The sequence below is a fragment of the Streptococcus mitis genome (assembly GCF_005844455.1).
Taxonomy (GTDB): domain Bacteria; phylum Bacillota; class Bacilli; order Lactobacillales; family Streptococcaceae; genus Streptococcus; species Streptococcus mitis_BF.
This window is the reverse complement of the sequence record NZ_SPGF01000001.1, coordinates 1-115343: the sequence shown is the minus strand read 5'-3', so window position 1 is coordinate 115343 and position 115343 is coordinate 1. Positions and strand designations below refer to the sequence as shown.

Here is a 115343-nt window from a genome sequence, read left to right as displayed (position 1 = left end):
CCACTAGGAGCATAGGATAGCGGTGGGGTAGAGCTTCTTTGATTCCTTGAATATCGATCATTTGATGCGTACCAATCCTTTACCAAATTCAACCATTTCTTCGTTCGAAACGAGAATTTCCGTCACCACACCATCCTTAGGAGCTGGAATTTCATTCATGACTTTCATAGCTTCGATGATGACCAATGTTTGACCTTTTTTGACACTATCACCAACTGTGACGAAGGCAGGTTTATCAGGACCAGCAGCCAAGTAAGCCACTCCAACAAGTGGGCTCTCTACAACATCTCCCTCAGCAGCCACACTTGCTTCAGCTGTAGCTGCAACTTCTTCTGTTACAGGCTCTGCTGGAGCAGATGTAGGAGTCGCTGGACTTGGTGTTGCTAGAACGGGCGCTGGTGCGACTGGAGCTACAACTTCAGACACCAGTCTCGCTTCATTCTTGCTAAACTGCAACTCATCCGTCCCATTTTTATAAGAAAATTCTCTCAAACTTGACTGGTCAAATTGAGCCATCAAGTCTTTAATATCGTTTAAATTCATAGTTATTTATTCTCCCAACGTTTGAAAGCAAGAACGGCATTGTGACCACCAAAACCAAAGGTATTTGAAATAGCATAAGGGATTTCTTGCTCCAAGCCTTGTCCATAAACGACATTCGCTTCGATATAGTCTGATAACTCACTTGTTCCAGCTGTCATTGGTACAAAGTTATGACGCATGGCTTCAATTGTAGCGATGGCTTCTACTGCCCCTGTAGCACCAAGCAAGTGTCCTGTAAAGGATTTGGTTGAAGATACTGGTACTTCTTTACCAAGAACAGCTACAATGGCACTACTTTCTCCTTTTTCATTAGCAGGAGTTGAAGTTCCATGGGCATTGACATAAGCCACTTGTTCTGGAGAAATCTCTGCCTCTTCCAAGGCTAATTTAATTGCCTTGATTGCACCTTGACCTTCTGGATGAGGTGAAGTCATATGATAAGCATCACAGGTATTTCCATAACCAACTACTTCAGCCAAGATAGTCGCTCCACGTTTTTCAGCATGTTCAAGACTCTCAAGAACCAGCATCCCAGAACCTTCTCCCATCACAAAACCATTACGGTCTTTGTCAAATGGAATAGATGCACGAGTTGGATCTTCTGTGGTTGATAGGGCAGTCAATGCTTGGAAACCAGCGATGGCAAAAGGAGTGATAGATGATTCTGCTCCACCTACTAACATGACATCTTGGAAACCAAGCTTGATTGAACGGAAGGCATCTCCAATAGCATCATTTGATGAGGCACAGGCCGTATTGATTGATCTACAGACACCGTTTGCTCCAAAGCGCATGGCAACATTTCCCGAAGCCATATTTGGCAAGGCTTTTGGAAGTGTCAATGGCTTAACACGTTTTGGGCCTTTTTCATGAAGACGGATAACTTGATCTTCAATTTCTTTGATTCCACCAATACCAGAGGCAACGATAACTCCAAAACGATCCTTGTCAATAGCCTCTACATCCAGCTTAGCGTGGTTGACAGCCTCTTGGGCTGCATACAAGGCATACAAAGAATAGTTGTCAAAACGGTTGGTATCTTTCTTTACAAAGTATTTATCAAAAGGAAAATCTTGAATTTCTGCTGCATTATGCACATCAAAGTCACTATGATCAAATTTTGTAATTGGACCAATTCCGATTTTTCCAGTTGTCAAACTATTCCAAAATTCTTCTGGTGTATTTCCGATTGGAGATGTCACTCCATAACCTGTTACTACTACACGATTTAGTTTCATCCTTTTTACCTCTAGCTTCTGCTACATACTGAGGCCGCCATCAATGGCCACCACTTGACCAGTTAGATAATCTTGGCCTGCTAAAAATACTGTCAAATCTGCAACCTGCTCTGCCTGCCCAAATTCTTTCATAGGAATTTGCGCTAGCATGGCATCTTTTACCTTGTCTGATAGGACCGCTGTCATATCGGATTCAATCATTCCAGGAGCAATAACATTAACCCTGATATTGCGATTAGCCACTTCACGCGCCACAGACTTGGTAAAACCAATCAAACCAGCCTTAGAAGCTGCATAGTTAGCTTGACCGATATTCCCCATCAAACCAACAACACTAGACATATTAATGATAGCACCTTCTCTGGCTTTCATCATCGGTTTCAAGACTGATTGTGTCATGTTAAAGGCGCCAGTCAGGTTAACCTTGAGAACTTTTTCAAAATCCGCTTCTGTCATCTTGAGCATCAGGGTATCTTGAGTAATTCCTGCATTGTTGACCAAAACATCTACTGAACCCAGATCTGCAATAGCTTGCTCAACCATACGCTTAGCGTCTGCAAAATCTGATACATCTCCTGAAATGGGAACTACCTTGACACCATAGTTTGAAAACTCGGCTAGCAAGTCCTCTGAGATTGTCCCACGGCTGTTTAAGGCAATGTTGGCTCCTGCCTGAGCAAACTTGTGGGCGATGGCAAGACCAATTCCACGACTCGAACCTGTAATAAAGATATTTTTATTTTTTAGTTGCATTCTTTTCTCCTGTGTCCTCTTGCATTTATGGAAGAAGGGATTACTAGTTTCCTAGAAGAGCTTCCAAGCTAGCCTGATCTTCAACATTGGCTAGTTTAGCCGTCTTATCAATTTTTTTGACAAAGCCTGACAAGACTTTCCCCGGTCCAATCTCGATAAAGTTGGTTACGCCTGCTTCTTGCATAACCGCAATACTTTCATAGAAACGAACCGGTTTCTTTACCTGACGTGTCAAAAGTTGAGCAATGTCTTCTTTTTTCATGAAAACTGCTTCTGTATTGCCAACTAGGGGACAAGTGAAATCTGAAAAACTTACTTGAGCTAGAGTCTCAGCTAGTTTCTGGCTAGCAGGCTCAAGTAGAGCGGTATGAAAGGGCCCTGAAACCTTGAGAGGAATCAAGCGTTTGGCACCTGCTTCTTGCAAGAGTTCAACAGCTCTGTCAACCGCAACCACTTCTCCACCAATGACGATTTGTGCAGGTGTATTATAGTTGGCTGGGGTAACCACTCCAAGTTCAGAAGCTTGCTGACAGGCTTCTTCAATGACCTCTACTGGCGTATTGAGAACTGCGACCATCTTGCCAAATCCAGCAGGAGCTGCTTCTTCCATATAGGCTCCACGCTTAGCTACCAAGGCTACCGCATCTTCAAAATCCAAGGCGCCGCTAGCCACCAAGGCAGAATATTCTCCAAGAGACAAACCAGCAACCATATCAGGCTGATAGCCCTTCTCTTGCAATAAACGGTAGATAGCAACCGAAGTCGCTAGAATGGCTGGTTGGGTATAGCGAGTCTGATTGAGTTTTTCTTCTTCTGTATCGATGAGATGACGCAAATCATAACCCAGAACCTGACTCGCTTGATCAATCGTTTCTTTGACAATCGGATACTGATCATAAAGATCCCGTCCCATCCCTAGATACTGGGCACCTTGGCCAGCAAATAAAAAGGCTGTTTTAGTCATTTCTTACAACTCCTGCCCAACGAGAGGCTTCTTCTTGAATTTTCTTAGCTGCTCCGTAGTATAAATCTTTTAGGACTTCTTCAGCTGTTTCTTCTTTGGAAACAAGCCCCGCAATTTGACCTGCCATGACAGATCCGCCATCCACATCACCGTGAACAACTGCTTTGGCTAAGGCACCTGCTCCCATTTGTTCAAAGATTTCCAAATCAGGATTTTCCTGTTTAAAGGCATCTTTCTCAGCTTTTTCAAAATCACGAGTCAATTGATTTTTAATAGCTCGAACAGCATGGCCAAAATGTTGGGCTGAAATCGTAGTATCGATATCTCTAGCTTTTAAAATCTTGGCCTTATAATTTGGATGGGCATTAGACTCTTTTGCAACGACAAAACGCGTTCCAACCTGAACAGCCTCTGCACCTAGCATAAAGCCAGCGGCGGCACCTTCTCCATCCGCAATCCCTCCTGCAGCAATAACAGGAATAGATACAGCTGCAGCTACCTGGCGCACCAAGGTCATGGTTGTTAATTTACCGATATGCCCCCCAGCTTCCATTCCTTCTGCAATAACGGCATCCGCACCGATTTTTTCCATGCGTTTAGCTAAAGCAACACTTGGTACAACAGGAATAACAGTGATCCCAGCTTCGTGGAAGCGTTCCATGTATTTACCAGGATTTCCTGCACCTGTTGTAACTACTTTGACGCCTTCCTCGATAACGAGATCTACAATATCTTCCACAAAGGGAGACAAGAGCATGATGTTGACACCAAAGGGTTTATCCGTCAATGATTTGATTTTATCAATATTAGCCTTGACAACTTCTTTAGGGGCATTTCCCCCACCGATAATCCCTAGCCCTCCAGCCTTGGAAACAGCCCCTGCCAAATCACCATCAGCAACCCAGGCCATTCCTCCTTGAAAGATAGGATAATCAATGTTCAATAATTCTGTAATACGCGTTTTCATAGTGCCTCCATCATTTCTTGCTTACGTAATAGTTCGATACTGTCATAATTTGAAAATCAAACTATTGCCTAAACAAGAGGGAGCGGGTTTCCCTACTCCTTCTATTTGTATTCTGCTTATTTTGTTTGCTCTTCAACGTAGGCAACCAAGTCACCAACTGTTTTCAAGTCATCTTCTGCTTCGATTTGGATATCAAAAGCATCTTCGATTTCTGAGATTACTTGGAACAAGTCCAATGAATCTGCGTCCAAGTCATCAAAAGTTGATTCAAGTGTTACTTCTGATGTGTCTTTTCCAAGTTCTTCAACGATAATTTCTTGTACTTTTTCAAATACTGCTGCCATGATAGGACTCCTTTAAAATAAATAGTTTTTTATAACAATGTGTTCACCACATGATTACCTAAATTGTAAGAATGAGCGTGCCCCATGTCAAGCCTCCACCGAAGCCTGATAGAAGAACAGTCTGGCTACCGTCTAAAGGGATGAGGCCTTGTTCTACACACTCTGAAAGTAAAATCGGGATACTTGCTGCACTGGTATTACCATATTCCATCATATTGGCTGGAAGCTTATCTCGGTCGACACCGATTTTTCTAGCCATTTTATCCAAGATACGGTCATTGGCCTGGTGAAGTAGCAGATAATCCAAGTCTGTCGCCTCTATAGGAGACTCATCAATAGTCTGTTTGATAGACTTGGCTACATCCCGAATAGCAAAATCAAAAACTGCGCGCCCATCCATCTTCAAAAATGAATCTGCATTTTCTTGATCTGAAAATGGCGAATGCAAGCCTGAATGTCCATAGGTCAGACACTCACTGCGACTTCCATCGCTATTGAGACTCTCAGCCAAGAAATGCTCTTGCTCGCTAGCTTCTAGCAAGACTCCGCCAGCACCATCTCCAAACAAGACAGCTGTTGATCGATCTGACCAATCGACTGCCTTAGAGAGGGTTTCACTACCAATCACCAAACCTTTTTGAAAGCGACCAGAAGCGATAAACTTTTCAGCAGTTGACAAGGCAAATACAAATCCACTACAAGCAGCTGTTAGGTCAAAAGCAAAAGCTTTTTTTGCACCAATATTAGCTTGGACACGAGCAGCTGTAGAGGGCATCATCGAATCTGGAGTGATGGTAGCTAGGATGATAAAATCCAGCTCTTCTCCTATGATTCCAGCTTTTTCCATCAGTTTCTTCGCAACCTCTGTAGCCAAATCACTGGTAGATTCTGTTCTTGAAATATGCCTTTGTCGTATTCCCGTCCGACTTGAAATCCACTCATCATTGGTATCCATAATCTGAGCCAAATCATGATTTGTAACCACTTGCTCTGGCACATAATGAGCAACCTGGCTTATTTTTGCAAAAGCCATTATTTCAAATCCTCCAAAAATTGATAAAGTTTAGTCAAACCTTTGCTCATAACTTCAGTTTCTTCCTTGCTCATACCTTCGATAATATTTTCGACCATGGCCTTGTGGAAACGTTTATGTAGTCTATGAACCAAGCGACCCTTCTTTGTCAAATGCAGATGCACCACACGACGATCCTGCTCTGAGCGAATGCGTTCAATGTAACCCTTGCGTTCAAGATTATTCAAACTCGTCGTAACCGTCCCAAGAGTCACCATCAACTCTTTCGACACTTGACTTGGCGTCACGTCTGGGAATTTTCCAATTACATCGATTGTATGGACTTCTTTGATGGAGATATCCTTGAAACGACTACCCCTCAAGCTAACTTCCTCAATGACGAGGGCATTGTTAAATATAGATGTTAAATATTCATTAATTCGTTGGTAGTCCAATCTCTTTTCCCTCCTTTTCAAAAAACTTTCACAATCAAAACATTTGACAAAAGAATTATATCAAACTTCAAAGAATGCTGCAAGTATTTTCTTATTTTCCAGTAAATTTCGGTCTTCTTCTCTCCGAATGAGCCCGAACTCCCTCTTTGAAATCCTCTGTTTGTGCCAAAGATTCCTGTAGGTTCAATTCTAAAGCAGCATAATCTTGCCAATCTTTGAATTGGCTCTCCCAAACCAACTTCTTGATAGCTGCATAAGAATTAGCTGATCCACGTCTCAATTTTTTAAGAAGCTGTTCTCTCGTTTTTTCAAGTTTATCAGCTTCACAGACGCGGTAAACTAGCCCCCACTCTAAAGCTTTTCCTGCAGTCAAAGCCTCACCTGTCATAGCAAGTTGAGCGGCACGCGTCACACCAATACTACGACTCAACAGATGAATCCCACCTGCATCTGGAGCCAAACCAACGCCAACAAAGGCTTGGATAAACTTAGCTTTATCCGTTGCAAGACAGAAGTCTGCAGCAACAGCCATATTGGCTGCGGCACCTGCAACAGCTCCATCAACTTCCATCAAGACAGGTTTGGCAATTTGCTTGATTTTATAGGAAATCGTATTGACCAATTCTGCGATTTTCGTCAATGATGGAATATCATCCTCATCCACTGCCCGCTTCATCTCTACCAAATCTCCCCCAACGGAGAAGACCTTTCCCTTGGCATTAATTAAGATAAAATGCACAGCTGAATCCTCTTCTGCCAGAGTCATAGCTTCTAAAATCTCCTCACACATAGGAATATGAAAGCCATTCGCAACCTCAGGACGGTTTAAGGTAAGGATTGCCAAATCTTCTTCAAGCTGATAAATAATGTGTTCCATCAGGACTCCTTTTTATTTTATAAGTATTTAAAATTATTTTATTAGCAAAGTATATCTTTTTTAAAACTTGAAAGCAAGAAAAAATCAATTGAAACTGTCTCAGCCGATAAGAAAGACTCGCTTTATCCTAGAAAGCATCTTATTTTCTTCATTGAAAAAAGGTTTTCTTTCTGCTATAATCGTATAAAATACTTACTTGAGGAGTCTTTATGAAGGTTGTAAAATTTGGTGGAAGTTCGCTTGCCTCTGCTAGTCAGTTAGAAAAAGTTTTAAACATCGTTAAAAGTGATAAGGAACGCCGTTTTGTAGTCGTTTCTGCACCCGGAAAACGCAATGCTGAAGATACTAAAGTAACCGATGCCTTGATTAAATACTATCGCGACTATGTGGCGGGAAATGATATCAACGCTAGTCAAAGCTGGATCATTGACCGTTATGCCGCTATGGTTAGTGAACTAGGCCTAAAACCTGCCGTTTTAGAAAAGATTTCTAAAAGCATTCGGGCCTTGGCAACTCTTCCTATAGAAGACAATGAATTTCTCTACGATACTTTCTTAGCAGCTGGAGAAAACAACAATGCCAAACTCATTGCAGCCTACTTTAACCAAAACGGCATTGATGCACGTTATGTTCATCCAAGAGAAGCTGGAATCGTTGTCACAAGTGAACCAGGAAACGCACGTATCATCCCATCTAGTTATGACAAGATTGAAGGCTTGGCTGATAGCAACGAAGTCCTTGTCATCCCTGGTTTCTTTGGCGTGACTAAGGAAAATCAAATCTGTACTTTCTCACGTGGGGGTTCAGATATTACTGGTTCCATTATCGCAGCTGGAGTCAAGGCTGATCTCTATGAAAACTTTACGGACGTAGATGGTATCTTTGCTGCCCACCCTGGTATTATCCATCAACCACACTCCATTCCTGAATTAACCTACCGTGAAATGCGTGAGTTGGCTTACGCTGGATTTTCTGTCCTTCATGATGAAGCCCTTCTACCTGCCTACCGCGGAAAAATCCCTCTTGTCATCAAAAACACCAACAATCCTGACCACCCGGGAACGCGTATTGTTCTGAAACACAGTAGCGATAAATTCCCAGTCGTTGGGATCGCTGGTGATTCTGGATTCGTCAGCATCAACATGTCAAAATACCTCATGAACCGCGAGGTTGGATTCGGTCGTAAGATTCTTCAAATCCTTGAAGATCTTAACATTGGTTGGGAACATATGCCAACAGGTATTGACGATCTTTCAATCATCCTCCGCTCCCGCGAATTGACTCCTATCAAAGAAGAAGAAATTCTACGTCAACTCGTTCAAAAGGCTGAAGTGGACCATGCTGAAATCGAACATGACCTTTCAATCATTATGATTGTCGGAGAAAAGATGAAGAGCCATATCGGGGTAACTGCTACTGCAACACGCGCTCTATCTGCAAACAAGATCAACATCCAGATGATGTCCCAAGGCTCAAGTGAAGTTTCCATCATGTTTGTTGTCAATAAAGAGCAAGAAAAGGCAGCTATCAAGGCTCTCTATCATGCCTTTTTCGATGAAAGTAAGGAAGATTAATCATGGCCCAATCACTCAATAAAGTCATTGACTTACAAACCACTGGAACATCCTATCTCTCCATCTCTGGAAAAGTCGGAAAATTTCTAGTCGGGGATCAAGCCTTAGAGTTTTATCCTGATGTCAATGTCGAACAATATATCCAAATCCCTTGGTCCAGTATTCAACAAATCGGAGCCAACGTAACTGGTCGCAAAATCAGTCGCCACTTCGAAGTCTTCACCGATCAAGGAAAATTCCTCTTTGCTTCAAAAGACTCAGGTGCTATCCTCAAAATTGCTCGCGAAAAACTGGGCAATGACAAGGTCGTCAAGCTTCCTACCCTGATTCAGACAATTAGCCAAAAATTTAAAAATCTATTTGCAAAAAAGTAGAAACTTTAGTATAATCATAGCAACGGATAAGTAGGTTATCTTCTTCTTTCAGAAAGTCTGCGGGTGCTGCGAGCAGATAGGAGGGATAGGTGAAATTCTACCGTTAGTAACAATTACATACACAATCAAGTGCACACCTGTGAAGTTGGATGGAACCGTGGCCCTGCCACTCCAACGCTTTGTCAGATGTGCTTTTTTCATAAAGGAGTTCTTATGTTAGATATCAAACGTATTCGTACAGATTTTGATGCTGTCGCAGAAAAATTAGCTACACGTGGTGTAGATGCTGCTATCTTAAACGAGATGAAAGAAATCGATGCTAAACGTCGTGACATCTTGGTCAAGGTTGAAACTCTCAAAGCAGAACGTAACACAGTTTCTGCTGAGATTGCTCAAGCTAAACGCAACAAGGAAAATGCAGATGACAAGATTGCTGCCATGCAAAATCTATCTGCTGAAGTCAAAGCCTTGGATGCTGAATTGGCAGAAATCGATGCTAAATTGACAGAATTTACCACTACTCTTCCAAACATTCCAGCTGACAGCGTTCCTGTTGGGGCTGATGAAGATGACAATGTGGAAGTTCGCCGTTGGGGGACTCCACGCGAGTTTGACTTCGAACCAAAAGCTCACTGGGATCTCGGTGAAGACTTGGGTATCCTTGACTGGGAACGTGGAGCAAAAGTTACTGGTGCTCGCTTCCTCTTCTATAAAGGCCTTGGTGCTCGTTTGGAACGTGCTATCTACAACTTTATGTTGAACGAGCATGGAAAAGAGGGCTATACTGAAGTCATCACACCATACATGGTTAACCATGATTCTATGTTTGGTACTGGTCAATATCCAAAATTCAAGGAAGACACTTTTGAATTGAAAGACACTAATTATGTCCTCATTCCTACAGCTGAAGTTCCTCTAACAAACTACTACCGTGATGAAATCCTTGACGGTAAAGACCTACCAATCTACTTTACCGCTATGAGTCCATCATTCCGTTCTGAGGCTGGTTCAGCTGGTCGTGATACACGTGGCTTGATCCGTCTGCACCAATTCCACAAGGTTGAAATGGTTAAATTTGCCAAACCAGAAGAATCTTACGAAGAATTGGAAAAAATGACAGCCAACGCTGAAAATATCCTTCAAAAACTCAACCTTCCATACCGTGTCGTTGCTCTCTCTACTGGAGACATGGGCTTCTCAGCTGCGAAGACTTACGACTTGGAAGTTTGGATTCCAGCGCAAAATACCTACCGTGAAATCTCAAGCTGTTCAAACACAGAAGATTTCCAAGCCCGTCGCGCCCAAATCCGTTACCGTGATGAAGCAGATGGCAAGGTGAAACTCCTTCACACCTTGAACGGTTCTGGACTTGCAGTTGGACGTACAGTGGCTGCTATTCTTGAAAACTACCAAAATGAAGATGGTTCTGTGACCATCCCAGAAGCACTTCGTCCATACATGGGGGGAGCTGAAGTTATCAAACCATAAAAAATAAGGTTTAGCTATTTCTAGCTAGACCTTTTTTCGTAGCCAAATCAGATAACCAACCAAGACAAAGAATAAAATAGTGAGGCATATAACAGTTTCAGCAAACACCAAATAATCAATAAATGGAAGTTTCAAGATTCCCTGAACCATCTTGAGCGAGGTAGCCGTGATAATGGTTGGGAAGGTGAGGGCTGAGAAGGCTGGTTGAAAGCCTTGTTTTAAAATATTGGGCAGGCGAGTTAAAACAAAGAAAAAGAAGGATTGAGAAGCCAAAATCATGGCAATCAAGAGCCAAGTCGGTAGGCTGGCTCCTCCAACTCGAACCAGGGAAGCCAAGAGCAGAGAGAAGGGAGCACAGTAGATTCCTTCTTGCCCAAGCAAGGCTACTGGGAGTGGATGTTGCTTTAAATCACTATAAATAAGGGGATAGAGATAGAAGGTCAAGAGAAAACCAAAACTCAAGGTCGCATAGACAATCTCGATAATGCCTACCAGTGGATAAGTCAAGGCTGCCACTGCTATTCCCACATAGAGAACCGTCCAGCTAGGAGTGGAATGAACCCTCCGACCAGGACAGGCAAATTTGATGGTGAAACCAACAATCAAGGCCAAATCCAAGAGAAATGAAAACCACCAGATTCCTTGTGCTACCAGAGGAAGATGAGGAAACACGCGAAAGGCATAAGTCGATAAAATCATTCCAGCCATGGGGAAGGTAGCCATCCCAGATAAAAGAGGGGGCTTGGTCAATTCTTGCTTTCTTCCCAATTAAGCAGATGAAGAATCAGAAAGAATAGCCACAAAATCAAACCTGAAAGACTCAGTAGATATGACAGAACTGGCACTGTATCTAAAACGAGATTTCCAGCTCCTGCCAAACCTAGCAAGCAACCTGAAAATATAGTAGATTGAAATAAGATGTGAACAAATTGATTAGGAAAGTAAAATTAATGTATAGAAATATTTTAGCAACCATTGCGTACTACTCTAGATTCAATCTACTATACTAAAGGGAGTTTTTTCATCCTAACCTCCAATAATCATGTTAATTTCAGTATAGCATAAAAAGACTGGAATAAGATTTTAAAAAACGAAGTCCGTTGATTTCCGACTTCATTTTTTGCTCAAATATGAAATAAGCATAAGGTTGCAATTCTGGGTTAATAGGCGTATTGGCTAGGTTGTTGGCATAGTTGCAAAGACTGGCAAGACTAACACCGAGAACCACATCCAAGGCATTTTGTTGGCTATAACCAGCTTCTAGAAACTCAGACAAGGCTTCATCTCCAACACGACCCTTGGTATTGATAACTGCCAAGGTAAACTTAGCTAGGGTGTCCAATTTAGGATCTGTTTCAATTGGAGTGCGATTGCGAAGAGCTTGAATCAAGTCATCATTCATCTGAATTTGTTTGATGGAAAAGGCTGTGTGACCTGCGACACAGAAGGCACAACCATTGGTCACGGCTGCCGTAATTTGCACCACTTCACGCTCAACGGGTGTCAGGCTGTTGCGACGGTTGATAGATGCGACAGTACGGTAAGCCTCTAAAGCAGTTGGTGCATTGGCCAAGAGTCCAATTAGGTTGGGAATATAGCCATTGTTATCTTTTTCTACTGTTTCAAGAATTTCTTTCACTTCTGCTGGTGCTGATTCTACTGTATGGATTGTAAATGTTGTCATCATAAAACCTCTTTTCATTTTGTTGAAACCTAGTCTATCACAGATTCTATACCTTGTATAATATATAGTATATTGAAGTTAGAACAAGACGTATTGCTTTTTAGATAATAGCTAAAAAGCAATACGAATATCTTAATTATGTTGTCTCTTCCTAATTCAATCTACTATATATTTTAAATTGCACTGATAAAAATTCTTTATGAAAGCAAAAAATCACACGCCATGTGTGATTTCATTATTTATCAAAATACTTTTTAGTCTCAGCAATGACGACTGGTGACAAGACCAAGAGGGCAATCAAGTTTGGGAGAGCCATCAAGGCATTGACGATATCTGCGATAATCCAAACCATATCCAACTCGATAAATCCTCCCAGCAAGACCATGAGCACAAAGACTACACGGTAGAGCCAGATAAAGCGAACACCGAAGAGAAACTCGAAACAGCGTTCTCCGTAGTAGTTCCAACCTAGAATTGTCGTGAAGGCAAAGAGCACAAGGAAGATGGTCAAGAGAGCAGGCCCAAAATGTGAAAAGACTGTTGAGAAAGCAGACTGAGTCAAGGCAACTCCATTCAAATCACCACTCCAAACACCAGTTACCAAGATGGTCAAACCAGTCAGAGTACAGATAATGAGGGTGTCAATAAAGGTTCCTGTCATGGAAATCAAGCCTTGCTCTACTGGTTCATTTGTCTTAGCCGCAGCAGCTGCAATGGGAGCAGAACCCAGACCAGATTCGTTTGAGAAGACACCACGCGCCACACCATTTTGAATAGCCATTCGAATGCTGGCACCAGCAAAACCACCCACCGCAGCAATCGGACTAAAAGCTGATGTCAAGATTAGAGTGATTGTAGCTGGGAGTTTCCCGATATTAAAGAAAATAACTGTAAGAGTTCCTAGAATATAGATGATGGCCATAAAAGGAACAACAGTAGCTGAAACCTTAGAGATGGACTTGAGTCCACCAAAGACTGCAATCGCTACAAAGACAGACAAGACGAGAGCTGTGATGGCTGGCGAAATAGCCGTTGTATTTTGGATGGATTCTGTAATCGAGTTGACTTGGGTGAAGGTCCCGATTCCCAACAAAGCTACTAAGATACCTGCGATGGCAAAGAAGATAGCAAGTGGTCGCCACTTTTCTCCCATCCCTAGAAGGATATAGTGCATTGGACCTCCCGCTACTGCACCATGGTCGTCCTTGTTGCGGTATTTGATAGCCAGTAGTCCTTCCGCATACTTGGTAGCCATTCCAAAGAAAGCTGCCATCCACATCCAAAAGAGGGCTCCTGGCCCCCCCACCTTGATAGCCGTCGCAACCCCTATGATATTCCCTGTTCCAACGGTTGATGCCAAGGCCGTACACAGAGCTGCAAAACTGGATACATCGCCATCCCCCTTATCCTTGGTAAAAATAAGCTGAAAGGCCTTGGGCAGACGTAAAACCTGCAAAAGACCTAGACGGGCAGTTAGGTAAATTCCTGTTCCGACCAAGAGAATCAAGAGGGGAGGTCCCCAAGCAAAAGCATCGATTGATTTAAGCAATTCTAACATTCTATTCTCCTATCTTTTCAACCCCAAAAGAAAGAGCACATGCAAGATACATGTACTCTGGAATGCTTAGATAAATGCTAAAAAGCGGTCTATCCTAGCTCTGTCCTTCTACCTGAGAGTTTGAGCAGTTACCTGCCTTGCCCCTTCGGTGCCTTTACGGTCTCTCCAGAGTTCCGTCCATTTACAGTCATGGAAAATCAAACGATTCTCCACTTCTATTAAACTTCATTCGGTGTTGGTATTTAATTGATTCTTATTTTACAAAAAATGTTGGCTTTTGTCAATGGATTTTGGAAAAATCTTATTTGGCTTGTTTTGGGAAATTCAATTTCTCTATTTTGAAATCGTTTAAAATTTCTTAAAATAATTTGTGAAATCATACATTCACCAATTTTCGCTATAGATCTTTTAAGTTACTATTTACAACTTCTCTGCTCATCTCATTATTAAAGAAAGGAAGACCGACGATACGATAACGTTCATCGTCCAACAAAGTTCTTGCCTCATCTCTTTCAGTAATTTGCAGTAAGAATTTCTCTTTCCAGCCTTCTTTACTATTTTTGAAGGTATTATTACTATCCAAAAATTGACTTCCTTTTGGCTCAATGAAAATCTGCCAAGAAGTATTTCCAACTTTTTTATCATTTGCAAGCAAGATAAAGTCAGGCTCAAAAGCACGCCCTTCATCAAAACTATAGATTTTCACTGCTTTCTCATTTCGCAAAAGATAAATATCAGACCACTTTTCCTGCAAATCATTCATCAATTCACGGATAGCACGCACCAGATATTTCTCCTCGCTTGTTCCAAAGTTATCATCATAGGCATACCAATCTAGTTGATCGATATTTTCAAAAATCTCTGTTTCAGACTTGGTTTTTTGTGACCGTCCAAACTCTGCATTCCCACTTACATTAACAGTATACTTTCTCAAGATACTCTCTTCAAAAACTTCACGTACAGGAACAGATTCAAAGTTAGCTGAACCATAAAAGCGCTCTTCCGTTGGAACGATATCTTTTTCAATGCTATATAAAAGCTGTTCTGCAATATAGAGTTTCTGGTCTGAAGTTAACTCACTTATTTGTGATAAAGAAGATTCTAGTATAATATTAACTTTCGAAAGCATTTCGATGAAGGCAGATACACCACTCAAGCCAAAGAAAGCTTTCTGTAAGTTTTTAAAGGTATACTGTTTATTGCGATTGATAGCTGCTCGAACAATATTGGGAGTAATTTCTTTTCCAAACTCGAAATTTAAGGTATTTATCGAATCAGTAGCAAAAACATCATCTTCTGAGAAAGCTTCAAAATCTCTTGTGTTAAAAGTCGGTAAACTGACATCAAAGGAACTCGGAATGAAAGAGGTATCCAACAAACTTTCTTGTCGTTGTTCAACATATTCTTGATAAGAAAGACGTTTATTCATCCAAACAAGACCATCTGTATAGGTTCGTGTTTGTTTGAAAGATTCTTTTAGCTTTAATTCACGCTCTTCTAAATTAACATCATCAAAAATTCCAGACTCACGCAAGACTTGCTTTAATTCAGAAATATATCGAGGATTGTTTGCTGAATGATAATGAAGCTGTTCTATGACACGAAGCTCATTGTTTTCATTTTCATCAAATTTACGAGTGAACTTCTCCTCGATTTGATTATCAATCACAAATGGATAATAACGTGCTCCACGACCGATGAGTTGCTTTTCTGAATTGGTAGTGTTCCCTGCGACAAAACCGTTCTTTGTTGTCTTACCATCACGAATATCGTAAAGGCGAACAATATCAAAAAGATTCAAAACATCCCAGCCTTCGTTGAGCATATCAACTGCAAAAATAGCACGAATTTCATTTGAAGGGAGTTCCAGAGTATTCAACTCTACTAAATTGTTGCTAGTCTTGTTTTTCCCATCAATCACGAGTAAGCGTTCACGGCGAAAATCTTCCTGCAATTCCTCAATTAAATCTTGAAAAGAAAGTCCAGACTCCTCAAAAAAAGCAAATGCTTTTTCCAAGATATTTTTTTGCTCCTCATCATTTGCAGTTAAGTTTTTTTGAGACTGTACTTGTTCTACTGACAGATTGGCTAACATATCCAAAAAAGCCTCTAAGTTTCCTTTATTTTCAGCAATTTTTTGCGACTTAAACAAGACCAAAGGTTTGAGGTTGATGCCATGTTTCAAGGCGATTTTCTTGCGGTATTGGCTGATAATGATTGCATGCAACATACGAGTTGGAAGTTCATTATCTACCAAGTGGAAAAGAACATCTTTAGAGTACTTATCCAAGCGGAACTCTTTCAAGTCATACTTGAAAATCAAAGATTTTTCATATTTTTTGGCAATATCTGGATTTGCTAAGTCAATGGTTGCTGTAAATTCAAATAAAGAAGATTTATGGGCTGTACTTTGAATGTTTTCAATCGTCGCCGTCCAGCTGTCGTTTTCATCTTTTTCTTTCTTACCGAGTCCAGCATTCAAGTGATGAGCCTCATCTGCCAATAACACAAGCGACAAATCTTCAAATTGCTCATAAGTTAGGCGATTTTCCCTTGGGGTATTTAAATCTTGGTGAAGTTTTTGAATGGTTGTAAAAACAATATTGATACTATCAGGCTGACTATCGGAAAAATCTGTCACTTCACGTACTCCCACCACTTGATTATCAATCGTTATTTTATCCGCAAACAAGTATTTTCCCATCTCATTAGGCAAGAAGTTTGCCCTTGTCTTGGTAAGAATATTGTCGTTATTCACAAAAAAAATAAAATTCCGTTCACCCTGTTTAAATTTTTCAAGGATAATCGTTGCCATCAGCAAAGTTTTTCCTGAACCGGTCGCCATATTGTAGAGGACTTGTTCTGGTTTTTTTCGATTGTTCTCATCCCTTTTGTAGTAGAGATACCTCCCTACCGCCTCTTTCTGGTAAGGACGCAGTGGAAATTTCAGATTTTGCGTGATATAGTCTGGAATGCTTGCCTTAAAGTCAATAAAGCCATTTTCACTGGCTTGCTTATAAATTTCATACACAAAAGCCATCACTTACTCCTCTCCATAGAAGTCTCTATTGAGTTTTTTCTCTTCTAGTGAAATACCATAGTCGCTATCATCTATCTCTGAGTAATTAACATACAGGTTATTATTATCCACCAACTCCAGCAAGACTTGTTTTTGTTCAGCTAGTGAAAGTTTTTCGAACTCTGACTTTTTCAACTTTTTAGGGTCGACACGATAAGATAGGAACGAAGACTTTTTAGCCTGTTCAAATAGTTGAGATAGAGTTTCAGGCTCTCTTGCCTCTAAGACTGTATTTTTAAAATCCTGGGCATCATTTTTCAGTTCACAATAAACAAATGAACCACCACCAGTCCAGTTGACGTCTTTAGAAATGCCACCCTGTTCACCGTCAATTACTTTTTTCAATCGCTCAACTGAAACCGTCTCAATGTAATCCATCTGTTCAATACCAATATATTGACGATTCATTTTGTGGGCAACAGCAGCTGTTGTACCGCTCCCCTCTCGTGTCAAGCGACTGACACAAAATTTATTGTCTATTTTTAGACAGCAAAAAGAGAGTGATTTCTCACTCCCTCTTGTGTCTATTTCCATATGATTTTTTGAACTATACTACCTTCACAGATAACTGACTCAACATACTTTTCCATAAGTTCCCGTGTAAGTTCATTATCTGTTACTACTTCTGTTTCATTAGAAGATAGTTTTATCTTTTCTTCAAGTTTCTCGATTTCCTTATCTATCTGGCTTTTTCTTTCTACAAACTTAACTTTCGTCATTTTACCAAGCTTATATTTTTCAAAATCAGACATTTTTTTCGCCTGAAGCTTTTCCATCTTCTTCTCTATATCTTTAATACTTATTTTTTCTTTAGGCTTCACTTCTGCTTCACCATATTTCTCTTTAATAAGTGCAAGCACCTGATTCTCTAACTTATCTACTCTTGAGTTTTTATGTTCTACATTATTGCACTTGCAGATCCTACAATGAAAATACTTATGTATTCTCATACTTCCATCTGGTCGCTTAAATTTTGATTGAGTAAGTCCCAGAATATGGTTACAAGTAGGACATCTTGCAAATCCTTGTAATGGAGAATGCTTTCTCCATGGATAGTCAGTATTTTTCCCTTTTAAGAAACTATTATTTTCTTTGATAGCTTGAACCTTTTCAAACTCTTCTCTTGAGATAATAGCTTCATGATGTTCATAAACTCTACCCCATTCCTCTTTGGGATTAAATTTAAAACTACCAGGAGTCAATACCGATTTTTCTTGCATATTGAAGACATAAGTGCCTGTGTAATTTTCATTGGATAAAATATCTACCACTGTACCATTTGTCCATGTTGGTGCATCTCTTGTATCTGATGATACTATGTTATATTCGTAATCCATATTGGTAAGTTCTTTTTTACGCTCGTTTGGTGTTGGTATATTCTCTTCATTCATAACTGCTGCAATCTTTCTTGATGCAAGTCCTGTAAGTGCTAAGTCATATACCTTCCTCACAATCCAAGCTGTCTTTTCATCGATAATGATGTTGTGCTTATCATCCGGATCTTTCATATAACCAAATGGTGGACTCCAAGCAAGAAACTTTCCTTGCTTCTTAAGTTCAGTAGTAACTGTCTTTACTTTCTGTGAAATATCTTTTGTATAAAAGTCATATAACAAACCTTTAAACTGGATATCAAGGTCTGTTCCATTTCCTTTTTCCTTATCACTATCATAGCCATCATTAATCGCAATAAATCTAATACCAAGAAAAGGAAATATATTCTCCAGATAATCACCGAGCGAAATATAATCCCTCATAAATCTCGATAAGTCTTTTACAATTATGGCATTGATTTTACCATTCTTAACTTCTTCTAGCATTCTTTGAAAAGATGGTCTTTTCTCATTTGTGCCTGTATATCCATCATCAATGTATTCTTCTCTTTGGAAACTTTTAAATTCATCATTTCTATCAAGAAAATCATTCAGGAAATACCTTTGATTGATGATACTTTCGCTCTCATCTTTCTTCATCTGATCTTCTACAGATAATCTAATGTAAAGTGCAATTTTACTCAATATTAACACCTCCCATCAAACTATCCATATTAAATTTAAAGATTATTTCAAAGTTATGATTGCCATAGACAATTATCTTTTCCACTAAGCTATGAATTAAATCAGATGGTAATTTTTCAACCTTTTTTGCCGAAAATACGTCCTTAATCCACTTAATAGATGTTTTCTTATCCCTTTCAAGGTCTTTTACAACCTTTTCAATAGCAATAACTTCATTATTGATTGTTGCAATATGGCTAAGAGCAATCTCTCTTTTAAGGCTATATACTTCCCTATCAATCTTGCCTAAGCTATATTCTTCATAAGCTTTTTGAATTAGGAATTCTTCCTTCTCCGTCTTAATTTTAAGCTTTGAAATATCTTCGTTTAGCTTATCTATACTTTCAAAAAACCTAGCAGACACTCTTTCTATTAGCTTTGCCTTGCTTGTAGCCTTAGTAATAAACTCTGCTACCTTTTCAGACATTGCCTTATCAAGCTCTCTTTCCATAATAAATACTCTTACTTCGTTATCTATCTTGCCTGTGCAAGTATCGTTTTGAAAAGAGTAATAAAGCCTATCATGGTTTGTCCCGTAAATTCTGGTTCTTCGATAAAGTTCCTTACCTGTTGCATTATTAAAAATCAAGCCCTTATATCTATTCTCATAATCTCTTTCAAAGTTATGCATCTCTGCACCAAAAGCATTGTTCTTTAATCTATTTGCTCGCCCTTGCAGCACTTTTTCAAAGTCTTCTTTTGAGATAATAGGTTCATGAGCATCCTCATAAATAATATGCTGACTTTCATCCACATATTGTTGCTTCATTCCTTTTGCAAGATTTTGTTGCTTAACACCTTGTACTAAAGTTCCTGTATATGCTCTATTAGTAAGCATTTTAGAAATTGTAGCTTTATTCCACTGTGGATCTCCATCTTGTCTATAAATTCTACCTGTTTTGTAATAGACGATTCCTGTCGCATAGCCCTTTGTATTAAAGTGCTTTGCGACCTCATACTGGCTTTTCCCCTCAAGTGTTAGTCGGAACATTTCTTCAACAATAAACCTAACATTTTCATCAACTTCTAACTTCTGTCCCTCTTTTAATTTCATTACCTTATATCCATAGGGCGGAACAGAACCAATAAAATATCCATTTCTTGCCCTATTGTGCTTACTTGTTTTTATTTTTACCGAAATGTCTTTAGCATACATATCGTTGACGATATTCTTAAGAGTTACTTCAAATGACTTCTTAGAATCTAAATCCTTAACGGTATCAACCTTATCATTAACAGAAATAAACCTTACTCCTAAGAATGGAAATACCTTGTCTATAAGTCTTCCCATCTCAAGATATTCTCTTCCAAGTCTTGATAAGTCTCTTATAATAATACAATTAATTCTTCTTTCACGAATATCTTGCATCATCTCCTGAAACTGTGGTCTTTCAAAGTTTGTTCCACTATATTCATAGTCTGTGTAGATATTTACGACTTTGATATTTTCCTTTAAAGCATACTCTTTGCAACAAAGCACCTGTGTTTCGATAGACGATGATTTCTCACGCCATTCTTCTTTTCTTTCACTGGATAATCTTGTATATACTCCCGCTTTATAAAATACCTTTTGTACTTGTTCTTCGTTTTTTCTTATATATCTTTTGGAAGTCCTTGCCATTAACAAACACCTCCAACTGCAAGCTTAGGTTCAGCTCTTTCTAAATGCTCACCAAATAACTTGTCCATTGATATTAATCTTGCCTTATGTGTGTTCTTAGCTTCAACCTTATCACTATCCACAATCGCTTGAAGCAGATTCACTGTTTCAATATTGTTGAATACAAAGTTAATTGCATTATCCTCTCCAATCTCAATACGATCTATAAAAGACACTAAAGACAATCGATTCAGTTCATCACTTCCAAGATTAGGAACTATCTCAGAAACGAAACTACCTTTATCGTTTATCTTCATTTTCAGTTCATCTACGATATTTTGCTTTGTAATAATTTGTTTCTCAATTTCTCTAATCTTGATAAGATAATTTTTTCTAAATCGTTCAAATTCCTCAGTCGTTATAAGCTCTTCTTCTAAATCCATATAAAGAGATTGTCTAAGTCTTTCATATTTTCTTTTTTCTGCATTTAAAGACTCAAAATCAACTTTCACAGTAAATTTTGAAACATCTATTTCGCTAACTTTTTTAAGCAGCTCATTGTACTTAGATAGATATTCATTTAATGCATGAATAGTTGCATGAGTAACATAGTCTTCTTTTACACTATGTCTTGAACACTCTCCAGCATTGTTATATTCAGAGCAAATGTAGAAAATCTTGTCTCTTACTTTTCTCCTAATCATAGGACTTCCACAATCTTTGCAATAAAGCATTCCAGATAGGATTTGTGGCTTATCTTTAGACTGTTTCACATCACGAAGTAGCATTTTGTTTGCAAGTGTAAAGATGGATTTTGATACTATGCTTTCATGAGCATTTTCTATTGCTATCCAGTCTTCTTTGGAAACATCGACTTCATGCTTTGATTTATAATTTAACTTTGTGGTTTTTCCTTGTTCCAGGACACCAATATAAACCTTATTTGAAATAATACGGTTTACCATCTTAGCATCCCACTTTGCTTTTTTCACAACAAAACCAGTATTGAAGTTATCACCATTATTTTCTTTGTGCTTTGATGGTGTAACTGTTCCAATACTGTTTAGAAAGTCGGCAATAGCCTTTGAGGAATAACCCTCTATTTTCATATTAAATATTCGCTCAATGATATGAGCTACTTCTGTATCAACTACAAGCTGATGTTTGTTCTTATCATCTTTCTTATATCCAAAAGGAGCAAATGATCCAATAAACTCGCCATTCTTCCTTTTCACCTTTTTTGATGATTTCACTTTCATAGAAATATCTCGACAATAACTGTCATTGATAAAATTTCTAATTGGAAGTATTAAATGTGTATCACTAACATCTGCATTATCACTATCATAGTTATCATTTACAGATATGAAGCGAATACCTTTTTCAGGAAATATCTTTTGCAGATACTTCCCAGACTCAATATAATCTCTGCCAAAACGAGATAAGTCTTTTACCATAATGATAGAAAACTTTCCTTTATTCAGGTCATCAATCATATTCTTGAAATTTGGACGCTCAAAATTAGAACCACTATATCCATCATCTACATATTCATAAGATAGATCTATGTTCTTTTCTTTAGCGTAAGATTTGATTATTTGTCTTTGATTTGAAATAGAGTTACTTTCATTGCTGTCTCCATCTTCTCTTGAAAGACGAAGATACATACACGCAGTATTTCTCATAACAATCCTCCTAAAATGATATTTTGGCAAATAGTCATTTCGGAAGATTACTTCTACCACCTATATTTTACCGCACCCTATTTCTCTTTGTCAGCCCCTCAAATTCTGACACAAGATTTACATAGATACATCTCAACAATATCAAGTAAATCAAGCTTTTCACTTTCGCTCGTAGAGTAGGTTATTTTCTTAGAATAATCATCGGCTATTTGCTTCTTATCCTTATCTTTCTTAACTTCTTTTTTCTTATTCATAGTCTTAACCTCACTATTTTTATAATAAGTTTTATGACATTGGTAGGTGCATTGGCTGCTACATTGGAATCTCACCACCGCCCCTTATTAAGACGAGCCGGCGTAAACTATTGAAGTATCATTATCACCATTCGTATCACAGAGATAGATTGCCACACCTATCCTTTATGTATTCCTATTTATCGCTCTTTTTCTTTTATCCTTGGCACTTACCAGTATTCATTTAAACCAATTTCTTAGCAGAAAAGTCTTGGCGTAGGTCATAATTCTCCACAAATGGATAACGTCCCACCTTGGTCTATTCAGTTGTCAAAGATCAATTAGCTTTCTGCTATGTAGGATTCTTTACTTAATAACGGAATAGATTTCTCTTCCACCTCAAAAGCAAAAAGGATAAATTCCCCCTACACTTTAATAGTGAAAATTTATCCCTCTTGGTAACCTATTTTATTAATTTTTTTGATAAAGAAAACGCACATTTTATTTAACTGGTGCTGAAATCTTTATAATAATATTTTTTTAGTTCTTTCTAGAATAATGATATTAAGATTTTTCATATATCTTATATATTCTTCTTCTGTGCTAGCAATCAAAATATCTTCTTTATCTAAAAAGACAACCTGATTGTTCTCTAAATCTGATTTAATTAAATCTATAATTTTATTTTGCTCATATATAAATCCTTCTAACTTGAAAAACTCGTTAAAGTTCTCAAATCCATTTTTACAATTATCATCATCAAAAAATAGTTCAAACCATTCATGGTAATTCTCTATAGCATAATCTATTTTTGAATTATTATTTCCCACAAACCATTCTTTTATAGCATATAGTGTTAAATCAAAACGATCATAATATCCTTTATAAATTCCATTCCTAATTTTAGGTTCTCCACCTCTAGCCTGATTAACAGTTACTAATTTTCCACCTCTAGGGAAAAGAATGTGTCCACCTATTGTTCTTGAAATACTCAAATGATCTAAAATTATTCTGTCGTTTAATCCTGCCTTTTTTGCCCAATAAATAGAAGCTCCTATATAGTCACTTGATAATAAATACTTATCCTTATCAATAAATAAAGTATAAAAATCTCCATTTCCAAAGTTTTGGCATTTATTACATGCAGATGTTATTTTAAGTTTTTCTTTTGAATCATCATCAAAAAACATCTCACATAAATCATCGTATAACGCCTTACTACATACATCAGGATCCTTTCTATTATATAATGAAAAACCTTTGGGAAAATAAGGATATAAATCAAATAGATAATTTTTAAACTTCATATTTATTATTCTCCATTAAATCTTTTTAGGCAATTTAAAGTCAAATTTTCCTCCAAGCACACCCGCACTTACTCCCGCAACTACTATAAGTGCTGTACTAATTGTTCCTATAAGTTTCCAGTTAAAGTCTCTTTTTTCTGTATCTTTCTTATTTACTCTATCTTCGATCTCTTTTTCCTGATTTCGTATTTCAGCATCATTTTCATTTGCCATTTTAACTAGTTCAACTTCTCTATTTAAAATTTCCGTAATTATCTCTGGCTCAAGATTCGGATTGTCTAAGAGTTTACAACAATCAGACTGTACCCTTTTAACCAAATCATAAAATAATTCCCTGCTTTCCATAGCAGAATCCATTTCTTTATTTGCAACAGAATAATATTCTTTTAAACTTCCATCATCTGATTCAATAATTGTATTTAGTACCCCTCTATACTCTGATAGTACAGATTTCATTAAATTCACAAATTCTGGAAATTGTGCTAATACTTCTTTTGCCACTTCTGGACGCAATTCTCCGATTTTAGAAGCAAAGCTTATAACATCACTTTTTGAAATATTTTTAAAATCTGTCCTTTTCATAATTGAAAGAATCTTATGCTCATCATCTGTATATTCCATAATACACCTCCTACTTACTACCTCTTTTAACATAATTTAATTCTATATCATATCCGAGAGCTTCCATCATGGATACAAAAGTCTTGTTAATAATATTATTTTGTTTTTTTATTATTCTATTGATGTATTGCCCAGTTGTTCCTATTTTTTCACCCAGTTGAGCTTGCGTTAAACCTTTTTCAATACATTTTATTTTCACATCAACTTCAATATTATTTCTTATCATTGTCTTCCTCGCTATTTTTTGTTATTTTATAACACGAATTAGATGATTTATTATACCAATTGCAGTTATTTTTTTCAATATTTAAAAAGAAGCAGACAAAATTTTCTTTGTCCGCTTCTTCTCATTACTACCTAAAGTCTTTCAGCAATTCTCTTAACTTGTCCAATATCTTATTTCTTCTCTTTATGAGAGCTGGATGAGATATTTTTTTCGTTTCAGCTACCGAACGAATAGTCTCATCATTGAAATAAAGTCTATCAATGATTTCTCTTTCTTCATCATTCAATTTTGACAGTGCATCTCGCACTGCCTCAATCATCATCTGTGTCTGAACGATCTTATCTACATCAAAACCCTCATCAACTATACTATCCTCAAAATGTCCATCATGATCAAAAGACGAGAAAAAAAGCAGGTGATTTTTTCTATCCACCTGCTTCAAATATTTTTCATGATTTTTTTCTTGCCAGTAGACTTTATAAATCTCTTCACTAACCTCCACTTTTTTTCCATTCACAAACAAGAAATAATTTTTTCGCATTTTTATTTTCCTCCATTTCTTTGTTTTCTTGTTTAAAACAAAAAAGGAGGACTTCGGCATTTATGCATACCGAATCCTCCATAATGGATGAAAAATATTAAATTATTTACATGGTAATCCTTATGATTTACTAAATTGAAAATATAAAAAAGGGCTTATATTAAGATATGTATCGTATTTAGTTCTTTGTGACACCATCTTTAAAAGTCCTCCTTAACCTTTTGTATTATTTCTATTTTCTAAAAATCAAATATACTAAGTTGTCTACTTATCTCTCTTTCTTCAAATTCTTTCAAGTAGCCAAAAATAATATCATTGTCATGCATTATTTTCTCTTTTTCGCAAAAGTCATGAAAGATCTTCATTAATTTAGAATTATTCTTGCTGTTAGCAATATAGCTATTTCCAAATGTTTTAATATATTTATCTTTAACCTTGGGGAATTTTTCATCTAATGCACAATAGAAATACTCTCTATTCCCTTCTCTTAAAGTGAGACCTATACCAAAGCAAATTATCCCCTTTACTTCTGCTTCCTTGCAATAATTTAAAATGCCCATTAGATTCTCTTCAGTGTCATTGATAAAAGGTAAAATTGGACTTAACCATACAATTGTAGGTATCCCTTCATCTCTTAAAGCAAGTAAGGTTTCAAATCTTTCCTTTGTTGTAGAAACATTTGGTTCAAGCAATTTACATAGCTTTTCATCATAAGTAGTAAGTGTCATTTGAACAACACACTTAGTCTTGGCGTTTATTTCTTTCAATAAATCTAAATCCCTTAACACATTTGATGATTTTGTTATAAGCGTTATGCCGAATCCATATTTGTTCACTACCTCAAGTGCCTGCCTTGTATAATTTAATCTAAGCTCTTCTTTAATGTATGGATCTGTCATAGAACCTAATCCAATCATACATTTTTTGCGTTTTCTTCTTAAAGAATCTTCTAAAAGTTGTAGGGCATTTTCTTTAACTTCTACATCTTCAAATCTATGGTTTATCTGATAGCATTTACTCCTTGAGTCACAATAAATACAACCATGTGTACAACCTCTGAATAAATTCATTCCATTTTTTGAAGATAATATTCCTTTTACCTTCATAAAATGCATTCTATCATCTCCATATCTGCTTATTTTTTCTTACAATTTTTTTGATGTGCTTTTAATTTCTTCATCGCCCAATCATAGTGGCTTGAAGTAGTGCTTACAAAGTACGAACCGAGTACACTTCCTCCTACCCACTTATAGACATCTTTTGAAAACAGTTCTTTATTTGTAAATCTTTCAGCTAATTCTAAAATATCTTTATGGGATTTATGAAACATTTCTTTTGCATCTTCAAGAGAAGTGTTTTGATGTTTTCTCCAAAACTCCACATTCATATCTCCATAAGTTTTCCAATTATATGGAGCTGGAATAAAAGGTTTTGCCACTCCCTTTAAATTTGTATCTACCCAATTCAAAAGAAGCTGGTGCCATTCATATAAATGGATCAAAATATCTCTTAGATTTTTATCTCTTTTCCAATGAGCCTCTTTCTTTTTTTCATCACTTGAAAAGTCAAAAGGTGTATTTAATTCTTCGTCAGACAGCTTAGCAATTAACACGTTCAACTTATCATAGTTTTCTTTCGCTGCAATCATTAAATCTTCTTTTGTTCTTGGTCTTGGCATAATATTTCCTCCTACTTTACGCTATATCTCAATATGGTTTTTAAGTTTTCTTCTGATGTTCTATTCTTGTTGCTCAAATAGATTTCTGTATGATAATCAAATTTTCTTAAAAGACCATGTTTTTCCATAAAACTTTCTAGTTTTTCAAATGAATATGGTTCTGTGTCAAAACTTCCAATATGTAAAATCTGTACTGCTTTGCCAACTTCTACATTATCAAAAATGATTTCATCATATAATTTATTCGGTTTTTTCTCTCTAACATTCTTAATAGCTAAATCAAAAATATCTCTTGTAATAAAATCTGGCTGTTTAATCATAATTACATATTTCAATTTATTTTTATCAAATTGTTCTCCAGAGTTTTTTCTCCAGATGCCTTCGAGTGGAAATACAGCAAAGTCTTTGTAAGAAGAATTATTTTCATCTATATTCGTCTTTTTAAATAACATTTTTATACCATATGCTAATGTAAACAATGCCGAAACTCTATCTGAAAAATCAGTTAAATTGGAGTTGCCTTCTCCATTTATCATAATGAACTTCTGATTAGGAACATCTATTATTTCCGCTTTTTGCTTCGCTCCATATAAATATTTTTCCTCTTTTTTCCATTCATATTTCATAGCAAAATTCTCCTTTGTACTGATAAATATATTATACAAAAGTTAACTTGACATCATATGTCATATTTATATTTTTTATCCATAAAGTTTATTATGTTTTTTATTTTATCTCGAATTTCTTTCGGTTCTAACACCTCTGCCGTATCTCCATAAGAGAATATATAGTTATATAAATTGTAATTATTGGGAAGTTCTACTGTAGCATATAAATTTCCATCTTCATCTTCTTCAATAGCACTGGATACTTCATCATATACTCTAAAAGCCATTTTTCTATCAAATTTTACTTTAACAAATACAGTTTCCTCATACTCCATTTCTTTTTTTAAGACGATATTATCAAAATCATCTTCAAAGGTATTTGATAAAATTTCAAATTCTTTTATGCGTGACAGCTTAAAATATCTAAAATCATTTCTGGACAAACAAAATGCATACACATACCAATCCCATCCTTTAAAAAGGAGTCTGATTGGCTTTACTTCTCTGCTAGTTTCTTTTTTATTGCTGGAAAAATATGTAAAACTAACAATATTTTTATTGATGATTGCTGATTTTATATCTTTAAATAATTCATCATAGGATTTGCTTCGTTGCCAATTTGTAAAATCGACTTCTATCCAGTTGGTATTTTTAGTTTTAAATAAAGCAGTTAATTTTGTTAAAAGTTCATTTTCGTACTCTTTATTTGTCAGTTCCAAACCTTTTAAGGCAATCAAAATTTGTTCTTGCTCGTTCTCAGAAAGAAATGATTTTTTCAACACAAAATCATCCGCTATTTCTATTCCACCACCTTTCCCTTGGGTGGCATAGATGGGAATTCCGGCACTGCTAAGGACATCAATATCTCTATAAATTGTCCTTATTGACACTTCATATTTTTCCGCAAGTTCATTTGCCGTTACTTTTCCTTTTTCCAGTACATAATACAAAATTTTAAACAATCTATTGTTTTTCATTATTTAACCACTCCTAGTAGTTACTATTATACCATAAATATGACATTTTTTGTCATGTTATAAATGAGTTTTAGATAAAACGCTGACATTAACTTCTATACTTGGTATAATTAAGACACAAACTCATATCTCGCTTAACGCTTGTTTGACAAATCATTCTTATGTAGCAAGCACAGTAAGTGTGTACCCACTTACGAAAAATCGATGAAGCAGCCCCTCGTGGAGTTGCTTCTTTTTTTATCAATTTTAGCTTGTTAGGGAGTACCCTAAGACCCCAACTTTTTTGAAAGGAAGTGACAAACATGACAAATAGAATTAGAAATGTTCAACTGAAAATAAACTTAACAGAAGAAGAAAAAGCACTTTTTGAAAAGAAAATGAAGATGGCAAAGTGTAAGACTATGAACCATTTTCTAAGAAAAGTAGTATCTGAATCAGATATTTATGTTGTCGATTTACATCCATTTAGAGAAATACAAGGACTGCTTTTTAGGTATGCAAGTAGTGTAAACCAAATTGCTAAACGAGTTAATTCGACTGGTGTTATTTATAGCGATGACATCAAAGATATGCAGTCCCAAATTGAACATCTATCAAAAGAAATATGGCAAATACATTCCCTACTGCTCAATAAAACTACCAATAAAGGAGATGACATATAAATGGCAATTACAAAGATACATCCAATTAAATCTACTCTTAATCTTGCTATTGCTTATATAACAAATGAAGAAAAGACAGATGAAAAAATATTGGTGAGCACAAATAAGTGCTTTGCTTCTACTGCCCATACTGCTTTTATGAAGACTAGAGAAGATAATAAAGTTAATGGAACAGTACTTGCAAGACACCTCATTCAATCATTTATGCCTGGTGAAGCTACTCCAGAAATAGCACATCAAATCGGAATGGAACTTTGTAAGAGAATACTTAAGGATCAGTACGAGTTCGTACTTACTACCCATATAGATAAAGGTCATATCCATAACCATATCATCTTCAATAATGTAAATATGGTTACAGGCAAGTGCTATCAATCCAACAAGAGAAGCTATCATCAAATTAGGTATCAAAGTGATAAACTATGCAAAGAAAACAACCTATCTGTTATTGATAAGTTCTACGTAACTTATAGAAAAAAATATAAAACTAATGGTAAGTCATGGTATGAAAATAACCAATTTAAAGAAGGTACTTCTTGGAAAAGTAGACTTCAATTTGATATAGATAGATCCATTAAACAATCCAATGATTGGGATGATTTTCTAAATAGAATGGCTACCCTTGATTATGAAATCAAGTATGGAAAGCATATTGCGTTTAAGCACAAGGACAAAGAAAGATTTATAAGAGCTAAGACTATCGGAGAAGATTATACTGAAGATAGATTAAAAGAGCGTATCTTAGATAATACTAATCAAAGAACCTATACTGTTAAAAAACGTGTAGGCAATATTATAGATATTTCAAATAATGAAAAGATAAAATCAAGCAAAGGCTATGAGTATTGGGCTACAAAACATAATTTAAAAACTGCAGCCGACACTGTACTTTTGATGCGTGAAAAAGGATTTAAGTCTATCTCCCAGCTTGATGAATACATTAAAGAGAGTGCATTAAAAAGACAAGATTTACAGGATCAAATCAAAGTTGTTGATAACAAAATTTCAACTCTATCAAATATTATGGAACAAGTTCATACCGTAAAATTGTATCGTCAAATCTATCTGGAATATAAGAAAGATCCATTTGATACGGCTTTTTTTGAAGAACATAAATCAGAAATAACACTCTATGAAAATGCCCTTTCAGACCTAAAAAAATCTTACTCAAAACTTCCAAACTCCAAGGATATTTTGAAAGAGCTTGATTCATTGCATGAAAAAAAGAATACCCTAATGCAAGAGTATTCTTCTGCAAAATCTGATATGAAAGAACTGTATCAAATCAGAAAAAATTATGAGAAATATATGAGTAAGGAGATGGAAAGGTAATTCACTCTCCTTTTTGTCCTCTCAAAAAATCTATAATAGCCATTGCAATTTTTTTAGATAAAATTGGTGGAACGGCATTGCCTATCTGTTTAAATGCAGCTGTTCGTGAATGTTCAAAATAAAAATCATCTGGAAACCCTTGTATTCTAGCTGCTTCTCTTACTGTAATTGAACGATTCTGTCTTAAATCTGGATGAATATAGTAATGTCCATCTTTCGCAATATGAGCAACAACTGTATGACTAACAGAGCCATAATCCAAAGCTTTATATCTATCTAAAAAAGATGTTGTATTAGAATGCGTTTGTAGTTCTTCAGGTATATCGATATATCTTAAATTCTTACCTTTTTTCTTAGCTTTTAGTACCAATTTATATATTTTCAAATCATTTTCATTATGAGGTCTCGCAGTATGTTGTGTTAAAATACCATCTTTTTTACGAATATATTTTTCAACGAACTGACTCGAAACATCACAACGATACTTATGAGAACTTCCCCCAGACTTTATACTTGGCAAGTCCTCAAACAATTCTTTTATAGTTGGGGCAACCTCAACATATTCAGCCAAACAGTCAAAAAATGAGTTATCGAACACTAAATCTTTTCGATGTCCGACAAGTATTAAACGTTCTCTTTTTTGTACTATACCATAATTACTTGCATCTACTATTTGATAATCTACCTCATATCCGCACTTATCAAATTCGCAAATTATTTTTGGCAAGAGTAATTCTCCTGATAAATCCTTAAAAGAAAGCAACCCTTTAACATTTTCAAAAACAAAGAACTTTGGTTTATATTTATCCAGAAAATCTAAATAATGTTTATATAGATAAATTCTTTTATCAGTAGATTTTTTCGACTTGTTATTGGCCCTACCGATTGTAGAATATGCCTGACATGGTGGTCCGCCAATAATACCATCTAACTTATTATTGCCTAATCTTTGGTCAATAAATTCAAAAATCGAAGGTATAGTATCTTTACTGATTTCCTTATTCAATATATCTTTAGTTAGATCTCTTGGTATAATCGAGTACAAATCATCTCTCGAGATTTTACCTTGAATATATTCAAAATATGGAGATAGGTTATTTTCTTTTTTTAAATAGTAATATATATTTCTTAATTCTAAAGAAGAGCAAGCATCTTTGTCCATTTCTATATGACAAATAAAATTATAATAGTCTTTATACCTAAATCCTTCGGTTAATCCACCTGCTCCCGAAAACACATCTACTATGTTTAGCATAACCACACCTCCTCGTATAGTATCTTCTTATTAAAAATTATTCAAAACACTATCACAGTTAAACTCTGGTTGCCCTTGCCTATGATAATAAGAACTAAATCGAGCTACAATATCTCTTTTAAAACTCTCCGTTATTACACCAATCTTTTTGTAATTTGTGTCTTCAATTTTTCCTGTTTCCCTATTGTATTTAAGAGAAATTACAGAACGAAAATCTACAAATCCACCTGAGAATTTGCTAAACTTAGGTAAAAAATGATATCTAATCGAATCTGTATGGGCATTTCTAAACCACTTAGTTAAAGAATCTTTTGCTTTTTTTGCTTTTTTTGATTCTTTTGAAGTTTCCATATTGTACCTATTTAACGTATCAATGAAATCTGGTATTTCACCATAGTTCTTAATTTTACACAATATAACTTCATCTATCTTTTTATTTGCAAGATCACATGATGGCGTCAACACAATATAATAATCACAGATTTCATTATCCTTTTTCTCATATACATCGCAGTTACATACTTGTTCTATTGGATTTGGAAACATATACATTTCTATTGGATCTGCATCTATATACTTTTCATCGAACATATATTTGTTATTAAACCAACTTGATATATACCTTATAATGACTGTTTCTTTTTTTTCAAAACTCAAGGACGAAACTTCCGCATTATTGTTAGAAAAACACTCTGGGATAATACTCCAAAATAGCTCCTTTATATTCTTGCTTATTTCTCCTTTTGAGCCGAAAATTTTAAAAACAGAGTCACTATAAGAATTTATAAGTTCTTTAATAATATCATACAAAGGCTCTTCTTTAGGGAAAACCTTAACAATATCTTTATTTATTTCACTACTAATTTTTTCAGGAAATCCTGTGCGAACTACAATTGGTATAATCTCTTTTTCTATAATTTGCTTCAACAAAATATTTCCAGAGATTTCTTCATCATTATTTACGGCATCATCTTCAGCTAATAACTTTAAATCAATTATTATTGCTTGAAAAGAGTATGAATATAAAGCAATCATCGCATCTTCTGGTGTATTAACTATATGAAAACTCAATTGGTTATAACCGCTCTCTGCATTGATTTCATCTATTGCACTTTTAAGCAATTCGCTTTGCTCATTCTCATCATCTATTAACAAAAATTTAGTTTCAGACATTTTACACCTCAGCTTTCTTAAGGCATATTCTAAAATGCCCACCCACTTCAGAATCAATCGCTTCTAAAGTTCCTTCATTTCTCTGAATAGCTTCCCCTGCAATAGAAAGTCCTAATCCAGTACCATTTTCTTCCATGACAGTATTTTTTCTTGAGTAACCCGGTAGAAACAAAAGATTTTCTTTTATATCTTCAGACAAAATTCCAGGACCATTATCTACTATTTCTATAACAGCCTCACCATTATTAGTAAAAAGACTTATTTTGATAATTTTCTCATCAAATTTAGAGTAATTCACCCAAAAAATTGCATTTTCAATTATATTTGTAAGCGCCATATACAAGTCTTCTTCTACTAAATTCAAAGTGATATTTTCCTGCATCTCATAATCTATTTTAATATTTGATTCTTCTACAATTGTTTGAAAAATATCCATTACTGAACGTATTTCATTTTCAGCATTGATTTTCTTCCTTTTCTTTCTTTTATTAGATGCAAGTGGGTCTAATCTTGCAAAAAAATCACTCATCCTTATTGCTTCGGATTTTAACTTTCCTACATCATTATACAAATCATTATACCCAGTTGTAGCTATTTCTTTTTTATCAAACAAACTATTAAGTTTTCGTTCCATGGCTGGTAACTTATTTCTATACCACGCAAGAGGCTTCCTCCCTTCATGCAAAACAACACTTATAACATTACCCAATGTAGTATGTTTTTGATATATTGCAATAGTTTCTTTAACTTCTAGAAACTCGGTTTCTTTTTCTTTTTCTAAATTTCTTATTTCTTTACTTATTTCTTGGTTTAAAGTTTCTATATGTTCATCTGTATTCTCAGGAGATTTTTTTAAATTTTTATAAGCCCTATCTATAGCTTTTCCCATATTTTGACTAACATGGCTAAAATCAAAAAGTTTATCTATTGCTTCAGGTTTCTTTTTTGTTGCTTTTTGTCTATATTTAAATCTTTCTTTTTGTAATAAGCTAAGACTCAAATCAGCAATTCGTTGTAATGTAGCAAAATTAGAATTTTCATACAATCCATCTCTAGCACTTTTTTCTTTTAGTCCAGATATCTCTTCGGACTCTATACTTATTTTACCGTTTATCTGTTCCGAACCTATTGCCATACTAGGGTTTTGCACACGTTTAGAATCCAAATTTAGCCAATCAAATCCCTTATCTCCATACGGTCTTATTCTAAAATCATTTCTAAAAATACTAATGCCAGATTTGTCAATTAACATATTTTTTATTTCTGTCTTAGAAAGATTCGTGTTTTGATTTCCATTTATAAAATTCATTATTACTTCTATTCCCGATGGATCTTTATCATAAACTCTATAGTCAATGCTAATTCCACCACATGGGACAGAATTTTTAGGTAATTCCTTTATAAAACTACCCTTGAATTCTTTTTCTTCCTTGGTATAAAAGTTCGAATATTTTAATTCATAATTAAAATCAGCATGTATCTTACCTGATAATTTATAGTGCCAAGCTTCATTAAATTCTAATTGCGAGATTTCCTTACAAATATTCTTTTTATCATCACTATAAAAATTTTCATAACTAACTACTATCTTAAAATCTTTTATATTGGATAATAATTTAGATAATTCTTTTTCAACCTTTTGTGAATCAATTTCATTTATTTCATCTGCCAAGTCATTTCCATATTCATTTGTAATAATAAGTTTAGTGCCGCTATTGTTTGTAGTTTCAGATGTTGTAATAAAAATTGGAATATCACTCAACTTTTTTTCAGAATTAAACTCATCCCAATCAAAACAAGCCGTGGTTTCCATTCCTTCTCTTGTTGTAATTAGTTCTAGTTTATTACCAAGCAAAGAAACTGCATACCTACCAATACCTTTTCTTCCTTGATAAACTCTTCCTTTTGGACTATTTTTCCTTTTCAATTTATAGTCTGTTGATGGAACCATCCAAGTATTCAAAACTGTATCTTGACTCATTCCATGTCCATCATCTTCAACAATAATATTTAATCTATCTTCATTTTTTATATATGTGATTTTTACATAACTTGCATCTGCATCATATGAATTTTTCACAAGTTCCACTAGTGCAGCCGGAAGATCTTTAATTAAATCTTTACCAATAGACATTATAAGTCTGCCAGTAGGTTCAAAATAACTTTTCATACTACACTTACCTCCATCTACAATCTATCGATATAATTGTTGTAGGCATACCTATAATTTGTATATCAAACTTCAAACTTGATTCAACCTTAGTCGAAGCATTATGAATTCTGAAACTAAATTGCCAACCCCCATCAAGGTATAGTTCCAATGTATTCTTACTGTCTGGTTTATATTCCAAGCTAACAATCCTTGTTGGAAGTGTTGATATTGGCAATTCAACGCTTCTTTTACGCTTTTTACCCTGTCTATTCAACGTTCCTCTCAAATTGTAGCTTTGAATTTGAGTTATCTTTTTATTATCAATCCCAATTACTTTATAAAAATCAAATTCTCCAAGCAAATACTCAACCATCAATCTAGGAATATCTTTACCAAACAAGCAATTTTGTCTCTCCAGTTCCCCTTTAAATGCATTTAATAAAGGAACATATACATCGTCTTCTTTGTTAGGTAATTCACTCCACTTAGAACCCTTTTGTTTTTCAGAATCAAGATATTCAAATATTGGTTTAATATCTTTCCAATATTGTTCAGAACAATCTATTCCATACCACTTTTTTCCAAAATCTAATTTTTTAGATAATCTACTATGTTTTACAGCAAAATGGTTGTGTTTTACGCTAAGACCAATTTCCCACTCAATACCTCGTCTAATAATCAGTACATCTCTTACATCGCCCTCTTTACCTTTATCATCTGATTGAATTTTCAATTCCAACTCATCTAATCCATCATCTAAAATCAACGGTTCAAGTTCAAATATAGTATTTACTCCAGCTAATGCACTAATCTTGTATATAGCTTTTTCAGAATCGGTTAAAGTATTCCATGCACGTTCTGCAGCATAAAAACTACTGTTTTTTTCTATCTTTGCCGGACGAACTTTTGATATTTCTTCAAACAATGTAGTTAAATAAGAAAACTCATATGCCCTTCCTTGATTATTACTTTTTTCACTCATAGATTACCTCCGCCTAATTATCTATGCCTGTTTTTAAGAGACTCAAATTTGAACTAGAATTACGCAAAGCTTCTAAAATTGACTCAGCCATAACATACGCTAAGTTCACAGGAACAGCATTACCGATCATTTTATATGCATCGTTCAAATTCGTATAATAGAATTTAAAATTATCTGGGAATCCTTGTATTCTTGCACACTCTCTCACGGTTAATCTTCTATATAGTGCTTCCTTACCAGGTTCAAATATATTTTTATTTTTTTCTACTTTAGGCATAACTGGTGCTTGCGGATGTAGTTGACACTGTCTACCAGATGCCTGGACCGTAAATGCCTGTTCATCCCATTGTCTAACTCTATTTCTACTCATAAATATTGGCGAATAGGCACCAATAAAGTATTCATGATTCAAAACTTTACAGTTATCACCATTTGTCTTATTTTTTTCTAATGCTGGAATTGCCGAATCTTTTAAATCAAATATCGCATCTTTAAAAGTCAACTTTGACTCGTATGGTTTAGGTGGTTCAAATTTGATGTTTAAATCCTTTCTAAATCCAACATAGAAAACTCTTTTTCTATCCTGAGGAACACCATAATCACTAGCATTTAACAAATGAATGAAAACATCGTAACCAGCTTCCTCAAATTGAGAAACAATATTTTCAACAGCACTATTATGCCTTTTCGCCATCATGCCCTTAACATTTTCTGCTAAGAAGAACTTCGGCTTTTTATCTTTCAAAATGCGTATGTACTGATAAAATAATTGTCCTCTAGGATCATCAATCCCCTTTAATGACCCTGCCTCACTCCAAGACTGGCATGGCGGACCTCCGATAATACCATCACATTTAGGAAACATCTCTGAAGGAATACCACAAATATCTCCCTTAATAAGTTTTGTATCATGATTTTTTTCATATGTTTCCCAAATTGTTTTATCGTATTCATTAGCAGCTACAACATTAAACCCTGCTTTTTCAAAGCCTAAGTCTAATCCTCCCGCTCCTGAAAACAAGCTAATTAAATTCATTTTATATTTCCTCCGAAGAATCATTAACACATTCTACAATCTCTGAAATATCACATTCCAATACATTACAGATTCTTAGTAACACGTCAGTTGTGACATTATCACCATTTTTAATTTTATAGAATGTACTTTTACTCACTTTTGCTTTTTTCATAAGTTCAGTATTTTTCATATCTTTATCTATCAATTTTTTAAACAATTTTTTATAGCTGAATTTTGACATGACTAACCTCCAGTCATTTTCTTGTTAAAATCATATCGCTTCTATTATACCACAAAACTAGTACTTATAGTACACTTTTATTCCCTTTTCTCGAACTAGTTTTGCAAAAAAATAATCGGTGCAGCCCTAAGACCACACCGACATATTCTATCTCTCCGTTTCCTTTGAAGATTCTTTCTTTTCTACAGGTTTTGCTTTTTCTTCAGCCTTATATTTCTTTATTGCTCCAAGTACTGATTCTTTCTTTTCTTCTTGCTTCTTCATCTGTTCCTTTGCTTTTAAAAGCTTAGACGATAGTATTCTAACATTAGTATGTTCCTTTCCGTTATCGTTAATGGATGATCTCACCTGTCCAAAAAGCTTTACAAAGTCTCCCTGCTTAAAGTTCTTTGGAATATCTCCCTTATCCCCATAAGCTGAGCAATTAGTGTAAATCTTATTTCCCTCATCATCTTTTGATACAACCGAGAAATTAACTACTTTAAAGGCTTTTCCATTCTTATTTTCTCTTTCAATTGTTTCAACCTCACCTACGATATTCCCAACAATATTCACCAGATCATTGTCTTCTTTTTCAATTGCTACACTATCTTTAATCTGTCCATTTTCTCTGAGTTCGTCAATCAAATAATCAAACTCATCATTGAGTAAGCTCATACTATCATTATCCATATATTCCTGGTATAACTTGTCCAAGGCATCTTTATCATTGATTCCTTTTTCAAAGCTAATTAGTGCCTTCGCAAAATTTTCATGATTTTCGTTTGCCATTTGTTCTAGTTCATTTCTCATTTCTTTGTAGTTCATAATATACCTCCATAGTTTCTACAAAAGCGAAAAGGAGCTTGTAATAAGTCCCTTAACGTTCATCGTGTTCTTTTGATTTATTTTCTCTTGTTTCTGTTTGTTTTTCTTCCGACTGATATGACTTAATCTGTCCTAAGATAGACGGCTTTTCAGATACTTTTTCTTTGCTTTCTGCCCTTGTGTGAATATTATCCTCTACATCATAAGTAGTTTCAAAGTAGTCACTGTCTCTAAAGTCATTATCGTATCTATCTGACACACCATCATTATCCAAATCTTTTGCAAGTGGATCATATATATTACCATCATCATCTCTTTCAAGACCTAATGCTTTTTTAAGGTCATTATCATCAATAGATACAAATTCTCCAAAGTCTCCATATTCCATTTCTTGTTTTAGAAATTCCAATGCCTTTTCTTCACTTCCAAGGTCTTTGAGATAATCAATCTTTGTGATTGGTTCTCCATTGATATATTGAGTAGCTGTAAAGTTTTCTAAGCTAATTTCATATTGAATTTCATGCTTTTCATCTGGTGTAGTCGTATAAGCGATTCCAATATGAGCAAGGTCAGGAAATAGATTATTAAAATTTTCATAGGTATAACTATCATCTTCATATTCCCTTTTACAAAAATCTACAATAACCCTTTTTACATCTTCAAGTAATGGATTAGGATTTTCTTTTTCTTCTACTTCTCCCATATCAAGTAGCTTGTTTAATTCTGCAAGTCTTAATACTTTTGTCTTTAGCTCATCTGCTTTTTCAAAAGGCTTTGTTAATTCTTCTTTTGCATTTTCCAGTTGTTCCTTTGTGCTAATGAGTTTTTCTTCAAGACGATTTAACCTTTCTGGCATTTTATCAATAGCATTATCTAGTCTTGTAATATTACCATCTGCACTTGTACCAAGTTCTCCTGAATGGTTTGTAGCACCTCTTAAAGTAAAATTATGTTCATTGGTGAAGAAATTATAGCTTACCTCTAAGTCCATATTTCGGTACTGTCCTATAACCTTACTTTCATTAATTTTTACACCTTTAATCGCTTCTAAGAGCTTTTCTCCAGCTATCTTTTTATCTCGAACTGTCTCGCCATTAATCGTGATAGAGGTGAATTTATTTTCACCACTTCCCTGTGGCTGGGCATTTTCAATATCTATTTTCACTGCTTCAATTAACTTTTCAGTCCTTGCTATTTCTTCAGGATATGTCTTTGCAACCTTATCCTCTAATCTATATCGATTGGACTTGTAGTTTGCTTCAAGCATTTTAAGTTTTGTAACTTCATTATCTAAATCCATCTTTTCTTTTATCTTTGGATCACCTGTAGCAAGTGCTTTTATTTCTGCATAGTTAAGGGAGCTTTCGTCCACATCTTCCGCCACTCTGACAGGAGTCTTACTTGTCATTATCTGAGAAATGAACTTTTGCTTGTTCTCAATGGTCTGGTCGAGTAGGTCGAGGATATTACTATCCCCTTCCCCTCTAAGAACCGTGCATGAGAGTTTCCCCTCACACGGCTCAAGTTTTTATAAGCCCTAATTAAAGAACCAGCGTGTTTTCTTCATCATTTATATGCAATTTTCTATGACACCAAGGGTGTACTAAAGTTTTAAGGGTAATGTTATTTTGAATTGTTTGATGTACTCTAAAGTCTGTATCCATAGTTATTTTCTCTCCACAAACAGGGCATATTCCATTTTGCGTTTTATACAGTTTATTTATAACTGTACGTCCTTTAAGTTCGTTTCGTATTTTTAACTCTTCTCTTTCTTCAAAGTATATTTGCCAATTTTCATCAAATGGATTTGCTTCAGCTTGTATCTTGGTAAATCTTTTAATATCAGTGTCTGTAGCATATTTAAGACGAAGATAGTATTTCTCGCCATTTTCCATTCTGTCACCAGTGGATACACTGAAAGTCCAGGTTCTATTTCCAATGGTATGGAAGTATTTCTTAGCTATCCATTTTCTACCTTTCTTTGGGTGTCTACGAACACACCAGGTCCACAAGCTTTTATATATTTCATAATCAAGTTTTTCAAAGGCTTTAGATGAAACATTATATTTCTGATAGTTTACCCAACCTATAATGATTGGATTTAATTTTCTAATCAAAATTTCTTGTTTCATTGACGGATTATCTTTTATGATTCGTCTGATTTTATCAACAATAGCCTTGAAGTTCTTATCAGATGGTTTTGTAAGCAACTTATCTTTATACATCCTAATATTAATTCCAAGAAAATCAAAACCGTCATTTATGTGTGTTATAAGTGTCTTTTCTTCTGATAATTCTAAACCTCTTTCAGCCAAGAATTTTACAATGATTGGCTTTACACCATTTTCAAGCAATTCTGCACTTTCCCCTGTAACGATGAAATCATCTGCATATCTAACAAAGTTAACCTTTGGGAAATATGTTTTCTTATTTACTGTTCTTCTATGGTATTTCTCTTTGATTGCTTTTTCTAAACCATCTAATACCATATTGGAAATAATGGGTGATATTGGAGAGCCTTGGGGACTTCCTGTTTCTGTTGGAAATAGTTTTTGTTTTTCTATATATCCACACTCAAGCCAGAGTTTTAATAATTTCTTGTTCATTGGGATATTATTTAATATCCATTCATGACTTATATTATCAAAACAACCTTTTATATCTCCCTCAAGTACCCATTTTGCAGATTTCTTTTTATTAAGTGATGTAAAACACTGCTCGATAGCATCTTGTGTACATCTTTTTGCCCTAAATCCATAAGAATTAGGGTCAGCAGTAGTTTCTGCTATAGGTTCAAGTGCAAATTTATATAGGGTTTGCATTGCTCTATCTGTCATTGTAGGAATGCTGAGAGGTCTTTTCTTCCCGTTTTTCTTTGGTATATACACTCTTTTAAGAGGCTTAGGTTTATATCCTCTTAAATTTAACTTTTCTATCGCCTTATACTTTGCCTGTGGTGTTAGCCATAATTCGCCATCTACACCACTTGTTTTCTTGCCTTGATTTTCAGTTACCCTCTTAATAGCCAAGGCTTTTGCATAAAATGAAGTTGTGAGTAAATGTTGTAAAGATTTTACCTTTCCATATTTACTCATTTTCCACGCTTTCACAATACGCATTTGTAGTTTTTTAACATAGCTTTCTGCTAGAGAAAAATCTATACTTTCCCAGTCTTTAGCTCTGTTAGTAGTAGCACACATTTTACTGTTCATTTGCTTTCTCCTTTCAAAAATTCTACAAGTTCTCTTGTGATTAAAAACCAAATGGAAGTCTGCACTCTTTCAAGTTAGGGCAAATTTCGAACCCCTATCCATCTCATTACAAGATGGCATTCGCTTTTTCCATTCTCCTTTACCTGCACCATTATCAGCATTTCTTACGATTTGCCTTGCCTTTTGGCAATAGTACAGGCTTACCATGTTTCACTTAATTAACATTGATAACTTAGGCTCTACCTCTCTGCCGGTAGTCTTTTTGTCCGTGTAATCCCACTGTGGAAAGGATTATCCGACTACACACCATTTTGGTTCAGGCTTATCAGCAACTTTAGCCTGTTCGCCTTAACGACATTTATCAGTAGTTCACATATGTTAGCCATATTATCAAGCCTCGCTCCCTAACCACTTTGTTGCTAGTAGTTTCGGTATTTCCTCACGGTTTTACCTCAAGTAGGGTTACTTTAATATCGGCTTACCACACCTAAGTGCAGTCGAAACTCGGCTCAACTAACGGAATAGTTGGTTTGGTCATCATGCCAAACAGTTAAATTAAGCGACTTCATGTCGCACCCAAAGGTACGCATCAAAGGTATTCTCAGTAATGTAACGATAAATATTAACCTCTTTGTTTTCATTACCTTGGCGAACAATTCTACCACTTCTCTGTTCAAGGTCAGCAGGTCTCCATGGTACGTCTAAATCATGCATTGCAATTAGTTTATTTTGCACATTTGTACCAGCACCCATCTTCTGAGTAGAACCTATTAAAATACGAATTTCACCTTTTCTTACCTTTGCAAAGAGTTCATCCTTTTGCTTATCGGTATTGGCTTCATGAATAAAGGCAATTTCTTCCTTTGGTATTCCTAAATCCACAAGTTTATCTCTAATATCATCATAGATATTAAAGCTACCATCACCTTTTGGTGTAGACATATCTGAAAATAGAAGCTGTGTTGATTTTTCTTCTTTTGTCTTATCCCAAATAGAAAATACATTTTTAACACATACATTCACCTTTGAGTTTTCATCATCTGGAAGTAAAGGATTGATTAAACGCTGATCTAATGCAAGTTTCTTACCATCATTAGTAATCTTAAGCATATTATCTTCTTCAGGCTCTACGGACTTATTACGCACCTTATCAGCCCTTTCAGACAAGCTCTTTAGTATTTCTTTTTGCTCTTCACTTGGTTCAGTTTTAATGACTTTAAAATGAGCTTCTGGAACAGGAAGATTGAGCATATCTGCGGTTTGAATATCGGCTACTTCCTTAAACATACTCATAAGCTCAGGTAGGTTATAAAACTTAGAAAAACGAGTCTTAACTCGGTAACCTGTTCCCTCTGGAGATAATTCAAAAGCAGATTGTGTTTCTCCAAAAGTTGAAGCCCATGAATCAAAATGCTCTAGTCCATTCTTTTTCAGAGTGTCGTACTGTAAATATCTTTGCATAGTGTAAAGCTCTGTCATTGAATTTGATACTGGTGTGCCTGTCGCAAATACAATTCCTTTGCCACCAGTCATTTCATCCATGTATCGGCATTTCATAAACATATCTGATGACTTAAAAGCCTCAGATTGTCCAATACCTGCAACATTTCTCATTTTTGTATAAAGATATAGGTTCTTATAGTTATGTGCTTCGTCAACGATCAGATTATCTACGCCAAGTTCTTCAAAGGTAATGACATCATCTTTCTTAAAATCATCGTTTAATTTTTCAAGCCTTGCTTCTAATTTCTTTCTTGTTTTTTGTAGCTCCTTTACTGTAAAGTTTTGATTTCTGTCATGCTTATACTCTTCTACATAGTTAATAATCTCATCAATTTGGTCTTGTATATGCTTTTGTTGGTACTCCTTAGACATTGGAATTTTTTCAAACTGACTATGACCGATAATAACGGCATCGTATTCCCCAGTGGCAATTTTACCGATAAATCTCTTTCTGTTTTTTGGCTCAAAGTCTTTCTTATCCGCAACCATAATATTTGCTGATGGATATAGCTGCATAAACTCACGACCAATTTGCCCTGTAAGATGATTTGGCACAACAAACAATGACTTAGTACACATTCCAAGTTTCTTAGCTTCCATGGAACTTGCTACCATTTCAAAAGTCTTGCCGGCTCCTACCACATGAGCAAGTAAGCTATTACCACCATACAGTATTCTTGCAATTGCATTCTTTTGATGTGGACGAAGAGAAATATCTGTACTCATTCCATCAAAGCTTAAATTTGATCCATCATATTCTCGATTACGAATAGAATTGAATTTTTCATTATAGGCTTTTACAAGTCTATTTCTTCTATCCTGATCACTAAATATCCAATTCTTAAATTCTTCTTTTATAAGTTCTTGTTTCTGCCCCGCAAGCATAGTTTCTTTTTTATTTAGTACCGAAGTCTTTGAACCATCTGGATTGAGAACTTGGTCAAATACCTTTGTTTCTTTTAGGTTTAGAGCATCTTCAATCAGCTTGTAGGCACTCACTCTACTTGTTCCATAGGTCATTTCAGCAAGGTCATTTCCTCTATCTTTGCTCTTACCTTCAACATTCCATTCACTGGTTAAATGTGAAAATTTAACTTTAATATCCCATCTTGCATATCCTGGAGTCTTTAATGTTTCAAATATGAATCTTTCAATATCTTTAGGTGGAATCCATGTTGCACCAAGCCTTACATTGATTTCACTGGCTTCAAGTTCTTTTGGCATTACTCTTTGAAGTTCTGCTTTTTGATATTCCAGTCGGCTTAGTTCATTTACAAGTGTTTCCCTTTCGTTTTCACTTCCTTCTGAAAGCATTCGTTCTGCTTGTCGTAACCTATTGATATAACTATCTACAATTTCAATCTTTTCTCTAATGTTGCCACTTAAATACTCATCTTTTGTTACATAGGCATACTTGAAAGAATTGCTTTCATCACTGCAAGCAAATGGCAAATCACCATCTTCCAAGTCAAAAGAAAGCTTCTGATTAAAACTAACATTCTCTTCCCTAATATTTAGAAAGATTTCTCCTCTAAGTTCTTCTATAAGAGTATTTCTATCCTTTTCCGTTAGATTTGTCATGTAATCAAAATCTACATAACCTTTTTGTGAAATAGATAGTACCAATGCTTCAAGTGAAGTATCTACATGGTCAATAACTTTCGCTTTTGTGATAGTTCGCTTAGAAAAAATATCGCCTTTTGCCTTAAAGTTTTCTTCTTCATCCAGTATCTCAATAGAAGATACCAAAGGGAAATTACTATCTTCTCTTAAGGCTCTTGTGTTACTTAAATTATTTACAAAACCATGCTTCTTAGAAAAACTATCATAAACTGCGTTTAATTTATCCTGAGATTCTTTGATTTCAGCTTCACTAAAGTCTTCTTTTTGCTTGTATATTACATCCTTTAGTGCGTCATTTAATTCGAGATAATCCTTAATCTTTTCCTTGTTTTTGTCTGATACTTCTCTCTTAACAAAAAGTGAATTTTCTCTGTAATATACCTCATCATCAATCAAGGTATAAGAGAAGTTTTTTACATCATCGGTTGCGGGTATTGAGGTTACTTCATCATCTAGTAGCTCTATCTCTTCATACTTCGCATCTTTTGATATTCTTTCACCTGCAGCTTCAATACGATCTTTTAAAGAAGACATATTTATTTCATAAGATAAAAATGCTATTGGCTCACAAGTAAGAGTTTTTCCAAATCTTCCACTTACCTCTTTCATGTTTCCAAGAACTTGTTCTGGATGGTCTGCAAAATATTTATTATATACAAGACCATTTTCATCTTCTGCTAAATGAACCCAGTCATCGTCACGCTCAAGTACACTATCTCTTTTCTTCAGGAAAATAATATCGCTTGTCACCTCAGTTCCGGCAATACCCTTAAAGGTATCGTTAGGAAGTCTTATTGCACCTAAAAACTCTGCTCTTGCATTTATATATTTACGGATACTTTCGTCTTTTTTATCCATAGTTCCAGATGATGTGATGAAGGCTATAACACCACCATTTCTAACCTTATCAATGGATTTGGCAAAGAAATAGTCATGGATAAGGAAGTTATTACGATTGTATTCCCTATCATTAACCTTAAATTCACCAAACGGAACATTACCGATTGCCACATCAAAGAAGTTGTTTGAAAAACTGGTCTCTTCAAAGCCTTTAACTTGCACATCACTTTCAGGATAAAGAAGTTTTGCAATTCTACCACTAACAGAATCAAGCTCAACCCCATAAAACTTTGATTTATTCATTTCATCTGGAAGATTACCGATAAAGTTCCCGATACCCATTGAAGGTTCAAGGATGTTTCCTTGTTTAAACCCCATACCTGAAAATGTCTTATATATTCCGTCAATGACTGCTTTCGGTGTGTAAAAGCTCGTTAAGGTAGATTCTCTTGCAGCTTCATATTCTGATAGTGATAAATTTTCTTTTAAGAAGGCTCTTGCCTCTTTCCACTGTCCTTCCTTACTTTCATAAAATACATCCGCAAGTCCACCCCAGCCTACATATTTTGCTAAAACTTCCTGTGCTGTAATATCAAGCTCTCGTTCTCCACTTTCCACTCTGTTAAGCATTGAAATGGCTTCAAGATTATTATTTAACCTTTCATTTGGAGTAAGTTTATCAGGGAAAATATCTTCTATAATTCTAAAGTTTGATACTTTCTCTTGTTTATTTTCCTCAAGTCCAAAAAGTTTTACTAAATCACTTTCTAATCTATAAGGAATAACTTCTGAACCCGTAATCATTCCCCCAAGATACTCAACATTATCTTTTATTGTAGCAGTCTTAAGACCACCACCCATCTTGTCAAAGCGAGTTATAGTGTAGTCTTTATCTTTATAGTGAACTTCGTCTCCGACAAGTAGTTTAGGTCTATCAAAGCTAATCTTTTCTAATAACTCTTTATCATCTGCAAAACTTACTATAGGCATCATATGATTGCCATTTCTTAGAGGAGCAAGTCTTAAGTCATTCTTTTTTAGAATCTCATTAAAGCTCACTTCATCATCAATTTTATATGCCTCATGATCCATGTAGACAGTTTTTCCAATAGATAAATCTAACGATTTTTCTTTATCTTCTTCTGGATTAAGGTAATCAAAAAGTGTCTCTTGTTTTACTTCAACTTGAGTAGCTTCCACAACATAATCAGCAATCTTATATGCTTCATATTTTCCGCTATCAAGCAAAGTATCAACCTTTGTGCTTTCCTTAAAATCTACTCCTCGATTAAGTGAATATTCTACTCCATCAACTTCTACTTTTCTTCCAGTATCTTCAAGGCTAATATCTAAGCTATCTTTTTTACTTGCAAGTATAAATTCATTACCGACTTTAACTGCTACTTTCTCATTCTGATTGTTATATGCGTAGTATTTAAGGCTATCAACAAACTCGCTCATCGTAACAAAGTCAATGTTATCCTTAAATTCTTCAATCTGACTTATGCTTACTTCATCATTCATTAGATAACCTTTAAGCACATTAAACTTAGCAAGTTCAATGTCTAACTCTTTCAGATACTTTATCTTTTCTGATGTAACACCGTCCAAGCCTTTGTTCCAATCATCAATCAGCCATTTTAAATGTTCCATCTTCCATACAGGAAGTTTAGGATCTGCAATCTCAGTAATTTCATTTCCATAAAAATCGTACTCCTTTATGGCACTCATAATCTGTTCTAATTGTTCAAAATTAAAATCATCAATCCCAATGTTTGTTCCTTGAAGAGCTTCTTCTAATTTACTAGTGGCAAGTCTGCTAATTGCAACATCTCTTGGGACTTCGTATTCTTCCATAATAGAGGCAACTTCTTCAGCAAAATTAGGGCTTAATTCTTCTTCAAATTTATCTATTACTTGATTGCTAGCTTCTTTAGGAATTACTTGATCTTCAAAACTGAGTTCCCCATTAAAGACCATCTGAAGCTCATGTTCATCCATCTGCTTTTTTAATTCTCTGTCTTTAAGCTCTCTAAAAGTCTTTGGAAAATCTTCTAAAATAAGTCTTTGAGCATTAAGTTCTTCAAGCTCATGAATATTAAAATATCCCCACTCTGGTTCAATTCCTAAAACAAGACCAAATGCATCGCCTGTTTCCCTATCGTATTCCGTCATATACCATGTCCAATTGCTTCTAAATGGAATGATATATGCTGCATGAACCTGAGTATCTGCCAGATCAGTATGTTCTTGATCATAAAGTTTTGGAACACGCTCAAGCATTTCATCAGTCATTAAATTGTATGGATCTTCTTTAGAATAGAAAAAGGAAGCATTTTCTGCTCCCTCGTTCGTTTTCTCAATTATTTTTTCTAAGCTTCCACTATTTCCTTGATTGCCATTTCTTTCAAGGCTGAAATCATTACCTTGTATTCTGGATTCGTTTCGCTCTCTATTTTCCATGCTTCCATCATCTTCGGCTTTTCCTTCCTCATAAAGTCGATGGCTCTCTTTTGAACTTCCATCAAGTGTTTCACTAGGCTCTTCTCTTTGTAAAGGTCTATTAGCATTTGATAGTGTTTCTCCTCGTTGCTCTCTGTTAGAAAGTCCAATCTCATCACTGCGTAAATTGGATTCGGAAATTCTTCCATGAATTTCTTCTCTTCCTCCAGTTTGTTCAAAGTCTTCTCCTTGATTATCAAAATTATCTCGTCTGTATTCTCCAGCTCTGAAAATTCGGTTTCCGTCATTATCATCTCTTTCGTCATTTGATCGAATAGCATTCGCCATACCTCCTAATTCTTTATTATTTTCATTAAGCTTATTATAATCGGCACCTATACTCTTTGTCAGGTCGTAATTGACAGATAAATTTCTTGTTCTAACCATCGTAGCTTCAATAATATTGCTACAAGCATTGGAAATACAGTTACCAACACTCATTAAAGAAATTCTATCTAAGTACTTGAAATTTTCTTGTACGTTATTCATTGGAATAGGATAATCCAAGTTAAATCTATTTGAAATTGCAAAGCTAATAGAATTTCTCATAAAATTTACAAATGAGTTTCTATCTTCATCAGCAATCCTCAGATTATTCGCAAGCTCATATATGCTTTCATCCGCGTATATTCTGCTAAGGGAATATAGGTTCTCCAATAGGCTTTCACTTGAGTCATATCCTTGTAGTTCAATCATATCCTTTAATGTATTTTCATGCTTTTCTCTATCAAAAGACCATAGTTCCACTTCATTAACATTTTTATCCATTGATACAGTCTGACTAATATCAAAGATATATCCTACTTTTTGGAAAGCATTACTGTCATTTAGAATAGGTATCCCTTTTTGCCCTCTCATGACAGTTCGATTAAATCTTTCCCTCCACATATCAAAGCTTGCACAAGCAGTTGCATTGGGATTTTTATCATAGATACTAAGTTGACTTAAAAAGTCGTATCTTTGGTTATTTCCAATGACTTTTAAAAGCTTTAGATATTCTCTTTCACTATCTAAAACATCTCTTTTTACAAGCTCAATTATGTTGTAAAAATCATTCGTTCTCATCTTTACCTCCTAGTTCTTCAAAATTTCTTTTAATATTGCTTCTAACACATTTACGATAATGCTATTTCCAGCTTGTTTATACAGTATTGACGATAATTTTCCTTTTCTTCCTGGATAAATAGCTTTTAGCTTATTAAAGTCTTCATCATTAAAACCCATAAGTCTAAAGCATTCTCGCTCAGTTAAATATCTATATTTGCCATTACCTAAATCAATAATTCCTGAATTAGGAATACGCACTTGCTTGGTGGAAATTGTGTAGGCAAACTTATCAATAACTTTTAATCTGCCCTTGAAATGATTATTTTTAGGATCTCCTCTAATATGAGAAAGCATTGATTCTTGCTTTACTTCATAAAGATTAGAGACATCTTTTTCTAAAAACTTAGATATATCCTTTGCCTCTATCTTTTCTAAAGAAGAAAAATTAAAGTAGTTTTCACCTAAGATACTTACAACAAAGATACGCTCTCTTTTTTGTGGTATTCCAAAGTCCATAGCATTTAAAATTTCATACTTATTCTCATAACCAAGCCTTTCCATTTCTTTTAGGTAATGAAAAAAGGAAGCTCTCATATTCTTATCGAGAACTCCCTTTACATTTTCCCAAAGCACAACCTTGGGCTTGATATTCATTTCTTCTATTATTCGTATTGTTTCAAAAAGAAGACTACTTCTTGTACCACTACCCTTTGTGCCACCTTTCTTTAAGCCACTTCTACTGAAATCTTGACAGGGACTGCCATGCATTAATAAATCTATTCTTTCATCTGGCGGATGATAATCTACTATACTCTTAGGCTCAAATTCTTCGCCATAAAGTGCATTATAACTTTTAACACAATTCTTATCTATCTCTACATAATCCACCGTCTTATGAGATATTTTTTGCCTTATTAAAGCTTTTCTAATGGCACCTATACCACCAAACAGTTCCAATACATTTAGCTCATCTATTTTAATCACCTCCAATAAACTAAGGGAACAAGATTAGCTCTCATTCCCCTAAAAATTATTTACGATATATCCCTACTGTTTCTCTTATTTCATTCTCAATACATTTTAAGAAATCATCCTTATTCGCCTTTCCATTAGCAATATCAGATAGTTTCATTTCCCATTCAGCAGTAGTTTCTGCCGATTTAAAAGTATCTGAAACAATAGTCACCAAACTAATTCCTTTATTGGTTGCAATTAGATTCTTTTTATCTCTTTCGATAAAACCTTTGAAAATCAAGTTTTCAATAATACCTGCACGAGTTGCCGGTGTGCCAAGTCCTTTTCTTTCTACCTCAATGCCTTTTTCTAAGGCGTCATTACCCGCTACTTCCATAGCCTTTAAAAGTGTATCTTCCGTAAAATACTTAGGTGGTGATGTATATTTCTCTTTTACTTCTTTATTTCTTATCTCAAATACTTCGCCTACCTTTACACCTGGTAGTAATGTATCTTCAGTTTTCTTAGTTTTATATTCTTTTAAATACTTAGTGAATCCCTCATCAATAATCACTTTGCCACTACTACTAAATTCAAAACCATCAAACTCAGCAACAATTTTTGTAGTATTTTCTACTAAAGGGTATCCAACACTTGCGTGGAGTTTATTTGTTATAAGTCTATATACCTTTGCTTCACTTTCTGGAAGAGTTGAAATATCTTCTTTTAATGAGCTGATTGTTGGTATAATCGCATGGTGATCCGTAACTTTTTTAGAATTAAACACTATCTTAATTCTTTCAGTATCAAAGTCATTCTTGCCTAAGATATTATTAATGACGCTTGTAATCATATCTTCAGTCAGGCATCTACTATCAGTTCTTGGATATGTTATAAACTTCTTCTCATAAAGACTTTGAGCATAATCAAGTGTCTGTTTCGCACTATATCCAAAATACTTGTTGCATTCTCTTTGAAGTGTTGTAAGGTCAAAAGGTAACTCAGGCTTTGTTATCTTTTCTTTTTGAAAGACATCAGTAATTTCTATGGAATTACCTACTAAATTGATAAGCTGCTCTGTGGTAGTCTTGTCATCAATTCTGTCTGTAGAAAGTGAAAATTTATCTAAAGAAAGCTCAACTGTATAATATTTTTCTTTCTTGAAATTACTGATTTCATCATCCCTATTTACAATCATTGCAAGTGTAGGTGTTTGTACTCTTCCCACACTATAATTTTGCTTATACAGGCAAGAATAAAGCCTACTAATATTCATCCCGACTAGCCAATCTGCAATCGCTCTTGCCTTGGCGGATTCAAATAAATCATCGTAGTAACTTCCATCTTTTAAGTTATTGAAACCATCTTTAATTGCACTATCTTCCATTGATGAAATCCAAAGTCGTTTCATCTTCTTTTTACAATTTGCTTGATTATAGACAAGTCTAAAAATGCTTTCTCCTTCACGACCAGCATCACAAGCATTTATTACATTCTCTATTTCTTTATCATTCAATAGTTTCTTCAAGACACTAAATTGTTTCTTAGTAGATTTTGAAACCTCATACTTATACTCACTTGGAACAATCGGTAAATCTTCCATATTCCACTTAGCATACTTTTCATCATAGCTATCGGGATTTGCCATCTGAATCAGATGACCTACGCACCATGATACCCTATATCCACTTCCCTCATAGTATCCATCTTTCTTTTTTGTAGCTCCTATCACCTTTGCAATTGATATAGCTACACTCGGTTTTTCTGCAATAACTAAATCCATATTATCTCCAATCTTTCAAATAAAATAAGGCGAAAGATAATACTCCCTCGCCTTTAACTTGCACCCAAAATCATATAATTTATGGTGCATTTTATTCTTCATCTTCTTCGATTTCTTCAACCTCTATTTCTGATGTTTCTTCACTTTCATCAGCTTCTGAGAAAAAATCATCGTCATCATCTTCTAATGCTTCAAGTTCTTCATTCTCTTTCTTTTTAACAACCTTAAAGTAATAACCTGCACCTAATGCTCCAGCTACTACAAGAATCAGAATTAAGTATGTTCCCATATTACTACTTTCTTCTTTTTTCACTGGTTTAGGCTCTTCTTTTATTGGATCTTCCTTTACAATCTCCTTTTGTGTTTCTTTCTTTTCAACCATATTTAACAAATCATCTTCTGAAACTTCTGTTAAAAGCATTACATTCTCGCTATCTTCATCATGATTAATGATTAGATGAAAAGTCTTTCCATTTTTAGTTGTAAAAGTTACAAACTGTCTTGCGTCTGCTGAATACATATCCGTAGACTTATTATCTTTACCATCGTTGTGGTGAATTGGATAATCTTTGTTTGCATTATCCTTATTCTCTATAACAGATCCTCTTGCCTTTGATGGTTCTGACTCTACTCCTTTATTGGTATTTACAGGCTTACTTGTTCCATCCATAGAAGACGTATCTCCATTACTTGAAGTCTGTTTAGGTGTTAGCTTATTCGGATAACGGATTTCCTGTTTCTCCTCTTTTTTATCTGACTTAGTTTCTACCTTGTTTTCAGTCTTAGATGTCGGTGTTGAAGTATTACCAGAAGCATCGCTACCTTTTCCTGTATTTATAGGTGTGCTTGGAATAAATTTGCTAAAAGATTCGTTATTTTTCGGTACTGGATTTGAGATAGTTGAATTAGAATTAGTCCCTATCTTATTCATGGAATTGAGCTTTTCCTGTAGTTCCTTAGTCTTCTTTTCTAACTCTTCAATAGATTTTTTAAGCTCAATATTTTCTTTTGATGAATCAACAGAGTCCTTGTCCTTTTTGATTTTCTTTTCCAAAGACTCAATTTCATCTTCTAAATTTTTGATTTTATCTTTTTGCTTATCACTTAACTTATCTTTATCCTTAAGTTCCTTACTAAGATTATCTACCTTTTCTTTTAATTCTTTAGACTCCTTATCCATCTTATCTAAATCATTTTTGGCAATATCAGTCTGTGTTGATGAATCTTTCTTAGTTTCTTCTGTTTGAGTGGCTTTATCCTGTTTTACTTCCTCAAGCTTCTTTTCTTTATCTTTCTCATTTTCAGTCTGAGTTGCTTTATCTTTTACAATCTTTTCAATCCTACGGATAATCTCATCTTTTCCATCACCTTTGACTTCATAATAAAGAAAATCATCAATGAATTTCATATCGTCAGGTAACATTGGCAAATCACCACTATCAAGGATTTGTCCTTTATCCGCTTTTATAATTTCCTCTTTAAATACTTTCTCGTCTGAAAATACATATTTAATCTTTACTTCAAATTTCTCTTCCGTTTCTGCAAGAGCTTCAATCGGATTAAGCATTGAAAGTACAGTTCCATCTTTTGCAAATACAATCTGCTTATTTACAGTCATCACACCTATAATTGAAACCAAAAGTAACGCTGCTCCAATAAGTGCGGCCAATACTTTCTTATTCTTTAATTTGCTTTTCATTACTATATTTCTCCTTTTCTTTTTTCTCTTTGAACATCTTCACTAATTCCTCAAGAGTGATATTGTTCTCTCTACAAATCACTACATATTCTTGGTCTAATAGTTCTTCTTTACGAATAAATAAAGGCTCTAAATCTTTATCGATCTGAGCCTTCTTATCTAATAATTTTTGAATTTTTTTATTAACAGTATTCAGTTCCCTATTCACATTTTCCACTCCCTTCTATCTTTGTACGTTTGGTGGAAATCCAAATCCTACTGGATGGTGTTTACAGAATGTTGCAATCCAATCATCTAAGGTTGTTACCCTAACTACTCCGATATTATCCATTACCTTACCATCGCCAATATAAATTCCGACATGACCATAAGTCAGTCCAGCTTGTCCACCGCTACTGCTACTTTCAACTGCTACAAGCATTCCTACTTTTAACTTTGATCTATCAGAAGTAAATGTATGGTTTCGGTACATATCATTAGCATTACCTCCGATATATCCAAGACCTGCATTTTGATAAACCTGAGAAACCCACATTGCACACCAACCTGCTCCAGGTGATGGAGTAATATATGCTGCATTTACAATTTTCTTTTGAACATCAGACGATGCTTCGTATTCTTTTCCTCCACCTATGCCACCATTTGCAGTAATGAGATTCGTGTTGCCAAACATTTCACCCATATTCCCCTGTGCAAGGAATAGTGTTTCATAATGCTTTAAATTATCTGGATACTTTGCGAAGACTTCTCGAACCACACTATCCATTTCCCTTTTACTTAAAGTAACAATGAGTTTTCTATACTCATAAGGTTCTTCGTGGCTCTCAGTATATTCATTCCCATCTTCATCAGTGTAAGTTTCAGTTACAGACTTATATCTTATCTCTATTTCCTCTTTATAATCGACATTGTACATAGTCTTAAATAAGTCATCTAAAATATTACTAACTTCAGATAAACTCTTTACTTCACCACATCTTGAAGTGATATAGGATAAAAGTTCATGAACATTATGACCAATATCTCCATTTTTTCTTACGATATATTCATCGTATCCGGGATTATTCTTTTCTACATTTTCAAGCTTGCTATATAAGTCATTTTCCTTGTTTGAAAAACTTTGATTAATCTCAGTTAAAACATTTGGTCTTGATAAATATGATGTTGTTAAAACACTGCTCGTAGAATTAGCAAATCCACCCATTGTCATGCTTGCAAAGTTAAATACAAAAGTTCCAAAAATAATTATGGCAGCTACTACTATTGCTGCCACTTTTGCTTTTCTTATGATGAAGTCTTTAGATACCTTAAATGTATCCATCAGTGTCTTTTTAACTCTATCTCTAATTCTTGTCTTATTTTGTTTATAGATAGCTAACTTCATCTGTTTCTTCTTTTGAAACTTTTTATAAGCATTTGCTTTTTTATATTGGTCGGTCTTCTTAACCTCGTCCATGCTCTTTCTAAACTGAAGCTTAGATTTTCTACTTTGGATTTTCCTATCGCTCTTTTCTAAATCATATAGCTTCTTACTTTTTCTCTTGTTCGAATAATTCTTTACACCATGAATAAGTTTAGAGGAACTTCCTAAGCCTTTTTCAGCAGCTTCAACCGATGCATTTTCATCACTACCAGATGATAGAAAATTACTTGTAACCTCACCAAGTTTTGCAGCTCCAATCACACTTCCACCGACTAAGGTTTCCTTGTTATACCTTTTATAAAGCTGATTTTTCTTTTCCCTATCTTTGATGAATTCTTTACCAGTGTTAGAAACGTTAATATTATCTTCCTTTTTCTTATCTGCCCCTTTTCTTGTAAAGAGCTTATCCGAATAGTTCTTTCTTTTAAGTGATTTCTTCTGCTTTTCATGAAGTTTGGATTTTTTATTACCTAAAGGCTCATAAGATACATCGCTATCTCTAAAGTCATTATCATATCTATCAATAACACCATCACCATCTTGGTCTTTTGCTAAAGGATCATAGATACGATTTTCTTTAACCTCTGTTTGATAATCTGACTTGGCTACTTCGGCTTGAAAACTGTTACTTCGAATATTTCTTTTTATAGCATTTTTGCTCTTGTTACTTGTTTCTATTTCACTAGTAATATCCGTTCTTTTACTTATCTTCTCGTGAATTTTATCTTGAAACCTTTTTTCTTCTTTAACTACCTTATCCCTGTAATCATCTCCAGTTTTCCTTTTGTAATCTAGGACATCATCTGTTTCAGCCTTTGTGATTATTTTTTCTTCTCTTGCCCTTAACTTTTCATTCAAATCTCGCTTTCTTTTTTTACTCATAAGATGCTACCTCACTTCTTCAGGTTTTGTAGTCATCTTTTGATATAGAATTGTGTCTTTAGGGAAGTTATCTACAAATGGAACAATGGTATTTCCAAAGAAAATTAAGCCTTCTCCTGCCCTTGAATTGGTAACGAATTTTTCCTGATCTTTTGAAATTTTAAGCTTTACAACAAGCCAATCTCTATCACCTGTTGCTTGATTTAGCATTAAGATAAAATCCGTATTATCAAAAATATTTTCAATTTCTTTACTTGCAAGTAGGTCTTTTACATTTTGGGTAATACCTGTTGGAATACCGCCCCATTTTCTAAATCTCTTCCAAATTTCAACAGAATACTGAGAAGTTTGCTCGTCTTTTAAAAGCAAGTGAAACTCGTCAATGTAGTATCTTGTGCTTTTTCCTGTGTTTCTATTTTGCGACACCTTATTCCACACCTGATCTTGAATAACAAGCATTCCTATCTTTTTAAGCTGTGTTCCAAGTTCTTTAATATCAAAGCAAATGAGCTGCTTGTTTAAGTCAACATTTGACCTGTGATTAAAGACATTAAGAGAGCCTGTTACATAAATCTCCATTTCCGTTGCAAGTTTCTTTCCTACTTTTTCTTCCTGATTTCTTAACATATCATATAGGTTTTGAAGTATTGGCATATTCTCTGGAACTGGATTTTCAAAATATTTCTCGTAAATCTTAGGTAAGCACCTATCTATAACAGACTTTTCTTCTGCTGTAAGTCCACTACCACCAACTACAAGTTCAAGCATAGACATAATAAAGTTTGCCTTATCCTTAAGTGGTGCGTCTCCATCTCCATAGTTCATATTTATATCTAGGGGATTGAGATAGTCTTTACTCTTTGCACTAACCTTTATGACTTCTCCCTTAAACTGTTTAACAAGATTGCCATATTCGCCCTCTGGATCACAAATAATGACATCATCATCTGTTGTAAGAATAGCATTTGCCATTTCACGCTTTGCGGAAAAGGACTTGCCAGAACCAGGCGTACCTAAAATTAAGCCATTTGGATTTTTAAGCATTTTTCTATCCGCCATAATGAGATTATGGCTTAAGGCATTTAATCCATAGTACAAGCTATTTGATGAGTTTATGAAAAGCTCCTCTGTTGTAAATGGTAAAAAGACTGCTGTAGATGATGATGTTAGTCCCCTATCTATTTCAATCTTATTTACGCCAAGAGGTAATACACTGATAAAGCCTTGTTCTTGGCTATGATCTAAGCGTTTAATCTTACAATTATGTTTACTTGCAATAGATGAAATTTGAGAAATAGTCGTATCAAGTTTTTGTACTGTCCTTGCAAAATTCATAAAGACAATCGTTACGATAAACATACGCTCATCCCTTGTCTGAAGGTCTTTTAAAAGCATCTTGATATTATCTCCATAGGTAATTAAATCACTTGGCAATATGTCCATATCATAGCCACTTCTAACTGCCTTTTTATTTTCCTCAATCTTCATCTTATCAATATCTGTATTTTTTCTTTTCACCATTTTAATAGCTTCTGTCTGCTCAACTGCCTTGATATGAAAAGAAATATTGATATTATCATCTATATCTAAAAATTCTGCAAGCATTCTATCCGATAGCTCACTTGCAAGTATTTGAAGATGACTAACAGCTCCAATATATTTTCCAAACTTAAAATACTTACTTGGTACAAAATTAAAAGAATCTGGTGTAATCACCGTCTTTGTACTTTCTCTTGGTTTTAAGTCTTTATAGGAAAAAGAAAAGAGCTTATCTGGATTTAAAATATCATGCAATACCTTCAGTCTTTCTGCTCCAGTTAAGCCCTCAGCACGAACTCCCATACTCTTTAGATTTGATAATATATCAATCTCAAGTCGCTCAAGTTTTGCAGTCGCTTGCTCCAAACTATCCGCTTCAACTCCAAAGGTGATATACTTCGATTTCTTTAAACCATTATTTCCCTTTGCAAGCTGACTTTTTAACATCTCACGAAACTCTAATCGAATATCATCATAACCATCATTTTTATCCGGTATCTGAATAGCTGCTTTTAATTCATTATTTCTTCCAAGCTGATTGATATATGAAAACTCAATATCTACACTTGGATCAAAAGAGTTTAAAACATTCGCAAATTGATTGAAAATCAAATCCTTATCTTCTTCTAAGGCAAGCTGATAGTTTATATCCTGAAATGCAATACACTTATTATAGTGCTTTTCATCAAGCTGGCATATTCCACTTTTTAGCATTCTCAGATAAGGTATTGTGTCTTCAACAGTATATCTCTTAGGCTCTTTCTTAAATATTAAGTCGATTAGAGAAGCTTTTTTCTTCTGCTTAGTCAGCTTTTCTTTTTTCAGGTTTCTTTTGTTTTCCTTTAATACCTTTTGATTTTTTTCTAATTGAATTTGCTGTAATTTTCTTTTCTTGTTCAAGGTAAACCTCCTTTCTCACTCGCTTCTGTGGTTGATAAAACTTGTGTAGATATATGTGCTTAAAATATTTCTCAAAGGTAAGTCCATCTTTTTCAAATAGTGTTACAAAGAAGATTGGAAGCGTTGATACAATTAAAAACAGTATCGCTATATCATTTGGCATAAACTTTCTCATAAATAAATAGACTGGTATACCAACCAGTCCAGCAAGTGTAAATCCAATTAATTGTCTTCTTGTAAGGTTAAAGGCTACCTTTGTTTTTACCTTTTTTAAATCTTTGGGAATTGGTACATAGCCCATAGCTTACCTCCCATCTTCTTTTTCCTTTGAAAATGCTTCAAAATGTTCATAGCATGAAGCAACCTCATTTCTCATCTCTTCTAATTCTGACTCAATGAATGCATTTTTCTGCTCTTGATAACAAAGAATAGATTTCACATCATCTCTTGTACTTTTTACTTCATCTTCTAAATTCTTTAATTTGTTCCTGTTAAAAATCGAGATAGCAAATGCTCCAATTCCTACTGCAATAATTGAAACAGGAAACAACTTTTTCTTTACTTCTATCATTAAAAATCCTCCTTAATGTGCGTTTAATACACTCTTTGCAAGCGTTCCACTCTTTAGCATCATTAGACCAAGAAGTAATGCATAGCCTAATATCATAAAGGTGCTTGCATGAATGTCCGTTATCTTTATCGTCTTTACTAAAACTGCGTAAATACCCAAGCATATAATCAAGAATAAGCCTTGAAGCCCAATAGCAAATAGACCTTTGATATAGTTTGTTCCAATTTGTCCCCACTCCTTATTTCCCATAGTGGCAAATGGAATTGCTGAAACTGAACAGTAAACATATATCTCAAACATTCTGCCATAGACAACTAGCATTATGACTACCGACATAACCTGTATTGCAACTTTAACAAGCGAGGTTTCAAAGAGTATCATCACCAGTTCTCCAAGTCCTTTGTCTTTTAATCCCTCAACCATCTGAACAATTTGATCACCTGAAACGGTAGCAGAAGTATTGATTACTCCTGCCGCCTGATTTACAAGGTGTTGTGCAACATCAAATACTGCCATTGAGAATGTAAAGGCATGAGATACTAGCCATACCGCTATCCACATCTTTATCATGTATTTAAAAAACTCAAAGGTATCTGTATCGTGCATATTATTCTTTTGCATAACCATATTATCAGTTCAATACATAAAACTGCTGTAATGATTAAACCTGCAATTGGAATAATGACACTATCATTGATACTCTTAATAAAGTTAAATACCTCTGAGTTCCATCCCATTGGTGTCTTGCCTATATCGGTTGCTACTGCTCCGACTTTATCATTAATGTCGATAAACATTGACTCAAGATTTGCTTGGATACCTCCGAGAAGAAGCTCTTTAAAAAATTCCTCTATCTTATCGAAAATACCAAACATAAGCTACTCTCCTTACTTCAATACATTTGAAAGTAATGGGATTAGTTTTAAGCCGATTAGAACGATGCCTCCACCAGCCATTAGCTGCTTAATGCCCTGAGATTTTGTTTGTGTGTGATAAAGAAGCAATAGAAGTGTAAAATTTTTTTGCCGTTCCCATCCGGCACTTAGCTACTGTGTCGGATAGGTCGGGCATTATTCGTCGGGAAGTTCTACCTTGCCGACAAAGCTGTAATAAATATCAATGTCCTGTCTGCGTGTGCCGTTCTCGTCATAGCTGCACTCATGGACAACGATTTTTTCAATAAACTCCCGCAGCAGGGTATGGGTCAATTTCTCAAAGCTGGTGTACTTGCGGACAACTTTCATAAACTTTTCCGCATTAACCGTGGCTTCCTGTGCCTTTGCCAGTTCCGCTTGCAGTTCGGCGGCACGGCTCTTGACCTGTTTCTGTTCGGCTTCATAGTCTGCGGAAAGTTCCGCAAAGCGTTCATCAGAAATACGCCCAGTCACACTGTCCTCATAAAGCCGCTTGAAGATAGCGGACAGCTCCGCAATCCGCTTTTCGGCTGCGTCCAGTTCCTTTCGCTTGGCGGCGTTCCGGCGTTTGCCGCCGTCCTCGTTCTGCTCGATCAGCAGCTTCATAAACCGGGCTTCATGCTTTGCCGCATAGCTCGTCACTTTCCGTAGATTGGAGAGAACGCCCGCAGTCAAAAGGTCGGTGCGGATAAAATGTGCGGTGCAATCGTGGGTACGCTTCTTGTAGTTGCCGCAGATGTAGCAATCCTGCTTTCGGGTTTTGTTCTCGTATCTCTGCTGATAGAGGACGCTTCCACAATCGGCGCAGAACAGTAAGCCGGAGAACAGACCGACTTCATCATAGCGGTTTGGACGCTTGCGCTGCTTGCGTAATTCCTGCACACGCTCCCATGTAGCAAGGTCAATGATTGGCTCATGGGTATTCTCGAAAATGACCTGTTTTTCTTCGGGATTTTCCACGCTTGATTTGACCTTGTAGGACACTTTCTCGGTCTTGAAGTTTACCGTATGCCCCAGATATTCCTTGCGTTCAAGGATATGGACAATCGTGTTGGTCGCCCACTTGTAGGGATAATCGGGGTAGTAACGGCGTGTGCTGCCTGTCCTGCGGTATTCCAATGTACCCGGTGTTGGGATTTGCTGCTCGGTCAATACACGGGCGATTTTGGTCGGACCGTTCCCAGCAAGGCACAAGCTGAAAATCTGCTTGACGACCGGGGCAGCTTCTTCGTCCACGATAAAGCGTCCGTCCTCGCCTTTGAGATAGCCATAGACCGGCTGACTTGTGATAGGCTTGCCACTCATGCCTTTGCTGCGGAAAACAGCCTTGATTTTCTTGCTCGTATCTCTCACCATCCATTCGTTGAAGATATTACGCAGAGGGGCAAAATCATTGTCGCCCTGTGCACTGTCCACTCCATCGTTGATAGCGATAAAGCGAACGCCCCTTTGTGGGAAAATCATGTCCGTATACATTCCCACTTGCAGGTAGTTTCGCCCTAACCTCGACATATCCTTTACGATAACTGTCCCGACTTTTCTGGCTTCAATGTCCGCAAGCATGGCTTGGAAACCAGGTCTTTGAAAGTTCGCACCAGAATAACCGTCGTCCGTGTACCAGCGCAGATTGGAAAAGCCGTTCTGCTTTGCATAGGTTTCAAGGATACGCTTCTGGTTGGAAATGGAATTGCTCTCGCCTTGCAGCTCGTCCTCATGGGAAAGTCTTGGGTAAAGGGCGGTAATTGGTTGTTGGTTGGTCTGTCTTAACATAAAATCCTCCGTTTCCGACAGCCAGCCCCACTATTCCGTACCTTGATTGTACCACATGGGGCGGCTGTCTGTATAGCTGGTAAATGTGAATTTGCTTCTTTATCGCCCGTCATTATGACGATTTTTTACAATTAGGCTTATCATACAGTATAACTTGGCTTGTGTGTAGCTGCGGTTTCCGCTTCAAGCACTTTCATCATCTTGTCGGCTGCGGTGGCTGTGGTATCTTTCTTGAAAAAGCCGGACACAACAAGCACGGTGTTACCCATGCGGATCTCCGTCACGCAGTCCGGGCGGCGGTCGGTGCGGTCATTGTTATTCTGTTTGTTTTCTGTCATAGGCAACTCCTTTCACTTCAACAGTTCTTTTAGTCCATTGAGCTTGGCTTGTGCCGTTTCCTTTCGGAAGTTCTCGCCTGTAAAGAGGATAGGCAGACACATTTCAAGCACTCGGTCATAGATACGGGCGTGGGCGGTGTCCTGTGGATTTTGCAGTTCCGTAAGGCTTAGATTGGTGGTGACAATCAGCGGCTTTCGGCTGCGGTATCGGCTGTCAATTACATTGTAGACCTGTTCCAAACCGTACTCTGTGCCACGCTCCATACCAAAATCATCAAGTATCAGCAGAGGGAAACGGCAAAGACGCTCGATATATTCGTTTCGCCCCTCAAAGCTGGTAGTTAAATCATTCAGTATCGCAGAAAAGTTTGTCATGCGGACGGAGATTTCCTGTTCCATAAGGGCATTGGCAATGCACCCGGCAAAATAGCTTTTTCCTGTGCCTACCTTGCCCCACAAGAGCAGACCATAGTTGTTTTCTCTCATCTGCTCCCAATGCTCCACATATAAATGTGCCTTGCTCATCTGCGGGCATTTGCCGTTGTCATGTGCAAAAGTCCATTCCTGCATGGTGAGGTCGGTAAAGCCCCGGCGTTTCAGTTCCATAACGGTGTCAAGGTGTCGTCTGCGTTCCTCGGCGGATTCACATTCCAAACGCTTCTCCCGTTGGCAGTCACATTCTGTCGGGTGCTTGTCATGCCCCAACCATGCGGCGGTTTCTTTGGGAAAGTAGGCTTCTTTCGCCGTGCGGCACTTGCCGCAGTAAAGCAGACCGTCCTCGCCCGTGTAGTCCTCCGGCTCTGCGGTAGTAGTCATCATATTCAAAACGGTATCGGTAAAAAGTTCAGTCATAAACTCTCGCCCTCCTTAAAGGTGTAATCGGGTATGCCTTTTTTCGGCGGTTTCTTGGCTTCGTCCTCCTGCGCCCACTTGTATATCGTGGCTGCATGGCTGCGGTATTTCGTTCCTTTGGACGCTATATGAGTAGATAAGCGGTCAATATAATACTCCCATTTGTCGGGCAGTTCCGCTTTCAGCTCGTCCAGTTCCGTATCGGAAAGAAAAACATTGTTGTATCTGCCATAGCTGCGGGCAGGGGCTTGTCCCGTTTCTAACTCTCTCTCTTTTTCTATCTCTATATCTATCTCTTTCTTTATCTCTATCTCTGGTGGACGAATGTCGGACAAATGTCCGCCGTTTGTCCGGGGTGGTGGCAAAGCCTTGTTTGCAAGCCTTGCCGCCCGTTTTCGTTCCGCTTCGGTAGAGGATTGCCCTATCATCAGTTCAATATCGGTCATGTAGAGTAAGCCGCCGTGTAGCTGCTCCACAAGCCCCAACTGCTGAAAAATCCCTAACGCCCGTTCCACCGTGCCTACCTGCTGACGGGTAAGAGTGGCGATCATCTGTGCTGTGTAAGGGATATTCTCGTCAAGCTGCAACTTGCCGCCGTTTTTCAGCGATTTTAAGTACAGCTTCAAGAGAATGTTGGAATAGAGAATACCGTCCGGCATACTCTCCAACAGCACGATAGCGTCATCATCAAAATAGCTTTCTTTCAGTTTGAGGTAGTAATATTTGCGGTTATCTGCCATAGGCGGTGTCCTCCTTTGGTTTCCAACGCTTGGAGTAATACCGGTGGCAGAGGATAATCACGGTTCGGAAACTCTGCTTGCAATCGTGGGTGCAGCCCCGGCAAAGGTCGTTATAGGTAATTCGGTTTCGGTGGTTGAGGAAAAAGCTCCATTCAAACCGCCGTTTGTTGCTCATGCGTGGCATTGGTACGCTCCTTTCTGCCGTTTCCGTGGGTATCACGGATAGGGCGGGAAAACTGTATCTTCTCGGTATCATTTTCGGGGATTTTTTGCCCTGTACGCCCTGCTTTGAGGTCGGGGAGTATTGCGGATAGGGGGTAAGGGCATATCCCTGTTTTTGTTTGGTTTCGGTATCATTTCGGGGCGGTTTTTAACGCTCCTGTTCATGCTTTTTCTGTCGGCTCGGCTCGCCGTGGTGCATTTGGGAAAGATTGCTTTTCATGGTCTGCAACTCCCGGACACGCTCTTTATTTGCCCGGTACTCGTTGTAAAGGGCGTTCTTCTCGGCGGTAAACTGCTCGATTTCAGCCTGCAACGATTTATAGGTGGGCAGCTTGGTAATGCCTTTTTGCCGAAAATATCTTACGGCTGCGTCTGCTATGATAAAGTCGCTTTCATGCTTTTCCCGGTAGGCTTTGCGTGCCTTATCGGTTTTCTGCTTTTTCAATCCGTCACGCACATCTCTTGTCTTGGCATAGGCAAGCACCTGTTTCTGCAAGTCCTTTTTCTCACGGATAGCCGTTTCAATGGGCTTCAGCTTGGCGGTGCTGCTGTGTAAATCCGCATTGGCAGACACAAGGGCTGCGTCCAGTTCATCCGGGGTAAAGCCGTATTGCTCCATAGCGGCAACAGTAGCCGCCATCTGTTTGAGATTGTGGACAGCCGCCCAACGGTCATAGCCGATACCTTTTCCCTCGGCTCGCTTCGCCGCACGGTCAACCATTCTCTGAATGTTGCCTGTCGGGGCGATTTTCTGCGTTTTTCCTCGCTCTGTGCGGTTTGTTTCAGCGGTATGGTATTCGGGTATGGGTACGGTCTTTTCGGCGGCTCTGTGGGCGTTCTGCTCCAAAAGAGTAAGAACAGCAGCACGGTCAAAATCATCTCCCAGTTTTCGGGCGGTAATGGGTTTCGTTCTGTCCGGGGTAAGGTAGGACAATCGCCCTCGGCTCTCTTTGACGGTCACGCCCTGTTGCAGAAGTAAAGCGGAAAACTCGTCAAAGGTGGTCGCTTCGCTCATGGCATTCCGTATGGTCTGTCGCAACTTCGCCTTGTCGGTTTCAAACTTGGTCTGCTTTACAGGCTTCCCCTCGGCTGCAAGGGCGGCATTTTCCTTGTCAAGTTTGGCTTGTCCTTTTTTATGCGCCCAATACTCACGCTCGGTAATGCGGTTTTTGCTGCCATGCAATAGGTCAATCTGATAGAGATTTTCCCGGTGGCACATCTCCATGACCTCGGCTTTGAAGTATTCCATAGCAGCGTCCGTACAGCGGTGCTTGCACCCGGCACGGGTATCTGCCGGTCTGTCCATGTAGGGCAGTAAGGGTACTTCCTCAATACGCAGAGAATTGATAACAATGTGAACATGGATATTGCCGCTGTGGTTGTGTCCGTCCGGGTGGGTACAGACAATGGCTTGGTGTCCTGGGAAATGCTCGGCACAAAATTCCTCGCCCAATGCTTGCGCCCGGTCTACGGTCAAGCCGTTGTCCGCTGCGTCCCGTGGGTCAAAGGAAATGATATAGTGGTGGCTTTTCACATCTTCCCGTTTTTGGTTCTTGCCGTATCGGAGATTTGCCCGCATACAGGCAACGGCAAAATCTTCCTCGCCGCAGTTCAGCGTGGCTATTCGGTAATCCTCCCGGAGTATGAGCCGCCCGGCTTCGTCAAGGGTGGGCTTCATGGTAAACTCGTCATGCTCAAAGGTTAGATACTGCTCGGCTGCACCGTAGTCCGCATTTTTAGAGCTGATATGCTTGAATGTTGCCAACAGCGTCACCTACCTTTCGCAAGACTTCAAACTTCAAGGCGGCAAGGTCGGAAATGGCGGCTCGCACTTCAACGGACAGCGTATTGTAGGGCGTTCCGTATTCGTTGAGGGCACGGGCGATCTGATTAAGGTTGCCGCCGATTTTTCCGTATTCGGCTATCAACTTTCCAATAGCGGACAGCAGTTCATCATTGACCGGGGAAACGGTAACAACGGGGCGAATGGTCGCCCTTGTAATGGCTTGTCGGATAAACTCGGCTTGGCTCATGTCATAATTCTTTAGCCGTTCCGTGAAGTCGGCATATTCTTCTTCGGTAATGCGTGTCTTGACTACATGGCTTCGGTGGGGCGTATTGTATCGCTTTCCTATGGGTATCAACTCCTTTCACTTACCGCCGTTTTGTGGGCGATTTTTTAAGTATTTTTTGGTGGGATTTTCAAGCGGCACAAGCCGCATAGCAGGGTTTGGGGAAGGCACTCCCCAACAAGATTCCCGTAGGGGCAAAATGAGCGATAAGCGAATTTTGGTACTGCGGTAGAATCTTGCTCTAAGTAAGCCGTAGATTTCCCCTTGCACTTACTACTCGTATAGCTGCCGCCTGTTTTGGCCGGATTTCTGCAAAAATCTTACGGCGTGGGGCGATTTTTACCCGCAGTTCTTTCTTTCCGCTAAAGATACATTTCAAAGGCCGCCAGCTACCCGCTTGCCGGGAATTTTCTCAAATTTTCCTTTGCCTTAGAAATACAGAAAATGCAGATTTGGCTACCGCCGCAGAAAATTTTTTGTTTCCGGCTTCACCTACCTACTACGGATGACTTTGCGATTTTGCCAAACGGATAAAGAAAAAAGCAGCAAATCTTTTTCAGACTTACTGCTTTCGCTGGCCGCCGATGGGCGGTGGATATTCAGTTTTGAAAGTTCAGGTCAGGTTGGCCCGATGATGGATAGCACAATAAATTCCTGTTTTCCCTTTAAGGCATTGTGCATTTTTTCTATTTCTCTTGATGATTATTTTTTTCATAATCAATCAATGTACCTATAACAATTCCAATCAACATTCCGATACCTGCACAAATAGAAATAGCAAAAAGATTTTGCAAAAACGCCCATGCCAACACACCTATGCAACCACCGACAATAAATCCTGTTAATAAGCCAATAGTTAAGTATTTATTACTTTTCATATTGCTATATCTCCCCTAAAAGTATATTTGTCGTTGGTTCTATTATACTATGACCTGCTTCCTTTAGGAATAGATGAATTGTAAACTGGCTGGAGTGAAACCGCTAATGACAGCCAGTGTTTGTTCTTTGTTTATCGGTCAAAGCGAAATTTGAACAGGGCGGCAATGAGCTGTTGCTTTATATGTTCCTCAACTTCGGCGTTGACTTTCCCGTGTACTTTGGAACAGTAGCGGATATATCCGGCATAGTGGGAAAGAATGGTGTCGATTGCGTCCGGGTCGCCCTCATGGGCTTTGACGATTGTTTCATAGGGGAGAAGTTTACTCATAGTCATTTCCCTCCATGAGCCGCCTTAACCGCTGCAAGGCAAGCCGGATATGCCGCCCCGCTGTGCTGCGTGTCCGGCCAATATGTACGCCGATCACTCGCTGCGGCTGGCGCAGGAAATAGTAACGAAAAATTTCTTCCTGCGTCTGCTCCGGCAAAAGGGCAAGGGCGGCGGCAAGCTCCGCATGATACAGAACGGCGGTCTGGCCGCAGGCGGTAAAAAGATATTCTTCAAGCTACTCCGGCTCGGCAAGCTGGACAAACTTTTCACTCATCAGATAATCAAGGGAAACTTCCCGTTCCCACCTCCGGCGCAGCTTCAAGATTTTATCTATGGCTGCGTGACGAATGACTACCTTGCAAAAGGCATTGAATGTGTACTGGATATGCACCTTGTAGGCTTCATCTTCGGTCATGGAAATTCCCCCTCTCTGAATAATAGTGCGGGGCGGCAGTACTCCTTGCTGTCGCCCCTTGATTGCCTACCAGCAAAGACGGGCGGGGCTGTCAACGACGGCGCGAAGCGGCGTTCATTTTATCGTTGACTGGCTCGGCTGGGTTTGCTATTTACCCGACAAACTTGAATTTATTTTAAGCTATCACGTTTTACCTTCTTAAGCCTTACTATCATTACCATAGGAATTTCTTTGTTGGTTTTGAAACATTCTTCATAAAATCCATCAATGACAAATCCAGCTCTAAAACAAAGGTTAAAAATATCTTGTATGGAACGATGATAATAAATCTGCTCTTTCGGTTGCCCTTCAATCGCTATATCATAGTAACTGTGCGGTGTCATATATTTTTCAGTCAACGTGACAAAACAAGGGTGTTGCGTTGCAAAGACAAAAATTCCGCTTTCCTGCAACAGTTCATAAACAGCCATAAGAAGTGGTTCAATGTCCGTAATATCCATAATTGCCATATTAGAAACTGCTTTCGTAAAGGCTCGATTTCTTTTTAATTCTAATATACTTTTTCTATCGGTCGCATCCGCCACACAAAATTCAATTTGTTTTGCATATTGTGATTGCCGTCTTTTAGCCAATTCTATCATTTTTTTGCTGTAATCAAAAGCGACAACCGAAGCACCTCTTTGTGCAAGATACGAAGAATAATTTCCATTGCCACACGCAATATCCAAAATGTAATCCGCAGGATTAGGAGATAGAAGTTCCGTTACTTTGGGGCGCACTACCTCTCTGTGAAATTCATTAGATTCGTCACCCATTGCATTATCCCAAAATTGTGCGTTCTCCTCCCAGATTTTTTTACTTTCCTCTGTTCCCATGTTCTCTCCCACTCCCAAAATTTGCTTTTTTGCTTCCATTAAATCTTCCTTACTATATTCCATTGTTACCCTCCATAACTTCTGATTGTTGTCGTCTTGACTATTATGTATCTTTTCTTTCCAAAATGGTATAGGCTTTTATTTTTGTAATGCTGCAAAACTTTTCTTCTGTAAGGTATTCAAAGGATATTTCCCTTTGCCGCCGCTTGCATTAAGCCGCCGCTATTGGAAAGCCAAAAGCAGCGGCTTTTTTTACTCGGTATTACCGAAAAGTATAGAAAGCAGGATATGTCATCATTTGTCATTTCTTCTCAATGTAATAACTGCATGGCATATCAAGCCAAATACAAGAGAAAAACAGCCACCGCCAAATAGTGATGCTCCCCACCCTGCACCTGACATTGTCATAAAACCGCCAACAAAGAAAATACCAATGCCAAGAAATATACCAACACCATAAAAAAGTCCAATTGCCATATCGTACTTATTAAATTGTCGTTTCTCCTTTTTTTCATATGTTTCCATCTTTGTTATTACCTCCTTCGCAAAATCGTCCATGTTGACTCCAAAAAGAAAGCAAATTTTTTTCAACATATTTAAATCGGGTTCATTAACATCTCTCTCCCAATTCGATAGTGCCTGCCGGGTAACATTCAATTCCCCGGCTAGTTCTTCCTGTGTCATTCCCAATTGTGTTCGCAGATGACGTATTTGCTTTCCTGTTGTAATATTCGTCTGTTCCTGGTTCAAAATAGTTTCTCCTCTCTGATACTGATTTTATCAATGATATTTCGCAATAGCCAGCAATGAACGCTTGCATTGCGCAAGACGTTACATTATCTTCTGAAACATATAGCGCACCTTGTCCAGGCGGCTGTTTGGACGGCGGGGCTGGATGACTGGCTTGCCGACAGCGGCCTGATACCCTTTCAGTTCTGTAAGGCATACGCTCTGCCCGTTGGTGTAAAAGGCCAGATCAGTACGGTATGCCTGTATACAGCGGGCGGGAATCTCGCCAGTAAAGACAACTTCATCCTTTTTTACCTGGACCGTTTCGATGGTGGCACAGTATTTCGGTGCATCATGATAAGCCCTGGAAAGATATTCCCGGGGCGCATAGAGGGTGAAGGAGAGATAAGGTTCCAGCAGTTGCGTCCCTGATTCCTTCAATGCCTGTTCCAATACAATCGGGGCCAATGAGCGGAAGTCCGCCGGCGTGCTGACCGGACTGTAATAAAGCCCGTATTCAAAGCAAATCTTACAGTCCGTTACGTTCCAGCCGAACAAGCCCTGCTCCAGCCCGTAACGGATACCATCCCTGACAGCGTTTTGAAAACTCTGGTTCAAGTATCCCAGCGAAACCCGGCTCTCGTATTGTACACCGGAGCCAAGCGGGAGTGGTGTAACAGACAGTCCGATGGATGCCCAAAACGGGTTGGGCGGCACCTCGATATGGATGGTGTGGCTGGCTGCTTTGAGCGGCCGCTCCATATAAATGACGGTGGGTTCCTTTACCACTGTTTCAAGCTTGTATTTTTCCGACAGCAAAGCGGAAACAACCTCCAACTGCACCCGGCCCAAAAAAGAAAGAATGATCTCATGGGTGATGGAATCCACCTCGCAGCGCAAAAGCGGGTCAGTATCCGCAAGTTGCGTAAGAGCGTCCAGCAGCCGTTCTCTTTGCGCTGCCGTTTTCGGCGCAATCGACGTCCGCAGCATGGGGAGGGGGTCCTCACGCCACCTTTTACGAGGGAGCCGGGTTGGGTCCCCTAATACATCGTTTAACCTCACGCTGTCGCTGGGAAGGATAACAATTTCACCCGGATAAGCGGTGTCTGTCCGAACAATTTCCCCTTTGGATGGAATACGCATCTCTGTGATTTTCAGCTTTTCTCTCCCGGCCAGGGCCACCGTATCCCGCAGGCGCAGCGTTCCGCTGTATAGCCGTAGATAGACACGCCGCTGGCCGCAATCTGTATACTCCACCTTGAAAACGCTGCCGCATAGGGCGGCGCTCCCCTGTTCCCCAATCGGTTGGAACAGCCCTGTCACCGCATCCATCAACGGTTGAATGCCAAGGCCCTTTTTGGCGCTGCCATAATAGACCGGGAACAGGGAGGCGTCTTGAACCCGCCGCTGTTCCTCCCGCACAAGTTTTTCCCGGCTGATTGGTTCTCCTGCGATATACTTTTCCAATAATTTATCGTTATTTTCGATGACCGCATCCCATGCTTCTATGTCGGTATTTTCCTCCAGGACTATTTCCGGGGACAGCGACACCGTCTGCTTGATGATAATATCGGCGGAGAGCTTATCCCGAACAGACTGAACCACGCTCTGCAAATCAACGCCAGCCTGGTCGATCTTGTTGATAAAGATAACGGTGGGAATGTTCATTTTCCGCAGGGCATGGAACAGAATACGGGTCTGGGCCTGCACGCCATCTTTAGCGGAGATCACCAAGATGGCCCCATCTAAAACAGCCAAAGAGCGGTACACCTCCGCCAAAAAATCCATGTGGCCGGGCGTATCCACAATGTTGACTTTACATCTGTGCCACTGGAAGGAAGTGACTGCCGCTTGAATGGTAATCCCACGCTGCCGCTCCAAAAACATGGTGTCCGTCCTCGTTGTCCCTTTTTCGACGCTCCCCGGTTCTGAAATGGCTCCGCTGGCATATAGCAGGCTCTCCGTCAAGGTCGTCTTTCCAGCGTCTACATGGGCAAGAATTCCAATATTGATTATTTTCATGTGATTGTCCTCCCTTTACTGCCCCGAAGGGCATAAAAATCCCCAGCAGTAAAATACTTTTACCACTGGGGATGATAATTTGCGGACATACACATATACAGCATACACCTGTTTGTGAGTGCTGTTTTTGGGGATATGTCAAAATTGATAAGGCAAAAGTATTCTTAAATTGGGTACAAAAAACTAAGCCCCTACAAAAGGGACTATCATAATCCTTTGTTCCCACTATTTGATTATAGTTTTATTTAAGAATACCTTGCCGCATATTTTTTACTCCTTTTCTGGAATTGAATTATTATATCACATTATATCACATCAGTTTTAGGAAAACAAGTATCTAAAAGAAATTTTTCTTCCCCTTATATGTAACAATCATACCGGCTTCCTAACGTTCAGAATGGTTTCTACTGTCTGCTGCGGTGTTTGGTTGGAATTGTCCAGCCAAAAGCCGATCCGTGGTGTTGTCTGCATTTTACTAAATACAAATTCAATGTATACAGAAAGAAATATATAAGGAGTGGGAGGGATTCCGCCGTAGTCGGCATTGTAGGAAAATCCAAAAGTTTAGATTTTCTCAAAATGCTTATCTTTTGGTCTTTGGTTCGGAATAGTGTAGTGCTGGCGGTCTATCTATTGTTTTCGGTTGCTTGCTTCTTTACCGTACATGAGCATTTGCTCCAGGGTTATCATTACCATATCCCTCCATAAGGTTAATAACACCCCATGCTCCAAGACCAGCACCTACTGCCATTACCAAAATCTTTAATACATTAACTGCTTGTACGAAAAAATCCATTATTTATTCCTCCTCGTTTTCTTCTTTCTTTTCAATTTTGTTCATAGACATAACTACAAAATTCTTATATGTCTTTCCATTTTTAGTTCGTTTGTTGAAGTAACCATACACATGAATGAAATCACCTTCTGAAAATTCCTTAGCCACGTCAGATTTATTGCCATAGGCTGCACAGTTGATATACTCTCTACCTTTTCCATATCCTTTCGAAAGAGCAAAATTTACAACTTGAACCTCTTCATCACCTCTTGTAAAAGTTCCAAAAGTAGGTTCTTTTAACAGGTTGGCATTGATATTAATCATTTCTTTATCCATTTTTTCCTCCAATTAAAAAAGCGACTGAAAAGTTAATTTCAATCGCCAAGTATTTGTATATTTAGTTATCTATTAGGTAGGGCTTCTTATCCTTATCATCTTTTCTCCTTTACTTTCTGTAACATATTTAGTGGAACTAGCATTTTGTCGTGTATATATTAGTGAGAGGCATTTGAAATACTAGTTAGCTCATCTGCGAGTTTTTCCTATTTATTGATCGCAATATAAATTGAAAATAGGCATGAAAAAAGACGATAGATGTTGCTTTTCTATCGTCTTTAATATCTTATATTCAGTTCGACAAATTGGCATTTTTTAAATATCTTTACCTGATTTCAGTTCACCATTTTTCAAAAATGGACTAACCAGTTCCATCCACTCTAAAGGTAAATAAGCTGATAAATATCCATGATTGTAACCTTTAGCTTCATAAAGAGTACAATCCGGATGCATTTTTTGAAACAATTTTGCTGATTGCTTGACACAGTCCATTTCTTTTTCACCGTAAATATATAAAACCTGTGCTTTGCTCTTTGCAATAGAATCTTTCAATCTATATTTCGCCATATATGTTCTATACATTGTCACTAGTGTCTTCATAGGAAGTCTTGGCATATCTTCCATATAATAGTTTTCTATTTCTTTTGGATATGCCATTTTAGGGTATATTTTTTTCATTAGATTAAGCTGCATTTTACTTACCGATTTGCTAAACATAAGTTTTCCAAAGAGTTTTACAATTATTATGCAAATTTTTGCCAATCTAGGCTGAGGTATACAAATACTGCCATCTATTATTGCTTTCTGAGCTATATGATCATCTAATGATAATAACTCCATCGCAATTTGTCCTCCTAGAGAAACACCACCTAATGCAAACAACTTCCCACCACAATTATCTTTTATATAATCCATTATTATCTGTGCTGAATATTCAGTTGAGATATAATCTTTTTGGTATTCTTCTCCATGTCCATCAAGAGTTGGTAAAATCACATGGTACTCGTCTGATAGCATACAAGCTTGCCTAAGATAATTCCACCAAGAATTACCCCACCATGTATCAATAATATATGCGGAAAATTTTTATCTCCAAACTCATGAAATTTCATAACTCATACCCCGATAAATTCAAATTTGTTTTATTATACCAAATATACCCATGCCACATAAAGCTATAACAGAAAATATTACAATCTTGTAATTACTGTATTTCTATTAAGCTTAACTTTCCCTTTTCGCTTCATATAGCTTTCAATATCAAACACATTCTTTTTATCATAGTCCTCCAAAAGTTTGTAATTCTTGTGCTTTGTAATATCGAATTTATCTGATAAAAATGGTCTTACACCTCGAAGCTGAAAAATACATTTACTGCCATCCATAACTGTTATCTCGTCTTGGCTCATCAGTTCCTTACCTGTCTTTTGGTAATTCAGTCCATAGCTATTGGCATTGGATCTGGTTTCAGAAGTGTTATATAGATCTATGGTTTCCTTACCCAGTGTTTCAGATAGTTCTTTAAGTGTGGTCTTTTCCTTTCCACCAAGAAACAGGGTACTATCACAGTTACCTACAATGGTATCTGCATTATCCTTGTAAATTGCCTTTAGCTGAGATTGTGCCTGTAAGATAATACTTGCTGAAATCTCTCTTGAACGGATTGTCGCTATTAGCTTCTCAAACTTTGGAATTAAGCCGATATTGGCAAACTCGTCAAGCAAGCATCTTACATGAACAGGTAATCTTCCCCCATACTCATCATCCGCCTTATCACAAAGCAGGTTAAATAGCTGTGAGTACATAATAGACACCACAAAGTTAAAAGTATCATCTGTATCAGAGATAATAACAAACAATGCTGTCTTTCTATCTCCAAGTGTATCAAGTTCAAGTTCATCTTCTTTCATCAAGTCCCTAAGCTCTTGAATATCAAAAGGTGCAAGTCTTGCACCACATGAAATAAGAATAGACTTTGCTGTTTTTCCTGTAACAACTTGTCAAGGACTTTCTAATCATTTTTATGAGGTTTTTTATCTTTTTCTCGCTCCATTTCTCTAAGCATTATCCTTTTCAATTTATCTTGCATAGTTTCAGTCGCATTTTCATTAAAATGGACAATAACCTCATAAGTTACTTTTCCAATCTTTTTTATAGTCTTTGTTCCTGTATTATGTTCATTTTTATTTTCGTGCATATTATTTTCCCTCCTGTTAGTTGCAATCAAAAAAAGACGATAGAGTTTTATTTCTACCGCCTTTCACAAGTCTTATAGCTATTCATTTAATAACGCTTTACCATTTACATATTAAATTTTCAAATCCTTATTGTTCAGCATTCCGCCAAACATCGTATGATACATATCCTTGGAAGATTCCTCTATCTTTGTAATACTTGATATTTTATTTCCTGCATCTTTTGATGAAGCTCCGCAAAGATAAAAGGCTTCACTGTCTGTTCCATAGTCAATGGCAATATATCTATCGTGATACTTTTTACCTGCAATTTTCATCTTCAGATTGATATTAGGGTAATCTTTTCTAAAATCGTTTAGGATATTTTTTGTCAGCATATCCTTGTTTTTCACATTGTCGCTAAAGACTATAATTTCAACATTGTCTTTTGCAGCCCTTAATAATTCTAAGGTTTTCAAGCCTATATAGTTGTCTATCACATAAATACTTTTCTTTGCAGACTTATATATTTTGGTATAGGCAACATCAGCTTCAATCTTATCTCCGTTCATTAAAAGGAAATGCTTGTATGTGTCCGGATCTATAAAATTATCCATAACCTTTTTCAAATCTTCTTTTGTAGCCATTTGCGACTTTATTTCAGCTATATCCTTTGTGTTTTGATTTGTCTGTACTGCTATTTGTACCAATTCTTTTGAGCTAATAAAATCTTGATTTTCGATTATAAAGTCTTTCATTTGCTTAAATGTTCTAACTAAGGCTCTGCTTTGCTTAACAGCAAGTTCACCCCTTAATACCGTCATAAGCATATAAATACCTTGTTCTGTAAAGGCATTTGGTAAGTATCTTGAACCGCCCCAACTTGAGGTGAAATTTTTGCACCTCAAGTTTTCAAATTCATTCTCGGTCAGTTGAAACATAAAATCTTCGCCTTCAAACTTCTCAATATTGTTTTTTACCTGTCTATTAAAGTTTTTTGTTTCATAACCATATATTTCAGCTAAATCTGCATCAAGCATTACTTTTTGCCCACGAATAAGATATATTTTTTCTTGTATAGTTTTATCATCTACAATAACTATCTCTTTATTTTCTTCTGCCATGAAATGCACCTCCAACATTATCTAAATTCTTTTATATTTTTCTACTCCGCCTTCAGCTTTTCCGATGTGTTCCACATTTTTTACAAGTCTCTTATTTACATTTTCATAAAACCATCTGCCAATCAATGCTGGCGGTGTTGCGATTAACTCTCTCAAAACAAATTCTTTGCCCTTCGGTAAAGAGCTAATTTTGTTTAATAAGGTAGTATATAGGTCAGCATAGCTTGTATTTTCTTGTAAACTGCTACACTTACAATATTCAGTAACGCTTGGGAAACCTCCCTCTATTGCTTTTTTAGTTAAAATTTCAAGTTCTTCATCGGTTACAGTAAATTGAATTCGCATTTATATATCCTCTCCTTATAACTGAGTTTATTACCATATCATTATCATTTTATCATAAATACGATATTTTTTCCATACTGCAATTTTAAGCCCTATTTTACACTTAGCTATAGTCTGATACCTATTTTATTATTAACGCTCTAAAAACACCTTTCCACCGTCTTATACGAGGTCTACAAGTGTTCCCCCTTGTCATAATCTTCAAAGGTATATACTTTTGATTTATGGCTTTCTTTTAATTTCCCTTTATCTTGCTCATACCAATGAACTAAGGTCGCATAATGGTCTTTATAGTTTCTTCCTGTGCTTTGCATATAGGTTGACAGCTTCTCTATCATTTCTTCCCTATGACCTTGCATTTTATCCTTTAACTTCCCATATTCTTCATCGGTTAAGGAAACATTTTTATATTCTCCATAAAGGTTGGGGGATATTTTTTCTATCTCCCCCTCTTTTTCTAACTCTATATCTATCTCTTTATCTATCTCTATATCTCCGTTGCAGTTTTGTTGCAAAAGGTTACAAGATGTTGCACCAGTGTTGCATTGCAACGCTTTTTGTCCTCTCGATTTTCTTGAACGCCTTGTAGAAGCTGTTTCTGAACCTATAAGACTTGGGATTTCTGTTAAAAAATACTCGTCATTTTCTGTGATTATCTCCATCAAGCCTTGTGCTACAATATAATTTACTGTAACCATTACATCATCTTCCGTTTCATCAATCGTTAAGGCAAGCTCTTTGATAAAGTCTGTTTCTACTCCATCATAATACAGCTTCCCACTGTCTTTTAAGCTAAGCAAAAGCAATTTGAGGTAAATGATTGTATAGGTATCTCCTCCTGATATTTTTCTTAGCCTTTTGATTCTCTTATCTGTAAAAAAATCTTCTTTCAATTTTAACCAATAGTATCTTCTGTTGTCTGCCATTTTTATCTTTCCTCCCCTTTATTTTTATAATTTTCTTTAGCCTTTTCTTTTGCCTTTTGTTTGTACTTCTCCTTTCTTTCCTCTTGCTCTTGAAATTTTTTCAGTTGTGCAATTAAACTTGGTTTATCTCCTCTCTTAATAGCCTTGTCTATTTCTATGCTTAGGTCTATTCCATACTCTTCATTAACAATCTTTACTGCATATTTGATATGGTCTATCTGCTTAAATTCGTCTTGAACTTTAGCTTTATCTTTGGTTAGCTCTTGTATCTCTTTTTCAAGGCTTGATATTTCTTTTTGCCAATCATTTAATTTTATGGCTGATGTCCCGGTAAACTTTTCTATGGTCTTTCTTGCTCTTTGGTACTTATCTATTTCTTTTTTATGAGAATTGTAAAAGCTGTCTTTGAATATGGTTTTGCTTTTGTATTCCTGATAAACTTCTTTGTTTTCTTTGATAGAGTCTATGCAGCTTATACATTGGTTCAGGTCTTTTATTCTTTGTGTTTTATATTGAATATCACCACTTATCTTTTTATTTTGCTTTGCCAGTTCAAAGACTTTTCCTTGCAGGTCTGCTATGGTTTGAAGTTTATTATCTTTCAAATAGTAGATTGCTTTTACAAATCTCTTTAGGTCTGCATTCCCCTTTTTTATCTGTCCGTAGTAGGATAATTTTTTTGTTTTTTCTCCCTGTATCTCGTTGTAGATAGAAATATACTCATAGAGGTTAAAGAGTTCCGCTTTGTTCTCCAGTTCATCTTTTTTGGTCTGTTTATACTCATCGTATTTAGCTTGTAGATTTCCAAGTAAAGAGTCTATCCAAGAGGTGATTTCTTTTATCTTGTTCTTGATAGCTTTTACTAAGGAATTATGCTTTTTGATTTCTCGGTTGATGTTTCCTTTGTCGGTTTCGATTCCTTTTTTCTCTAAGGCACTGGCACTTGCTCCTAAATGAATGGTTGGGATTTCTTCTATCCCTTGTCTTTTGTAGGAACGATGATCCACTCTCTTTTCCTGATGATTTTTTTCTAAATACTGATTACAAATTTGGGCAAAACTTTCTCGCCATTTTTCTGCATTACCTCTATCATTCCAGTCTGTCAGCTCTACTTTTCTTGTTTTGTAATTACCACTTTTTAGTTTTATCTTTTCTCTCTTTTCATCAAGAACATATTCTTTTTTGCTTTTTGCCAGCCACTCTCCTTTTTTATTAATCGGTCTAAGAGTAGTCATAATATGTGCATGGATATTGTTATTTTCTTCATCACTTTCATCATGAATTGCAAGGTCTGCTATCATTCCTTTTGATACAAAATGTTCTTGTATGAAGTCGGTAATGAGTTTCTTGTTTTCTTCAAAGGATAATTCTTTTGGTAGAGCAATGATAAAATTTCTTGCAAGCTGTGCATTGCTTGCTTTCTCATTTAGTTCAACGCTGTTCCATAATGTAGTTCTATCTTTTAATGCTATGGGAACATTCTCCGGCAAGAAGATTTCTGAATGTAAAAGTCCCTTTTTATTATGGTAATCGTGAACTTCTCCGTCCCATTCATTTTTGATTTTCTCACAAGAGATATATGCTGCACTTGCAACTGCCGATTTACTTTTTCCTCTGCTTATCATGGAAATATTAAAGTGAAATGTTTCTGCCACTTTTAAGCTCCTTTCATTTTTTTGTTTGTTTTCAGGTAAAGGAAAAAGCAGACAGGTTATTTTTTGTATCTTTTCCTATCTACTTTATCCGTATGTTTTTATTAAGTTTTGGATTTTTAAAGACTTGCTAAAATCCCTTAGTTTTTCTAAGGGCGCAATTATACACCCTAAAGGGTGCTTTGCGTTCTGCGAAGCTTTTTGCCCTTGCAGGGAGCTTCTGAAAAAACTATGGTTTTTTATTTTATCTACTCTATCTCTGTTTCATCTTCCATATCTTTCCCATTTATCATTTCTTCATAGGCTTGTCTGTATTCTTTTGTGTGAGTAGCAACTTTAAGTAATTCTTCTATCTCATCGTTAGTAAACATGATAGGATTTTTAATGACTCTTTCTACTATCAAGCCTCTTTGTATGAGCCTATGATTTCTTCTTTTTCGTTCCTTTTCGTTTGCAAGTTTTTCTAATTTCTTGCCTTGATTTTGTAATTGTTTCAGCTTCACATCGCACTTTTCTCTTTCTTGCTGAAGTTCAGAAATTTGTTCCTGTACTTCCTGTAATGTGTTTTCTTTCTTCATTTTTCATTCCTCCGTTTTGGTATCTGCTTGTTTCCATAAAGAAAGGTTAAGCACCTTTTTTTGACACTTAACCTTTCCAAGTTTTTAGATTTTATCTTCTAAAATCTTTCTCAGTTTTTCTAAAATCCTATCCCTCCTCCCACTGATTGCTTGATGTGTAACTTTCTCTCTTCTGCTGATTGACCTTAGACTTTCTTCTTTGTAGAAGATGGCTTCCATCAACTCTCGTTCTTCTTTTGAAAGAGTATTTAATGCTCTATGAAGTTCTTCAATTCGCATTTTTACTTCTACAATTTTTTCTAAGTCTATCTTTTCATCTATGATGTTATCTACAAAGTGTCCATCATGATCCAGTGCCGAAAATGGTATTACATTATGCTTCCAATCTTTTCTTTGGAGATACTTTTCATGCTCTGTTATCTTCCAATAGGCTTTGTAGACTTCTTCACTTACAGGTACGGCTTTGCCTTTTACATAAAGGTAATATTCTTTCTTTGCCACTTAGTCATCCTCCTTTTTAAGTTCTCTGTTTTGGTTTTGAGAATAAAAAAGGAGGACTTCTACACTTTGACGTAAAAAGTCCTCTCGGCTTAAAAACTAATGTTTTATATAATTTTCTATTTTGTTGTTTCTGGTAAAGTATTATTGCTATGTGTAAGCAATTCCAAGAATAAAAAAGGATAATTATATCGTTCTGTGAAAACCGAAACTATAAGTTTTGACATAATTATCCCTCCATTATTTTCCCTCCTAAGTAAATTTATTATTAAATCACTCCTGCTTTTTCAAAATGCTTTTTGAGTATCTTTGTTGCAACGAATGCTCCTATGCAAGCAAGAACAAAAGTTATCAAGCCAAATCCTACTGCCCACGAAACTTTGAAATAAGATAATGCTTCATTTATTTGTGCTTCGCTCATTTTCCATTTTGATGCTCTTTCCACAAAAGAAGCTGTCCCGAATAAAATCACAGGAATTACTGTTCCTAAAAAATCTGCTAATGCAAATATCCCATATCCAATAATCATTCGTCCCTTGCTCTCATAATTTCCTATAATCAAATCACATATAATTCCACCGATTACAGCAAAGACTGCATGAGGCAAATGTCCTCCTGACAATGCAATTAAACCAAGAAGCGTTCCTGATATTGTAAATACGCCCTTCTTTTTAACTTTCAAAGCCATAAGTATATAAACGGTAGCAGCTACCATAAAGCTAACTCCTGAAGCAATAAATCCTCCAATCACTGTTGTTGCCATAGCAAATGCAACCACCATGTATATGACAATTCCAATTGCATTAAAGATTCCGATTGTAATAAAATCACGACCATTTAATTTGTTTTTCATAAAAGTCCTCCTAATAAATTTTCTGTATTACTATCACAAGAGCAATCATCAAAGCTCCTAATAGTCCAATCAACAAATCCGCCCATCTAAACCTCAATTTTGTCAATGTAACCCTGTTCTCATCACTATCAAGTCCTCTAATGAGTGCTGAAGCTGACAGTTCATCTGAAATCTTAATCATCCTCATTAAAAGTGGAACAAGCGTATATTCAATATATTTAAATGGATGTAGCAACGGGAAAAATCTACTTGTTACGATTCCTCGAATCTTCATATTCTCTTTTAATGCCTTGAGTTCTATTCTTATAGTTGGTACAAACCTAAGCAAAACACTAAAAGGTATACCAATGCTTCTTGGTACTTTCATTCTATTTAATGCTTCAAGCATTTCACTTACACTTGTAGTCTTTGTTATATATCCACCAAACATAGCAATTAAGGTCATCCTTGATGCAAAGTAAATAAACATATATATTGCAAATACGATACTTGCTTCACGAAACTTTCCAAGCCCTAACTCTATGCAGTATAAAAGCACAAAAAACAAAATAAAGCGTAATGCTCTTTTCCACATACTACTGTATACATACAGAAAAAAGGCAAAGACAATCAGTCCGAAAAGTAGGATTGTATCGCTTATAAAAAAGCTGGTAAAGGAGGCAATTGGAAGTAGAATAAGTTTTATTCTCGGATCGACTGTTTTTCTATCTATCAAGTTCTCTACCTCCTCTCATCTTGTCTAATATGAGAAATTTGTTACTTTCACTCATATCTAAAACAGTTTCTATTTTTCCATCTCCCATTACCCACAGATCGCTTACTGTGTTTGCTAAAAACTCAAAATCATGACTTATTACCAAGACTGTTGTCCCATTTTTTAATTGTTCTTCAATCAATTTTGCCACCGAAAGCATTGAGTCTTTATCACAACCTGATGTTGGTTCATCATAGATAAAAACTTTTGCCTGTTTCATCATTCCACAAGCTATTGTCAGTCTTTGTTTTTCTCCTCTTGATAAAGCAAACGGATGCTTATCAATGTATTTGTCTAAGCCAAGTACACTCAAAATAGACTTTGCCTTTTGAGTATTTTCTTTTTTATCTTTACTTGAAATACCAAGTAGCATTTCATCAAGTACACTTTCCGAAAACAACTGATAGTCTGAATCTTGAAAGACAAAATATGACATATCCATTAAATCTTTATGATTAAGCGACTTATCTTTTCCAGCCCATATTGTTCCCTCTTTTATCTTCTCAAGTCCTGAAATCACTCTTGCAAAGGTGGTTTTCCCGGTACCATTTAAGCCTATAAGACCAATGGCTTTTCCACACTCCATATTGAAATCAAGATGATTTAAGATGTACTTGTTTTGTTTCTTTCCATCCTTAGCTACATTCGGATAGCAAAATCTCAAGCCTTTTCCGTTGATACTTTCATCATTTAATTGATATGAATCTTTCTTCTCACTTATCCTGTATTCTTCTAATTCAAGAGTTCTTAGCCCATTTTCATCCCAAAACTCCCCTTCAAGACGGATAACTTCTTCCCGACTCAAGTCCTGTGCAATCTCTCCATCTTTCACCAAAAGAAAACGGTCAAATAAAGATTTTACATAGTACAAACGATGCTCAATTAGAACAACTGTTGTTCCTTTTTTCTTTAATTTCTCCAAAATTAAAAACAGGTCAAATGTTGCTTTCATATCCAAATTTGCTGAAGGTTCATCCAAAATTAAAACTTTCGGATTCATCGCATAGATGCTTGCAATAGCTATCTTTTGTTTCTGTCCGCTTGATAATTCAAAAACAGATTTTCCTTTCAGTTCCTCAATATCCAGTTCTGCATATACTTCTTCTACTCTCTGTTTGATTTCATATCTTGATTTGCAGATCGTTTGAAGCCCAAAAGCTATTTCTTCATCTGTAGTTGTTGTAAAAAACTGACTTCTTGGATCTTGAAATACAGTCCCTACAATATGCCCTATTTCATGAAGTAATAATTTGCTTATATCTTTTCCGGACACAAAGGCTTCTCCTTTCATTTTGCCTTTGTAATAATGTGGTATAAGACCATTCATTACACTTCCAAGAGTGCTTTTACCACTTCCACTTTTCCCTGAAATTAAAACAAATTCACCTTTTTTAATTTCAAGATTGATATTTTTTAAAGCAGTTCGCCCATCTTCCCATTCATAAGAAACATTTTTTAATAAAATCATGATTATACCTCGTACTGAGCTTTCCATAATTTTGTGTAGTAACCATCTTTCTCAAGAAGTTCCCAATGCTTTCCTTTTTCAAGTAAATTTCCTTTTTGAAATACGAGAATTTGGTCAGCTTTTTGAATGGTTTTTAAATGATGAGCCACTACAAGTACAGTTCTATTCTTTGCAAGTTCTGTAATAGCATCTTGTATCAAAGATTCATTTACAGGATCAACATTACTTGTCATTTCATCAAGAATTAAAATAGGTGCATCCTTTAGAAAAGCTCTTGCAATAGATATTCTTTGTCTCTGTCCACCTGATAAAATCCCACCATTTTCTCCAATATCAGTTTCATAACCTTTTGGTAAACTCATAATGAAATCATGTATCCTCGCTTTCTTTGCAGCTTCAATGATTTCTTCTTTCGTTGCTCCTTTTTTACCTACCTTGATGTTTTCTTCAATGGTATTATCAAACAACTGAACATTTTGCATGACAATACTAATACGATCTAAAAGCTCATCATAAGGAATATCCCTTATATCAGTTCCTCCGAGGGTAATTTTTCCTTTATGCACATCATAAAATCTTAAAAGCAAGTTGGTTATAGTAGTCTTTCCACTACCTGATTCTCCAACTAAGGCTGTCATAGTTTTTTCAGCAATAGAAAAGCTCAATTTTTCCATTTTAAATTCATCTTTTTCATAGGAAAAATCTATGTTTTCAAAAGCTATATCATTATCCATCGGAACAATTCCATTCACTTTATCCGGGATTACATCTGCATATAAAATTCTTGAAAGTCTTTCGTAACTATCTACCGCCGAAACATAGTTCATATAGTGTTGTTCCATAGAAGCGAACGGCTTATAAAACTCTTTTGAAATTACTGCAAAGATAATAAAATTAAGTACATCAAGACTTCCCTTTATAACAAGTATTGCTCCTGCAATTAAAAGAACTAAATATCCAATATCCAGTAAAAACCCAAATATAGATAGCTGTTTTGCCTTGAATCTTGAAGCTACTTTGCTTGTTTCTCCAAACTTTTTTGTCTTGTTCATAAGCTCATTATCCAAGCTTTTATTGTTTGAAAAACTCTTTAGTACAGGTATTCCTCTAACATATTCAACAAATAAGCTAACCATATCAAGAAGTGCTGAATTATTCTGATTCTCTATTCTTTCAGATTGCTTAATTGTCAGATATAGAAAGACAAGTGCAATCGGAACAGATACAGCCATTAGAATAGCAAGTTTGAAATCAATACTTGCAAGACCGATAAATACGACTGCACCTATCAAAAAATCGCCAAACATTCTCGACCACATGTGTCCTACAACAAGAGACATATTATCAACATCTTTGTGTAAAATTGTATTGATCTCTCCCAGTCTTTCATTGGTATAAAATCCCAAACTGAATTTTTTCAATTTAATAATCATGCGTTCTCTGATTTGCTGAACAATATCAAAACCTGCACTATGCTTTTTCATATCTGCAACCATATTACAAATGCCTTTGAATACTACAAGTAACCCAATTGCAATAAAACCTTTATATAAACTTGCTAAACTCGTCCCATCAAATATCTGAAACAGTATAGAAAATACGATAACAATCATGGCTATGGAGCTTAGTCCATAAAGGGCAAAGAATACACTTGATATAATCAAATCTCTCTTGCCGGTTTTTGTAAGCAGCTTTAACATTTCTCTAAACATTTTCTGTTACCACCTCTTTCAAATTCCATCTATCTACCTTGTTCTGTGCTTCAACCATATCCTTATAGAACTCACATCTTTTCATCAACTCTTCATGGCTTCCTGCATCAAGAACAACACCCTTATCCATAACTATAATTTGGTCTGAATCTCTAATTGTGTTTAGATGATGAGCAATTGTAATAATGGTTTTATCCTTGCTTAAATCGTCAATTGCTTCGCCGATTAGTCTTTCATTTTCACTATCAACAGCTGCCATTGCTTCATCTAATATTAAAATCGGTGCATTTTTCAGTATCATTCTTGCTATGGAGATTCTTTGTTTTTCTCCACCAGATAACTTAACTCCCATTTCACCTACTCGTGTTTCATATCCATTTGGCAATGCTGAAATAAAATCATGGCATCTTGCTTTTTTAGCAGCTTCTATGACTTCTTCTTTTGTTGCATTTAGTTTTCCAATTGCTATATTTTCAAAAATACTTAAATCAAAAAGGATAACTTCTTGTTGCACACTACCAATCAGCATTGAGATATTTTCTTGACTATATTCTTTTATATCTTTTCCATTTATCAGTATTTGTCCTTCATCTGCATCCCAAAATCCCATAAGCAAATTAGATACAGTACTTTTCCCACAACCACTTGCTCCTACAAAGGCGTTCAAACTATTTTTCTTAAAATTCAAATTGATATTTTTAAGCTCAAAGCTATCTTTTCCGTATGCAAAATTCACATCTTTAAATTCTATATTTCCAAATTCTAAACCTTGTTCTGTCTTTTTCTTTGGAAGCGGAACTGTTAAAACTTTTCCAATCGCCTTTAGTGCTTCCTTAAACACAATAGAAAAATGTTGCAATGTAGCCGTCTTACTTATAGATGCAGTAAAAGCAGACGATAAAATAATGGCAAGTATAAAATTAGGGGTTGTAATATTTCCATAGTAAAGAAATATACTTCCCAAAATCATGACAATAACTACTCCAATTTCCATAAATATGTCAATGAGTCCCATTGGAATTGTAATTGCTCCCATGCTCTTTTTAACCCAGTAAATATATTCTCTTGCCGTTTTTAATGTTCTTTCACTAATCTCCTCTTCTTTAGCAAAAGCCTTAATCACAGAAATATTTTTTACATATTCCATTAGCTCTTCTCTCATCTTATTTTCATGGTTAAAGTAAATAGCAAAGTTTTTATCCATTGTTTTCTGTGAAAGAACTTTTACCAAATACATGAGTGGAACTCCAGCAATCATTCCAAGAGCAAGACGCCAATCAACAAAAATCATAGCTACAAAAATAATGGTAGGCAGAAGTGTAACTGCCATTATTTCAGGAAGACCATGGGCAAGGTATACTTCCACTTGCTCTACATCATGTTGAACAATGTTGGTAAGCTCTCCTGTATTATGTTCTTTAAAGAATCCCAAACTTAGTTTTTTCAGATGACCGATAATATCTAACCTAAGTTCTGTTAATTTTTCGTATGCTTTCTCATGGGCAACCTTTGTTGCAAAATAATAAAACACTCCTTTTAATACAAACGATATAAAGATTCCCAAGAATATATACTTTAAATTACCTTCGTTAATATTGTTTGTGATTAAAGAACTAATCAAATATACAAGTAAGATTTGTGGTATCAAATCAAATACTATTTTTAAAGCAAGAAGTGAATTGGATAAACTATTTTTCCCAATCACTTTTTTCCTTAATTCTTTTTCCGGCATGAACAACTCTCCTTTCAAAATTGAATAATATTGAATTTTAATTCAGTATTAAGGTTTAAAGTAAGACTTTGCTGATTACGCAAAGTCTATTTTATCCGATCACTATATTTTTTTAAATTACTGTATCAGCAAATCAAAAATTATAGCACAATCTTTTTCCATTTTCTAATCTTAGTTCTAAACGTTCCAAAAGGGGCAACCGTATTAACATGAATAAACTTATAAACTTCCCATGTCGCTGTTTTAGTAGCTTCATCAGCCCATTTTCTCATATGCGGTTGAAATAATTCTTCTTCACTTAGTGTATCAATCATTGTATAGATAGATATAATATTTTCTTTCAATCGTTTCTTTAATTCTTCTATCGATAAATGAGCATAAGTATCAGTAAACCACTGATATAATTCTCCAAGTTGATTCCATTTAAACATATCCGACGGTGTCTTTACTTCAAAACCGTTTTTCTCATCTTTTTCCCATTTCAAAACTAATGTTGTCCATCCGAGTTGATAAGCAAGATTTTCTGCTGGTGTTCTGTCAACTTCAGGGACTCTCTTATCTTTGAGAGATTCAGGAATAATATCAAATTCAGAAATATACTTTTCAAAACTTTTATTTATCTCAGATTTCAGTTCTTCTTTATCTTTATATATCTTCAAAATATCTCCTCCAAAAATTTAAATTTATCGCATTTAAATATCAAATCAACTTACAATGATTCCACTCCCTTGTAATAACACTTTGCAATAAGTTTTAGCATATCTTTTGCCCACTTTTCACTTTGATAATGCCTTGCTATTTCAAGAAGTCCCTCTGTAAAGTTACTGGCTAAAATATGGGCAAGCATTGGATCATATTCCTGTTTCGATTGTCTTTTTAAACTTACTTCAATATGAACCTGCATTTGCGATATGAGTTTTTGTTTTGCTTCTGTATGCTTTGTACCTGAGCTTTTATCCATTAAAATAATTAACTTCTTACGATCTTTTAAAAGTTCATGAATATAATTTTCTCCAACTTCATCAAACCTTTCAGAAGCAGAACCTTTTTCCAAAGATTCTTCCTCATTAAAAGCTGACTCGAAGTTTATATAAACAGAACTTACTACTGCATCAAACAAAACTGCCTTATTTTTGAAATAGGTATAAATTAGTGCCACAGGAATATCTGCTTCTTTTGCAATTTCTGTTAATTTGGCACCTCTATAATCCTTTTTATAAAATACTTTTTCTGCTGCTTCGAGTATTCTATTTCTAACTTCTTCTTTTAATACTTGTGCCATAGCACACCTCTTTCTATTCCAATACTGAATCTATATTTAATAATAAATTAAAATTCAATATTTGTCAAGATAGATTTAAATATTTGTTTTTATATACTCACTCACCGGTATCCCCACTCTTTTCAAAACCTTTATTTTCTCCTGTTTCTTCTGTTCTCTTCTTGCCTTATATTTATCTTCATACTCTTTCTGTTTTCCACTCGCTTTACGCTTTAGGTAATTTTGATGTAGCTTGTCTTTTCTTTCTTCGATTTTTCTTTCTTCTTCCTCAAGTTTTTGTTTTTTTTCTTCGCTTAACTCCGCCTGTGGTAGTTCGTAATTACCTATGAAATTAAAGTAAATTTCTATCTTTTGCTTTGATGTCTGACTTCCTTTTCTATCTCTTTCATGTACGATAATCTTTTCTACAAACTCATTTATCATTGTAGTTGTAAGTTCATCAAAGTTTTCATAACGACTGATAAGAGATATAAATTTTCTTGCTCTGTCTGTTTCTTTTTCATATCTTGATACCTGCTGCTCTAAATCTTTGATCTCTTTGCTTAAAGTTATCTGCTCTGTTTCATATTGATTGTTTAGTATCTCATATCTGCTATTTGGTATTTTGTTAAGGATCATATCTTCGTAAATTCTGCACATAAGTCGTTCGAGTTCCCTAAGTCTGTTTTGGCTTTCCGTTAATCTTACCTTTTTCTTTTCTATCTCTATTTTTTCTTTTTCTTCCATTTCATTTTGAATGGAACAGATAAAGGCTTCATTATCTTCATCAAGGTATTTTTTAATATCTTTTAGTGTGTCTTGTATTAAATTTAAGACTACTTCCGCTTTTATTCTGTGTGCTGATGGACAAAGCATGCCACAAGGTGTTTTAGTATAGGCACTGCAAGTGTAATAGGGTATATTTTTGTAATTGCTTGTTCTATGAACATACATTTTACTTCCACAATCTGCACAATACATCAGTCCTGTGAGTGGGTGATATTCTCCCCAACCGTCAGGATACCTTTTTACATTTCCTCTTATCCTTTGCACATTGTCAAAGGTTTCTTGATCTATAATTGGCTCGTGTGTATTTTCAAAAATAAGCCAGTTATCCTCGGATACATATTTGCTTTTCTTGTCCTTGAAGTGTTTTCTTGTTTTGAAATTGACTGTATGTCCCAAGTATTCCTGTTTCTTTAAAATGCTTGCTATGGTTGAGCTGCACCAACGATAGGGATGTTCAAAGTTTTTGCTTTGATATAGTCCATAGCCTAATTTCTGTTGATGATAGGCTGGTATATCTACTTTTTCACTCTCCAATATCTTTGCTATTCGATACGGACCATTTCCTTGCATGGTCAGGTTAAATATTCGCCTTACTATCTCTGCTGCTTTTTCATCTACTATCCACTTGTTTTTATCTTTTTCATCTTTGATATAGCCATAAGGCGGTGTACTTGCAGTATGTTTCCCACTTTCGCCTTTTGACCTGAAAGTCGATTGGATTTTTCTTGATGTATCTCTTGCATACCATTCGTTCATGATATTTCTAAAAGGGGTAAAATCATCTTCTCTGTAAAAACTATCTACATTGTCATTGATAGCGATTAGTCTTACGCCCTTTTGTCTTAGTATCTCCATACATTGACCGACTTTGAGATAATCTCTGCCAAGTCTGCTCATATCTTTTACAATGATACAACCAATATTTCCTTGATTGACTCCGTTCATCATTGCCATAAATCCCGGTCTGTCAAACTGCGTTCCACTGATTCCATCATCTGTAAAGTGAATGATGTTTGACAAATTATTTTTGCTTGCGTATTCTTCCAATATTTTTTTCTGATTGATGATAGAGTTACTCTCTCCTTGCAGTTCATCATCACGACTTAATCTCTCATAGAGTGCTGTTATCTTTTCAAAATTCCTCATTTTTACCCCCTTTCTCTTAATTTTTCAATAAAAAAAGAATTAAGAAGTACATATTTCACTAAAATAGTGATTAAGTGTTCTCCTTAATTCTATTACTCCGGCAGCCAATTTGTACTTTTTATATTGCTTCACTGCAAAGTGTGTAGGCTCTTTCTTTTCCAGTGCTTCAAAGAGTCTGTCTATCGGATTCATATAGGTTTCATCATCTTCTCTAACTTCTGAAGCGTCTATCATATCGAGAAGTGTTGCAAAGTTCTTTTCTTCTCTTGGAGCTTCATAGAAGATGTATCCTATAAGTGCAGTGTAATAGAGCTTCTCAGCTTGTTTCGATAGGTAAGCCTTTGATATAATCTCCGGCTTTTCCCCCGACTAACACCGGACATGCGACTTTCACCGCATCCGGCGTCCCATCGATTGTTTTCACAAACATTTAATCAGTCACCAAATTTTTCATGTTATTCTATTGCTAACAGACCTGCCTGCTCTCGCAGACTATTGATTTTAATCATCATCTTTTTAGTGGTTTTAAGTTCTTTGGTTAAGGCTTTTAATTCAGATAGAGGCTGTTCATCTAATAATGATTGATACTTTTTGTGAATCAAAGTCATATTTTTGTAGCGTTCATATCCACCCAATTCTTTCGGTGTTTTTAGCCAAGTGGCTATATCTTCTACATTTACAAACTCATCTCCACTAACAGCACATTTTCCCTTTTGTGCAGAAAATAATGATATTCTGCAATCATAGTATTCTGTGCTGTGGCTTTTGGGTAGCTGTTCTCTTAAACCTTTCAAAATACTTCTGTTTATCTTAAGTTCAGTGTGAATCAACTCCCGACCATCGGAAGTATAACTACAAACTGCCGACTTTTTAGCCATCGGTATCTTATTTTTGATGTATGCAATCGGATAAATCATCTGGTCTATTCCTGCCACATATCGAATCATCTTGGAATTTCCAAATCTTTCTTTCTCCGCTTCTGTGACAGTGCCACCGTCACGCTTTAGTATACAACCCTTTTCCGTATTAAGCCTATTGGTTAAAACTGTCATGATTCGTCTGTGGATATTTCTGCAATCAATACTGATACAGGTGGCAAGTTGATAATAATTTTGAATCCCCAACACCGTAGAATTGAACAGCTGAATTTCTGAAAGACAACTTTTCGTTTCCCTTGGTTTGGCAATATTCTTTGCCTGTTCCACTAACTTATCCGTTTCAATTTCAACCTTTTTGTCACAGATTGCCGATTGCACCACATATTTATGGCTTTTCGACCTAACCCTAATCTTGAACCCTAAAAACTCAGACCATCTCTTACGAGTATTCACTATCCTTGTCTTTTCAGGTGATACTTCAAGTTTAAGCCTTTCTTCAATCCACTTTGTAACAGCTTCCTTTGTCTTTACGGCTTCTTTTTTGGTTCGACAGAATATCCTGAAATCATCTGCATATCTGATGATGTGCATTTCCTTTAGATTTGTATTTTTCATCAGCCTATACCCATGACTTTTGTCAAACACCTCTGTTTTTCCAATGATTCTGTATCTTCCACGACTTACCGCCATAGGATTTTCTTCCCATTGACTTGCTACCCACCAATCAAGCTCGTTTAGAACGATGTTTGCAAGTAACGGCGATATAATTCCACCTTGCGGTGTGCCTTTGTGCGGTTCTATAAGTGAACCGTCAGGCATTTTAATTGTCGCTTTCAGTATCCGCTTTATGACGAAAATCAGCCTTTTGTCTTGTATTCCAAGCGACCACATTTGTTTAATTAGCTTGCTGTGATTTACATTGTCAAAAAATCCTTTGATGTCAAACTCAATCACATAATGCAAGTTCATTCTCTGCAACATGGTATAAGTCCGATTGATAGCGTGTTCCACCGAACGATTCGGGCGGAAGCCATAGCTGTTGTTACTGAACTTTGCTTCGCATATAGGTTCTAATATTTGTTTGATACATTGCTGCACAAGTCTATCCCATATGCATGGAATACCTAACGGTCGTGTTTTTCCGTTTGGCTTCGGGATGTCTTTACGCCTTACAGATTTTGGTCTGTACCCGTGCTTACTCCCTGTGACAATAAACCTCACTTTCTCCACCACTTCATCAGGAGATTTGCTCCCAATATCGGTTATGTTTTTCTTGTCTGTTCCTGCCGTGTAGCTTCCTCCGTTTGCTTTGATGTTTCTGTAGGCAAGCAAGATGTTGTTTTGGCTAAGTATCAAGCCCATTAGGTTTTCGAATACTTCACCATCTTTGCTCTTTTGATAGAGTTCATCAAATGTTTCTTGCATGCCGTAGTATTCAGCATGTCTTAGGTCATCTACACATAGATTTTTATTTTTCTTTGGCATAAGGCATCACCTCCTTTTTGAAAGTGACCCTTTTGGTCTTACTCGAATCCTTATCTCGGACTGAATAATATTTGCTTATTACAACCGACTAGAGACCATTCCTACTTCTCCCATTACAGAAGCTATCAACGGTTCGGTCTCAACCTTTCAGCAACGGTTAATCCGCTTATTATTCTTCGTCAGAAAATCTTCTGTTGAAGACCCGTTACCTTTCCTTGTTCCGATAATTCTATCTGTGCATATATATCCTTAGGTTTCTTGCTATAGTCCTGTTGGCTTGAATGTGCCTGTAACACAGTATGGTCGTTCGTAGGGCAAATTTCTACTAAACCACACCAACTACGCTTTAACGTACCCATACATTTCTGTATGGTTTTCTTATAGAACCGTACATTCGCAGATTCGTCAGCTTGCCCGCCAAGGCAAACATTCTAACCATAGATATTTTATAGAGTCTTGGCTTATAGGTAGCACATCCCACCTCTGGGACGATTTCGTAGAACTTATGGCAGTTCCTTACGGCTACTCTCAGCCTTTGTCATGGAGCTTCACACCCCGACCTTTACAGTCGACACATGTCCATCAAGACTAGGCGTTTCAAGGCGTTACCCCATCATTCCACCTATCAAATTACCAGTTCATAAACCGCTAACAGTTTATGTGTAGGCTTTTTACTACCTACGAACAAGTCGCACTCACCCAAAAATCTTCTCCTGCTTTTTCTCCTTCTCCCTTGGTGTTTGCGATGATTGTCTGTACTAATTTGAGTATATCTTTTTCACTTCTGAGATAAGCGAATGGATTGTACTTCATGCTCTTTTTGAAGTTGATGGTATTTAAAATTTTTATCTCATAACCATTATCTTCAAGCATCTTCCCACATTCAACGACTATCGTTCCCTTAGGATCTGTTACGCAATATGACGAGTGCATTTGCATTAGGTTCGGTTTTACATAAAATCTTGTTTTACCTGAGCCAGAACCACCAATAACAAGTACATTTTTATTTCTTGCATACTTTGGATTGGCTGGTCTACCATTCATGGTTAATCGCTCGGTTTGAGTAAGCAAGATATTATTTTGGAACTTTTCATCCACATACGGCTCTATATCTTTTCTCGTTCCCCATCGTGCTGATCCATACTCTTTCCCCTGTCTGAACTTTTTTGCATTTTTGCCTTTGGTATAGACAATAAATTTAATTAGAGCTGCCACTCCCACGCCCATTAAAATGTCAGTCAGATGAATACTTGGAAAAAAGCTCATGGTATTAAGCTCTAATATTCCTTGAAATATTTTATCTATTACATCGCCACCATTATATGCTCTTACATGGTGAGAAAAGATATTGCCAACATAGAAAAATGCAAGATAGGGAATGTTCTGCTTTAGAAACTTTGCCTTATCTTGCACTTTAAATAAGCCTTTGATGTCCTTTAGTATCTTATCTATCATAGGCTCTGCTCCTTTTGTTTATTCTTGACTTTATCTTTAGAAATGGTGTTCTTTGCCATCTCCTTAAATTTCTCTATATTCTTGTGAATTGACTCCTTATTTTTCTCTTTCTTCTCAATATTTGAAAGCACATTTTGAAAAGCTTTATTCATAACTTTTGTATCTTTTGCTTGGAAGAATACTGAATGTGTACCTGTTTCCTTATCTTTCATCACTGAGAATTTAACGCCATATTTATTCAATTCTTTTTTTAATTCTTTTAATTCACCATCTTTAACATTGATTTCTTCAAGCTGCCCTTTCTTAACCATATCTTTAAGTTTGACTTCATTTCCCTCAGCCTTTATAAGTTTATCTAAGCCATCATGTTGTTTTGATCTCTGTTGTAACTTCTTTACATGGCTTAAGATTTCTTGATATGTTGCCTTTAAGACATTAATTTCAATATTAACTACTTTATTAGAAATTTCTTCATTTATCATTAGTAACCTCCTTCCCTCATATCATAACTAACAAGTGCTGTATAATAGGCATCCATATTGCTTGGTGCATTATATGCTGCCGTTAAAATAAATGCTCTTACATTTCTTATTTTTGATTCATTCTCTGATAAAGCATTTACAAGATACTCCATATGCGAAGAATCTATTTCTCTAAATCTCTCTTGAACAACATATGCTGGTAATTTCGTTTGATTTATTGTTACTGTATCTTCTGCATTTAATACCATAACATCAGCTAAAACTTTAATTATTTCATCAAAGGTTTTAGCAATAATCTTATTACCTAGCCTCATGTGTTCGTTATATCCTGTACTTTCTCTTAATTCTTCTAAACAAGATTTATATGATTTTATTTTTTTACATCCTTCCTCCATTCCGTCCCTTGAATAAAACAGATCTCTTTCACAGATGGGGAGGTGGGAGGAATTCTCTGTAGAAATATATGAAGTAATCTTTGATGAATTATTTGTAGTAATCTCTGGTAATGGTTCATGCAAGTTGCCATAATGCACTGGTAGATTTTCATCAAATGCATCGGTGCTAAATGCCTCATTGCATTGGTTGATTTTGCCCTCTTCCATTGGTGCATTTTGCCCTAATGCATTAGGCATATCTCTTTTACTTACTTGTTCTAATATTTCTCTTTCTTTCTCTTGTTTTCTTTGATTTAATTCGAGATAAAGTTCTTCTAATTTCTTGTCATTTATTGTGTACCACTTTGTTTTGTCTCTAGGATCTTTATTATAGTTTCCAACTAAAAGATAGCCCGCTTTTTCAAGCTTAGAAAAAGTTCGTTTCACTGTATCGACACTTAAATAGTCAAAATCTTTTTCTTGCCATGCTCTTATTGAGTTATATGTCCAATACTCACCATCATGATAATTATTGCCAGACTTCTTATTTATCTCAATCCAGTAATTTATTTGTTGAAGCACAAGAGCTTCATTTAAGCCTAATTCTCTGGCTAATGCTTTATTTGCCAGTATAGGTTGTTCATCAAATAAATACATATTCATTTCATCGCTTCCTTTCTCTTAAATTTAGGCATAGAAAAAGACGATAGATTTATATTCCATCGTCTTAGATCTCTTATATTTCCTTTAATGTATCTTTCACTACTTCAAGGTATGCTGTAATCCACAGTGCAATTTTAGGTAGTCCATAAGGACTGATTAAGAATGCTAGAAGTAATGCTACCATTCCAGTTGCCATATCTTTTTGTATGAAGCAAGCTACTGCTCCAATAAATACTAGAAAAGATATTATACCTAAAATCATTCCACTAACTTTTATAATAAATTTTAGAAAAGCAATTAGTATCGACAAGAGCAATATTATTGGAAATAAGATAATTTTCAATGCCCATTTCATAACAGACCTCTCTATTTCTTTGATTTATCCTCTAAACTCTTAATACCTGTATTGTTCAACTTTTCAATTGACATCAGCTGAGTTCTGGCAAGCTTTCTAAGTTCTATCATTCTTTCTTTTTGATCCATACCTTTACCAATAAGAATTGCATTATAGCTTTCCATATTTGCAAGAACAAGTAATTCATTCAGACTTGCATAGTCTCTCATATTGCCCTTTAACTCAGGATTTTCTTCACGCCACTGTTTAGCTCTCTTGTTAAACAAGGCTACATTGAGCATATCTGCTTCACTTGCATACTTGTAAGACAACTGTTCGTTGGTAAGATCTTTTAAGAGATATTCTTTGATTGCGTCTGTATGAATTTTGTAGTTAATCTTGGAAATTTCTCGATTAAGATTCCAACCTAATGATAGCTTAGAGTTTTCATCTGACTTAAGTCTTTTGTAATCCTGAATTACATACATCTTAAATTCAGCAGAAATCCATGAAGCAAATTCAAAGGCAATATCTGTATGTGCAAATGCACCACCGTATCTTCCGCCTTTTGAGATAATTCCGATTGCGTCTGTTTTTTCTACCCATTTCTTAGGGGACAGTGTAAAGGAATTATATCCAGCTTCCGATTTAATTCGGTCGAATTCGACCGAATTGAAATTCATGTTGTTTAAGCTTTCCCATAAACCAAGAAATTCAATTGTATCTTTTCTTCTCATCCAATTTTTAATTACATCACTTGGTTCATCGCTTTTATATCTAGCAATATCCGTTAGACTTATATAGTCGTTTTGAAAGTCTTCAGTATAAATTTGAATAGCAAATCCTTTTGCTTCAATCGTCTCTTTTTTTTCCTTGGACATATGAGTTCCTCCTTTATGCTGATGTACTGTTTACAACATTTATTTTCTTAATAACTGCTCTAAACAGCACACCAACGATTCATTTTTTTGATTTTAAACTTTGGTAGAAGCTCTAAAACCCTTGTATTTACTTGACTATTTGCCTGTGTCATTATTATGACACGAAACCCCATGAAGAAATCAAGAACGATATCATTTTCGATTGTAGAAATTTGTAAAATATCCTTTATCAGTCTTTCGGGTTTTGCATACGAAAAAGCATCACGATTAGACAAGTTAGTCATTTCATCGTTTCCATCTTTATTTTTTGTTTTAGCTAATAAATCCGTAATAAATTCTTTTAACAAGGTATCACTACTTGAATAAACTGGTTTTGACTTAGACATATCTTCATCTTTAAAAACACGTCTAAAAGGTCTATCGCCTTTCATAAAATCATAGTCGTCTGGAAATCCAATTCCTCCATTTTGATACCACTCATAGAATGTATCTTTTGTAACAGCCCACGAACGGTTAGGATTAACAGGGTATTCTTTACCTGTTTTGGGATTGATCATTGTAAAATTAGAATTTGGTCGTTCAATTACTGTTCTTTGACTTGTTAAATCAGCTGTACGCCAAGGACGATTAGGAAAATCTGGAGTTTCATAATATTTTCGTTCTACTTCACGACCAACGATTGCATCGCCTTCGTTTCCTTTTGTGTATACTAAAATCCAATCAAAATCCTGAGAAAAGTTAAAAGGAACATCCGATTTTCCATCACGAGTTTTTCTTGGTAGTGTCCCAATAAACTTATCTTGTCCAAAAATAGAATCACTTAATACTTTTAGATAGTGCATACCATCTTCACCCGTATGAATCCAAATAGAACCTTTATCACTAAGTAACTCTTTAGCTATTTCTAATCGATTTTTCAAAAATACCAACCACGTTGACATTTTAAAATTGGAATTGTATTGAAAAGCATCTCCAATATTTTTTCGAAAATAGTATGGAACGTCAATATAAATCAACTTGACCTTCCCAGCAAAGCGTTTCTTGAGGCTATGCAGTGCAAGAAGATTATTTCCCTTGATAATAAGGTTATCTGTATCCTTTAACTCCTCAACCTCGTGCTCACCGTCTTTATCATAACGCTTGAAATTGCTCAACACCTTCTCGTCTAGCAAGCGATTGATTTCCGCTGGAGCAAGCGTCTCGTTAAAGAAAATCTCTTGACGTTTCACATCGTCCTTGGTTTGCCCTCCCTCAAGCACACAATCTTTATAAGGAAAATTTAGCACAACTTCTTTATTTTCAGAAAGATAGTTTCTGTCTGGCGCCCCAAGACCTATTTTTGTTTTGTAGGCTGTAAAGCTGTCTGGCAAGAACTCCTTGTTATTTAGAAATTGCAAAAAGATATCTTTCTTAAAGACCAACACCCCATTTTGTAGCTTTGAAAAGAAATGATTGGTCATTTTTTCATTACTCATCAACTGATTGAGTAAGTCAGGACTGTACTGCCTTGCCAGCTCAGCCAGCTTATTTTTATTTAGCACACCGTCCACTAAAAACTTGGGATTTTTAGAGAGAACCTGCTCCAATTCGTGCTTCATATACGGAATCTCCTTCTCACTTAAAATTTGTGAAGAGCTGATAGTATTCCTTTATATGTATATATAAAGGAAGGGTATACCCTTCGGTTTTATTCAATTTTCTAGTTCTATTATAGCATATTTGAGCATGTTTAAAAGAAATGATAAAAAAGCTTGAGGACAACATTTCCTCAGGCTTTTCTTATCCTTTAAAGGTCACAATAGTCGCGCCACTGCCTCCAGCATTTTGTGGGGCATAGCCAAAACTCTTGACATGTTTGTTTCTTTGCAAGTATTTGGTAACTCCTTCACGGATGACTCCTGTTCCGATACCATGGATGATATCAACTTGAGCCATATTGTTAAGCAAAGCTTGGTCGATAAAGGCATCTAGCTCATTCATGGCTTCTTCATAGCGTTTGCCTCGAAGATCCAGTCTTGCTTGTGGACCTCGGCCAGAAGTTCGTTTCACAACATTGACCTGTTTCTTCTTGACTTGCTTTTCTTGCTGGGCTTGAACAAGATCAAATTCTTTTTCCTCCAAGGTCATCTTGATTAATCCGACTTGGGCTTCCCAGCGGCCATCCTTAAGCTGACTTGTCAAGGTACCACGCTGACCGTAACTGAGAACCACGATATCATCTCCCGCCTTTGGAGCTCGTTTTTTCTTGGCCTTTTGAAGGACCTTGTTTTTAGACAAGTCCACTTTTTCAGGAGCCAATTTTTTCAGCTTGGCCTTGGCTTCAATGATTTCATGGGGTTTGAGTTGAGATTTGCTATGGAGATTCTTGAGAATCTGGTCACTTTCACTGAGGGCCATATCCACAATCTCAGCAGCCTGTTCACGCGCCTTGTTGAGCTCCGTTTCCTTTTCACGATTGAGCTCGTTGTAGAGTTTTTTGAGAGCACGGTTCATCTTGAGATTTTCTTGCTCCACCTCACGGATATTGTCCAAGCGTTTGCGACTCTCTAGCGTCTGCTCTTCTAGTTGCTCAATGATACGATTGACATCATTATCCTGATCGACCTGCTGGCTAGCATCTCCTACGATGACATCTGACAAGCCCAGACGTTTGGCAATTTCAAAGGCATTGCTTCGACCAGGCACGCCCTGCATAAAGCGATAAGTCGGGCGAAGAGTCGCAGTATCAAACTCCATGCTGGCATTTTGCACAAAGGCTGTCTCGATACCATAAGCCTTGAGTTCGGGATAGTGGGTAGTCGCCATGGTCTTGACTTGACGTAAACGAAGATCCTCCAGAATAGCCATGGCAAGAGCAGCTCCTTCTTGAGGGTCTGTACCAGCCCCCAACTCATCCAAGAGTAAAAGGGAATGTTGATTGACCTTTCCAAGAATATCCACGATATTGGTCATGTGGCTAGAGAAGGTAGACAAGCTTTGCTCAATAGATTGCTCATCGCCAATATCAGCAAAGATTTCTTCAAAAATACCAACACGACTTCCCTTGTCTGCTAAAATCGGCAAACCAGACTGAGCCATAACCTGCGTCAAGCCCAGAGTTTTAAGCATGATAGTCTTCCCACCTGTATTGGGACCTGTAATGACAATGGCTGTTAAATCTTGGCCAAAATGGACATCATTTGCGACGGCCTTTTTGACCAAAGGATGGCAGACATGGAGCAGTTGAATCTCCTGATTTTCTGACAGCTGAGGTACAACTGCTTGTCTTTCTTGGATAAAACGAACCTTGGCACGAATCAAGTCCAGATGTCCGATAATCCAAGCATCATTGGCAATCTCAGTAGCATGAGGGCGGACACGTTCAGAAATTTCTTGGAGAATGCGAAGCATTTCATAGCGCTCATCTGCTCGTAAACTAGCAATTTCTTCGCTCAGTTTGACCACCTCACGGGGTTCGATATAGACGGTGTTTCCACTAGCAGAAATATCATGAACAACACCTGCAATCTTGTTGCGATAAGTATTTTTGACTGGTAAAACCTGACGGCCATTTCTGCTAGCAACAATTCCTTCCGTCAACATCTGCGCTTTTTGCTTAAGCAAGTCTTGTAAAACATCGCGTACCTGACTTTCGCTATCATGGATTTTTCGACGGATTCGCGCCAATTCTTCACTGGCGAAATTTTCAATGAAACCTGCATCATTAAAGGCTTGGAGATTTCCTTGTAATTGCGGAAAATCATGTAATTTCTCAAACCAAAGGGCTAATTCTGTCAAGCTGACATTTTCCAGATTGGCATAAAAACTTTGCAGTTCTCTGCTGGAAAGAAGTACGCGCTTCAAGAGTAGGAACTCCTCAATATTGAGGTCTGCTCCCATCTCCAATCGCTTGCAGACTCCTGCGATTTCCTTAGTTGCGAGAATGGTAAAATGCGGTTGCTCGACAAAGAGAGACTGCATTTCCTTCATCTCAGCAAAAGCCTGTTTGATTTTATCCGCTTTAGCAGTCGGAGCTAGCTGTCTCAATTGCTCCAAACCCTGCTCAGTCAACAAATGAGGTTCAAACAAGGCCTTGACCTTATTGAACTCTAATGTTTCTAATATTTTCTTGTTCATCTTTATTTCCTTGTCTTTGAATGTCTAGGTGTATTATGCTCAATGAAAATCAAAAAGCAAACTAGGAAGCTAGCCGCAGATTGCTCAAAACAGTGTTTTGAGGTTGAGATGGAAGCTGACGTGGTTTGAAGAGATTTTCGAAGAGTATTAGCTTTTTACATTCTGATAGATTCTAGTCAATCTGTAAACAAAGGGCTAGGAAAATTCCTGCCCTTTTTATCCGATTAAATTTGTCACCCAGATTTGTTTGAGCCAACTGGTTGTTACTGGTATGCTCTGGATGATGTATTTTGCAACGATACTCTTTTCAAGAGGATTTTGTATAGCTGCCAAGGGAATGGTCGCCAAGATAGTCAAGGCCATTTGCAAGACAAATAAGGTCACCAACATGGACAAGATACCTGCTGAAACTTGGAACAACTTGCCACCCAGTTTTTTACTAGGAAGTAAGTGTAACAGGAGACCAAGCAAACGACCGATGCTATAGACAATCCCAAATACAAGCAAGTAGCCAATCCCTGCGTAAAAGACCTTATCCAACTGAAAGAGTTGATCCGATGGGAAAAAGAAAGTTCCCTGACCCTCCTGCGGGTTTGCATAAGGGAGCAATAAATGGAATTGCTCACCAAGCCCCTTGTAAAACTGGCCAGCCACAAAAGCAGATGCCATGGCTGAAATCAGGTAGTAAAGCTGTAAGAGCAGGCCTCTCCGATAGCCGATATAAAATCCCCAAGCCAAAACCAATAGAAGAAGGAGTGAAATCATAAGGAATCCTCAATCTTGCTCTGTTCTTGCTTGCAAGTCACGAGTTTGTGACGGAGTTCTTCGAGTTCTTGCTCCTTATCGTCAAATTCAATCTCACGGCTGAGTTGAGTTGACAAACAGTTGACTGCCAACAAAAGAGCGATTGTTTCATCGTCTGCACTAGGCATTTGTTCTTTAATTGCTTGGTATTTTTCTGTCGCAACCTTAGCGATTTCCTCCATAAAAAGGTTATCATGCTCGCTTGTCAAGGTTAATGATTTTTTCCCGAATGTAAATTTGAATCGATTTAGATTTGCCATAAAATTCACCTCACGATATTATACCAAAATTCGCTAACTTTGTCAGTTTTTACAAATTCTCCTGCTTTTGTGGTACAATAGAAACTATGGCAAGTATAACACTCACACCAAGCGAAAAGGAGATTCAGGCTTTTCTTGAACACTATCAAAGCAGTCTGGCTCCCAGTAAGAATCCCTATATCCGCTACTTTTTGAAACTACCTCAGGCAACGGCTTCTATCTATACTTCTGGAAAGGTCTTGCTTCAGGGTGAAGGGGCTGAGAAATACGCCAGTTTCTTTGGCTATCAGCTTGCAGAGGAAATCAGCGGACAAAATCTTCCTTTGATTGGGACAGATGAGGTAGGAAATGGTTCCTACTTTGGTGGGCTTGCAGTTGTGGCTTCCTTTGTCACACCTGACCAGCATGACTTCTTGCGAAAACTCGGTGTGGGAGATTCTAAGACTCTGACAGACCAAAAGATCCGTCAGCTTGCTCCTATTCTCAAGGAAAAAATCCAGCACCAGGCACTCCTTCTCTCACCAAGCAAGTACAACGAGGTCATCGGAGACCGCTACAATGCTGTTTCGGTTAAGGTTGCCCTCCATAATCAGGCTATCTATCTCCTCCTTCAAAAAGGTCTTCAGCCTGAGAAAATTGTGATTGATGCCTTTACCAGTGCTAAAAATTATGACAAGTACTTGGCACAAGAGGCCAATCGTTTCAGCAATCCTATCAGCTTAGAAGAAAAGGCTGAGGGCAAATACTTGGCTGTCGCAGTTTCTTCTATCATTGCGCGTGATCTCTTTCTGGAAAATCTTGAAAATCTGGGACAAGAACTGGGCTATCAACTTCCAAGTGGAGCTGGAACGGCTTCTGACAAGGTGGCTAGCCAGATTTTACAAGCCTATGGTATGCAGGGACTTAACTTCTGCGCCAAATTGCACTTTAAAAATACTGAAAAAGCGAAAAAACGCTTAGAAAGGTAAGTTATGAATTCATTTAAAAATTTCTTAAAAGAGTGGGGATTATTCCTCCTGATTCTGTCATTACTAGCTTTGAGCCGTATCTTTTTTTGGAGTAACGTCCGCGTAGAAGGACATTCTATGGATCCTACCCTAGCGGATGGCGAAATCCTCTTTGTTGTCAAACACCTCCCTATTGACCGTTTTGATATCGTGGTGGCTCATGAGGAAGATGGCAATAAGGACATCGTCAAGCGCGTGATTGGAATGCCTGGCGACACCATCCGTTACGAAAACGATAAACTTTACATCAATGATAAAGAGACGGACGAGCCTTACCTAGCTGACTACATCAAACGTTTCAAGGATGACAAACTCCAAAGCACCTACTCAGGCAAGGGATTTGAAGGAAATAAAGGAACTTTCTTTAGAAGTATCGCTCAAAAAGCTCAAGCCTTCACAGTTGATGTCAACTACAACACCAACTTTAGCTTTACTGTTCCAGAAGGAGAATACCTTCTCCTCGGAGATGACCGCTTGGTTTCGAGCGACAGCCGCCACGTAGGTACCTTTAAAGCAAAAGATATCACAGGGGAAGCTAAATTCCGCTTCTGGCCAATCACCCGTATCGGAACATTTTAAGAAATCGAAGAGGCCGAGAATCAACAATCTCAGCCTCTTCTTCTATCGTGAGAAGGGATTGGTTGTTGACTAATACTCAATGAAAATCAAAGAGCAAACTAGGAAGCTAGCCGCAGGTTGCTCAAAACAGTGTTTTGAGGTTGCAGATAGAGCTGACGCGGTTTGAAGAGATTTTCGAAGAGTATAAAATAAAAACAACCCCAACTCTCACCTATTCATGCAAAGGAATTTTATGGAAGTTTATTTTTCAGGAACCATTGAACGGATTATTTTTGAAAATCCCAGCAATTTTTATCGTATCCTCCTCCTAGAAATCGAAGATACAGACGCAGAAAATTTTGATGATTTTGAAATCATTGTCACCGGTACCATGGCTGATGTGATTGAGGGCGAAGACTACACTTTTTGGGGGCAAATTGTCCAGCACTCCAAGTATGGAGAACAACTGCAAATCAGCCGTTATGAACGCGCAAAACCAACTAGCAAGGGCTTGGTCAAGTACTTTTCAAGTAGCCATTTCAAGGGAATTGGTCTCAAGACAGCTCAGAAAATCGTGGACACCTATGGCGACAATACCATTGACGAAATTCTGCAACACCCAGAAAAGCTAGAAGGCATCGCAGGACTCTCTGCCAAAAATCGCGAGGCTTTCGTCTCCACTCTCCATCTCAACTACGGAACGGAGATGGTCTTGGCCAAACTAGCCAACTACGGGATTCCCAATAAACTAGCCTTCCAGATTCAAGACTTTTACAAGGAAGAAACCCTTGATGTGGTTGAAAATTATCCCTACCAACTGGTTGAGGATATCAAGGGCTTGGGCTTTACCATTGCTGACCAATTAGCGGAAGAACTAGGTATCGAAAGTCAGGCTCCTGAACGCTTTCGCGCCGGTCTAGTACATAGTCTTTTTCAGGCCTGTATGGAAACAGGGGATACCTATGTTGAAGCACGGGATTTGCTAGAACAAACCCTTACTCTCCTTGAATCTTCCCGTCCCGTGGAACTGGATCCCAGCCAAGTGGCTCAAGAACTTTCATACCTGATCGAAGAAGACAAGGTTCAGCAGATTGATACTAAAATCTTTGATAATAGTCTCTTTTTCGCTGAGGAAGGCATCCGCAGTCACTTGGTTCGTATCCTTGAAAAAGGAAAACAGAAGAGTCAAGATTTAGAAACTATTCAAAAGCATATCACTACTGTCGAGCAAGAACTGGGAATTGAGTATGATAGCATTCAAAAACAGGCTATCTGTGATGCTATCCAGAACAAGGTCTTTATCCTAACAGGTGGGCCCGGTACTGGTAAGACGACTGTTATCAATGGGATTATCGCTGTTTATGCCCTTATAGAAGGACTAGACCTCAGGAAAAAAAGCAACTTGCCAATTCTTCTTGCTGCTCCAACTGGCCGAGCAGCTCGGCGCATGAATGAATTGACAGGCTTGCCTAGCGCGACCATACACCGCCATTTGGGAATGACAGGAGACGACGATACCAGCCATCTGGAAGATTATCTGGATGCTGACTTTATCATTGTTGACGAATTTTCTATGGTCGATACTTGGCTGGCCAATCAACTCTTCTCCAACATCTCTTCTAATAGTAAAATCCTCATCGTGGGCGACAGCGACCAACTACCGTCTGTCAGTCCTGGACAGGTTCTAGCGGATCTGCTTCATATTCCTTTGATTCCTCAGACTCGCTTGGAAAAAATTTACCGACAAAGTGAAGAATCAACTATCGTTACCCTAGCTAGCCAGATTCGACAGGGTATCCTGCCAGCTGACTTTACCCAGAAAAAAGCAGACCGTTCCTATTTTGAAATTGCTAGCGGTCACATTCCTGCCACCATTGAGAAAATCTTAGGCGCTGCCCTCAGAAGTGGCATCCCTGCCCGTGATATCCAAGTTCTAGCTCCTATGTACCGAGGGACGGCAGGGATTGATGCCATCAACCAGCTCATGCAAGACCTCCTCAATCCACCACAAAAAGATCAACTCAGTTTTGAGGCTCCCCAATGCCACTATCGTAAGGGCGACAAGGTCATTCACCTAGTCAATGATGCTGAAATCAATGTCTTTAATGGAGATTTGGGAGCCATCACAGACCTGATTCCTGGAAAATATACCGAATCGAAACAAGATGAGATTGTCATTGATTTTGATGGCAATGAGGTCTCTTACCCACGTAACGAATGGTACAAGATTCGCCTGGCCTATGCCATGAGTATCCATAAGTCTCAGGGAAGTGAGTTCCCAGTTGTCATCCTACCGATTACCAGTGCTAGCCGACGTATGCTGGAGCGGAATCTCATCTACACAGCCATTACACGCGCCAAAAGCAAACTTATCTTACTAGGCGAATTACATGCCTTCGACTATGCTACCCAACACATCGGAACAGCCCGAAAAACCTATCTGATTGAACGCTTCAGCGATTTAATTGAAAATGTTGAAGAAAAGACACAAGCTGTCTCTGAAACTGCCACATTAACTGACTCTGAACAATCCTACATCTTAACCGAAGAAAACTGGGACAGCATCCCAGCCATGATTGGGATAACAGAAGCAAATCTCAAAGAGATTTTTGGAAAATAGTGCACAAGAAAACCCACCAATTCAGGTGGGCTTTTTGTTTATTAATCTCAATGAAAATCAAAGAGCAAACTAGGAAGATAGCCGCAAGCTGTACTTGAGTACGGTAAGGCGACGCTGACGTGGTTTGAATTTGATTTTCGAAGAGTATAAGATTATTTAACTGTTGCTGTGCTTGTAATCAATTCAACAGCTTTTTTGATTGTGATATCGTGTTTCAACATATCAGCTGAAAGCAAGCTTTGTACTTGAGCAACTTCCATGTTGTAGTCTGTTGCCAATTGCTCGATTTCTTTTTGGATTTCTTCTTCTGAAGCGTCAAATCCTTCAGCTTTAGCAACTGCTTCGATAACAAGGTTAGTCTTGGTACGTGACTCAGCCTCTGCTTCGTATTGTTTGTGAAGGTCTTCTTGAGTAGTTCCAGTGATTTGGAAGTACATGTCAGGATTGATACCTTGACGTTGCAAGTTTCCAAGGAATTCATTAACTGAACGGTGAACTTCTTCGTGAATCATTTCTTCTGGAAGTTCTACGATTTCAGCGTTTTCTACAGCTTTATCGATTGCTGCACCTTCAACGGCATCTTTGTAAGCTTCTTCTTTAGCAGCAGCCAATTCCTTGCGGTATTTTTCTTTCAATTCAGCAAGTGTTTCCACTTCTTCGTCGATGTCTTTTGCAAGTTCATCGTCAAGAGCTGGAACTTCTTTAGCTTTTACTTCGTGGATAGTTGTTACGAATTTAGCTTCTTTACCTGCAAGGTCTTCTGCTTGGTAGTCTTCTGGGAATGTTACGATAACGTCAACAGTTTCACCAGCTGAGTGACCTACCAATTGGTCTTCGAAACCAGGGATGAATTGACCTGAACCAAGTCCAAGTGAGAAGTTTTCACCTTTTCCACCGTCAAATTCAACACCATCAATAGAACCAACGAAGTCAATGACAACAGTGTCGCCGTTTTCAGCAGCAGCTTCCTTGATAACCAATTCAGCCAAGTTGTTGCGTTCACGTTCGATACGCTCTTCGACGTCAGCGTCAGTTACTTCTTTTTCTACATCAACTGATACTTCAAGGTTTTTATAGTCACCCAATTTTACTTCAGGTTTTGTCACGACTTCGGCAGTGATAACCCAGTTTTGACCTTTTTCCATTGAAGTCACATCGATTTTTGGTTGTGCAACGACTTCAAGCCCAGCTTCTTTTACTGCAGCTTCATAAGCGTTTGGCAAAAGTGCGTTCATTGCATCTTGATAAAGAGCTTCTTCACCAAATTTTTGGTCGAAGATAGGGCGTGGAAGGTGACCTTTACGGAAACCAGGAACGTTAAGAGTTTTCTTTACTGAGTTAAATACACGGTCCAATTCTGGTTTGATTTGGTCTTGAGAGATAGTGAAAGTCAAGACACCACGGTTTGTTTCTTTGTTTTCAAATGATACAGACATTCTGTCATTTCTCCTTAAAATTTTTAATACAGTCCATTATAGCATAAACAGGCGACTTTTTTCAAGTAATGACTGCGCTTTTCAATGATGGGAGAGGTACTTGCTCGCTTCTTTAATACTAAGATCCGCCATTCTTTTCTTATTTTTTTCAATAAAACGTGCTACCCATTCGGGATTGGTTTTAGAGTAGTCTCTTAGAGCCCAGCCGATGGCTTTATCAGACTTCCTGCGAAACTAAAATCCTAGCTCACGGTTGATAATGCCAGCAATCAAATTCATTCGTAATCCAAACCGTTTGCGTCGATTTCGATAGGTTGTTAAAAATATTTTAAACGTTTTTACTTTGGCAAAAATATTCTCAACCTTGATTCTCTCTTTGGATAGCGCATGGTTATAGGCTTTATCTTCAAGAGTTAGTGGCTTCAGTTTGCTTGATTTCCTCGGAGTTTGCGCTTGTGAATACATCTTCATGATCCCTTGATAACCACTGTCTGCCAAGATTTTACCAGCTTGTCCGATGTTTCTGCGACTCATTTTGAACAACTTCATATCGTGGCAATAGTTCACTGCAATATCCAAAGAAACAATTCTCCCTTGACTTGTGACAATCGCCTGAGCCTTCATAGCATGATATTTCTTTTTACCAGAATAATTGGCTAGTTGATTTTTTTAGGACGATTGATTTTTACCTCTGTTGCATCCACAATCACCGTATCCTCAGCACTAAGATGAGTTTTTGAAATCGTAAAACCACTTTGAATAAGAGTTGCTTCAACCCATTGACTCCGACGGATTAAGTTGCTTTCGTGAATGCCAAAATCAGCCGCAATTTGTTCATAAGTGCGGTATTCTCGCATGTATTGAAGAGTAGCCATGAGGAGATCTTCTAAGCTTAACTTGGGAGTTCGTCCACCTTTTGCGTGTTTATGTTGATAAGCTGTTTTTAACACAGCTAACATCTCTTCAAAAGTAGTGCGCTGAACACCAACAAGGCGCTTAAAGCGTGCATCAGTTAATGGTTTACTTGCTTCATAATTCATAGTTTTATTGTATCATATTTTGTTTCGCAGGAAGTCTATTAATAAAAAATTCTGTCTGGTCCAGATTATTTTGCAGGATCTTTTCCATCAGTTGGACATTGGTCTTCGCTTTTCTTAACAACTGGTGGTCAATAGCGACTCGTCTCAGCCAGATATTGTCTGACAAGCTCCATTGGAGGATTATTTTTTCCAGTTCCGGCTTGTCATACACCAAACTCCCTACTACGCGATCTAGGATATCCACCGTATCCCACCAAGACTTGGTAACAACCAACTGCTCTAGCTTAGGCAAATCGCTGTCCTTTAGATAAGACTGCATTGCTTTCAAATAATTGGCAGCCACATACTGGTATTCTCTAGACTCTTTTTTCCAGCAAGTATCTACAAAATCCCAATCGATAATCTTTGTTTTTTTCGCTTCTGGAAAGTATTTTTTATAGAGTTTATTTCTTTCTGGCGTCGCAACGCCTAGAAAGGAAAATTGATGGCGCATATAGGCCTCCATGGGCCCTGCTTTTTTAGAATCTTTTGCTGCTTCTAGCTCCTCAAGTAAATCAGTTAAACTCATCTAAAACTCCTCATGCCCCACCAAATGGTGCTGAAAGGCATAGACCGCTACCTGGGTGCGATCGCTGACCTCAAGTTTGGCTAGGATATTGGACACGTGAGTCTTGACCGTCTTGAGAGAGATAAAAAGCTCATCTGCGATGCGCTGATTTTCGTAACCCTTAGCAATCAGTTGGAGAACGTCTCGCTCACGCGCAGTCAGCTCCTCATGAAGCTCCATATGATTGCGGTGGTATTCGACCTTCTTGCTAACCTCTTGCTCAATGGCAAGCTCCCCAGCAGCCACCTTACGGACAGCGTGGAGCAGTTCATCTGCACTAGAAGTTTTGAGCATATAGCCTTTGGCACCAGCATTCAAAACAGGCATAATTTTTTCATTGTCCAAGTAAGAGGTAACAATCAAAATCTTGGCTTCAGGCCATTCTTTGAGGATGGCTAAGGTCGCATCAATTCCATTCATCTCAGGCATGACAATATCCATGACAATGACATCTGGACGCAATTCCAAGGCCAAGTCAATGCCTTGAGACCCGTTTGCCGCCTCGCCCACAACTTCTACATCGTCTTGGAGGTCAAAGTAGCTTTTCAAGCCCAATCGGACCATTTCATGGTCATCTACCAGTAAAATTCTCATCTTTACTCCTTTATCATTCCTTATCGAGCAAGGGAATACGGATATCAACTGCCAGCCCTTGCTTAGGAGCTGTCAATAACTGAACCCTTCCTGCCATATCTTCAACCCGCTCCTTGATATTGCGGAGTCCATAACTCAAGTCGTCTAAACTCCCTAACTGGAAACCAATCCCATTGTCCACCACCTTCAGCTGCAATTCAAGATCCGTCTGATAGAGATAGACATCTAGGCAAGATGCCTGGGCATGGCGGAGGGTATTGCTAATCAACTCCTGCAAAATGCGGAAAATATGCTCCTCAATCTTCTTGGGCAATTTCGTCACATTTTGCTTAAGACTAACCTTGAGATCACTCTTGTCCTCTAGCTCTTTTAAGAGGATTTGAATCCCCTCAACTAGACTCTTCTCTTCCAGCTCAACTGGTCGCAAGTGCAGGAGCAAGACTCTCAAGTCCTTCTGAGCTGTTTCTAAAATGGCTGTAACACTCTGCAACTGGGTCTGCATCTTTTCTCTATCCAGTTTCAAAGCCTGCTGACTGACACCTGACAAAATCATGTGGGCCGCAAACAATTCCTGACTGACGGTATCATGCAAATCTCGAGCAATCCGCTTTCGTTCCTTCTCGATGATTTCCTCTTCCTGGGCAAGACTTTGATTTTCAGCCTTTTGAAGTGCTTCTGTCAAAAGGTTAAGTTTGCCTGACAAGGACTTGAAACTGGCATCCAAATCTGGATCTGCAACCTGAACCACTTCTTGCCCTGCCAACAAACGCTTGAGATTGGCCTGCATTTTTCTTAGAGAAAGCTCTTCCACACCTCGCCACAACAGGGCTAAGAGACAGGTCATGGACATACTGAATACCAACAACAAAAAGACAAATTTTTCTGTTTTTTCGACATCATTCAGGAAAATAGACCAGTCAAAATCAAGAATTTCCAATAAGCTGTGGGACAGAAATAAGACAAACAGGAAAGAGGTGAGGGCAATGATTACATAAGCTTGTTTTTTCATCCTCTGACCACCTCAACATCGCCAATCATAGTGGTCAAGAGAATCTTGACGCTCTTGTTACTTTTAAGATAGTCTCTTGTTTCCTGATGATAGTGTTCATTGCGGAGAGCACGCTTGGGCTGATTGAAAAAAGTCAAATCCCCATAGAGACAGTTAACACTGAGACTAACTTCCACATCAACAGGCACAATGATTTTGGTCGTTCCTACCATCTTTCTGAGGATAATGACATTGTCATGATTGGTTAAAATCACCCTCTCCAGATGAATGGTGTCTTTACCCATAAGACGAAAAAGATTGATATCATCAAACTGGCAAGTCTGGTAACTTGAAAAATGATGGAGATTCCCAAACCAACGATTTTTCTCCTTCTTAACCGTCATCACCTCTTCAAACACCAAATTGGTCTGCTCCTTTTCCTGGTTCATCATCGGATAAAGAAGAAAGAGGCTGTATATGACAGCAACAAAAATAGCTAAAATCACAAAAGGGTTGAGCACGACAATGAAAAAGAAGAGAATGGTTGCCACCACTAACAGAAGGTTATTGCCCTCTTTTCCAGTGTAATAGCGAATCAAAAGTAAAAAGAGGAATAGAATCAACAGAAAACGTGAAAAATGCTCTGAAACCATCAAAATCAGAGCTCCCGTCAAAAGACAGGCTTCGATAAATAAAAAGATTTTAAATTTTCTCATAGGTTGATCCTCTCCCTTCTATTTTATCACAATTCAAAAAAGTCACCTCGGTCTGAAGATGGAAAAAAGGCGGTGGTTACGCCTTTTTCATCTGATCATTTGCTTCTTTTAATTTTCCATAAAGAAGATAGTCTACTTTTTGTAAATCTGCTATAGTGGCACAATTAAGAGCACACATGATCAAGCGTAGATCTTCTTTCCAGCCTTGGACAATGCCGATCACTTCTTCAACTGTGTAGGTTTCAACCAATTCTAGAACTGTTCGAGACAGGCCTACAGCCTTAGCACCAAAGACCAAGCACTTAATCATATCCAGCGGATTCCGAATCCCTCCACTGACCAAGAGTTGAACCTTGTCTTTCCATTCTTGAGCATTGAGAAGGGCTTGCATGGTGGACTGCCCCCATTGATTGAGATAATCACGCTGACCACTGCGACGATTTTCGATATAAGCAAAGCTAGTACCCCCACGACCTGACAGGTCAAAGGTTCGAACACCCAGTTCATAGGCTCTTTCGATGGTTTTCGCATCCATTCCAAAGCCCACTTCCTTTAGGACAATAGGAACGGGGATTTGCTTGCTATAGTCTGCCAGATGCGATTGCCAGCTTCGAAACTTTCTTTCTCCCTCGAGCATGAGTAATTCCTGCATGACATTAACATGCACTTGAAGGAGGAGAGGATTCATCTCTTCTACAGTCTGAAGACCTAACTCGACAGGCTTGTCCAATCCAATATTGGTTCCAAGAAGGAGATTTGGATGACTAGACTTGACAGAAAATGAATCATCTGTAGGATTCTTGAGGGCTGCGCTATAAGAACCCGTCACAAACAAAATCCCACAGGCTTCCGCCACCTGAGCTAGTTTTTGATTGATTTCTCGTCCTTTATCACTTCCACCCGTCATGGCATTGATATAGAAAGGAAAATCCCACTTTCGACCAGCAAACTCTGTCGACAGATCAATTTCATCTAAATCATAAAGAGGCAAGGAAGAATGAATCAACTCCACCTCATCAAAGCTGTTATAGGAACTTTTCTGCTCAAGGGCATAGCGGATATGCTCGTCCTTACGATTTGTCGTCATGTCCCATCCTTTCTTGGTATAAGAGCTCAATCCCCAGATTGACCCAACGATTTTTTAAGGTTTCAGTCGATTGCGCATCAAAACTCAAGGCAATGCCACAGTCACCACCACCAGCTCCACTACTCTTGGCAACAGCCAGCAAATCTTGACTGGCTTCTTTCAGCTGTCTCAGCGAAGGTGTGTAAATATCTGCGTTCAAGGATTCTAAAAGTTGACTGGCTGTTTCCAGCCACTCTATGATTTTTTCTGCGTTCCCCTGCTCCAAGGCTTCTACCAAAGTAGCCACTGTTGCTTTTGAGGAAGTTAAAAAATTCTGATTGATCTTTTGCTTGATTTGCTTGACCATGTCACTAGATACGGCCACTTCCTTGGTCCATCCCACTAAGAAATCACATTCTATATCTGGTTTCACTTGTAAGATAGAAAAGCCCCAATCACGCTCCAAAACTGTCGCCAAGTTTTCTTCTTTCAACCAAGTTGCCACCTTTTGACGATCAAATGACCGGTAGAGAACCAAATCCTCTGCCACAATACAGGCAAGGTCGCCCATGGAACCATTGTCTCCTCGCTTGAGCAAGACAGCACTAGCCAGCTTAAACAAGAGATCTTGATTAACCGAAAGATCATATAGAGCAAGCAGAGCCTTGATAACCAAGACAACGACACTACCGCTAGAACCCAGACCAAACTTTTTGCCTTCTCGTTCCATTTTGCCACGGATTTCTAGAGAAAAAGGTCTTAAAGTTTGACCTCGATAAGTCAGGAAATCTTGCACTAAAGCAATTGTTTCTTGAATCAATCTATAGTCAGGATTTGGCGTCAAGTCCACTGCGAAATCAAACAGACCTGAATAGATACGGTAGCTGTCAGAAAAAGCAATCTCAGCCTTCATATAGATGGGAATGGCCTTTATCAAGGCCAACTGCCCTGGCTCTAAAATAGCATATTCACCAGCCCAATAGAGCTTTCCGCAAGTTTTAACAGCAATCATCTTGGCTCAAATCCTTTGTTTTTGACACAATCAAGCGGTAACGTTGACCGAACATTTCTGATAAATGCTCCAAGTCTTTCTCCTGACAGAGGACTTTGACATTGGGACCGGCATCCATGGTAAAGTAGCAGGCTTCCCCTTGCTCACGAAGCTGGCGGACAAAGTCCATCGCTTCATAAGTCGCATCCGTTAGATAAGAAAAGGCTGGACTAGCAGTTTTTGTCGTAGCGTGCATGGCTAGGGCATTTTTCTCCGTTAGTTCCCCAACCTTTGCAAAATCATTCTCTTTGAGATAAACAAGCATATCTTGATAATCCTTCTCAGACTGGCGCACCCAGTCGTCAAAAGTCGTCGAGGTTTCCACACAGAGTTTCATCCCATCACGGCTAGAAATTGGTTTTTTCTTGTCCTCTAGCACCAACATAACCATAGCTAGCTTCAAGTCTGTCTCTACAGGGTAAATTTCCCCACTATCCTTGTCCCAGGCACCTAGCGGTCCATAAAAACTCCGAGAAGAAGATCCTGAGGCAAACTTCGCTTCCTGAGCTAACTGACTTCTATCCAATCCAAGCTTGAAATAAGCATTACAAGCCTTGACCAGGGCGGACAAACCACTAGAACTTGAGGACAAGCCCGCTGCGGTAGGCATGTTGTTGTGGGTATAGATACGGACAAAACCTTCCCCAGCTGGACGGTAGCGGTCAATAATCTTACTCATCTTGGCATGCTCCGCCTCATTTTGTAGCTGACCATTGATATAAAAGGCATCAGCTGTCGCATCCGTCGGTAGAGATGACAAAGTCGTCTCCGTGTACATATTTTCCAAAGTCAAAGAAATACTGCTAGTAGCAGGAACCATCTCTTTTTCTTTTTTCTTTCCCCAATATTTGATAATAGCAATATTTGCGTAAGAACGTACTGTTACAGGCTCTCGATCCATGTCTGTACAGCTCCTTTCTCTTCTAATCTTTCTGCTAGTTCTTGAGCTTGAGTCCAATTGGTTGCCAAGGCGATAATACAGCCTCCTAGCCCACCACCACTCATCTTGGCACCCAGAGCACCGTGGCTAAGAGCCGTTTCAACCAAAGAATCTGACTCAGGACTACTAACACCAATTTCTTTTAAATGTAAATGCGCTTGACTGAGGATTTGTCCCAATCCTTCAGCATCTTTTCGTGAAATCGCATCTTCTGCTTGCTGAGTCAATTCCCCCAAGGCATGCAAAAACGGTAGGGCATCCTTGTCCTTGCTCTGAACCACCTGGATAGCTTCACGAGTGTGACCATACACGCCCGTGTCAGCAATCACCAAATAGGCAGATAAATTCATCTCAAGCTCTGTAAATCCTACGTTCTTGATAAAGCGAATAGGTTGGTCACTTAAACAGGTTTTAGCATCCAAACCACTAGGATTCATATGGGCAATCATCTCAGCCCTATTGACCAAGATTTCTAGTACATCATGTGGCAGCTCGGCTTGATAATAGTCAAAAACCGCACGAATGGCCGCTATGCTGATAGCCGCTGACGAACCCATTCCCCGTTTTTCAGGGATAGCCGAGTCAATCTCACAGCGAATGCAGGCTTCTTTGATATCCAAATACTCCAGCGAAGCATAAACTGCCATGGACAAGGTATCCTCCTCATAGAGACGCCAAGGACTCGCTGCAGGAACTACCTTACAAGTCACCTCCACCTCCAAAAGAGGCAGGGAAATGGCAGGATAACCGTAAACGACCGCATGCTCCCCTATTAAAATTATCTTACTATGTGCCTGACCGACACCAACTTTTTTTGTCATATTTTCCTTTTACTAGACGAAAAGATCGTCTCATACTCAATGAAAATCAAAAAGCAAACTAGGAAGCTAGCCGCAGGCTGTACTTGAGTACGGTAAGGCGACGCTGACGTGGTTTGAATTTGATTTTCGAAGAGTATTATTTTTTCCTACAAGTATTTATTCTCTCCTATCTATTTTATTATATTTTCACAAAAAAAGCGATTGTTTCCATTCACAATCGCTTCTTTCATTATTGGACCCATTCGCCATTATAGTTGACGTAGTAGCCATCTACGGTCGTATTCACTGCCAAAGCACCTGAGCTGTAAGCATAGTACCATTTGCTATTGACCTGGAACCAACCTGTCTTCATATCTCCATTACTTGCATTTAGATAATACCAAGTTGAACCATCTTTATACCAACCAGTTGCCATAGATCCTGATGAACGAAGATAGTACCACTTGTTGCCAAGGTATTGCCAGCCTGTTTTCATATCACCATTTGACTGGTCTAAATAATACCAAGTTGAGCCTTCCTGATACCAACCAGTCGCCATGGCACCTGACGAACGAAGGTAGTACCACTTGTTGCCAAGTTGTTTCCAACCAGTTTGCATTGTAGCAGTTGTTGGATCTAGATAGTACCAAGTTGAGTTATCATTGGTCCAGCCACGCACTAGCTCCCCAACCGTCAAACTGTCGATACGAGCATCGAAGCCACCACTCTTTTGTAAATAAATACCAGTGTCCCTCATCATAAATCCAACCAGTTTTTAAAGTGTGATAGCTACGCTGATCTTCAAAATAATAGACTCGTTTCTCTGCTGGACTATCATATTGTTCCCCATGGTGTTTGTTGGTATTTGTAGCAGTTTTTGCTTCCAAAACTTGCTTACCAACAAATTCTTGTAGTACCCCATCTTGACCAAAGTAATACCATTTTGGCATTGGCATATATTCTAATCTTAAACCATTTGGGTAAGGACCAATTGTACTACCTTTAGATGGAAACGGGATATACTGCCAGCCAACAACCATCTCTCCTGATACATGATCAAAATAATAGTACTTGCCATCAATCACTCGCCAAGCCTTTTCTTTGATGTCCCCCTTCTTGTAGTAGGTGCTACCATTTTCTTGGACAAATTGCCAACCTTCTGAATCAGCATCATCCGCCAATACTATACTTGTTGCTAGCGAGCTAAAGAAAAAGAATGCTAATGCGATTTGCATTCTTTTTCTTTAGTGTTTTCATTAGACCTATCCTCCATAACTGATTGTAGCAAATAGACTTCCTGCGAAACAAAATATGGTACAATAGTTCTATGAATTATGAAGCAAGCAAACAATTAACTGATGTACGA

96 protein-coding genes, 14 pseudogenes and 1 riboswitch (1 of these 111 running past the window's edge) are annotated in these 115343 nt (G+C 37.3%); of the genes and pseudogenes, 8 read left to right on the top strand and 102 right to left on the bottom strand.

Features of this window, described 5'->3' with window-relative positions; translation table 11 throughout:
* From fabZ to FGQ53_RS00550, 10 genes are all read right to left on the bottom strand, one after another.
* Positions 1-61, bottom strand: the start of a protein-coding gene (fabZ, locus tag FGQ53_RS00595; RefSeq protein WP_000565515.1) for a 3-hydroxyacyl-ACP dehydratase FabZ. The gene continues 362 nt to the left of window position 1, outside the view; 61 of the gene's 423 nt are visible here — the first part of the coding sequence; its start codon is at positions 59-61; its stop codon lies off the left edge, out of view.
* A complete protein-coding gene (accB, locus tag FGQ53_RS00590) occupies positions 58-543 on the bottom strand; it encodes an acetyl-CoA carboxylase biotin carboxyl carrier protein (RefSeq protein ID WP_138335134.1) in 486 nt (161 codons plus the stop codon). Before accB ends, fabZ begins: the two co-directional genes overlap by 4 nt.
* A 2-nt stretch (positions 544-545) precedes the next feature.
* Positions 546-1781 carry a beta-ketoacyl-ACP synthase II gene (gene fabF, locus FGQ53_RS00585; protein ID WP_138335133.1) on the bottom strand — a complete coding sequence of 412 codons (1236 nt, stop codon included), beginning with the start codon at positions 1779-1781 and terminating at the stop codon, positions 546-548.
* 21 nt (positions 1782-1802) lie between these two features.
* A complete protein-coding gene (gene fabG / locus FGQ53_RS00580) occupies positions 1803-2534 on the bottom strand; it encodes a 3-oxoacyl-[acyl-carrier-protein] reductase (RefSeq protein ID WP_138335132.1) in 732 nt (243 codons plus the stop codon).
* 43 nt (positions 2535-2577) lie between these two features.
* The gene (gene fabD / locus FGQ53_RS00575) at positions 2578-3498 is read right to left on the bottom strand and encodes an ACP S-malonyltransferase (RefSeq protein WP_138335131.1); all 921 of its coding nucleotides are present in this window, start codon (positions 3496-3498) and stop codon (positions 2578-2580) included.
* On the bottom strand, positions 3491-4465 hold the full coding sequence (gene fabK, locus FGQ53_RS00570; protein ID WP_138335130.1) for an enoyl-[acyl-carrier-protein] reductase FabK: 975 nt from the start codon (positions 4463-4465) through the stop codon (positions 3491-3493). Before fabK ends, fabD begins: the two co-directional genes overlap by 8 nt.
* A gap of 116 nt (positions 4466-4581) precedes the next feature.
* Positions 4582-4809: an acyl carrier protein gene (locus FGQ53_RS00565; RefSeq protein ID WP_138335129.1), complete on the bottom strand. Its 228-nt coding sequence runs from the start codon at positions 4807-4809 to the stop codon at positions 4582-4584.
* Between the two features lie 58 nt (positions 4810-4867).
* On the bottom strand, positions 4868-5842 hold the full coding sequence (locus tag FGQ53_RS00560) for a beta-ketoacyl-ACP synthase III (protein WP_138335128.1): 975 nt from the start codon (positions 5840-5842) through the stop codon (positions 4868-4870).
* On the bottom strand, positions 5842-6276 hold the full coding sequence (locus tag FGQ53_RS00555; protein WP_138335127.1) for a MarR family winged helix-turn-helix transcriptional regulator: 435 nt from the start codon (positions 6274-6276) through the stop codon (positions 5842-5844). The genes FGQ53_RS00560 and FGQ53_RS00555 overlap by 1 nt, the downstream gene beginning before the upstream one ends.
* 91 nt (positions 6277-6367) lie before the next feature.
* Complete coding sequence (locus FGQ53_RS00550; RefSeq protein ID WP_138335126.1) at positions 6368-7153, bottom strand: enoyl-CoA hydratase; 786 nt, start codon at positions 7151-7153, stop codon at positions 6368-6370.
* A 209-nt stretch (positions 7154-7362) separates the two neighbouring features.
* Between FGQ53_RS00550 and FGQ53_RS00545 the strand changes: the two genes are divergently transcribed.
* The 3 genes from FGQ53_RS00545 (at position 7363) to serS (ending at position 10589) form a co-directional block, all read left to right on the top strand.
* The gene (locus tag FGQ53_RS00545; protein ID WP_138335125.1) at positions 7363-8727 is read left to right on the top strand and encodes an aspartate kinase; all 1365 of its coding nucleotides are present in this window, start codon (positions 7363-7365) and stop codon (positions 8725-8727) included.
* Between the two features lie 2 nt (positions 8728-8729).
* On the top strand, positions 8730-9101 hold the full coding sequence (locus tag FGQ53_RS00540) for a DUF956 family protein (protein ID WP_138335124.1): 372 nt from the start codon (positions 8730-8732) through the stop codon (positions 9099-9101).
* A gap of 213 nt (positions 9102-9314) precedes the next feature.
* A complete protein-coding gene (serS, locus tag FGQ53_RS00535; protein WP_138335123.1) occupies positions 9315-10589 on the top strand; it encodes a serine--tRNA ligase in 1275 nt (424 codons plus the stop codon).
* Between the two features lie 24 nt (positions 10590-10613).
* On the opposite strand, the pseudogene FGQ53_RS00530 reads toward serS, so the two are convergent.
* The 17 genes and pseudogenes from FGQ53_RS00530 to FGQ53_RS00450 all read right to left on the bottom strand — a co-directional run bounded on the left by FGQ53_RS00530 (position 10614) and on the right by FGQ53_RS00450 (position 28443).
* A pseudogene (locus tag FGQ53_RS00530) lies at positions 10614-11509 on the bottom strand (TDT family transporter).
* A 218-nt stretch (positions 11510-11727) separates the two neighbouring features.
* A pseudogene (locus tag FGQ53_RS00525) lies at positions 11728-12273 on the bottom strand (carboxymuconolactone decarboxylase family protein); the annotation flags it as partial.
* A gap of 235 nt (positions 12274-12508) precedes the next feature.
* Positions 12509-13831 (bottom strand): alanine/glycine:cation symporter family protein, encoded by a 1323-nt coding sequence (locus tag FGQ53_RS00520; protein WP_138335122.1) that lies wholly within the window; start codon positions 13829-13831, stop codon positions 12509-12511.
* A gap of 90 nt (positions 13832-13921) precedes the next feature.
* A riboswitch (glycine riboswitch) is annotated at positions 13922-14010 on the bottom strand.
* Between the two features lie 218 nt (positions 14011-14228).
* Positions 14229-16871 (bottom strand): DEAD/DEAH box helicase family protein, encoded by a 2643-nt coding sequence (locus tag FGQ53_RS00515; RefSeq protein ID WP_138335121.1) that lies wholly within the window; start codon positions 16869-16871, stop codon positions 14229-14231.
* Positions 16872-16874: 3 nt separating this feature from the next.
* Positions 16875-17363, bottom strand: a complete 489-nt coding sequence (locus FGQ53_RS00510; RefSeq protein WP_229090237.1) for a site-specific DNA-methyltransferase — start codon at positions 17361-17363, stop codon at positions 16875-16877.
* A gap of 71 nt (positions 17364-17434) precedes the next feature.
* On the bottom strand, positions 17435-18928 hold the full coding sequence (locus tag FGQ53_RS00505) for a recombinase family protein (protein ID WP_138335120.1): 1494 nt from the start codon (positions 18926-18928) through the stop codon (positions 17435-17437).
* Positions 18921-20588: a recombinase family protein gene (locus FGQ53_RS00500; protein ID WP_138335119.1), complete on the bottom strand. Its 1668-nt coding sequence runs from the start codon at positions 20586-20588 to the stop codon at positions 18921-18923. Before FGQ53_RS00500 ends, FGQ53_RS00505 begins: the two co-directional genes overlap by 8 nt.
* Positions 20588-22252: a recombinase family protein gene (locus FGQ53_RS00495; RefSeq protein ID WP_138335118.1), complete on the bottom strand. Its 1665-nt coding sequence runs from the start codon at positions 22250-22252 to the stop codon at positions 20588-20590. The genes FGQ53_RS00500 and FGQ53_RS00495 overlap by 1 nt, the downstream gene beginning before the upstream one ends.
* Positions 22253-22350: 98 nt before the next feature.
* Positions 22351-22506, bottom strand: coding sequence for a hypothetical protein (locus FGQ53_RS00490; protein WP_001035198.1), 156 nt, complete (start codon positions 22504-22506; stop codon positions 22351-22353).
* A 503-nt stretch (positions 22507-23009) separates the two neighbouring features.
* Positions 23010-23792: a DUF6994 family protein gene (locus FGQ53_RS00485; RefSeq protein WP_138335117.1), complete on the bottom strand. Its 783-nt coding sequence runs from the start codon at positions 23790-23792 to the stop codon at positions 23010-23012.
* Between the two features lie 15 nt (positions 23793-23807).
* Positions 23808-24413, bottom strand: a complete 606-nt coding sequence (locus FGQ53_RS00480; RefSeq protein ID WP_138335116.1) for a hypothetical protein — start codon at positions 24411-24413, stop codon at positions 23808-23810.
* A gap of 10 nt (positions 24414-24423) precedes the next feature.
* Positions 24424-24639, bottom strand: coding sequence for a helix-turn-helix domain-containing protein (locus FGQ53_RS00475; protein ID WP_138335115.1), 216 nt, complete (start codon positions 24637-24639; stop codon positions 24424-24426).
* Between the two features lie 127 nt (positions 24640-24766).
* The gene (locus FGQ53_RS00470) at positions 24767-25180 is read right to left on the bottom strand and encodes an RNA polymerase sigma factor (protein WP_010707052.1); all 414 of its coding nucleotides are present in this window, start codon (positions 25178-25180) and stop codon (positions 24767-24769) included.
* Positions 25181-25419: 239 nt separating this feature from the next.
* A complete protein-coding gene (locus FGQ53_RS00465; RefSeq protein WP_000545649.1) occupies positions 25420-26295 on the bottom strand; it encodes an SPL family radical SAM protein in 876 nt (291 codons plus the stop codon).
* 20 nt (positions 26296-26315) lie between these two features.
* Complete coding sequence (locus FGQ53_RS00460) at positions 26316-26858, bottom strand: ClbS/DfsB family four-helix bundle protein (protein WP_138335114.1); 543 nt, start codon at positions 26856-26858, stop codon at positions 26316-26318.
* Between the two features lie 11 nt (positions 26859-26869).
* Positions 26870-27484 (bottom strand): GyrI-like domain-containing protein, encoded by a 615-nt coding sequence (locus FGQ53_RS00455; protein WP_138335113.1) that lies wholly within the window; start codon positions 27482-27484, stop codon positions 26870-26872.
* A gap of 53 nt (positions 27485-27537) precedes the next feature.
* Positions 27538-28443, bottom strand: coding sequence for a helix-turn-helix transcriptional regulator (locus FGQ53_RS00450; RefSeq protein WP_138335112.1), 906 nt, complete (start codon positions 28441-28443; stop codon positions 27538-27540).
* 302 nt (positions 28444-28745) lie between these two features.
* Between FGQ53_RS00450 and FGQ53_RS00445 the strand changes: the two genes are divergently transcribed.
* Both FGQ53_RS00445 and FGQ53_RS00440 read left to right on the top strand, forming a co-directional pair.
* The gene (locus tag FGQ53_RS00445; protein ID WP_138335111.1) at positions 28746-29105 is read left to right on the top strand and encodes a plasmid mobilization protein; all 360 of its coding nucleotides are present in this window, start codon (positions 28746-28748) and stop codon (positions 29103-29105) included.
* Entirely contained in the window at positions 29106-30437 is a 1332-nt protein-coding gene (locus FGQ53_RS00440) for a relaxase/mobilization nuclease domain-containing protein (RefSeq protein WP_138335110.1), read from the top strand. It abuts the gene before it with no gap.
* A gap of 1 nt (position 30438) precedes the next feature.
* On the opposite strand, the gene FGQ53_RS00435 is transcribed toward FGQ53_RS00440, so the two are convergent.
* The 63 genes and pseudogenes from FGQ53_RS00435 to zapA all read right to left on the bottom strand — a co-directional run bounded on the left by FGQ53_RS00435 (position 30439) and on the right by zapA (position 100554).
* Positions 30439-31692, bottom strand: coding sequence for a DNA cytosine methyltransferase (locus FGQ53_RS00435; RefSeq protein WP_000932323.1), 1254 nt, complete (start codon positions 31690-31692; stop codon positions 30439-30441).
* A 30-nt stretch (positions 31693-31722) separates the two neighbouring features.
* Entirely contained in the window at positions 31723-32865 is a 1143-nt protein-coding gene (locus tag FGQ53_RS00430) for a hypothetical protein (RefSeq protein WP_003029150.1), read from the bottom strand.
* A gap of 1 nt (position 32866) precedes the next feature.
* Positions 32867-35035, bottom strand: coding sequence for a sensor histidine kinase (locus tag FGQ53_RS00425; RefSeq protein WP_138335109.1), 2169 nt, complete (start codon positions 35033-35035; stop codon positions 32867-32869).
* Between the two features lie 7 nt (positions 35036-35042).
* Positions 35043-35999 (bottom strand): HaeIII family restriction endonuclease, encoded by a 957-nt coding sequence (locus tag FGQ53_RS00420; RefSeq protein ID WP_138335108.1) that lies wholly within the window; start codon positions 35997-35999, stop codon positions 35043-35045.
* Positions 36000-36012: 13 nt separating this feature from the next.
* The gene (locus FGQ53_RS00415) at positions 36013-37035 is read right to left on the bottom strand and encodes a DNA cytosine methyltransferase (RefSeq protein ID WP_037582674.1); all 1023 of its coding nucleotides are present in this window, start codon (positions 37033-37035) and stop codon (positions 36013-36015) included.
* 1 nt (position 37036) lies between these two features.
* Positions 37037-37258 carry a helix-turn-helix domain-containing protein gene (locus FGQ53_RS00410; RefSeq protein ID WP_000033212.1) on the bottom strand — a complete coding sequence of 74 codons (222 nt, stop codon included), beginning with the start codon at positions 37256-37258 and terminating at the stop codon, positions 37037-37039.
* 147 nt (positions 37259-37405) lie between these two features.
* The gene (locus FGQ53_RS00405) at positions 37406-38065 is read right to left on the bottom strand and encodes a DNA-binding protein (protein ID WP_138335107.1); all 660 of its coding nucleotides are present in this window, start codon (positions 38063-38065) and stop codon (positions 37406-37408) included.
* 52 nt (positions 38066-38117) lie between these two features.
* A pseudogene (locus FGQ53_RS00400) lies at positions 38118-39512 on the bottom strand (DNA helicase); the annotation flags it as partial.
* Between the two features lie 94 nt (positions 39513-39606).
* Positions 39607-41277, bottom strand: coding sequence for a group II intron reverse transcriptase/maturase (ltrA, locus tag FGQ53_RS00395; protein WP_138335105.1), 1671 nt, complete (start codon positions 41275-41277; stop codon positions 39607-39609).
* Positions 41278-41832: 555 nt separating this feature from the next.
* On the bottom strand, positions 41833-48810 hold the full coding sequence (locus tag FGQ53_RS00390; protein WP_138335104.1) for a helicase-related protein: 6978 nt from the start codon (positions 48808-48810) through the stop codon (positions 41833-41835).
* Between the two features lie 9 nt (positions 48811-48819).
* Positions 48820-49767, bottom strand: coding sequence for a DNA cytosine methyltransferase (locus FGQ53_RS00385; protein WP_212744416.1), 948 nt, complete (start codon positions 49765-49767; stop codon positions 48820-48822).
* Between the two features lie 55 nt (positions 49768-49822).
* Complete coding sequence (locus tag FGQ53_RS00380) at positions 49823-51529, bottom strand: DNA topoisomerase 3 (RefSeq protein WP_138335102.1); 1707 nt, start codon at positions 51527-51529, stop codon at positions 49823-49825.
* 91 nt (positions 51530-51620) lie between these two features.
* Complete coding sequence (locus tag FGQ53_RS00375) at positions 51621-53228, bottom strand: CD1107 family mobile element protein (protein WP_138335101.1); 1608 nt, start codon at positions 53226-53228, stop codon at positions 51621-51623.
* Positions 53206-53436, bottom strand: a complete 231-nt coding sequence (locus FGQ53_RS00370; RefSeq protein ID WP_138335100.1) for a conjugal transfer protein — start codon at positions 53434-53436, stop codon at positions 53206-53208. The genes FGQ53_RS00375 and FGQ53_RS00370 overlap by 23 nt, the downstream gene beginning before the upstream one ends.
* 15 nt (positions 53437-53451) lie before the next feature.
* The gene (locus FGQ53_RS00365) at positions 53452-55533 is read right to left on the bottom strand and encodes a CHAP domain-containing protein (protein WP_138335099.1); all 2082 of its coding nucleotides are present in this window, start codon (positions 55531-55533) and stop codon (positions 53452-53454) included.
* 6 nt (positions 55534-55539) lie between these two features.
* On the bottom strand, positions 55540-57972 hold the full coding sequence (locus FGQ53_RS00360; protein WP_138335098.1) for a VirB4-like conjugal transfer ATPase, CD1110 family: 2433 nt from the start codon (positions 57970-57972) through the stop codon (positions 55540-55542).
* Positions 57875-58273, bottom strand: a complete 399-nt coding sequence (locus FGQ53_RS00355; RefSeq protein ID WP_000542588.1) for a PrgI family protein — start codon at positions 58271-58273, stop codon at positions 57875-57877. The genes FGQ53_RS00360 and FGQ53_RS00355 overlap by 98 nt, the downstream gene beginning before the upstream one ends.
* Positions 58274-58276: 3 nt before the next feature.
* Positions 58277-58543, bottom strand: coding sequence for a hypothetical protein (locus FGQ53_RS00350; protein ID WP_000573637.1), 267 nt, complete (start codon positions 58541-58543; stop codon positions 58277-58279).
* 12 nt (positions 58544-58555) lie between these two features.
* Positions 58556-59418, bottom strand: a pseudogene (locus tag FGQ53_RS00345) (VirB6/TrbL-like conjugal transfer protein, CD1112 family).
* Between the two features lie 12 nt (positions 59419-59430).
* A pseudogene (locus tag FGQ53_RS11800) lies at positions 59431-59523 on the bottom strand (Maff2 family mobile element protein); the annotation flags it as partial.
* A 90-nt stretch (positions 59524-59613) separates the two neighbouring features.
* On the bottom strand, positions 59614-61227 hold the full coding sequence (locus FGQ53_RS00335) for a DUF4368 domain-containing protein (protein ID WP_138335097.1): 1614 nt from the start codon (positions 61225-61227) through the stop codon (positions 59614-59616).
* A 140-nt stretch (positions 61228-61367) separates the two neighbouring features.
* A complete protein-coding gene (locus tag FGQ53_RS00330) occupies positions 61368-61565 on the bottom strand; it encodes a transposon-encoded TnpW family protein (protein ID WP_087216728.1) in 198 nt (65 codons plus the stop codon).
* Positions 61566-61577: 12 nt separating this feature from the next.
* Entirely contained in the window at positions 61578-62417 is an 840-nt protein-coding gene (locus FGQ53_RS00325) for an ATP-binding protein (protein WP_138335096.1), read from the bottom strand.
* Positions 62414-63157, bottom strand: a complete 744-nt coding sequence (locus FGQ53_RS00320) for a phage replisome organizer N-terminal domain-containing protein (RefSeq protein WP_024738893.1) — start codon at positions 63155-63157, stop codon at positions 62414-62416. Before FGQ53_RS00320 ends, FGQ53_RS00325 begins: the two co-directional genes overlap by 4 nt.
* A complete protein-coding gene (locus tag FGQ53_RS11795; protein WP_138335095.1) occupies positions 63147-63341 on the bottom strand; it encodes a hypothetical protein in 195 nt (64 codons plus the stop codon). Before FGQ53_RS11795 ends, FGQ53_RS00320 begins: the two co-directional genes overlap by 11 nt.
* 186 nt (positions 63342-63527) lie before the next feature.
* Positions 63528-65144: a relaxase/mobilization nuclease domain-containing protein gene (locus FGQ53_RS00305; protein WP_110441880.1), complete on the bottom strand. Its 1617-nt coding sequence runs from the start codon at positions 65142-65144 to the stop codon at positions 63528-63530.
* Positions 65116-65514 (bottom strand): plasmid mobilization protein, encoded by a 399-nt coding sequence (locus FGQ53_RS00300; RefSeq protein WP_138335144.1) that lies wholly within the window; start codon positions 65512-65514, stop codon positions 65116-65118. Before FGQ53_RS00300 ends, FGQ53_RS00305 begins: the two co-directional genes overlap by 29 nt.
* Positions 65515-66137: 623 nt before the next feature.
* On the bottom strand, positions 66138-66329 hold the full coding sequence (locus FGQ53_RS11790; protein WP_000841357.1) for a hypothetical protein: 192 nt from the start codon (positions 66327-66329) through the stop codon (positions 66138-66140).
* A gap of 131 nt (positions 66330-66460) precedes the next feature.
* Complete coding sequence (locus FGQ53_RS00280; protein ID WP_001909500.1) at positions 66461-66658, bottom strand: helix-turn-helix domain-containing protein; 198 nt, start codon at positions 66656-66658, stop codon at positions 66461-66463.
* Positions 66651-67073 (bottom strand): annotated as a pseudogene (locus FGQ53_RS12175) (sigma-70 family RNA polymerase sigma factor). Before FGQ53_RS12175 ends, FGQ53_RS00280 begins: the two are co-directional and overlap by 8 nt.
* 170 nt (positions 67074-67243) lie before the next feature.
* On the bottom strand, positions 67244-68011 hold the full coding sequence (locus FGQ53_RS00265; protein WP_000456787.1) for a class I SAM-dependent methyltransferase: 768 nt from the start codon (positions 68009-68011) through the stop codon (positions 67244-67246).
* 231 nt (positions 68012-68242) lie between these two features.
* The gene (locus FGQ53_RS00260; RefSeq protein WP_001071126.1) at positions 68243-68698 is read right to left on the bottom strand and encodes an XRE family transcriptional regulator; all 456 of its coding nucleotides are present in this window, start codon (positions 68696-68698) and stop codon (positions 68243-68245) included.
* 81 nt (positions 68699-68779) lie between these two features.
* On the bottom strand, positions 68780-70699 hold the full coding sequence (gene tet(W), locus FGQ53_RS00255) for a tetracycline resistance ribosomal protection protein Tet(W) (protein WP_000691721.1): 1920 nt from the start codon (positions 70697-70699) through the stop codon (positions 68780-68782).
* A 667-nt stretch (positions 70700-71366) separates the two neighbouring features.
* Positions 71367-71495: pseudogene (locus tag FGQ53_RS00245) on the bottom strand (Maff2 family mobile element protein); the annotation flags it as partial.
* 3 nt (positions 71496-71498) lie between these two features.
* Positions 71499-71810: a hypothetical protein gene (locus FGQ53_RS00240; RefSeq protein ID WP_000356901.1), complete on the bottom strand. Its 312-nt coding sequence runs from the start codon at positions 71808-71810 to the stop codon at positions 71499-71501.
* A gap of 315 nt (positions 71811-72125) precedes the next feature.
* Positions 72126-72922, bottom strand: a pseudogene (locus tag FGQ53_RS00235) (alpha/beta fold hydrolase).
* 78 nt (positions 72923-73000) lie between these two features.
* Positions 73001-73810, bottom strand: a pseudogene (locus FGQ53_RS00230) (VirD4-like conjugal transfer protein, CD1115 family); the annotation flags it as partial.
* Positions 73811-73821: 11 nt separating this feature from the next.
* Positions 73822-74007 carry a transposon-encoded TnpW family protein gene (locus FGQ53_RS00225; protein WP_000545006.1) on the bottom strand — a complete coding sequence of 62 codons (186 nt, stop codon included), beginning with the start codon at positions 74005-74007 and terminating at the stop codon, positions 73822-73824.
* Positions 74008-74118: 111 nt separating this feature from the next.
* Positions 74119-75108: an ORF6N domain-containing protein gene (locus FGQ53_RS00220; RefSeq protein WP_138335092.1), complete on the bottom strand. Its 990-nt coding sequence runs from the start codon at positions 75106-75108 to the stop codon at positions 74119-74121.
* Between the two features lie 21 nt (positions 75109-75129).
* Positions 75130-75453 (bottom strand): hypothetical protein, encoded by a 324-nt coding sequence (locus tag FGQ53_RS00215; protein WP_001222545.1) that lies wholly within the window; start codon positions 75451-75453, stop codon positions 75130-75132.
* Between the two features lie 173 nt (positions 75454-75626).
* A complete protein-coding gene (locus tag FGQ53_RS00210) occupies positions 75627-76379 on the bottom strand; it encodes a phage replisome organizer N-terminal domain-containing protein (protein ID WP_049691250.1) in 753 nt (250 codons plus the stop codon).
* A 2-nt stretch (positions 76380-76381) separates the two neighbouring features.
* Complete coding sequence (gene mobQ, locus FGQ53_RS00205) at positions 76382-78034, bottom strand: MobQ family relaxase (protein WP_138335091.1); 1653 nt, start codon at positions 78032-78034, stop codon at positions 76382-76384.
* A 245-nt stretch (positions 78035-78279) separates the two neighbouring features.
* Positions 78280-78609: a DUF3847 domain-containing protein gene (locus FGQ53_RS00200; protein ID WP_000712033.1), complete on the bottom strand. Its 330-nt coding sequence runs from the start codon at positions 78607-78609 to the stop codon at positions 78280-78282.
* 84 nt (positions 78610-78693) lie between these two features.
* Positions 78694-79110 carry a sigma factor-like helix-turn-helix DNA-binding protein gene (locus FGQ53_RS00195; protein ID WP_001074478.1) on the bottom strand — a complete coding sequence of 139 codons (417 nt, stop codon included), beginning with the start codon at positions 79108-79110 and terminating at the stop codon, positions 78694-78696.
* A 265-nt stretch (positions 79111-79375) separates the two neighbouring features.
* Positions 79376-79960 (bottom strand): MptD family putative ECF transporter S component, encoded by a 585-nt coding sequence (locus FGQ53_RS00190; protein WP_000791750.1) that lies wholly within the window; start codon positions 79958-79960, stop codon positions 79376-79378.
* A 10-nt stretch (positions 79961-79970) separates the two neighbouring features.
* The gene (locus FGQ53_RS00185) at positions 79971-80675 is read right to left on the bottom strand and encodes an energy-coupling factor transporter transmembrane component T (protein WP_000567178.1); all 705 of its coding nucleotides are present in this window, start codon (positions 80673-80675) and stop codon (positions 79971-79973) included.
* Entirely contained in the window at positions 80665-82182 is a 1518-nt protein-coding gene (locus FGQ53_RS00180; protein WP_000601967.1) for an ABC transporter ATP-binding protein, read from the bottom strand. The genes FGQ53_RS00185 and FGQ53_RS00180 overlap by 11 nt, the downstream gene beginning before the upstream one ends.
* 2 nt (positions 82183-82184) lie before the next feature.
* Positions 82185-83894: an ABC transporter ATP-binding protein gene (locus FGQ53_RS00175; protein WP_138335090.1), complete on the bottom strand. Its 1710-nt coding sequence runs from the start codon at positions 83892-83894 to the stop codon at positions 82185-82187.
* Positions 83887-85626, bottom strand: a complete 1740-nt coding sequence (locus tag FGQ53_RS00170; RefSeq protein WP_001114256.1) for an ABC transporter ATP-binding protein — start codon at positions 85624-85626, stop codon at positions 83887-83889. Before FGQ53_RS00170 ends, FGQ53_RS00175 begins: the two co-directional genes overlap by 8 nt.
* 140 nt (positions 85627-85766) lie before the next feature.
* Positions 85767-86285, bottom strand: a complete 519-nt coding sequence (locus tag FGQ53_RS00165) for a ClbS/DfsB family four-helix bundle protein (protein WP_000708365.1) — start codon at positions 86283-86285, stop codon at positions 85767-85769.
* A 50-nt stretch (positions 86286-86335) separates the two neighbouring features.
* On the bottom strand, positions 86336-86908 hold the full coding sequence (locus tag FGQ53_RS00160) for a TetR/AcrR family transcriptional regulator (protein ID WP_000079884.1): 573 nt from the start codon (positions 86906-86908) through the stop codon (positions 86336-86338).
* Positions 86909-86983: 75 nt separating this feature from the next.
* Positions 86984-88822: a recombinase family protein gene (locus FGQ53_RS00155; protein ID WP_001243447.1), complete on the bottom strand. Its 1839-nt coding sequence runs from the start codon at positions 88820-88822 to the stop codon at positions 86984-86986.
* A 96-nt stretch (positions 88823-88918) separates the two neighbouring features.
* Positions 88919-89146: pseudogene (locus tag FGQ53_RS00150) on the bottom strand (type IV secretory system conjugative DNA transfer family protein); the annotation flags it as partial.
* 131 nt (positions 89147-89277) lie between these two features.
* Entirely contained in the window at positions 89278-91185 is a 1908-nt protein-coding gene (gene ltrA, locus FGQ53_RS00145) for a group II intron reverse transcriptase/maturase (protein ID WP_001124947.1), read from the bottom strand.
* 690 nt (positions 91186-91875) lie between these two features.
* A pseudogene (locus FGQ53_RS00135) lies at positions 91876-92640 on the bottom strand (type IV secretory system conjugative DNA transfer family protein); the annotation flags it as partial.
* A complete protein-coding gene (locus FGQ53_RS00130) occupies positions 92637-93122 on the bottom strand; it encodes a PcfB family protein (RefSeq protein WP_064083396.1) in 486 nt (161 codons plus the stop codon). The pseudogene FGQ53_RS00135 and the gene FGQ53_RS00130, both read right to left, overlap by 4 nt.
* Positions 93122-94159: a DUF6017 domain-containing protein gene (locus FGQ53_RS00125; protein WP_064083397.1), complete on the bottom strand. Its 1038-nt coding sequence runs from the start codon at positions 94157-94159 to the stop codon at positions 93122-93124. Before FGQ53_RS00125 ends, FGQ53_RS00130 begins: the two co-directional genes overlap by 1 nt.
* 73 nt (positions 94160-94232) lie before the next feature.
* Positions 94233-94514 (bottom strand): CD1845 family protein, encoded by a 282-nt coding sequence (locus tag FGQ53_RS00120; protein WP_064083398.1) that lies wholly within the window; start codon positions 94512-94514, stop codon positions 94233-94235.
* A gap of 11 nt (positions 94515-94525) precedes the next feature.
* A complete protein-coding gene (locus FGQ53_RS00115; RefSeq protein ID WP_064083399.1) occupies positions 94526-95374 on the bottom strand; it encodes a KilA-N domain-containing protein in 849 nt (282 codons plus the stop codon).
* Positions 95375-95433: 59 nt separating this feature from the next.
* Positions 95434-96972 (bottom strand): DNA methyltransferase, encoded by a 1539-nt coding sequence (locus FGQ53_RS00110; protein WP_138335088.1) that lies wholly within the window; start codon positions 96970-96972, stop codon positions 95434-95436.
* A gap of 181 nt (positions 96973-97153) precedes the next feature.
* Complete coding sequence (locus FGQ53_RS00105; RefSeq protein ID WP_138335087.1) at positions 97154-99490, bottom strand: endonuclease MutS2; 2337 nt, start codon at positions 99488-99490, stop codon at positions 97154-97156.
* A 216-nt stretch (positions 99491-99706) separates the two neighbouring features.
* A complete protein-coding gene (locus tag FGQ53_RS00095; protein ID WP_138335086.1) occupies positions 99707-100255 on the bottom strand; it encodes a CvpA family protein in 549 nt (182 codons plus the stop codon).
* Positions 100252-100554 carry a cell division protein ZapA gene (gene zapA / locus FGQ53_RS00090; RefSeq protein WP_000002019.1) on the bottom strand — a complete coding sequence of 101 codons (303 nt, stop codon included), beginning with the start codon at positions 100552-100554 and terminating at the stop codon, positions 100252-100254. The genes FGQ53_RS00095 and zapA overlap by 4 nt, the downstream gene beginning before the upstream one ends.
* Before the next feature lie 86 nt (positions 100555-100640).
* Between zapA and rnhC the strand changes: the two genes are divergently transcribed.
* The 3 genes from rnhC (at position 100641) to FGQ53_RS00070 (ending at position 104739) form a co-directional block, all read left to right on the top strand.
* Positions 100641-101522: a ribonuclease HIII gene (gene rnhC / locus FGQ53_RS00085; protein ID WP_138335085.1), complete on the top strand. Its 882-nt coding sequence runs from the start codon at positions 100641-100643 to the stop codon at positions 101520-101522.
* Between the two features lie 3 nt (positions 101523-101525).
* A complete protein-coding gene (gene lepB, locus FGQ53_RS00080; protein WP_001083986.1) occupies positions 101526-102140 on the top strand; it encodes a signal peptidase I in 615 nt (204 codons plus the stop codon).
* A 232-nt stretch (positions 102141-102372) separates the two neighbouring features.
* Positions 102373-104739 (top strand): ATP-dependent RecD-like DNA helicase, encoded by a 2367-nt coding sequence (locus FGQ53_RS00070; RefSeq protein ID WP_138335084.1) that lies wholly within the window; start codon positions 102373-102375, stop codon positions 104737-104739.
* A 152-nt stretch (positions 104740-104891) separates the two neighbouring features.
* On the opposite strand, the gene tig is transcribed toward FGQ53_RS00070, so the two are convergent.
* The 12 genes and pseudogenes from tig to cbpF all read right to left on the bottom strand — a co-directional run bounded on the left by tig (position 104892) and on the right by cbpF (position 115212).
* The gene (gene tig, locus FGQ53_RS00065) at positions 104892-106175 is read right to left on the bottom strand and encodes a trigger factor (RefSeq protein ID WP_138335083.1); all 1284 of its coding nucleotides are present in this window, start codon (positions 106173-106175) and stop codon (positions 104892-104894) included.
* An 81-nt stretch (positions 106176-106256) separates the two neighbouring features.
* Positions 106257-106394, bottom strand: a pseudogene (locus tag FGQ53_RS00060) (DNA alkylation repair protein); the annotation flags it as partial.
* Between the two features lie 15 nt (positions 106395-106409).
* A protein-coding gene (locus tag FGQ53_RS00055; protein WP_138335082.1) for an IS5 family transposase occupies positions 106410-107215 on the bottom strand; the annotation gives its coding sequence in 2 pieces (ribosomal slippage) (positions 106410-106838 and positions 106841-107215; 804 coding nt in all).
* Positions 107216-107249: 34 nt separating this feature from the next.
* Positions 107250-107783, bottom strand: a pseudogene (locus tag FGQ53_RS00050) (DNA alkylation repair protein); the annotation flags it as partial.
* Positions 107784-108416 carry a response regulator gene (locus FGQ53_RS00045; RefSeq protein ID WP_138335081.1) on the bottom strand — a complete coding sequence of 211 codons (633 nt, stop codon included), beginning with the start codon at positions 108414-108416 and terminating at the stop codon, positions 107784-107786.
* Positions 108417-108429: 13 nt separating this feature from the next.
* A complete protein-coding gene (locus tag FGQ53_RS00040) occupies positions 108430-109425 on the bottom strand; it encodes a sensor histidine kinase (protein ID WP_138335080.1) in 996 nt (331 codons plus the stop codon).
* Positions 109422-110120 (bottom strand): cell wall-active antibiotics response protein LiaF, encoded by a 699-nt coding sequence (liaF, locus tag FGQ53_RS00035; RefSeq protein WP_138335079.1) that lies wholly within the window; start codon positions 110118-110120, stop codon positions 109422-109424. Before liaF ends, FGQ53_RS00040 begins: the two co-directional genes overlap by 4 nt.
* A gap of 76 nt (positions 110121-110196) precedes the next feature.
* Positions 110197-111207: a type 2 isopentenyl-diphosphate Delta-isomerase gene (fni, locus tag FGQ53_RS00030; RefSeq protein ID WP_138335078.1), complete on the bottom strand. Its 1011-nt coding sequence runs from the start codon at positions 111205-111207 to the stop codon at positions 110197-110199.
* Positions 111191-112198 (bottom strand): phosphomevalonate kinase, encoded by a 1008-nt coding sequence (locus FGQ53_RS00025; RefSeq protein WP_138335077.1) that lies wholly within the window; start codon positions 112196-112198, stop codon positions 111191-111193. The genes fni and FGQ53_RS00025 overlap by 17 nt, the downstream gene beginning before the upstream one ends.
* Positions 112185-113138 (bottom strand): diphosphomevalonate decarboxylase, encoded by a 954-nt coding sequence (gene mvaD / locus FGQ53_RS00020; RefSeq protein WP_138335076.1) that lies wholly within the window; start codon positions 113136-113138, stop codon positions 112185-112187. The genes FGQ53_RS00025 and mvaD overlap by 14 nt, the downstream gene beginning before the upstream one ends.
* Positions 113120-113998 (bottom strand): mevalonate kinase, encoded by an 879-nt coding sequence (gene mvk / locus FGQ53_RS00015; protein ID WP_138335075.1) that lies wholly within the window; start codon positions 113996-113998, stop codon positions 113120-113122. The genes mvaD and mvk overlap by 19 nt, the downstream gene beginning before the upstream one ends.
* A gap of 229 nt (positions 113999-114227) precedes the next feature.
* Positions 114228-115212 (bottom strand): annotated as a pseudogene (gene cbpF, locus FGQ53_RS00005) (choline-binding protein CbpF).
* Positions 115213-115343 lie beyond the last annotated feature (131 nt).

Coding starts and splice junctions, on each gene's coding strand:
- accB (WP_138335134.1), bottom strand. CDS start 543: ATGAATTTAAACGATATTAAAGACTTGATGGCTCAATTTGACCAGTCA.
- FGQ53_RS00350 (WP_000573637.1), bottom strand. CDS start 58,543: ATGATAGAAGTAAAGAAAAAGTTGTTTCCTGTTTCAATTATTGCAGTA.
- FGQ53_RS00410 (WP_000033212.1), bottom strand. CDS start 37,258: ATGTCAAAATTCAGCTATAAAAAATTGTTTAAAAAATTGATAGATAAA.
- FGQ53_RS00550 (WP_138335126.1), bottom strand. CDS start 7,153: ATGGAACACATTATTTATCAGCTTGAAGAAGATTTGGCAATCCTTACC.
- FGQ53_RS00325 (WP_138335096.1), bottom strand. CDS start 62,417: ATGACTGAACTTTTTACCGATACCGTTTTGAATATGATGACTACTACC.
- mvaD (WP_138335076.1), bottom strand. CDS start 113,138: ATGGATCGAGAGCCTGTAACAGTACGTTCTTACGCAAATATTGCTATT.
- FGQ53_RS00405 (WP_138335107.1), bottom strand. CDS start 38,065: ATGAACTACAAAGAAATGAGAAATGAACTAGAACAAATGGCAAACGAA.
- fabF (WP_138335133.1), bottom strand. CDS start 1,781: ATGAAACTAAATCGTGTAGTAGTAACAGGTTATGGAGTGACATCTCCA.
- tig (WP_138335083.1), bottom strand. CDS start 106,175: ATGTCTGTATCATTTGAAAACAAAGAAACAAACCGTGGTGTCTTGACT.
- FGQ53_RS00445 (WP_138335111.1), top strand. CDS start 28,746: ATGACAAATAGAATTAGAAATGTTCAACTGAAAATAAACTTAACAGAA.
- FGQ53_RS00280 (WP_001909500.1), bottom strand. CDS start 66,658: ATGAGTAAACTTCTCCCCTATGAAACAATCGTCAAAGCCCATGAGGGC.
- FGQ53_RS00565 (WP_138335129.1), bottom strand. CDS start 4,809: ATGGCAGCAGTATTTGAAAAAGTACAAGAAATTATCGTTGAAGAACTT.
- FGQ53_RS00330 (WP_087216728.1), bottom strand. CDS start 61,565: ATGACAGAAAACAAACAGAATAACAATGACCGCACCGACCGCCGCCCG.
- FGQ53_RS00540 (WP_138335124.1), top strand. CDS start 8,730: ATGGCCCAATCACTCAATAAAGTCATTGACTTACAAACCACTGGAACA.
- zapA (WP_000002019.1), bottom strand. CDS start 100,554: ATGGCAAATCTAAATCGATTCAAATTTACATTCGGGAAAAAATCATTA.
- FGQ53_RS00110 (WP_138335088.1), bottom strand. CDS start 96,972: ATGAAGCACGAATTGGAGCAGGTTCTCTCTAAAAATCCCAAGTTTTTA.
- FGQ53_RS00450 (WP_138335112.1), bottom strand. CDS start 28,443: ATGAAAAACAATAGATTGTTTAAAATTTTGTATTATGTACTGGAAAAA.
- FGQ53_RS00470 (WP_010707052.1), bottom strand. CDS start 25,180: ATGCGAAAAAATTATTTCTTGTTTGTGAATGGAAAAAAAGTGGAGGTT.
- liaF (WP_138335079.1), bottom strand. CDS start 110,120: ATGAGAAAATTTAAAATCTTTTTATTTATCGAAGCCTGTCTTTTGACG.
- FGQ53_RS00520 (WP_138335122.1), bottom strand. CDS start 13,831: ATGTTAGAATTGCTTAAATCAATCGATGCTTTTGCTTGGGGACCTCCC.
- fabG (WP_138335132.1), bottom strand. CDS start 2,534: ATGCAACTAAAAAATAAAAATATCTTTATTACAGGTTCGAGTCGTGGA.
- FGQ53_RS00475 (WP_138335115.1), bottom strand. CDS start 24,639: ATGATAAGAAATAATATTGAAGTTGATGTGAAAATAAAATGTATTGAA.
- mvk (WP_138335075.1), bottom strand. CDS start 113,998: ATGACAAAAAAAGTTGGTGTCGGTCAGGCACATAGTAAGATAATTTTA.
- FGQ53_RS00480 (WP_138335116.1), bottom strand. CDS start 24,413: ATGGAATATACAGATGATGAGCATAAGATTCTTTCAATTATGAAAAGG.
- FGQ53_RS00155 (WP_001243447.1), bottom strand. CDS start 88,822: ATGAGGAATTTTGAAAAGATAACAGCACTCTATGAGAGATTAAGTCGT.
- FGQ53_RS00500 (WP_138335119.1), bottom strand. CDS start 20,588: ATGGCAAGGACTTCCAAAAGATATATAAGAAAAAACGAAGAACAAGTA.
- rnhC (WP_138335085.1), top strand. CDS start 100,641: ATGGCAAGTATAACACTCACACCAAGCGAAAAGGAGATTCAGGCTTTT.
- FGQ53_RS00335 (WP_138335097.1), bottom strand. CDS start 61,227: ATGTTAAGACAGACCAACCAACAACCAATTACCGCCCTTTACCCAAGA.
- FGQ53_RS00115 (WP_064083399.1), bottom strand. CDS start 95,374: ATGTCCAAGGAAAAAAAAGAGACGATTGAAGCAAAAGGATTTGCTATT.
- FGQ53_RS00380 (WP_138335102.1), bottom strand. CDS start 51,529: ATGGATTTAGTTATTGCAGAAAAACCGAGTGTAGCTATATCAATTGCA.
- FGQ53_RS00465 (WP_000545649.1), bottom strand. CDS start 26,295: ATGCATTTTATGAAGGTAAAAGGAATATTATCTTCAAAAAATGGAATG.
- ltrA (WP_001124947.1), bottom strand. CDS start 91,185: ATGCCAAAGAAAAATAAAAATCTATGTGTAGATGACCTAAGACATGCT.
- FGQ53_RS00190 (WP_000791750.1), bottom strand. CDS start 79,960: ATGAAAAACAAATTAAATGGTCGTGATTTTATTACAATCGGAATCTTT.
- FGQ53_RS00105 (WP_138335087.1), bottom strand. CDS start 99,490: ATGAACAAGAAAATATTAGAAACATTAGAGTTCAATAAGGTCAAGGCC.
- fabD (WP_138335131.1), bottom strand. CDS start 3,498: ATGACTAAAACAGCCTTTTTATTTGCTGGCCAAGGTGCCCAGTATCTA.
- FGQ53_RS00365 (WP_138335099.1), bottom strand. CDS start 55,533: ATGAGTAAAAAAAGAAAGCGAGATTTGAATGAAAAGTTAAGGGCAAGA.
- FGQ53_RS00180 (WP_000601967.1), bottom strand. CDS start 82,182: ATGATTTTATTAAAAAATGTTTCTTATGAATGGGAAGATGGGCGAACT.
- FGQ53_RS11795 (WP_138335095.1), bottom strand. CDS start 63,341: ATGCCACGCATGAGCAACAAACGGCGGTTTGAATGGAGCTTTTTCCTC.
- FGQ53_RS00175 (WP_138335090.1), bottom strand. CDS start 83,894: ATGTTTAGAGAAATGTTAAAGCTGCTTACAAAAACCGGCAAGAGAGAT.
- ltrA (WP_138335105.1), bottom strand. CDS start 41,277: ATGAACAGTAAAATGTGTGCTACTACTAACAGAGCTAAAGACTGGGAA.
- FGQ53_RS00040 (WP_138335080.1), bottom strand. CDS start 109,425: ATGAAAAAACAAGCTTATGTAATCATTGCCCTCACCTCTTTCCTGTTT.
- FGQ53_RS00425 (WP_138335109.1), bottom strand. CDS start 35,035: ATGAAAAGTTATTTTGAACCTACTGGCAGACTTATAATGTCTATTGGT.
- FGQ53_RS00160 (WP_000079884.1), bottom strand. CDS start 86,908: ATGGCACAAGTATTAAAAGAAGAAGTTAGAAATAGAATACTCGAAGCA.
- FGQ53_RS00435 (WP_000932323.1), bottom strand. CDS start 31,692: ATGCTAAACATAGTAGATGTGTTTTCGGGAGCAGGTGGATTAACCGAA.
- FGQ53_RS00490 (WP_001035198.1), bottom strand. CDS start 22,506: ATGAATAAGAAAAAAGAAGTTAAGAAAGATAAGGATAAGAAGCAAATA.
- serS (WP_138335123.1), top strand. CDS start 9,315: ATGTTAGATATCAAACGTATTCGTACAGATTTTGATGCTGTCGCAGAA.
- FGQ53_RS00265 (WP_000456787.1), bottom strand. CDS start 68,011: ATGGAATATAGTAAGGAAGATTTAATGGAAGCAAAAAAGCAAATTTTG.
- fabK (WP_138335130.1), bottom strand. CDS start 4,465: ATGAAAACGCGTATTACAGAATTATTGAACATTGATTATCCTATCTTT.
- FGQ53_RS00420 (WP_138335108.1), bottom strand. CDS start 35,999: ATGAGTGAAAAAAGTAATAATCAAGGAAGGGCATATGAGTTTTCTTAT.
- FGQ53_RS00240 (WP_000356901.1), bottom strand. CDS start 71,810: ATGGATAAAGAAATGATTAATATCAATGCCAACCTGTTAAAAGAACCT.
- FGQ53_RS00545 (WP_138335125.1), top strand. CDS start 7,363: ATGAAGGTTGTAAAATTTGGTGGAAGTTCGCTTGCCTCTGCTAGTCAG.
- FGQ53_RS00120 (WP_064083398.1), bottom strand. CDS start 94,514: ATGAAATGGGCATTGAAAATTATCTTATTTCCAATAATATTGCTCTTG.
- FGQ53_RS00045 (WP_138335081.1), bottom strand. CDS start 108,416: ATGAGAATTTTACTGGTAGATGACCATGAAATGGTCCGATTGGGCTTG.
- FGQ53_RS00225 (WP_000545006.1), bottom strand. CDS start 74,007: ATGCACGAAAATAAAAATGAACATAATACAGGAACAAAGACTATAAAA.
- FGQ53_RS00215 (WP_001222545.1), bottom strand. CDS start 75,453: ATGCGAATTCAATTTACTGTAACCGATGAAGAACTTGAAATTTTAACT.
- FGQ53_RS00355 (WP_000542588.1), bottom strand. CDS start 58,273: ATGGGCTATGTACCAATTCCCAAAGATTTAAAAAAGGTAAAAACAAAG.
- FGQ53_RS00220 (WP_138335092.1), bottom strand. CDS start 75,108: ATGGCAGAAGAAAATAAAGAGATAGTTATTGTAGATGATAAAACTATA.
- FGQ53_RS00430 (WP_003029150.1), bottom strand. CDS start 32,865: ATGTCTGAAACTAAATTTTTGTTAATAGATGATGAGAATGAGCAAAGC.
- FGQ53_RS00440 (WP_138335110.1), top strand. CDS start 29,106: ATGGCAATTACAAAGATACATCCAATTAAATCTACTCTTAATCTTGCT.
- FGQ53_RS00095 (WP_138335086.1), bottom strand. CDS start 100,255: ATGATTTCACTCCTTCTTCTATTGGTTTTGGCTTGGGGATTTTATATC.
- FGQ53_RS00125 (WP_064083397.1), bottom strand. CDS start 94,159: ATGAATATGTATTTATTTGATGAACAACCTATACTGGCAAATAAAGCA.
- lepB (WP_001083986.1), top strand. CDS start 101,526: ATGAATTCATTTAAAAATTTCTTAAAAGAGTGGGGATTATTCCTCCTG.
- FGQ53_RS00495 (WP_138335118.1), bottom strand. CDS start 22,252: ATGAGAAATACTGCGTGTATGTATCTTCGTCTTTCAAGAGAAGATGGA.
- FGQ53_RS11790 (WP_000841357.1), bottom strand. CDS start 66,329: ATGAAAAGTAATAAATACTTAACTATTGGCTTATTAACAGGATTTATT.
- FGQ53_RS00390 (WP_138335104.1), bottom strand. CDS start 48,810: ATGAGAACGAATGATTTTTACAACATAATTGAGCTTGTAAAAAGAGAT.
- FGQ53_RS00170 (WP_001114256.1), bottom strand. CDS start 85,626: ATGCCGGAAAAAGAATTAAGGAAAAAAGTGATTGGGAAAAATAGTTTA.
- FGQ53_RS00460 (WP_138335114.1), bottom strand. CDS start 26,858: ATGCCAAGACCAAGAACAAAAGAAGATTTAATGATTGCAGCGAAAGAA.
- FGQ53_RS00025 (WP_138335077.1), bottom strand. CDS start 112,198: ATGATTGCTGTTAAAACTTGCGGAAAGCTCTATTGGGCTGGTGAATAT.
- FGQ53_RS00130 (WP_064083396.1), bottom strand. CDS start 93,122: ATGATAAATGAAGAAATTTCTAATAAAGTAGTTAATATTGAAATTAAT.
- FGQ53_RS00070 (WP_138335084.1), top strand. CDS start 102,373: ATGGAAGTTTATTTTTCAGGAACCATTGAACGGATTATTTTTGAAAAT.
- fni (WP_138335078.1), bottom strand. CDS start 111,207: ATGACGACAAATCGTAAGGACGAGCATATCCGCTATGCCCTTGAGCAG.
- FGQ53_RS00560 (WP_138335128.1), bottom strand. CDS start 5,842: ATGGCTTTTGCAAAAATAAGCCAGGTTGCTCATTATGTGCCAGAGCAA.
- FGQ53_RS00485 (WP_138335117.1), bottom strand. CDS start 23,792: ATGAAGTTTAAAAATTATCTATTTGATTTATATCCTTATTTTCCCAAA.
- FGQ53_RS00515 (WP_138335121.1), bottom strand. CDS start 16,871: ATGGCTTTTGTGTATGAAATTTATAAGCAAGCCAGTGAAAATGGCTTT.
- FGQ53_RS00320 (WP_024738893.1), bottom strand. CDS start 63,157: ATGGCAGATAACCGCAAATATTACTACCTCAAACTGAAAGAAAGCTAT.
- FGQ53_RS00415 (WP_037582674.1), bottom strand. CDS start 37,035: ATGAATTTAATTAGCTTGTTTTCAGGAGCGGGAGGATTAGACTTAGGC.
- FGQ53_RS00455 (WP_138335113.1), bottom strand. CDS start 27,484: ATGAAATATGAATGGAAAAAAGAGGAAAAATATTTATATGGAGCGAAG.
- FGQ53_RS00210 (WP_049691250.1), bottom strand. CDS start 76,379: ATGGCAGACAACAGAAGATACTATTGGTTAAAATTGAAAGAAGATTTT.
- FGQ53_RS00200 (WP_000712033.1), bottom strand. CDS start 78,609: ATGAAGAAAGAAAACACATTACAGGAAGTACAGGAACAAATTTCTGAA.
- FGQ53_RS00375 (WP_138335101.1), bottom strand. CDS start 53,228: ATGAAAAGCAAATTAAAGAATAAGAAAGTATTGGCCGCACTTATTGGA.